The following is a 115,343-nucleotide window of genomic DNA, read 5'->3' as shown; positions in this document are numbered from 1 at the left end:
ACAGATAGAAGCAATCAAATATAACATACCGTTTGCTCGAATAATGCCTTGGATAAAATTGTCTGTTGTACTACTAGTGACATAATCCTTCCAGGAAATATTAAAAATTCCTTCTACAATAGGTTGAAGTAGTGCTTCGTCCCAAAAAAAAGACCGGTATGGTGCATCCCAAAATAAATGTTGCCAGGCTCTTCCGAAAAAAATAAGGAATACAGAGATGTATAAAATAATTAAGGCTTTAGAGTTTTTCATCATACAAAATAAAACGCCTTACTATTAAAAGTATTTGAATTCATTGTTATGTTTTATAAAAGTTTTGTTTTATGTTTTAGACCCCGATTATAAACTATTTATGGTCCAATTTTTTAATTCTCAATATAATAATAAGAATTAAAATTAAATACTAATAGGGTAAACAGCATATAACGCGTCTTTATAAGTAGATGAAATAATCAATGTTAATAAGAGTTATTATAATGATTAATTTTTCTATAAGCTTTAGTTACCAAATTTAATTCTCAGTTAAAACTCTGAGTCAGAAAAATTTTATCATAGTCAGTGGATTAATTTTATAGTGGTAAAGACATTTTTACTTTAGTTTAAATGGCAGATGCAGCGTGAATATTAAGATCAAATAAGCTTTAAAGTAGATTACTTAATATAAACACTAACCTTTAATTCACACAAAATGAAAAGAATTTTTGTATTGTTAATTTCGTTATTAGCAATTAATTCGTATTCATCAAACGGTAAATACCGTTTGACTTTACGGGACAACCCCGCCACCTCAATCGTAATTGGTTGGGATCAAACTTCAGGAAGTGCCCCTGTTGTTTATTATGGAACTACCGATTTTGGTACAAACTACACCAGCTACCCTAATTCAAAAGCTCCAGACAGAATCATTTCTTATAAAGGAATGAACAATAATTTTGCTCGCCTTACTGGTTTAACTCCTAATACGGCTTATTACTTTGTAGTAAATGATAGTGAAGGAACCAGTGAACGTTTTTGGTTTAAAACAGCTCCTGCAGATAATAGTAGATTATCCTTTGTGGCAGGAGGAGATTCCCGAAACAATCGCACACCAAGACAAAACGCCAATCGACTAGTGGCAAAGTTAAAGCCCCACGCTGTTTTATTTGGTGGGGATATGACTAATGGTGATAGTAATGGCGAATGGATCGATTGGTTTAACGACTGGCAATTAACTATTGCAAGTGATAACAGAATGTTTCCTATCGTAGCAACACGAGGAAATCATGAAGATAGTAATAATAGTATCTATCATCTTTTCGATGTTCCTTCATCAAGTGTTTATTATGCACTTACTTTTGGAAATAATTTGGTACGAACCTATACCTTGAATACTGAGATTTCTATCTCGGGAAATCAAACCACCTGGTTGCGTGATGACCTGAATGCCAACCCCAATACAATTTGGAAAATGGCACAGTACCACAAACCTATGCGCCCTCATGTTTCTTCAAAGTCTGAAGGTACTAATCAATATAATAACTGGGCACAACTTTTTTATGACAAAGGAGTCAAACTGGTTATAGAATGTGATGCGCATACCGTTAAAACTACTTGGCCTCTTCGCCCATCAACTGCAACAGGAAGTGATGAAGGTTTCGTAAGAGACGATCAAAATGGGACAGTATATGCCGGTGAAGGATGCTGGGGTGCCCCATTGCGATCTAATAATGATAGTAAAAGTTGGACCCGTAATTCGGCAAGATTTAACCAGTTTAAATGGATTTTCGTAGACGAAAACAAAATCGAGGCACGTACCATAAAGGTAGATAATGCCTCGCAAGTGGGTACTGTCTCAAATGATGATCCGTTTACCATACCTAGTAATCTTGACATCTGGAATCCCTCAAACGGAAATGTAGTGACCATTAATAATACCAATATCCCCGATGAGGAGGCGCCTTCTGCACCAGGTAATCTTAGTGCATTTAATGTTACTGCGAGTAATGTTTCATTAACCTGGAATGCATCAACCGATAATGTGGCTGTTTCTGGATACGATGTATACCAAAATAATGAGCTAATTGGGAGTACTGCTGCTACAGGTTATGACGTAAGTGGATTGGCAGAGAACACAACCTATTCATTTAAGGTACAGGCAAAAGACAATGCAGGAAATATTTCTGGATTCAGTAATACAGAAAATGTTACTACCTTAGATAGTTCTACCGTTTTATATACGCTTGGGGTAACCACAGTAGGTGATAGAGATGCTACACACACTACTCGTAGGGCCATGCCGTATACTATGACAGAAAATGGTATCTTACAAAGCATCACTTTCCATATTGCTGGTGGTTCGGGAGATGTACAGTTAGGAGTGTATGCAGACAATAACGGTGTTCCTGGTGACAGATTAAGCAGCACAGCTATAACCCCGGTAAGAGCAACTCGCGGATGGCAGACGGTTGGTTTAGAGAATGCGGTAACTGCTCTTAATGGAGACACCTTGTGGTTGGCCTGGATCTTCTCAAATAATCCGGGAATTGCTTATGCCACAGGAACCCCTGGGCGATACGAAGCAACCGGATCAAGTTGGTCTGCTAGCGGAGGCAACATTCCGTCAAGTTACGGTAGTGGTGCACAAAGCGGTTACTTGTATTCAATTTATGCAAACTATTTAAGAGATACATCTACAGTCACCTATACATTAAACACCAATACGGTAGGTCAAGGTAGTGTAAATGGCGCAGGAACCTATACTGAAAGAAGTTCTGTTACGGTAATTGCAACACCTGCTACAGGATGGGAGTTTGATAGTTGGAGCGGAGCGCTTTCTGGCACTACCAATCCCGAGTCCATAGTAATGGATACCAATAAATCTATTACTGCTACATTTACAGAAACAACCGGTGGTGGTACGACGGGAACCATTGGAATAACAACTGTGGGTGATCGGGATTCTACACATAGTACTCAGCGATCTATGCCTTTTACGATGACAGAAAATGGAATATTAGAAAGTATTACCATGCATATTGCAGGGGGTACAGGTGACGTACAGCTAGGTATTTACGCAGACAACAACGGAGTACCAGGAAATCGATTAGGGCAGACAGCTATCACTTCTGTTCAATCGACAAGAGGTTGGCAAATGGTCTCCTTAGAAAATCCTGTGTCAGTAAATAATGGAGATACCATTTGGCTATCGTGGATATTTTCCAACAATCCCGGTATAGCTTATGTATCAGGAACTCCTGGAAGATATCAGGCCGATGGATCTGTTTGGTCACCCACTGGTAATATGCCATCCATTCATGGCAGTGGAGCCCAGAGGAATTACAGATATTCTATATATGCTACGTATTCAACTAGTGCGACAAGAACTGAAGTTTTTTCTTTAGAAAAACATTCTTTCAACATTTACCCTAATCCATTTACCAATGAGATCACTATTTCAACTTTTATGATGAAGAATAATGATTTATTTCAGGTGTCTGTCTATAATCTCGCTGGAGAACTAGTGCATGAGGAAAATATTGTTTCTGGGTCACAAGTAATACAACCCAAAATTTTTAGACCAGGCATATATTTATTATCCATAAGTGATGAAAAGAATAACATTATGGAAACACAAAGATTAGTTAAAAAATAAGACATCTTATTTATTGACCTAGCAATTTGTAATAAGAACCATTGATTTTTCATAGAATCAGTGGTTCTTTCTTTTTAGGGATATCACTATTGTTAAATAATATTTTCATCATTCTGAACTAACTATTTCATTCCAAATAATTCTGAAATTGTTAAGTGTAACCTAAAAACTCAATACTATGAAATATCATGTAATCATAATCCTTTTAGTAGTTCAAACAAGTATCTTTTATTCTTGTGAGACTGAAAATAATGAAATACCCCTAACAGAGGTGAAGTCTAAGAACTGATCTCAGTTCAATATTCGTTTTGGCTCTGAAATATATGTGCCCAGTAACGATCCAGGAGGTGTCCAGGGGTTTTATGCCATTAATACTGCAACTGGAGATATTTATTATTCTGAACGTATTGGGCAATATGCAAACAATACTAAAATATTCGATATTCCGGAAGGTATTTATGAGTTAGGGGCTTATGATGGATATTCTAAAGGAGCCTCATCAGAGATAATAACTTTGAATCAAAGCCTTGTGGGTGAAGATGGTTTTATTCAGATAGATTTGGAATTTTGGTCAGAATAATAAAGGGTTTAATTAAACTCCCCTTGATTTGGTTCTGCTAAGAATTCCTCTCTTGAAAAAAAAGTGGAATTTTTTTAAGATGTAAAATTATTGTTTTTTCATCTAATATTAAATTGACCCGATTTAATACAATCTTGTGTATTATGACTTTCTTTACAATTAATATTCTATACGGTTTTTTCTGGAAGTTTTCCACCGTTAACTTCAATGATTTGCCCATTCACAAAGGAATTCGTCATTATTGATATGGCCATTTTAGCGATATCTTCTGATGTTCCAAGTCTGTTGACTGCAATTTTTCCTTTGTTCTCTTTGAATAATATTTCCCGTTCCTTCTTTTTCATAAAGTCCCAAAATCCACTATCAATAAATCCAGGTCTAATCACATTAAAACGAATTGGTGCCATTTCAATAGTCATGGCCTTTGCAAATCCCTCGACCGCATGAAACGCTGCAGAAACAAGTACAGTTCCTTTTGTTGGATTTTCTGTAAACCCTCCAGTTATGAATGTTATCGAACCACTTAACGAGATCTGTTTAACCGCTGCCTTAGTAATCATAAATAAACTCCAAAATTTACCATAGATATATGTATTTTTTATTTCCAGAGATGCATCGATGAAATCTCCTGTTCCGCCAGGTGCGGCTGTAACAAAAATATGATCTATTTGTTGTAACGAACTAAAGAGTTTATCTATAGATTCAGAATCTACAACGTTGACAAATCGACTTTCAGCACTATTTGACAATTTAGATAGTGCTATTTTATTCTTTTCATTATTGTGTCCTGCAATAAATACTTTACCACCGAGTTTATCAGCAAGCTCTGCCGTAGCAAATCCCATTCCTGTCGCTCCTCCGATTATTAGTATATTTTTATTTTCTAAATTCATAATAGTATTTTATTAAAAACGCTTTGAATAATTAGATATATACCAACATTTGTATTCTTGTAGGGAAAATGTTGATTATTTAAACAAGTAGTATTTACACTTACCTAACCAATTTTGTAATTACTTGTGTTTCACTATGTAGTGTTTTATGTACAGGGCATTTATCTGCTATTTCAAGAATTCGTTTGATTTGCTTTTCGTCCAGATTGCCTTTTAATTTAATTTCTCGTTCAAACGTGTCTATTTTGGCATTTGGGTCTTCACAGTTTTCACAATCTTCGGCATGGTTTTTACCATAACTGGTATGTACTTCTACATGATCTAAATCCCAATCCTTTCTGGCAACGTACATTTTGATCGTCATTGCGGTACAAGCTGATAATCCGGCAGATACAAGCTCATAAGGTGAGGGTCCAAAATCATGACCGCCAACACTTTCAGGTTCATCGGCTACCATATAGTGATTCCCTACTTTCATCTGCGTTGTAAATCCTTCTCCATTACCCAAACTCGCGACAACGTGATGTTGACTATTAATTTTAGGAGCTTCGGGAATTTCAACATATCTCGAAGACCAACCTGCAATTACTTTACCGGCATATACAGAGTCTCCTTTCTGCATAAGCAGATGATCCGCTCCATCCAAAGTCACAAAGCTCTTGGGATGACGGGCTGCAACATAAATCTCTTCAGCATTTTTGATGCCGACAGTGGTATCCTGTGGTGAATGCATGACCAAAAGCGCTTTGTTAAGGTTTTTTGCAACCTCTGGTAATGATTTACTATCCAAATCATCTAAAAACTGCTTCTTGATGGTAAAATCTCGTCCGCTAAGATTTACTATGGCTTTACCATTGGCTTCAATTTCTTCTATACCACTTTTTAATAAATGTTTTACATGTTTAGGGTTTGAGGGCGCTCCTATTGTTGCTACTGCTTGTATTGAATTAATTTGGGGAGCTGCAAAAATAGCTGCTGCACCACCTAATGAATGACCAACCAAAAGGGTGGGTGCTTTGTATTCCTTTTTTAGAAATTCTGCCGCAGCAACCAGATCCTCTACATTACCAGAGAAATTGGTATCTGCAAAATCTCCTTCACTTTCGCCTAATCCTGTAAAATCAAATCGCAATACTGCAAAACCCAGAGAGGTAAGTCCTCTACTTATATTTCTAACAGCACCCAGATTTTTATTACAGGTGAAGCAATGTGCAAATAGTACGAAATTATGTGGATGCTGATCTGCAGGAAGTTCTAAACGCCCTGATAGTGTTTGACCTTCGGTATTGGTAAAAGTAACTTTGGATAAACTCATTATTGAATCGTTTATTTTAAAGAGTCGGTATATAATAAAAATACTTGCTTTAAAGATAAATTTTTATATCCAAAAGATTCATAACGATATGTTTAAAAAAGGATTACTTTAAAGATTTTATGATAGTTCTGGTATTTAGAATCGTTGCAAATTCATCCTTTAAACTTGCTATAGCGGTATCATGAATGAGTTGGGCACTATAATTATTGCCATTGGCTCCGGTTTTATTAAAAGTCGCAGTGGCATCGTCAACTAAGTAAGTTTGGTAGCCAAAGTTGCCTGCCATTCTGGTTGTGGTCGATACACAATGATCTGTAGTAAGTCCAACAATTATTAGTGTATTGATTTCATGATCTATTAATTGCTGTTTCAAATTTGTTCCTATAAAGGCACTGTTTACATCTTTTTCAATGACCGGTTCATCTACCAGCGGGGTATTAAAATCCATAAAATCGTTACCTGGATTTCCTTTTGCTAATGGTGAAGCTGGGTTAGAAGAACAGTGTTTGATATGAAACACAGGAAGGTTATTCTTTCTCCAGAATTTAAGAAGCCTTTCTATATTCTTTTCTGCATCAGTATTATTACGTTCTCCTCCCCAGTATTGAAGATCTTCAAACCCTTTTTGAATGTCAATAAGTAGTAAGGCAGGGTAGTTGTCTTTTGAAATGGTCATTGTTTGTTTTCTTTTTTGAAGCAAGGTTTGTATTGTAAATTGATATTGTAATTTAGTTCAAATTCTTACCTTATTTGAAACCAATAACATAAAATAAGCGCCCAATTTACTCTCTGGGGTTTCTTGGGCGCTGATATATAGTTGTTATTAAAAAGATGAACGGAAAAAAAGCTGTTTACTCAATCTGATTCAACAACCAATAATTATTCTTTTTTAATGTTGGTGGATTCTGTTTTACCATCATTGATAGCCTCAGCATTTTGGTCTTTTAGATATTTGTCTAAAAATTGACGTATTTTACCATAGGCTTCGATTTGATTTTCTTTTTTTACAAAACCATGACCTTCATCCTCGAATAAAACATACTCTACTGGAACACCATTTTTTCTGACTCCTTCAACGATTTCATCTGATTCGATTTTAAGTACTCTTGGATCTTGCGCACCCTGAAGTACGAGTAAAGGTTTTGTTACTTTTTCAGTATGGAAAAGGGGCGAGATTTCTCTTAAGCGAACTGAATCTGCTGTATTAGGATCACCCATTTCTGTATATAATGCTTCTTTAAAAGATTCCCACCATGGCGGAATACTTTTTAATGTTCTTAACCAATTCGTTACACCAAAAATGTTTACACCTACTTTAAACTCTTCGGGAGCATAAGTAAGCGCAGCCATGGTCATATATCCACCATAAGAACCTCCTATGATTCCTATTTTATCGGCATCAATAATTTCTTGTTTTGCTAACCAATCTTTTCCTGCAATACAATCTTTAAGATCTTTATCGCCATGGTTTTGATCATCCATTTTATAGAAAGATTTTCCATAGCCGCTACTACCTCTATTATTCACAGCCAGAATTGCATACCCATGATTAACCAGATATTGAATGGTAGAGTTAAACCCTTGCCTTGATTGTCCCCCTGGACCACCATGAACCCATACCAAAGCCGGAACCTTATTGTCTGAAGAGGCTTGTTTTGGTTGGTAGTATATAGCAGGAACTTCTAATCCATCAAAAGATTTAAATCGCACTACCTCTGATGCTACAAGATGATCAGGGTTGATCTCTTCGTTTAGGACGTCGGTTAATTTATAATACTCTTTAGTTTCCAGATTATAGGCATAAGAATTTGTTGGGGTGTTAGATCCTCCTATTCTTAATAATGCCATAGACTCATCTCTAGAAAAACTTGCGCCCAATATCTGCTGCCCTTCTATATCTGGAAATTGAACTTCATTTCCAGAGGCAACTTCTTTTACGCTCATCACAGTTTTTGCATCCTCATTAGTAAACATTACCTGATATTTTCCTGTTCTGGTAAAATAGAAATTAGTGATGTCCCAATCTTTTTCAAGCACTTTTTCCTTGGTGCCATCTTCGAGATTGTATTTCATTAAGTAACTGAACTCTGCATTATCATCGGTTGTATAGTAGAAGAATTTATTGTCAGGAGAGAAGTCTTCAGGAGAGCTACCACTTATATTCTCATTGATTTTTATTTTCTCGTTAGTTTTTGTATTTAACAAATAAAGGTCATTGTCATTGGTATTAATAGGTTTTGTAAGCGCAATATATTTTCGGTCATCAGACATTCCGCCAAACTGCATTCCATCTATATTTTTATATATAATTTTGGACTTGAAGTTTTCAAGATTCATTTCGTAATGATCCATAAATTTTGGATCACGCTCATTACTACCATAAAAGAAACTCTTACCATCTTTGGCCCATCCTCTAAATAAAGCTCTTACCTTTTTTTCTGGTGTAAGGCGTTTGATACCAGAACTATCTTTCATGAAAATCTTGAAGATTTCATTCCCATTGCCATCCATTCTAAACAGAATTCTGTCATCTTCTGGAAAGTAAGATATTCCGAATACAGAAGAACTGTCTGAAGCTGTAACTGGAGCAAACTCACCTCCTTTTACAGGAGTGGTATAAATATTATAAATTCCTGACCTGTTGCTAGTCATTAATACAGTCGATTTATCAGGAGAAAAACCATTAGAAAATGCATTTTCATTATCCATAAATTGCTCGATAGAGTATTGTTCTATCTCTACAATTTTAGCCGTCTCTTCTTTTTTTTCTTGTTTACAAGAGTAAAAAAGGAAAATGCTTAAACTAAATATTACTAGTTGTTTCATAAGTGTATTTGTGTGTTAATTATTCTAAATTAAAGCTTTTTGTTTCCTTAAAGGGAGAAGCTTTTAATTTTTCAATTTCTTCTCGATAGGATTTCCAATCCTCGATAAAAAACTCATTGGTTTTATTCAACGCATCTTGTAATGCTTCTTTTGCTTGCTGTATCAATGTGTTTTCTGTAGCTGTTAATCCATTCTGGCGACTTTGTACATACCTAAGGGCAGTTCCCATGCGCTGCATAACGTTAACTTCGGGATTACGTGTGATGCCTTGCCGCTTATCTTCTTTTCCAATATAAATGGCAATGACGCTGTCTATTTTTTTGGTAATATCTTTAGAGCGCTTAATCTGATCCTTGAATTTCTTTTTATCCAATTCTTTGAGCTCTTTTTGATATTTTGAGGCAATCTCTTTACTTTCTACAAGTTGTTTTACGGCATCTGCAGCTGTTTGTCTCATTTTTTCGAGATTTTTTGAAGCAGTATACACTTCATTTATGCTTTTCTGAGACACTTGTAATCTTGGATCTGATTTTACTTCTATCATGGTCTCAGAAGTTTGATCTCCATATTGCATCACTAATTTATATTTGCCTGGTTTTACAGTTACTCCACCTGGCTCTTTATCCTGCTTTTTAATTTTTCGTAAAGGACGATCAGCTCCTTTTTCATCCATAAACCATTTTGTTTTATGAAATCCAGTAGAATCAGGTATTTTTTGTTTTAAAGTTCTTATCAATCGATCTCCATCATATACTTTAAGATAAATAGAATCCCATTTTATCTTTGCTTCATCTTTTTCGTCTTCTTCTGTAATGTCATTTTCTTCTTCTTCTTCATCCGTTTCTTTTTCGGTATCTTCCTTTTTCTTTTCTTCAACTTTTAGATAATATGTTATGAGTGCTCCATAATCACGGTTTTCTCCATTATATAAAGCATCTCCTCCAAAGCGACTCCCTGTGGGTTGTTGATATGCTGATTGATAAGCAGTGGGAGGCGTAAAAAGCTTCAATTTCTGATTTAAAATAGCGCTATTTTTTGCTAAAGCCCTTAAAGGTCTTATATCATCCAGTACCCACGCAGCTCTACCAAATGTTCCAATTACTAAATCATGTTCTCTAGGTTGAATTACCAAATCTTTTACAGGGACTGTAGGGAATCCTTTTGTCCACTTGGTCCACTTGTTACCAGCATTCATAGAAATATATAATCCATCATCGGTACCTAAGAACAAAAGATTTTTTTCAATAGGATCTTCAACAATACAAAGTGCATAACTTTTTACATCGTTTTGGTCTACAATTCGGTTCCATGTTTTACCATAATCGCTAGTTCTATAGGCATAGGGAGTATAGTTAAATCTTCTATAGTCATTAGCAACAAGTAACGCTTCACCTTTTTTCTTATTTGAGGCTTTGATCTGTACAATCCAACTACCTTGAGGTAATCCTTTTATGTTTTTAGAAACATCTGTCCAATTTGCACCTCCATTTTGCGTTAAATGTACTCGACCATCATCTGTACCGGCCCAAAGCATATTTTGTTCCAGAGGTGAAGGTTCTAAGACCAGAACGGTACAGTGGTTTTCTGCCCCAGTTGCATCCATTGTTAATCCACCACTTTCAGACTGCTTTAATTTTTCTGGATCATTGGTAGTTAAATCTGGTGAGATAATCTCCCAGGTAAGTCCTTTATCTGTGCTTTTATGTACAAACTGGCTTCCAAAATAAATAGTATTATTATTAAAAGGATCTATATTAATAGCAGCATTCCAGTTAAAACGTAGTTTTACTTTTGGATCGGGATGTGTTGGGCGCACGGTATAATTATTTCCTGTCATCCAATCATATCGGCTTACGAATCCTTGTTGACTCATAGACCAACCATATCGAGAATCATCTTTATCGGGAACGACATCAAAACCATCTCCAAAAGAGATTTCTTGCCAATAAGAGTTTCTTATTCCCTGAGCCTTCCAAACGTAAGCAGGCCCTCGCCAACTACCATTGTCCTGCATGCCCCCATATACATTGTATGGGAACTCATTGTCAATATTTATATGATAGAATTGTGCTACTGGAAGGTTTCCAATAAATCGCCAGGTTTTACCACCGTCGCGGGTTATATTTAAACCTCCGTCATTACCATCGATCATATAATTACCATCATTGGGATGAATCCACCAGGCATGATGATCTGGATGTACACCATTATCAACACCATAAGCGGGCATTAATTGTGAAAAGTTTTTTCCTCCGTCCTGGGAAACATTTACGTAGGTAAAAACAGAATATACCCTATTTTCATTTTGAGGATCTACAAATATATCTGAGTAATAAAAAGGACGATTCCCTATGTCATTTTTATCATTAACTTTTTTCCACTTAAAACCTCCATCGGTTGATTTGTAAAGGGCATTCTTTTTGGCTTCGACCAAGGCATAAATAATATCTGGTTTATTAGCAGCAATTGCCAAACCGATTCGACCTAAATCACCTTTTGGCAAACCGTCCTTGTCTGTACGCTTTTCCCAGGAATCACCTCCATCATGACTAATATAAAGACCAGATCCTTCGCCTCCTGATTTAAAGAACCAGGGATCACGCTTATGTTCCCACATAGCCGCTATTAATTTATTTGGGTTGGTGGGGTCCATGATTAAATCTGCTGCTCCGGTCTTATTGTTTGCAAACAGAATCTTATTCCATGTTTTTCCGCCGTCTGTAGTTTTAAATACTCCTCTTTCTGGATGTTCTCCCCATGGAGAACCTATGGCAGCTACATATACAATATTAGGATTGGTTGGGTCGACAATGACCCTATGAATATGTCGAGTTTTTTCTAAACCCATGTTTTTCCAACTTTTACCACCATCTAAGGATTTATAAATTCCATATCCACCATTGAGGCTGTTTCTTGGATTACCTTCACCGGTTCCTACCCAAATCACAGAGGGATTAGATTGTTGTATGGCCACTGCACCAATAGATGCAGTTGTTTCTTTATCAAAAATAGGTTCCCATTTTATACCCCCTGAAGTTGATTTCCATAAACCACCCGATGCTGTTCCGGCATAGATAATATTTGGATTAGAAGTTACTACATCAATTGCAGTAACGCGACCGCTCATTCCACCAGGACCTATATTGCGTGGGGTAAGATCTTTAATAAGATCCATAGAAAATTGTTGCTGCGAGAAAAGTGTCCCTGTAATTAATAATAGCAGTAGTGATATGACTTTTTTCATTTTTTTGGGTGTGAGTTAATTATTATAGTTGTATTTGTTTTTCCAGCGTCTTTAAAAAGTAAATTTTGGGATACTTTTTCTTCAAATCTAAAAGTTCTTGTTCTATAATTCTTGGAGAAATATGAGTAGCGATTACGTGTTCGGGGTTAATATACTTTTGTATTAAAACTGATGCATTATCATGTAAAAGCATCCAATAGGGTAGAATGGCAATATCTATGGCTTCGTCAGAGAGTTTTAATTGAGGAAACAGATTTAACTCTACTAGCCAATCGGTATCTCCTACATGGAGAATTTTCTTGTTATCTATATTGAGTATGTATCCAACATTTTCTACACTAAGATGTTTTTTTCCTGCATGATCGATTTTTAGACCGGTGATTCGGGTATTTCCCAGATTGAAGTTTTGTTTTATATAGTCTTTGGTACCTATAGTGTAAATATTATTTTTAAGATTACCAATGCTTTTTGTTACTTGTTCAGGTCCAAAAAGAACAGATTTATGATTTGTTTTTAGATATTTTTCTGATAATTCGCTATTATAATGGTCACCATGATAATGAGTAAATAATATAGCATCAGGCCTTAGCTGAGTAGTGATTTTATTTACCAAACTGTCTGTTGGAAACAAATAATCATCTCCATACTTTGTATGTAATCCATCTATAAGAACAGAAAATTGACTTCCAGAAATATATACACCCATATTTCCTGTATATGTAATAGAAATGTTTTCTTGAGCCCTGTAAAAAAAACTTAGAACAACAGTAGTGAGAAGAAAGAGTATTTTTAACACTTTTTGATGGGTTGACAATAAGGTATCTAAAGTAAATAAAATGAAAATGCCAAAGTCTTAAAGGCGTGTTAAGGTAAAATGAGATAATTTAGATGCTCGAAATATAATAGCTATGAAAACGTTTATAGCACTTATTTTCAAGAACGATACAATTGTTTATGATTTTGATACTCGCAACCAGGAGATCATAGAAAAAGTTGAAGTAACAGAGGCTTCTAAGAAATTGGTAGCTACAAATATGATTTAATTTGTGAGCGAAAATCATATAGTGGTACGTTATGCTCATAACAGGGTTATATATTGGGAATGTCTTGAGGATTATGGTACAGTAAAACGATTATTTTCTTAATAATCTAGGGTGTCATTATTTTAGAATTATTTCCATCTCTTGCAGAAATAAGACGAAAGTCTTTATCTACTTTGATTATGATTTTTTTACCGGTATGTAAATTGACCATTTTCCATCTAAACCCATAAGTGGTCTCAAAGATTGCCGATCTGGCCATATTTCGCATATCAATATCGTCTATTTTTTCAACAATTTGATTCACTAGAAGGTCAATACCTCTTTGTTTAACTTCTTCTGGTGAGAGTTTACGATCAATTTGATTTTGAACTTGATCAATTGTAGCTAAAGATTGATCTTGTTTATTCAAATTTGGGTATAATAAAAAGGAAGAAAATACCAATAACGGGAGTATGTAATTTTTCATAATCTTGGGGTTTTAAAATTAGAACTACATACTATACTATCCAGATACTATGTAATTACTCTGAGTTTTTGTTCGTAATCATATTGTATTAGTACTATTGCTTTTAACAATTATCTTAAAATAGGGGTAATGCTAAATTTACCAATTATTAAACTGTTTTATGATATGGTTTTGTTAAAAAAGCCTTAACTTTTCTTAAAAATTGGGATATTCACGTAAATATTTGGTCTTTTACCGATTAAATATTAAAAAGATATAGAGAGAATTAGTTTTGCTGTTCTTTTTCTATAGTATAGATTTTTCTACCTAATTCTGCTAGAAAAGGAATGCCGATCTCATGGTATTCATAATGATCATCATTGAAAATACCGTTTTTATTCACATGAATAGTGGCCGAGAGTATAAATTCTATATCATTTTTAATATCCCTTATGTAGGCGCAATCGGTAAGGTATCCGTATGCATAACCAACCTTGTTATATATCTTCAAATGTTTGGGGATATCATTTTTATTATCACCAAAAATGAAAAACTTTCCATAAGAATCATAATATGTTTTTTTGTCATACCCAGCTTCACCAGGTAACGTACCCATGGTTTCTATTACAAAACTTCGATCATCATCATTAATATCGAAACGGTCAGATTCTGTAAATGACTCAGGGAAGTGAACGCGTTTCATCATACTATGCAAAGATCTAATCGGGAGATAGTTTTTTTTAGAAAAGTCTTTGGGATGTAGAAGCAATGTATCGTTATAAATATAACCTTTACCCTTTACAATTTTTTTCAATTCTAATTTGGGTTGGAAAGAGTTTTCTATACTCGCCTGTACATATATGGGAATACTATCTTGGATGTTTTCCTTGAAAAGAATAGATTGGGTTTTCAAATTTTGAGAATGAAAAGCAGACAACCGATGAAAAATCCGTCCTTTTATATTTTTGGATTGTAAGTTTTGATTGATGTAATCTTGACCAAGAAACTCGAATAAACGATTATATGCTTGATTATCGCTTACAGCAAAAATTTGAGTAATCGCTTCTTCAATAGAAGTATACAGCGTATCATTTTGTGTTTTAAAAATTGTTTTTCTATTAATGTTAATTCCTTTTTCTTGTAATCTTTTCATTTTTTCCAAAGCCATTAAAGCTACAGGAAATTTTACTGAACTAGCAGGATAGAAATAGGTGCTGTCGTTTACATTAAATTCAAAATCCTCGAAACTGATCTCACCATTTTTACTTCGATTAATCTGCGTGTATATGATTTGAACCTCATAATCATTATAATTTTGCATTACTTTGTTGATACTATCTGAATCAGAATCAAGGGCAATTTCTAATGGATTTTGTTTTGAACAAGAGATAATAGCCAGCACTAGTAGGGTTACGAGGAAAGTTTTTATTTGCATGTGTCTATTTTTGATATAACCTCTTTCCCGCTTCATAATACTTATCACCTTCTATCCAGAAAGGAGTGTTAGGATTGTTGGCAATATTTCTGCAGGCCAGTACATAAGACTGGAAAAACTTGTACAAATAATCATAATCTACAGAGTCTGGATTGTCTGTAACTTGATGATAATATTTTGTTATTTCTTCGTCAAAAGCGGTGAATCCCATACTAAAAGTTGGAGCGGGGATTCCTTTTGCTGCAAAATTCACGTTATCTGATCTATCAAATAAACCTTGTTCTGGAGCTGGGTCGTCTATTGCTTCGAGTCCAAATTGAGTAGTAGCATCCGTAATATCCTTTTTGGCTGTAGTCCTACCTAAACCTATGATCGTAGCTTTGGAAGTGTCATTATATCCACCATTATCGCTATTAAAACAATAAACCATGTTTTTTAATGGAATTACAGGATTTTCTACATACCATTTGCTTCCTAAAAGTCCTTTCTCTTCTCCGGTGAAAAGAATAAAAAGTGCAGATCTTTTAGTTGGATACCGGGCAATATTTTTTGCCGCCGAAAGTACTGTTACGGTTCCTACTGCATTGTCTCTTGCTCCATTATAAATGGAATCATTTTCTATAGCTTTACCAATACCAACATGATCATAGTGGGCAGAATAAATAATATATTCATTTTTTAGTTCAGGATCTGAACCTTCTACAATACCAACCACATTTTGTGAGTTTATGGTGCTGTTTTCAATTCCTTCAACTATAATTTCTATTTTAGCTTCTTTTTTCTCTATAAATGATTTACTAACACTCTCGTTAGTGTCATTAATCCATAAGTAAGTAAAATCACTTGTATCCTGTTCTTTGTTTGCAACGCTCATTTTGGTTCCATTAAAATAGTGTTCCATTTGCATTGCGGTTTTATGATCAAGATTACACATCTCTATAACGCCCAGGGCACCATTTTTTTTGGCAAATTCTTTTTTTTCTTCAGTTAATGAAAAAGCCTGTCTTAATTCTTTATTTTTGCTAGATCCAACAATACATATTACAAATTTTCCTTTTACGTCTACGTTGTTATAATCTTCTTCAAGGCCATAATTTAGAAATACTGCATTTCCGTTATAGTTAACATTATCACTATTGATAGTAAAAATCTGTTCAAGTTTTATAGAATCCAGCTTAAACACTGTCTTTGTAGCGCCAGAAATGCTTTTTAAAGTCACGGGCTGCAGATAGCTTTTAGTTTCTGGGATTGGTTTTACACCATAACTTCTTAACATATTCGCTAAGTATTGTGCGGCAATTTTGTTTTCTGATGTGCCAGTCTGCCTACCTTTTAACTCATCAGAGGCTAAAAAATAAATATGACCTTCTATTTCGCTTTTTGAAACAGTAGACATGACTTTTTCAATATCATTTTGCGCATGAATAGAAGAAATGAAAACAAAAAACAGCGAGAGTAATAGTAGTTTTTTCATAATATGATATAAGTTAAGATGTGGATATGCTATAAGTTTTTCAAAATAACAGAAAACAAAGTACCAATTTAGATTCTTTTCAAAGATAAGAATTGTAGATAATTTTGTGTTTGAAATGCAGAGCGCACTTTTTTTGACCTAAAATTCTGTAAAACAAATGTTAATTGTTGTTTCTTAACTCTTGTTTAGGTTCCTATCTTTTATAAAATGTGCTAACTTTATCTAATGAAAAAGAAAAAGAAAATTTTCAAAAAAGGCTTTGCTTTCAAACCTTTTGTTGCAAAAGAACAATCTCCGTTCGAAAGGCTTTTTGATATTTTTCAGGAAATCATTACTCATACTTCTGGGGATTTAGATGAAGCCCTGGACTGGATGAAAGAACTTGATAAAGAATATCAATTAACCGACGACAACTATACCTTGGATGATTTTGTCGAAGATCTTAAAAAGAAAGGGTACATTCGAGAAGAGCTCAAACCTAATGGAAAAGGAGGAATGTCTATCACTGCCAAAACAGAACAAGCTATACGTAAAAGAGCTTTAGATCAAATTTTTGGTAAATTAAAGCGTAGCAGAGCCGGAAATCATCGAACAAATTATGTAGGTAGAGGTGATGAACACGCGGGAGAATTTAGAAATTATCAATATGGAGATTCTTTAGAACGTATTTCAATTACCGAGAGCCTAAAAAATGCACAGATTAATCATGGTATTGGAGATCTTAACCTGACCGAAGACGATCTGATTGTTGAAGAAACTCAATACAAAGCTCAGATGAGTACTGTTTTAATGATCGATATTAGTCATAGCATGATCTTGTATGGAGAAGATCGTATTACCCCAGCCAAAAAAGTAGCAATGGCGCTGGCTGAACTTATTACAACAAGATATCCAAAGGATACACTTGATATTTTAGTATTCGGGAATGATGCATGGCCAATTGCCATAAAAGATTTACCATATCTGCAAGTTGGTCCTTATCATACCAATACCGTTGCTGGTTTGCAATTAGGAATGGATATGTTGCGAAGAAAGCGTAATACTAATAAGCAAATTTTTATGATTACCGATGGTAAGCCTAGTTGCCTTAGAATGCCTGATGGACAATATTATAAGAACAGCAATGGACTTGATAGGCACATTGTGAATAAGTGTTATATGATGGCACAACAAGCCAGAAAATTACATATACCTATTACCACATTTATGATTGCGCAAGACCCCTATTTGATGCAGTTTGTTCGTGAGTTTACTTATGCAAATCAAGGCAAAGCATTTTATACCGGGCTTAAAGGATTAGGAGAGATGATTTTTGAGGATTACGAAACCAACAGAAAAAAAAGAATCAAAGGATAACTTAATAAAAATTAATTGTTTTTGAGAAAAGAAAAATATGAAAATAGAGACGATAAAGACACTTGGCGATTTAAAAAAAGCCGGATACGAAAGTAAATCTATAAAAGATGAACTTAGACATAATTTAAGAAGTAGAATAAGTAATAAAGAAGAGACATTCACAGGAATTCATGGATATGAAAACACAGTAATCCCAGAACTGGAGAGAGCAATTCTATCCAGACATAATATTAACCTATTAGGATTGAGAGGTCAAGCCAAAACACGTCTGGCAAGGCAAATGATAAACCTATTAGATGAGTGGATTCCTGTAGTTGATGGATCAGAAATCAACGATGATCCTTTTCATCCCATATCTAGATATGCATCTAATTTAATAGAAGAGAAGGGAGATGATACGCCTATTAACTGGTTGCATAGGTCAGAACGTTTTGCAGAAAAATTGGCTACGCCAGATGTTACCGTCGCAGATATTATAGGAGATGTTGATCCCATCAAAGCAGCAAACTTAAAACTAAGTTATGCAGATGACCGTGTTATACATTTTGGGATGATTCCCAGAGCTAACAGAAGTATTTTTGTTATCAATGAATTGCCTGATTTACAGGCTCGCATACAGGTAGCACTTTTTAACATATTACAAGAAGGGGATATACAAATCAGGGGATTTAAATTGAGATTACCGCTTGATATACAGTTTGTATTTACCGCAAATCCAGAGGATTATACAAATCGGGGAAGCATCGTTACTCCATTAAAAGATAGAATAGGTTCTCAAATCCTTACCCACTATCCCGAAACGATTGAAATAGCAAAGACTATTACTCAGCAAGAAGCAAGATTGGACACAAGACAAAGTGATTTGGTTTATGTCCCTGATATTGCAAAAAATCTTTTGGAGCAAATTAGTTTTCAGGCACGACAGAGCGAATTTATTGATCATAAAAGTGGAATAAGTGCCAGGATGAGTATCACAGCATACGAAAACTTGTTAAGTACGGCAGAGTATCGTGCATTGCGTTCTGGTGATAACAAAACTTTATTACGATTAAGTGATTTTATAGGAGTTATTCCGGCGATTACGGGTAAAGTAGAATTGGTTTATGAAGGAGAACAAGAAGGAGCAGCATCAGTTGCAAATTCATTGATTGCAGAAGCCATCAAAGAATTGTTTCCCGATTATTTTCCGGCCATAGAAAAGTTAGAGAAAGAGGATTATGAAAGTCCGTATCAAGAATTAATCAATTGGTTTTTTGAAGAGAGCGGATTCGAATTACTAGATGAAATCCCGGATGCAGCATATAAATCAAAATTAGATGCTGTTAAACCTCTTAATGATTTGATCAAAGAATATCAATCTGATCTCGATAAAGATGATCATTATTTTATGAAAGAATTCTTATTATGGGGATTGGTAGAATATAAAAAATTGAGTAAACATCGATTATCCGAAGGTTTTCAGTTCAATGATCTTTACGGAAGCTATATTAGTGGATTGTAAGAGTTACCACCAAACAATAAAAAATCGTGTATAAGAATCTTCATTACTCTTTACCCAGAGTAATGGAGATTTTTTTTGATTAAGTTTTTCGTTAAGAGGCTTTAAAATATCAGTAAACGAAAACCAGTTTTGATTATATTTTGGATCTACGACCCAATCTTTTTTTTCGGGCATATAAAAATGAAAGGATTCAAATAGCCCAGAAGCAAATTCCTCAATATTCATCCAATACCCAACAATACAGTTGTGATCCAGTTGTTGTGGTTGAATTTTTTTTCGAGAAAAAGGAATAAACAGATTGGCTAAATAACAGACTTGCTGCTCAATTTTTGCCGAATACAACTGAAAATCTTCTAAAATAGCTTCAACTTCTTCATCATATAATAAAGAGAACTGTTTGTTTTTTAGTTTTTCTACTTTCTGAAGTAGTGAGTCTTTGCGATTTGGACCTATCCAGCGATGAAATTCAGGATTTATATCTGGATCATACAGATAAAATTTGTAGACTAGCTCTACATGAATTGTTTTTTTATGATATAAGTCTTTAATAATAAAATCCAGTTCGCCAATAGTAATTTTACCCTTAAAAACCTGAATGTTTTTTGCAATCATTTGGTATCGATCAGAGTTTTCGATACCATATTCGAAGAAACGTTCAATGCGTTTACCCAATACTTCATTATCCTTCATAAAAATTTCAATACCAGTTGCAGGCAATAAACTTCTGGACAACTCTTCGAAATCAAAGGCGGGTATTCCTAGTTGCGGTGTTATATTTGTTAAGGGTTTACTTCGTAAAAAACCTAAATATTGATTTCTAAAAGACATTAACCTTATTTGATGATTTTGGTTCCATCTGGATACAGAGCAAACCTTCCTTCAGATTTATCATGTACATGATCGTGACTTGGCCATGGCCATCCCCCAAATTCTGTTTGTTGATATTCAGAGATAGCTTCTCTGATTTCTATTTGACTATTCATGACAAATGGACCATGTTTAACAATAGGTTCATTAATAGGTTTACCTTGTAATACTAAGAAATGGGCTTCAGTATTTCCATTTGAAAGTTCAACTTCTTCATTTGCATTAAGAATAATTTCTTGATGTACCGGGATTGTGTAGTCTTCAGAGGTAATTTCATCACCTTTAAAAAAATATATGGATCTATTGATTCCCGATGAAGCTTTTGGAAATTTGTAAACAGCGTTTGGTTCCATTTTAATAGTACATATAAGAACCTCATTCGCTGGATTAGCGGCCCAAGAGTCTGGAGCAGGAGTAGGAGCTTTAGTGTCATGAAGTTCTCCGGCTATCAAGGTTATTTCAATGCTGTTTTCATTACTATCTTTTAAGTGTAGTTGTGGTATTTCTTCATTCCAAAGCATTTTGAAATGAGGTTCGACCATTTTTTTATCTTTTGGAAGATTAAGCCAAATTTGAAATAATAAAAAAGGATTTTCTTTTTCTGTATTTAACAAGGGGAACATTTCTGAATGCTGAACACCTTTACCTGCAGTCATCCATTGAACATCTCCATTGCCAAACCGGCCTGCAGCTCCTAAAGAGTCAGAATGATCCACCAACCCTTTTTGAACAATGGTTACGGTTTCAAAACCTTTATGTGGATGTGCTGGAAATCCGGGAACCCTCGTGCCATGATACATGCGCCAACCATCTTTTGTATTGAAATCTTGACCTAGGTTATGACCTTCTAATAAAGCATCGGGACCAAGTTTTCCGTTTCCTTTGGGGTATTGATCTTCGTGATACGCACAAAATAAAAAGGGATCACTAGTTTCCCATACAAAGTCTAAGGGTTTAATCTTTATGATTGCAGACATGAAGAAAAATTTATGTAGTGAAATTTATAGCTTTTGCATAAGAAATTATGATAATAAATGGTTAAAACCCAATTCGTGCCTTAGATTGATTTGCGGTTCATTTCATTGTATAGAACCAATTCATACTGAGCCAAAGATCATTTTCTGAACCAGATTTCAATAGCCCATCCAAACGGTAGTCTAACCCTAACTCTATCTTATTCTTTTTGTTAATTTCATACCCTAAAAACGGTAATATCCTAGTTTCCAAATCCGATTCTGAATCTTGAAACTTTAAAAGATACTCATTACTTAATTTAAAATAAAATTCACCCGGGTCTATGGTACTACCCGAAAGTGGTTTTTCTACAGCTATTCGGTAACGTAGTCTAAATTCTGGTGCTTCATTTCGGCTAAATGTTTGGTCACTGACAAGGCGATGCCCCAATCGTATCAGATCATAATTTTGTACGATAGTAAATTGTTGAATAGCCCTATGAATTATTTCTTCACCTTCAATTCTTAATAAATAACCCCAGTTGATTGCTCCATGAGCTCCAATCTTCAAAGCGAGCAATGACGATATGTCTGTGAGCACATATTCATAGTCAAGAGATTCGTCCTTTATATCATCAACAAAGAGTTGTCTTGATTCTATACCGTTCACCCATTTTAATTTTTCTGTTACTTTGGTCGAAACTCGTACTCGAGGTAAAATACCTGTTGAAAAAGAAGATTGAGCATTGATAGAATAACCAAAAACCAGAAATAAAAATACGACTAAAACCTTTCTCATATGACGAGCATTCTTTCCCTTTAAAATTCCAGATTATCGGTAGGCCGTTGAGTGATCTCAAGTACTTTTTGCGTTTTTCCATTAATGTCAAAAAGTATTTCATACATTTTGAAGACAGTATCTTTTTTTGCTTTTACTACTATCTCATAAAGCTGATACGGCAAGTTATTTTTATCTTGCTTTTTTATAGATTGTAATAACTCTTCTGGATTTCCTTTCCATTGGATTTGAGTTTTTATAATCTTATGTTTTGTAAAGAGATTGTCAAGCGTTGATATTATTTTATTCTTCAATTCTCTTTCTAGGGATTTAAACTTAATTTTTCGTTCGACATCGATTAGATGACCAAGTATGTCAAATTCAATGCTATGTTTAATCTTTAAATAACAGATTTTGGCTTCAAAGGTTTTGCCATCCTGACTTTCTTCGGCATACCATTTCACTTTTTGTGCATCAAAAGCATCATTTATAAATGTAACTGCAGCTTTGGGAGCTTCTTCAGCATTAATGCGATATTCTCTTTCAAATTTTGTCTGTGCCTTTACAGCAGAAACCCCAATAAGATAGAAACAAAAGAAAATCACCTTAATCTTACGTAATCGGAGTGTTCTTTTTTTACTTGGTATTCGTTTCATAGTTTTTCAAATCTTCAATAGAGTACTTACTTTTAAATGTAAATGCATAAGGGGTTTCCCCATGTTTTCTTATGTAATGTAATCTTTCTTTGGCTTCTTCAGGCGTTGGATCATGCCCTTTTTCGATATACCAAAATGCCATATGCATCTTTTTCATGTTATGAAACCATTCTTTTTTACGTTTCAGTATCTCTACATGTGCTGTTTTGTATGTAAAATCAAATAAAGTATCGATATTCTCCCAAACAGACATATTGATGATTAAGAAATCGTATTCAAAAACTCGTATCGCTGTAGCGTTGCCTTCATCTCCTTTGAGGCGCCAAACAAATCCGGGACTTTCTTCGGCTAAAGCATTAATTCTGTCAAGATTATTAACAAAATCAATCATCAGGGGATCATTAATAGGAGCAATCATTTCGGCAATGTTTACTTGTGCTAGGTGCATAACGTTTTAGTTTTTATGGTAGTATAGTAAAGCACTCAGTGCAATCATATTGTTTAGCAATTTCTTTCGGATCATATATTTTATTTCCTTTGATGACCTGATAAATATCACGTGTATTTTTGATTTCTTGCAGGGGATTACTATTCAGGATTACGAGATCAGCTACTTTGTTTACTTCAATGACACCCACCTCTTTATCTTTTTGTAAATATCTGGATCCGTTGTAAGATGAAGTTTGCAGAGCTTCTAGCGGATCCAAACCCGCCGCTACCATAGCCTCTAACTCTTTATGCAACGATATTCCTGGATAAGTATACGAGTTATAAGCCCCGCTATCAGATCCCGCAAGCAATTTTACATTAGCATTATTTAGTGACTTCGTTAGCTTTTTAAAAAATGAGTTTAATGCTTTTCTTGATTTTCGAGCCTCTGGCGATGCACTAATAGCACGTTTAATTCTTCCGTTATAAGTTTTTACAATACCTTTCCCTATAATATCTAAATAGGGATCATTTGTATGATCAACTTCATCCAAATAGCTTAGCACATTGCCAATATGAAGGGTAGGGACTACATAAGTATTGTGATTATTTAATAATTGAAATGTTTTTTGTGCCGTACTGTCATGATAAGTAGTCGTTAATTGATCCATAGAATCCCAAAAGCTTAATTCTTTATTGATAATTGCTTGGGTGATCTCTTTTTCTTTTGAAGAACATCCTTTTAGGATATAATATAAATGTTCAACCGCTCCAATTCCCGAAGTAACAGCTTCATTAAGTTCTACTGTAAAAGGCATATGACCTGATGAAATTAAGCCTCTTTCTTTGGCTTGTTTAAGAACTTCGAGATAGTTTTCTCTTGAAATTCGACTGTCATAGATTTTTACAAAATCGGAAGGTATTTTTTCCAGAGAATCCAGAGCTTTAGTAACATCCTCCTGAGACGCTACAACCAAAGAGCCTGCCCAAGTTGCTTGATCTCCATCTAGTTTTGGTCCTGATGTATAGATGGTAGGCCCTATTATTGTGTTATTTTTAATTTCTTTTCTCCATCGTAATATTTCAGAAGTTAAATCTCCTCCTGCGTCTCGCACTGTCGTAATACCGTTTGCAATAAACAATGGTAGCAGATTTTTATTTTCTTCAATTAGAGAATCACCCCCTCTAAGATGAATATGATTATCCCAAAATCCAGGAAGCAGGAACTTACCCAAACCATCCATATGTTTTTCAGAAATATAATCGTTTAGACTATCTGTAACTTTAAGATCTACGATCTTTCCACCGCTGATACAAACAGTTTTTTTCGAAATGCTTCCATCTTCTAAATCAATAATATTAATATTGGAAATTACAATATCGTATTTTATTGTTTCCTTATTCGAACAACTTTGAAGTAGTAGCAAAAGGAAAAAAACGAAGAATGTAGTCTTTTTTACATTGAATGAATAAGCAAAATTTAGGTTGTGCATGGTGAGCGATTTTTATAAATCGAAAATAAAGATTTACATGGATATTTATCTTAAAGTGGTGTTAATGGAATATGTACGGTAAGATAGGTTTGAAAATAAGTTTTAGCCCCAGTCACCACGACTTTTCTGATTGGCCTCACAAAGTTTGAGGATCTCTAAAATTCTTTTATCGCGTGTTTCTTGCCGTTTTGCCTGATTAAGCCAGTAGAGGTAGCTCTTTCGGTATCCTCGGGAAAAGTTTTGGTAATTCTGAAAGGCCTTGGGGTTGTGGTCAAATGCATTTTGGAGGTCTTCAGGAATAACTCCGTTTTCTACGTCATCTAGAGCAGTCCAGGAGCCATTCTTTTTTGCAATTTCAACACTCTTCAAACCACTTTGATGCATAAGATCATTTTTAATAAGATCAGCGATATAGTTTTTATTCACTTTGCTCCAAACGCTCTTTTGCTTGCGGGGACAGAAATATTGTCTACGACGTTCTTTATCTAGTTTTTTTACAGTAGAATCGATCCAGCCGTAGCACAAGGCTACTTTTACAGCTTCTTCCCATCGCATACTAGGCTTTTTTGTGTCTACTTTGTAGAAGATAAGATATACACCATCAGAGGTATTATGGTTTTGATGTAACCAAATTCTCCAGTCCTTATCATTTTTGAAGTATAACTCGGGTTTATCAGACATCAAATCTTAGATATTCATAATTATGGTTTCAAGATACTAATTTGAGATTTGCTAAGTTCATTTATCAAAATGGTAAAAACAAGAATCCTAAAAAGATATTATTGAGTTTTATACCTTTTTATGATTTTATAAATTATCTATGCATGTCTATTTATTCTTACTCCTTTTACCAGTAATTAAATATTCTACAAGATCGTCATTTAATTGATCGCCCGTATTACTATTGGTGAATACCACAAATCCCATGTCTAAATCCTGATACATTAGTGCGAGGCATTTAAAGTCTCCGTTATTGCCGCCATGGCCAAAAGCTAATCCAAATGGTGATTTTTGAATACTGATACTTAACCCAAAGTAATTTTTATATTCATCGGGTACCGGATCGTTATCTCCTTTTGGAATTTCAGTCTGGGTGGTAAACAATTCTTTATAGGTTTCTGATTTAAGGCCTTTTTTATCAGATAAACCCAGTAAGAAATTGCTAAATGCTTTAGCTTCAGTGTGCATACTCCAGGCCATACCAGGTTCTTCGGGCAAAGAAACTTGGGTTGGCATACTATCAAAATGTCCATTGGCAACCACCTTGGCCAAATAATCATTTTTTGAAAAATATGTGTTTTCTAGCCCTAATGGTAGAAGGACTTCATCTTTCAAGAGATCATTAATATCTTTTTGAGTAATATGGGCAACAACTCTTTTTAGATACTCAAATCCTTCTCCTGAATATCCGTATTTCGTACCAGGGGTAAATTTTATATCAATTTTTCCATCTTCGTTCATATACGCCCAATTAGGAAATCCTGTTTTATGTGTTAAGACATGTCTTGCGGTAATCAATTGATAACGTTCATCATGTGCGATTTCTTCAAATGGGAGATATTGGTGTAAAGGTTTATCCAAATCAATCAAGCCACGTTCTACTAATCGCATAACAGCAAATCCAAATACAGGTTTTGTTATTGAAGCAGCTTCAAATAATGTGTTCTCATCTACTTCTTCTTTTGTAAATGTGTTTTTGACGCCATAGGTTTTATGATACATCATTTTTCCATTTTTGATAAGAGCCAGTGATACTCCAGGAATTTCATAATAATCCTGATATGTTTTGATGAAATTATCTATAGCTTCAGGTTTTTGAGGATCAAAATCTTTTAATATGCCTTTTTCCCCAATCAAATTTGGATTAGCTTTTTTGACTAATTCTAAATCATAACTTTCTTTTTTAGTTTTGGCATCTACCGTGATTTTTGTTTCTACATTTTCTTTATTAATTTTTATAATATCTCGATCCAGATATATAATACTGTTTGCTAGAGATACGCTGTATTCACCAAAAGGGAGCTCTGTTTTGTAATTTCCTATAGAATCGATCACGACCTGTGTCCAGAGCATTGGATGATCAATATTTGTAAAACGAATTTTATTAGGGAACTTTTTAAGGGTATCATTTTTCCATCTTAATTGACCAGTTATAGTTGCCGAATTTTTCTTTTCTTTCATTAGGATCACATCTCCTAATCTTCCTGGTCCAGAGCTTTTTCCTCCACCATTACCCCAAGCTATAAAAGAATTATCACCTTCAGCATCATCTACATCTTTATCGATAAAGACATAATCAATTCCAATTGTTTTATTTACAGCTAGTTTATTATTTCCTTTCACTTTACATTCGTAAATAGTGGTAGTACCTTTTCTTTTAGAAACTATTTCTATATTATTCCAGTTGGTTTTAGTTTTTGAGGGATCCCAACTTATAGATTGATTATTGGTGTCTTTATAGTTTTCACCATACTGGTATAAGTCTATTCCAGATCCATCTGGTGAATGTTCCAGGTCTACATAGAAATTAAAGGTGTCTTGGGTATTCCAATCTGATTCTTCTGAAGTATCTACTACATATGAATCATCTGTGACTATAACTAAAATATATAAAGACTGTTCAGAAGTATTATAGCCAACATGAAAATAAGCATTAAAATCATTTTGATCCTTTGGGCCCCGCCCATATGGTAGTTTATTTATTGAATATTTGGTAAGATTTTTTGGCCAGTCTGATGTGTCACCATCAATTTTGATATTAGACATCGGGTAGGCAAAAGCTATTGCCCCATTCGATATAATATCGATAATATTCGAATGTTTTTCTGAAATCCGAGCATTGCTTAAAATTGGAGAAGCAATAAATAAGGCCATAAAGAAGGATGTTGCAAAACATTTTAAAGAGATAGAAGAATTAAATAGCTGCATAACAATTAGTTTTAAGGTAATAAATAAACAAATCTATAGATAAGAAAATGTAGCTACATTTTCTTATCTATAGATATAGTTTTCAAACTATTGTTGCAGTATTTTGTTTAATTTTGATTTTTTATTTAATACAGTCCCCCAGATCTGAGTTTGCAAGTAAATAAAATTTCTGAAAGAGCTGATCACTGGTTTTTATAAGTTTTCTGGGCTAAGAATTTTGTGCATTCTTTTTTTCTTGTTGTAATACGTTTCATTTAGTTTTTTGGTAAAACTATCTAACTCATCTGAAACTAACTCGATGTATTTTGAGTATTTTTTCAACGATTTTGCATCGATCTCTTCATTTTTTATAAGTCTGGTTAATCCTAACATGGTACAAACCGGCTTGCGTAACACATGCGAAATATCAAATGAAATTTGTTCGATAGTTTGCTCATATTCTTTCTGAATATTAATATCCTGAAGAATTCCATACCATATTGTCTTTCCGTTACGTTTTACTTCAGGTTTGGCGATCCCTTTCATCCAAATAATCTTATGATCTGCATCCATGATCCTAAATTCGGCTTGCCAGGTAGATTCTTTCACGAACGAATCCCAAATACCATTTTTGACATCCTGAAGATCGTCTTGGTAAATAACATTGAAAAGAAGTTCTGGATTTTCAATAGTTTCCCGTAAATCAAAACCCAATTTCATTCTATTTATTTCTTCGCTCACAAATGAAACGGAGATTTTTTTACGAGTAGTAGTTTCACATTGAAATATGATAGCAGGCACCTGATCTGTTAGCTTTTTTAATCGTGTAGCATCAAACTTTATTTTTTTTGCCTGTTGAATCATTAGCTTACGAGTATCAAGGAAATCCATTACCTTTTTTGCTAGTAATTGCAAGGCTCTTTTTTGATTGTCAGAAATACGCCTTGGTTTTTTATCTATGATACATAATGTGCCTAAAACATTACCTTTAGGAGTTACCAAGGGTGCTCCGGCATAAAACCTAATGTTTGGGTCCCCTATGACTAAAGGATTTTCTTTAAATCTATCATCGAGCCATGAATCTTCGACAACAAGAACTTCTTCAGGATGATCAAGAGTAAATCTACAAAATGCTTGTTCAATGGGTGTGTGTGTCACTTCTAATCCTTTTACTGCCTTGAACCATTGACGCGTATCATCCAATAAAGAAATTAAGGATATCGGGGTATCGCAAATAGCAGATGCAATTTGTGCTAACTCATCCAACTCTTTTTCGGGTGGAGTATCCATGATAAGATACTCTTCTAAATCCTTAAGTCTATTGTGTTTGTCTACCATTTTTTTTATATAATTCGAAAAGAATTTTTCAGATAAGGAAGTTACTACAATAGTTTTGATATTTATTACGGGTAACCGTAATAAAGCTTATATGCTTAGATGCATTGCGGACAAATAAGAATTTTCATTAGATATTTTCATTCATCATCTTTTCTTTCATTTCAATAATTTCTAACAAAGTTTGTACTTCACGCTTTATACTTTTTCTAATAATCGGGATAAAAATACAAGCAGCAATAATATAAGAGACGTCAATAAAAATCATTTGCCATATAGTGAAGTAAAGACTAAACTCTGGTGTAATCATAAAAAAACCAATGGTATATAAGGCTAAAATGATAATCGTCACCGGTCCATGGATTTTTTTTCTATATGTATAGTAGGCAATAATGTCTTCGGTGGTTTTTAATACGCTGTCTACTAGAATTACCTTTTTTGATTTTAAAACACTAGTCAATTCAATTGCTATTCTTATTAATAATCCACCAATCATTAAACCTACTCCAATTCTACTTAGTATTTCCTTAACAGGGGCCACATAATAGAAAAAAGCAGAAATTCCTAACATAGTAATGAGAAGTACAACAATATTTCCATATTGAAAACGAACTGTAATATTTTTTTTCTTCTTTATTGAAGATAAGATATTGTTCATTATTCCTGGTGTATGTTCTATGTTTTCTTTGTCCTTTTGCCATTCGTTTTGCAATTCTTTGAAATCTTTACTCATGGTCTAATATTTTTTTAAGTCGTTTTTTTACTCTATGAATTTTTACTCTAACGTTAGTAGGTTTGATCCCTAAAACACGAGATATATTTTCATAATCTTGGTCCTCTAGTACCATCATGATTAGTAATCGATCCAATTCTTCTAACTTACCTATGGCACGATATAAACTTTTATTATGATCGTTATCTACACTTTTTGATTCGTCTATCAATACATGAGATATTTTTTCTATAGACAATTTGTTTTTCTTCTTTTCTTTTCTGATATACTGAAGACAAGTATTTACTGTGATTCGATATACCCAGGTTTTATGAGTGGATTGACCTTTGAAGCGATCGATAGCATTCCAGATATTAATAAACACTTCTTGAGACAAGTCGTTGGCCAAATCTTTATCACCTTTCATAAAACCCAGGCACATTTGCAATACCATAGGAAAGCACTGCTTATATATGCTTTCAAAAAGTTGTTGGTTCTTTTTACTCATGGGTTAGGAAATCATTTATTTGGGCGTAATACCACTCTGGCTGATCGAACATAATAAAATGTTTACTTTCTGAAGCCATTGAAATAGTTTTGTTCGCCAACTTGGCGTATTGTTTTTCATAATTTGATTTTGCAACTTCCACGGTAGGAAATGATGCTCCTAAAATTAAAGTTTTCGCAGTCACTTTATCCAATACTGGCCGCAGATCCAGTTTTAATAAATCTGTGTAGCCATAAACATAGGTTTTACGATCAGCCTCGAGAATCCAATTGATTAAAGTTTCTACTTTATCTTTATTATTAGTCATATTTTGTGACATCATGGTAGCAGTTTGCTTGAATTGAGCGTCTTCCATAGCTATCATTTGCATATTGTACGGACTTTCATAGTGTAAAGTACTAGCAGGTACCCCTGGCATCATGAGTTCTCTCATGCATGGGATGGCATCGATAATGATGAGGTTGGTTATTGTATCAGGTAATATCGCGGCAAGATCGGTTGCCAGATTGCCTCCCATACTGTGACCTATAATAGTAACGTTTTCAAGGTTATTGTTTTTGATGTATGCGACTAGTTCTTCTCTAATAGTATTATACCAGGGTGTTTTGTCTGTAATAGGTATAGCTGCGTTACCATTAAAACCGGCATACGAAATAAAGTGTGCCTCATTTTTTATGGTTAAGCGATCTGCCGTTTCGTTGAAGATAGATCCCGGAGTAGTAAAACCTGGTAAAAATAATATTGGAGTTCCCTTTCCGATAACTTGAGATATGATAGCAGGCGTCTGACTATATCCTAAACTTACAATTGCTAATAGTACAAGGGTGATCTTAAACGTTTTCATGTTCTATTTTTTTGATTTAATTTTTCCTTTGATGCAGAAGTTTATGAATTGTTACACGCAAGTGAAAAAAAATCAAAAAAAAGTAATAATCGTTTAAGAAGTGTTGAAAAACAGAAAGGAAACGAATAAAATATAGTACTCAATACATAATGCATTTACAATAGAACTGATACAAATGTCTCTTGTATACCATCTAAAATTATTCTTTCGAGCCTTCAATTTTAGAAGCTATTTCTTTCATATGTTCCGTATAGTATTGAAGGTGTCCATTATCGTATTGTTTAGCCAACGCTATTGCCTTCTTGTGTATAACTAATGCTTCTTCAAGATTGTTATTGGCCTCAAGGGCAGAGGCTAGCATACTATGTGCCTGAGCTGATTTTGGTCGATATGTCACTAAGCGGCGATAAACCTGTATAGATTCTTCGTACCTCTTTTGCCTTAATAATCTATTCGCGCTGGCTTGCAAACTATTTCCACTGTTCCAGCGTTCTGCTTTGGGCAATATGGTATATCCATATTCTTCAGATAATTCATGGTAATAAGTGTCCATACTAGTAAGCATATTTCCTGGTTCCTTTTCAAAATCTCTGAAATCCGGATTCCATCGTTCTTTCGGGAAAAATGTTTCCATGGCAGAAATAAAGGCGGGTAGTACGACCCCATAATGGCTTTCGTTGGGAAAGACTTCTGCCTTTAATTTTAAGTTTGACGTTGTAAAAGCAGACATTTGCCGTTCTAGCTCCTCTAAGTTTTTTCCAATAGTCGCATCATAGTCTGCATCATCATCTGCAGAAGTAATATAAAGGTGTGCTTTATAACCTTGGTTGTTATTAATACTTTCAATGATGGCATCTATAAATGTTTCTCCAGGTTGATATCCCATACCCAATATATCTCCTGCAGCAATGGCAACATGTGCCTGAAACAGTTTGGGAGCTTTACAAAAAGCATGTAATGGAAATGCAGAAGTGGGAGAGGTGCCAACAATCATTTTATAGTCTGCAATTCGATATTGCTCTGACATATATTTAAAAAGCTCTTCTTTAAAAAAATCAACAAATTTATCAGGAGCTCCATCAAAAGGCATTTGTTTCCAGCTCTTTGGCCAAAAATTACTATTATTGGTATACACCTTTGGGGCATAAAATTTTTCAAAACCTTTGGGAAAGCCCACCACAATAGCTTCAGGCATACTGCTTACAGAACTAAGGTGTTTTACCACCCCGGTTATTTGATAGAAGAATTCATTTTCTAACAATACAATCAAGGGATAGGTGTGTAAATTAGAATCTTCAGCATAGGTTTTAGGAAGGTAGATGTCTATAGCTACCTCTTGCTCAAGAAATTTAGAAGTAAGCGTATGTTGTTGTATAAACGCCAAAGGCGTTGATTTGGTCTTAGAGGATTTATTACTAATCCCGTTTGTTTGTGCGGTAATGCCCTGTATCATAATGAGCATTAGGATAATTGACGATAGTGTGTGTTTGGGTAACATGAGTTGTGGGGTAATTAAATTGGTTAACTAGTGGCTGAGGCTAAAATATTACCACTAAAATACAGTATATCTGTTAATTAAGTTTGAATATTTTCTTAAATGTTACGCCAGAAGTATAAAAATAAGCTTTGGGATGAATAATAATCGATTAAGTTTTTGGTTTAAAGCAAAATACCCAAAAGTATGATGATGTCATCCTGAACTCGATTCAGGATCTCATCAACACTTGTTTTTAATCTAGTGAGATTGCTAAGTAAGCTTAGAAAGGCACTTTTAATACGTTTTTTTTTGTCAATATATTGTCAAGAAGTGAGTCACGCAGTACAGCGGATTAATTTTTTTTACGGAGAACAGGAAAGAATCTAAAACTTTTTAAAAAACCGAGAAGTTCAGGCCATTAAGCTTTCCTGCTAGTAGCATATTGTTTGGTGTGTTTTTTGTTTAATTACTCATTCTCAGGTAGTCCATTTCTTTTCACAATCAACCAGATACTTAGTGAAAGTTCGGCAATGGCCATTATTGACATAATACTCAGCATAATTGTTTTGGATAGATTAGTGTCAATAAAAAAAATAATATACGTTAGAGATGCAAAGATCAATAATATGCCAAGGCTTTTCGGTATGTATCCTGACTTAAAAACCGAATAACCGAGTACAAGGATATGTATGGCAAAAAAAATATATCCCAAAAGTTTTATAAATGCATAGCTGTAGACATCGATAATATAAAATGCCAGAGCAAAAACTCCAATTGCCAAAGTAAAAGCATATAGCAGCCTAAGAACTCCTGTAAGCAACGCTAGGTTCTTATTGGCAGGCTTAAGCACTATATAGAGTGCCAAACCAATAATAGAATCAAGGGCAAGTACAAGAAGATAACCAACAACGGCAAAACCAAATAGCTTTCCGATAGCCTCAATATCGGCTGATAATGCTGCTGTATCTCCAGGCACAACAAAATTTGCTAAAAGAAAATCATCGATTAGGGTTAAGATAAGAACCGAGGTTATAAATGCAACACCGACAACCATCGCAGCTTTTCCTGAAGATAGGTTAGAGATAAAATTCTTCATATAAAATTTCTCTAATTGAATCGAAGATAGATATTTTTAGGCTTTCAATTTCCATTGTACAAAATGTACGTTAATATACATAGTTTACACAAGTTAAAGATTAGGTATTTACACTAAATTAGTTTCTATTCTTGTTGTTTGTTGCTTGTTGTTTCTTTCTTAGGTTTCTTTGATCAAAGAAACCTAAAAATACATTTCTATAATAGACTTTCCAAATACCGTTTCCCAGCTCTTCAATTGCTACATATTTTCCTTTTAAAGCTGCTGTTAAATATACCCAGTAATAGGATTTCCATCTAATAGCTCCACTTTTGGTTACTTTAAGTACTTTTTGCCCTATTTTTTATATACATGTTAGCCAACGTATTTTTTGATTATCATTGCTGAACAATGACCTCCAAATCCAAAACTGTTGCTTAAAGCATAATTCACCTTTTTCGAAGACTTTTCTCCTAATGACAGGTTTAATTCCTTCAGAATATTTTCATCAATTTTTGTTGTATTGATTGTTGGTGGTATCAAATCTGTTTTCACGGATAAACAAGTCGATATTGCTTCTATAGCACCTGTTCCGCCTAATAAATGTCCTGTCATAGATTTGGACGCACTAATTTGTACTTTGTCAATATTCGATTTAAATAGTTTTTCGATTGCTTTAATTTCAGATAAATCTCCTAAGCCTGTAGATGTGGCGTGTGCATTTATATAATCAATTTCATTTGGTGTTATTTTGGCTTCTTTTATTCCGTTTTCCATGGCTAAATATGCTCCAAGTCCTTCGGGATGCGTTCCAGTTATATGATAAGCATCCGAACTTTCTCCACCACCAATAATTTCGGCATAAATTTTCGCATTTCTTTTTAATGCCGAATCAAGACTTTCTATAATTAAAGCTCCTGCACCTTCTCCAACAACAAAACCATCTCTATTTGTATCGAATGGTTTTGAAGCTGAACTATAATTTTCATTATTGGTGGACATTGCCTTCATAGCGTTAAATCCTCCAATCGAAGATTCTGTAATTGGTGCTTCTGAACCACCAGCTATAATAATATCTGCTTTTCCTAATCTGATATAATTAAAGGATTGAATTATGCTTTGTGTTGATGAAGCACATGCGGTAACTGGGCAATAGTTTACACCTCTTAGTCCATTATTAATTGATATTATACCAGACAAGGCATTAGATATTATTTTTGTTATAAAAAACGGATTAAAACGTGGATTAAAGTTGTTATTTGTATAATCGATTATTTCCTTTTCAAAGGTTTCAAAGCCTCCAATTCCGCTCGAAAAGATTACGCCAATTCTATTAGTGTCCAATTTTGAAAAATCGAGTTTAGCATCTTTGATGGCTTCTTCAGCTGAAATTAATCCATATTGACTAAACCTATCTAATTTTCTAGCTTCTTTACGGTCAAAATAGTTTAAAGCGTCATAGTCTTTTATTTCACAAGCGAATTGAGTTTTAAATTTACTCGCATCAAAACGGGTTATTTTATTTGCTCCAGAAACTCCTTTCAACAAATTTTCCCAATACTGTTCTACATTTTTTCCAATAGGTGTAATTGCCCCTAGTCCTGTTATTACTACTCTTTTCATGTTTATAGTTTTGTCATATACCGTAAGGTATATGGATGATTAAATTTTTTTTACTCCTGTTTTAATTGTAGAATTTCTGTCTCTAGATATTCTAAGTTATTTAATAAAATCTCTGGTTTGTTCAATGTCTTTGCCAATAAAATGCTACCCTCAATTATAGAAATCATTCGATACGAAAATAGGTCGATATCTATTTCTTTGAGTTCGTTTTTATTAACTCCTTCAATTAAAATTGATACAATTTTTTTATGCCAGTTATGAATTGTTTTTATAACTTCTTCTTTTAATAATTCATTTCCATCATCAGTATCAACCGCAGTATTTAATATTGCACAACCTCCATTTTTAAAAATTGGCTTAAATGATGTTTTATAATGATTTAGAAATGCAATTAATTTATTTGCTGAATTATTTTCTTTTTCAATTTTGTTAATTATTTGGCGAGTCTGAAATTTATAATTAAATTTAAAAGCTTCTAAAGCGACTTCGTTTTTATCTTTGAAATTGCCATAAATACTGCCTTTTGTCAATCCAGTAGCATTAGTCAAATCGGACAAATAAGTTCCTGTATATCCCTTTTTATTGAATATAGAAGCAGTTTTTTCAATTATTAATTGTCTTGTTTTTTCTGACCTTATCATTGCACTAATATACTCTACGGTATATGAGTTTCCAAATTTTTGTATTGATTTTGCTTTTTTCTATGATTTTCGTTGGTTGCTTGATATGTTGGCTAACAATTAAATATACTTACCAGTAGATGTACTCATAATATATAACTACTTAAAAACATTTAGAGTATATACTAAAAGCTTAATTCATACTTATTAGCTCAAAAATGCAATAAACATGAATAGTAATTAACATAATCCCCTTTCAAAAAGGATACTTATAATTTATTGCTATACATATTTTGAACGTATCATCTCACAAAAATCTACAACTTTCTTTACATTTCCCTCTCTCGCATTATAAAAATTAAGAATGCTCATCTCAAAGGGTAAATCTGCAGAATAAAGATACAGCGGCAGTACAGTATCACCACCTTCTTGTATATACTTTAAATTACAAAAAGAATATTCGTATTTACATACTTTGGATTGTACATACGTATCAGACAAGCAGACAATAAAACGTTTTGAGCTCGCCATTGCCATGTTTATTTTATCCAGCCAGTTAGTGCCTACATCGATGTCTTGAGTGTCGATAAACAGATTAAAAGTGTCACCAAGTTCTTTTCTAATGATCTCGACCTCTTGTTCATTTTTTCTACTATAGCTTATGAAAAAGTCGTAGTCATTAAAGATTTTGGCCTTATGATAGCGCTTATGTTTTTCCTTAAAAGCAGCTTTTAACAAAGCGACTTTCTCGTCACTGATTTCTACAATTTTGATCGTCTCAAAAGGCTCTTTTTCTAACCATAATAAGCAGGTATTTACCAGTTCTTTAATTACTTTGTCTACATCATAGTTTTGTTCACCGGTCATTAATAGTGGCAGAGCAATGGTTTTGATCGAATGACTTTTAGAGATTAGCGTAAGGCTCTGGAATATTTCTGCAATTTGTGAATACGGATTGGCTGCCGGATCTGGCTCGGGTTCAAAACATAAGATTCTCTCAATATTTGGATATTTAAACTTCCTGGAAATCCAGCAATGTGAGTAGGCCCTTAAATCTATTTCTTTATTTTGCGATAACATATCCACCGATAGCCCTTTACGGTGCAGTGCCCCTATCAATGATGTGGTAATAGGAGCATAATTATCAGGAAATGCTGAAAGTACCAAAAAATCAATTTTGTGTTCGTCTGGGATGCTGGTTAAGTCCCCTTTAAATAATTGAAGTGATTTTTTCTCAGATATCTTTACTTCAGAAATCAGTTGCATAGAGCTACGGTCTTATTCTGGTTGGTTTTAATTTTAGAATAAAGATAGCATCTTTATTGAAACAATGAGTATAAGAATATACAGTGATCATCATTTTATTTCACCATCATGAAATCCCGCCCGTTTCCACATTTTTTCTTGTTTTACCCAAATGTTAGTCATTCTATATTCTTTTTTACTTTTTTGGGCATTTGCAAATTGAATAAGTAAAAAAGAAAGAAATAAAAACGAGAATAGCGTTTGAAAGCAAGTTCTACTTTCTGTTTTTATTTTGAAAAGTTTTTAACCGCGAATATGATATTATCTTCATTTTCATTGTCCTTTCTATCAAGAATAAGAACAAAATTATTTTTGATCAATAGTTTTTTTGAAGATTCATTTTCCCTGTGAGTATACGCTTCAATTTGATCAAGATTAAGCGTTTCAAATCCGTAATTTAGGATGCAACGTAAAGCTTCATTCATGATTCCTTGTCTTTGAAACTTTGGATGCAAATCATATCCTACTTCTGCTACTTTCCTATCATCAAAGAAATTCCATAAACAAATAGTACCAATAAGCTCTGGATTACCTATTGTAGAGATTCCCCAGAAAAGCCAATCTTGTTTGTTAATTCCGTTATTAATCTTATCTATAAAATCAATTGCTTCTTGTAGTGTTTGCGTTTCAGGTCGTTTTACATAATGATTAACCGTTTTGTTTGATCTTAAGAAACGAATTGCTTTACTGTCATTTTGGTCAATTTTGCGTAACCATAGTCTTTTGGTTTTTAATTGAGGAAGGTCGTCGGTCATTGTTTACCTTGGTGTTGTTTAATTATATGTTCTGTTGATTATAAAAAGATTCATAGTTTCAGTTTTTGGTATTCATTTGATCCACCAGATAATTCTTGTAGGTAAGTAAATCATTATTCAACATTCTTACTACGGCCTCACTAGTTATGGTGGCGCCAGATATACCGTCTATCTTTTGATTTCCTTTAATTATCATCTTTTTGTCTTGTGTTAAACCAAATGTATTCGAAGTAAAAGATATTTTCGAGCCTGTAAATTTATTTTCAAACGAACTTAGAACCACATCAGCGCCGTATCCTTCTGATTCACTTTGATGATCAAATTGAACTTTTTGAATTTCTAATGTGGTTTTATCTATGAGTATTTTTGCCCAAATAGGTCCCGAATACCCACTACTTGTGGCTAGAAGTATGATCTTATTTGAATTTGCAACTTCAAAAAAGGGTGCATCTTGAGATTCTCCCGATTTCATGACTTCTTTAACCATATTACCCCCCTTTTTTAAACTGATATCTGTTACAACTCCACTGGTATCGATTTTTTTGGCTTGAAGTAATTGATTCATATCCGAATCTTTGTTATAGGTAATCTGAGCAAATTCAATCAGCTCTTTTACCATAGAAGATACTTTACCCTGGGTTTTGATTTCTTTCTTTGATTCTTCAGCTGTTGATATTATAGTATTTGATTTTTGCTTACAACTACTCACAAAAACAAGTATTATTAAAAATGAGATTGCCTTCATAACTTTTACATTTTTGTATTATTATTTTCAACTTTTGTTTCAGGTTGATTTTCGATATCTAAATTAAAAATATCATTTCTGGCATAGTGGCCAATCACATCAAAATCTAGTTTGCTATGCTTAATTTCTTCCAGATCCAGTTCTGCAGTTAAAACACCGGATTCTCCAAAAAGCGGTCCTGCAATAATTTTGCCTAGCGGAGAGATGACAACGCTGCCGCCTGGACACATGTCTTCGAGTTCATTTTTGACAAAGGGCTGATATTTATCTGGGTACATAGATTTTGTATAGTATTGATTGCAGCCTAATACAAAACATCTTCCTTCTAAAGCAATATGCTTCATGGTTGCAGTCCATTCTTCACGTGAGTCTGCGGTTGGAGCAATATAAACTTCAACACCTTTTTGATACATTGCCATTCTGGCAAGCGGCATATAATTTTCCCAGCAAATAAGACCTCCTAACCTTCCAATTTTAGTAGTAAAAGTAACTAATGATTCGCCTGCAGCTTCTCCCCAAATAAGGCGTTCTGTTCCGGTAGGTTTAATTTTTCTATGAACTCCCAGTAAACCTAGTTTGGGAGAAATGTAAAGCATAGAGCAATACAAACTTCCATTTATCTCTTGTTTTTCAGTTACTCCTATGACTAAGTAGACATTCTGTGACTTAGATAGCTTCTCTAACCTTTTTAGATCCTTACCTTCAAGATCGATACTATTATTATAATATTCTGAAAATAATTTTCTTCCTTCTTCGGTTCTGCTTCCAACAGTTGCCCCAAAAGAGAAACCTCTTGGATATCCAGGTATAAATGATTCTGGGAAAACAAGTAGTTCGCAGCCTTCTTTAGTATATTTCTTTGTAAGACGTTCTAGTTTTTTGATAGTCTGTTCCTTATCAAAGAATACAGGACTGTCTTGTACTACACCTACTTTTACTTTCATATCCTAGTTTTTCATTAACAAATTAATGATGTTATGTATCGGCCTCAATTCTGAAGGAATAGTAGCTATAGATTCTAGTACGCTACTCCCTACTACATTAAAGTTATCTTTTAAAGCTTCAATGCATGCTTCGGCAGCTTTTATTTTTAATCCGTTATCAACGTGATAATACGTTTTGTCATACTCATAGGGTTCTAGGCAATCAAAATCGAAATGGAGATATAGGTGTGAAATTTTTTTTGATTTTAAGGTAGTGATCAGATCTTGGATGTTGATATTAGCCGGAGCATAAATATTTCCTTGATCAATTCTATCTTTTTCAGCATTATCAATATCTCTTAGTCCTACATAATGAATTTGTGACGCATCAATAGTTGAAAACAAAAGATCGTTCATTTGTTCTTCTCCTTCACCTAATAATGTACGTAAAGGCATTCCGTGAAAATTACAACTGGGGGAGTCGCATGGTTTGTTAATATCGGCATGGGCATCAAACCAAATCACGCCAAGGTTAGGATATTTTTGATTTAGATAAGAAACAGGAACGATTTCTAAACCACAATCACCACCTATAATCTTTAGGGTTTTAGGTTCGCTATCGCTAATTTGTTTTTTTAAACGCAATAATTGCCCGAAAATGGCATCATAATTATTGATACAGTACTTTTGGATTCCGTTTTCTCCGGCTTCAATTGTTGAAAGAGGAATTTTGATAAACTCGGGGTCATCTATATTATCTAAAATTGCTTTTGCACCCGATGCTATAGATTTTCCTTTACCAGAACCTTGCCATTGTGGGAAATATATTTTCATGGTAGCGATTTTATATGAATATAAAAGTTAGGATCTACCCTTAATTCATTGCCTTTGAGATCTATAGTTTGCCACGCTGCATTAGGTCGTATCCATTTTGTTTCGTCATCTATAAAAATACGGACAGGCATGTCAAATTTTTCTATAATATTGGTATACCTGTATCTTAATTTTCCTTCACTGAAACTATATTCTAGAGTAGGTATTTTGGTAGTTCTAAGATATTGGTTGAAAAACTCTGTAAGATCAATTTGTGTAGCTGTACTAATATAATCTTCTATTTGTTTTGTGGTTACGGTTTGATGATAAAAACTTTTATTAAGCCCTCTCAAGATGGATCGCCATTTTTCATCATCTTCTAAAAGTTGTCTTAGCGTATGCAGCATATTTGCTCCTTTATAATACATATCGCTAGATCCTTCATGATTAACGTTGTACGTACCAATAATCGGTTTGTCATTTTGAATATTTCTTCTAGTACCGATAACGTATTCTGAGGCAGCCTTTTTCCCGTAGTAATAATCAAGAAATAAATTTTCAGAATAAGCAGTAAACCCTTCATGGATCCACATATCTGCAGCATCTTTATACGTGATATTATTGGCGAACCATTCATGTCCGGCTTCATGAATAATAATAAAATCGAATTTCATGCCCCATCCTGAACCAGAAAGGTCATTCCCTAGATACCCATTAAGATATTTGTTGCCATAAGTTACTGAGCTTTGATGTTCCATTCCCAGGTATGGCACTTCAACCAGCTTAAAACTATCTTCGTAAAAGGGGTAGGGACCAAACCAATGCTCAAAAGCTTTCATCATTTTGGGAACATCTTTGAACTGTTTTTTTGCTTTCTCCAGATTATCTCTTAATACATAATAATCCATGTCCAGCGTTCCTTTTTCTCCTTCATATTTTTCTCCAAAGTGTACATAGTCCCCTATATTGACATTCACACCATAATTATTGATGGGATTACTTACAAACCAATGAAATGTTTTAGTATGATCATCATGCTCTTCTACTTCACGTAGCCTGCCATTAGAAACGTTTATCAGGTTTTTGGGTACATTTACGCTAATGAGTAAGCTATCAACCTCGTCATACATATGGTCTTTATTCGGCCACCAAATACTGGCACCTAATCCCTGGCACGAAGAGGCGACAAAATGGTTGCCGTTACTATCCTTTTTCCAGGAAATTCCGCCATCCCATGGTGCACGAACTGCTTCTCTTGGATTTCCGCTGTAGTAAACTTCAATGCTGTTGTGTTTTCCTTTTTTTTGTGCTTTTGAAAGTGTGATAAAATGTGCATTACCCTCTGATTTCACTTCTAGTTTTCTACCATCTTGTAGTACTTTTTCAATTTTTAAAGGTGGCTGCAGATCTATTTGTATGACATCATGTTTTTTTAGGACCTCGTAGTGAATCGTGTTTTTACCAGAGATATATTTGCGATCAGGATCTATTTTAATATCCAAATGATAATAAGTTAGATCCCACCATTCACGTTCAGGAGTGATTGATCCCCGTAACGTATCTTGTCGTGTAAATAGTTGCTCCTGGCCAGCCAAGAATAAAGTTTGAAACACGAATAGTGAAAATAATATAGATTTATTCATTATTTGTAAGCTTAAAACTTACAAAATAGTGGTTTTAATTTTCTTCCACAACTTACTTAAAATATAAGTAGCTGCGATCACCACAATGGTTAAAATAATGGCAAGAGTATATCTGCCATAGATCCAATATCCGGTAGCAAAAAGTACTCCATAGATCAAAACACAACCCACTAACATGGCCAAAATACCTGAAGGAACGCTCCATGTACTGAAATCGGATTGTATATTTTCTTTTTGTGCTTTAGCAGCTTTGATCGTAGTTTTCCAACCCGGTCCTCCAGGTTGTGTTTTTTTATAAAAATTGAATAAGACTTTATTGTCTTCTGGTTTTGTAAAAAAAGTTACCGCTAACCAGATGACTGTTGTGATACCAACGACGAGAAGATATTTGGACCATCCCGGTAGGATTCCTTCTTCAAATAAAGCAAGGTTAACCGATTCTAAACTGAAAATAACAGAAACAATACCAGACGCAAACATACCAGAGATTTCACTCCAGGCATTAATACGCCACCAAAACCAACGCAAAATAAATATTAATCCGGTACCGGCACCAAACATAATGATATAGTCAAAAATTTGTTTAGCATTGGTTAGTTTGAGAGCTAAAATTGTACTTATGATCATTAAAACGGCTGTAGAAATTCTTCCAACTCTTACCAATTCTTTTTCTGAGGCATTTTTATTGACCTGTTGCGTATAAAAATCGTTAACGATATAAGAAGATCCCCAATTAAGGTGTGTTGATATTGTCGACATAAAAGCAGCGATTAGAGAAGCTAATACCAGACCCAATAAACCAGAGGGCAATCTCGTAAGCATAGCCGAATACGCCAAATCGTGACCGATTTTATCCTTTTGTACCTTATCTTCGGGAAAAGCTTGCCGTATAGCTGTTAATCCTTCAGAAGCAAAGTAATACGTATCCATTTGTTCTTTTTCTTCATCTGTTAATGTTCTGGTACTTTCTAACTTTTGCATTTCTACATAATTATGTTTTGCGGCTTCCATAGTATTGATATCATCTTTAGGATATAGTACCAAAGAAGCTAAAGCAACTAAAATCCATGGCCATGGACGTATTGCATAATGCATAATGTTAAAGAAAAAAGTTGCACCTATCGCATGGTTTTCATCTTTTGCAGCAAGCATACGTTGTGCAATGTATCCGCCCCCACCAGGTTCTCCACCAGGGTACCATGAACTCCACCATTGTACTGCAAGTGGGATAATCAATAATGTGATTAATAATTCTGTATTATCAAAATCGGGTAGTAGGGAGATTTTATCGATAACTTGCGGATGCGCAATTAAGTTTGTGATACCATCTACTTCAGGAAGGTTAATACAATAATAAGCAGCGCCAATGGCTCCCACCATTGCTGTAAAGAATAACACGAAGTCTGTATACACTACTCCTCTAAAACCACCGACAGCACTAAAAACAACAGTGATTAATGCTGCAATTCCTACGGTATATAAAGGATCAAGTCCAAGCATTACCTGGCTAATCTTTATAGCGGCCAAGGTAACTCCAGACATAGCGAGAACATTAAAAATAACACCAAGATACAAGGCCCGAAAACCCCTTAAAAAGTGAGCGGGTTTTCCTCCATATCTGAGATCATAAAACTCGATGTCGGTGTTTACATTAGATTTTCTCCATAGCTTGGCATATACAAATACAGTAAGTAGTCCTGTGATCAAAAATGCCCACCAGGCCCAGTTACCTGATACACCTCCTTTTCTAACGATATCGGTTACCAAATTGGGAGTATCTGTCGAGAACGTAGTAGCAACCATTGATAATCCCAAAAGCCACCAGGGCATGTTGCGCCCGGAAAGAAAAAATTCGCTGGTATTTTTTCCCGATTTTTTTGAAACTACAATTCCAATTACCAGGGTAAGTGTAAAAAAAGAAAATATTAGAATAAGGTCAAGCGTTGATAATGTGATCATTTAAATGATTTTTTAGACGTGTAAGTCTTTATTGTTATTAAAAATGGTTTCTTTTACATGCTTTACATAGTTACGGCCAATAGGAATCTTTTTTGTTCCAATCTCAACCAAATTTCCTTCAACCGACTTTATTTTATCTATGGCTATGGTATAAGACCTGTGAACACGTATAAAATTAGAGTTAGGTAATTCTTCTGTAATTCCTGTAAGAGATTTATGAACTAGATAATTACCTTGTACAGTAATAACTTTGATGTAGTCTTTTAGGCTTTCAATAAATAGAATATCTTTTAATAAAATTTTCACCAGTTTTTTATCGACCTTTAAGAAAATAAACGGATCCTTGTTTCCGATATAATCATCGTTTTTAGCTTGATTTTGATTAAGAGCTTGATTTAACTTATTAATCGTTTTCAAAAATCGATTAAAGGGAATAGGTTTTACCAAATAATCGAGAACATCTAATTCAAAACTTTCTACTGCATATTCACGATAAGCAGTAGTAATAATGATTTGGTAATCATGTCGACTGTTTTTGATAAAGTCCAATCCACTCATTCCGGGCATATTAATGTCTAAAAAAACTGCGTCTATGTTTCCACTTTCAATAGTTTGTAAAGCATCTAATGGATTATCAAAAGAATTAACTAATTCTATATTTTTAAATTCAGCCAAATGCGATTCTATTACCTTTATGGCTAATGGCTCGTCATCTATTATTATGCATCTAATGATCATAAAATGGGGATTTTTAATAATACATTATATGTATCATCTATAATTTTGGTTTCTAATAAATATTTATTTTTATATAGTAATTCTAACCGTCTTTTAATGTTTTCAATCCCAATGCCATGCTTTTTAATGATCTCATTATGTAGATTAAAATTGTTTTTTGCTTTGAAGATAAGCTGTTCATCTTCGGAATTTTCAAAATAAATACTTAAAGCAATATCGTCATTATTTTTTGCTCCATGCTTAAAACAATTTTCAATGAACGGAAGAAGTAATAGCGGTGGAATCTTAACATCATCGATATCTCCTTTAATTTCAATTTTTGAAGTTACTTTATTTCCATGCCTTAGCTCTTCTAATTCTAAATAGCTATGGATATAATTTATTTCACTAAGTAGACCTATTCTTGATTCTTTAACATCATAAAGTACATATTGCATGATTTCTGATAATTTTAAAACAACATCAGAAGCTTTTTCAGACTTCTCTATAATTAAAGCATAAAGATTATTTAATGTATTAAAGAAAAAATGAGGTTGAATTTGAGATTTTAAATATTTTAATTCTGTTTGTAATTGAAGCTCTCTAAGTGATTCATTCTTTTTACGTTCGGTAATCCAGTCTGCAGTTAGCTTTATAGCAGTGACCAGTGCTACTACATAAAGTTCTCCTATGATTACTGCCAAAATGTGATTAAAGCTGAATGCTTTTTGACTTCCAATAGCTTCAGGCCAAATGTTTTTGGTAACTAAAAAGAAATTGAGTCCAGTTCTTACCACATAAACCATAACTAGCGCAAGCGATAAGAAAATTACATATAGCAAGAATTTTCTCTTTAGAATAAATTTTGGGATTAAGTAGAAAATATTGAAATAAACTAATAGTATATGAATAGGAAATTCTACTAGGTTGGATTTTAAGGAATAGGTATAATCCCCAAAATAGCTTCCCCAGCGTATAAAATTGATCATAAAATAAGATACCCAAAATAGGAGATGATATTTCAAAGAAATTGGATTGCTATACGCTCTAGATATACCGGTAAGCATTTTGTTTTTATTATGATTTTGTGAAAAAGTGTTAAAAAACGTGAAAAAATTATGTGTTTTTTTGTTCAAAAACAAAATAGTTGGCAGATTATTTTAAAAAGTGTAAATCTCGAAAACACTGGTGTCCAAAAAAGTGTTGTTTGTTGTTTTTTTTGTGCTGTTTGGATATTTAATTTCCTTTTTAATTTTATTCAGATATACCTTTAGAAAAGAATAAACGAACAAATTCAATCTTAATTTCATGAAAAAAACTATTTTGATTTTTTCTATGTTTTTATCCTTGTTCATTATTGAGCAGGCAAAAGCACAAGAAAAAACAATATCGGGGACAGTAACTTCTAAAGGTGAAAATTCAATGCCGCTTCCAGGAGTAAATGTTATTGTAAAAGGAACAACAAAAGGAGTACAAACAGATTTTGATGGTAACTACTCAATAGAAGCGTCTCCAGGCGATGTACTGGAATTTAGCTACTTAGGATTTGCATCGACTTCTGTAACCGTTGGTGCATCTAACGTAATTGATGTAGCCATGGAAGAGAGCTTAGAACAACTTGAGGATGTAGTGGTAACCGCATTGGGAATCCAAAAAAGCAGAAAATCATTAACTTATGCGGCACAAGATATTAACGCTGATGAATTACAAAAGGTAAGACAAACTAATCCAGTAAATAGTCTATCAGGAAAAGTTTCTGGTTTGGTTATTAATCGTAGTTCTTCTGGCGCAGGGGGATCAGTAAAAGTCACTTTAAGAGGTAACGCATCACTAGGAAACAATCAACCTTTGTATGTAGTTGATGGAGTTCCTTTGTCAAACCCGACAGGTGGACAACCTATCGATACCTTTGGAGATCTCAATGGAGGTAATAAAGATGGAGGTGATGTTTTAGCACTTATTAACCCAGACGATATTGAATCGTTAACAGTTTTAAAAGGAGCTTCAGCATCTGCTTTATATGGTAGTGCAGGTTTAAATGGAGTAATACTAATTACTACAAAAAAGGGGAGAGCAGGTAGTTTTAAAGTAGACTTTTCATCAAATGTGCTTGTTGAAAATGCAGCGTATTATATAGATTTAAATGATGAGGCAGAAAATAATATTGAAGATTTTTTCAGCTCTGGAGTTACTTCTATAACCTCTGTATCAGCTTCTGGCGGTACAGAGAATGCGCAAACGTATTTTTCATACTCTAACACATTTGCATCAGGAATATTACCAACCAATGATTTGAAACAACATACAATAAATATTCGGGAGACGGCAAAGTTCTTTGATGGAGTTCTCACCGCTAACGCAAGTGTGTTGGCCACAACTCAAACTATAGATAATCGTCCAGTTTCAGGATTGTATTTTAATCCATTGGTTGGAGCTTACAATTTTGATTCGCCTGGAGAAGAGCTTTCAGATTATGAAAATTTTGAAGTATTTGATCCAAACAGAAATATTCAAAGTCAACGTTGGTTTAGAGCTACTTCAGACATAGAACAAAATCCCTATTGGATATTGAATAGAAACGCCAGTGAGGATATGAATAGAAAGTTACTAGCCTCTATGAATCTAAAATTTAGAATTAGTGATTGGTTATCAGTGCAAACTCGAGGGACGTACGATCAAAGTTTTTTAAGTTATGATAAACAAGTGTTTGCAACTACAGAAGCAACTTTGGCTCCTGCAAATGGTCGATATATTTTTAATGAGCAGGATATACGACAAATTTACGGAGATGTAATTGTGAATATAAATACGCAGTTCAATAAAATTAGTTTATCTGCAAATGTCGGCGCAACTACTACAAGGAATACTGTAGAAATTTTAAATGCAGATTCTGGTACTAACGGCGGGCTACAATTTGCAAATGTATTTTCAATACAGAATTTTAATGCTAATCCCGGGGTATCCTTTTCTCAGACCTCATTAGAGAAAAAAGTAAATTCTATTTTTGGAAGCGCAACGGTAGGATTTGATGAAAAAGTTTTTATTGATCTCACCGCTCGTAACGACTGGTCATCTTCTTTACCCTCTAGCAATAACTCTTATTTTTATCCTTCAGTCGGTGTAACAGGTATTATAAGCGAAATATTTGATATCGGTGATGTCTTATTTGGTAAAATCAGAGCCTCGTATGCCGAAGTAGGTAATGATGTACCGGCAAATACAGTATTTCCGGAAAGACAAATTCTATTTGGAGGAGGTTTAAGTCCATTGGATCCGGTAAGACCACTTGGAGAAGTTCGTCCAGAACAGCAAGAATCATTTGAAATCGGAACTGAGTGGCGATTTTTCCAGGATCGATTCGGATTTGATGTTGGATATTATAGAACCAATACAATAGATCAGTATTTTCAGGTTGCGGTGTCAACCGGTGCAGGATCAGTCACAGTAGGGGTCAACTCTGGTGATATAGTCAATGAAGGTGTTGAAGCTTCGGTTTTTGTAGTGCCCGTACAAACAGAAAATTTTAAATGGACCTCAAATATCAACTTTGCAGCTAATGACAATGAGGTTGAAAAAATTAGTAATCCTTCAGATGAGGTACAGATCGATAATCAAGTAATTTCACCTCCCGGTGTTAATACCTTTGCCTCTTATTTGGTAGAAGGGGGTTCATATGGTGATATCTATGCACAGGTTGTAAAGCGAGATGCCAGTGGAAGACCTGTTGTCGAAGGAGGAGCTATAGTTATCAATGATCAAAATCCTGAAAATACGATTGCAGGTCTTGAGAAAGTAGGTAATGCGAATCCAGATTTTGCATTAGGTTGGAATAATTCTATCACCTACAAAAATATAAATATTGATTTTTTGATTGATGGAAGATTTGGTGGGGAAACGATAAGTATGACAGAGGCAATTGTTGAAGGATTAAGTAATAATACACAAAGAGAAACAGAAAATGCCGCTATTGAGGTTGTTAATGAAGCTGGAGAAGTATCAACTCTTACTGCCCAGGAATATTATGGGTTAGCCGGAGGAAGAAACGGATTCACTGGTGAATATGTTTACAGTGCAACCAATATTCGATTGGCAGAATTAGCAGTAGGATATAACTTTAAATTATCTGAATCTTCTTTCTTTAGAAATATAAAAGCTTCTTTAATTGGGAATAACTTGTTCTTTTTCTATAAAGATGCTCCGCATGATCCTAATGTATCATTGAGTACAGGCAACGCATTACAGGGCGTTGATATTTTAGGACTTCCCTCGACAAGAAGTTGGGGACTGAATATTAATTTAAGTTTTTAAAAAAAATAAAATGAAAAACACTAGCAATATTTTATTATCGGGCATAGTTGTCTTTTCGATGATATTTTCATCTTGTTCAGAAGGGTTAGATGATATTGATGGAAATCCAAGAAATATAACTCAAGAGCAATTAGAGGTAGATTTTCAGAATGTTGGCTCACTATACAAACCGATGTTTGAAAACATTTATCAATACACACCGCCATGGTCTTTTCAGTTACAGCAGAATTTAAATGCAGATGTGTTTTCTGGATATATGACTAATCCACGACCGTTTGTAGCAGGGGCTAATAATACAACGTATAATTTGGTAAGCGGTTGGAATAATTTTATCTGGAGCGTTCCATATTCTAATGTAATGAACAATGCTAAAACAATAGAAAATGAAACAAAAGATGAGTTTCCAGAATTGTTTGCAGTATCACAAATTCTTAAGGTAACCGCAATGCATAGAGTATCAGATGTTTTTGGTCCGATAGTGTATACAAAGTTTGGAGAATCGGCAACCACTAGTGAATACGATTCTCAAGAAGAAGCATATAGTGCATTTTTTAATGATCTTGATGAAGCTGTTCAGATATTATCTGATAACATAGATAGTCCAAGATTTACAGCTTTTGATTTATCGTACGGGGGTAATTATGAAAATTGGATAAAATATGCTAATTCTCTTCGTTTGCGGTTAGCAATTCGTATTTCAAAGGCAGATCCCATAAAGGCAAAAACCGAGGCCGAGAAATCCCTAAGCCATCCTAACGGAGTTATAGAAACTAATACAGAAAGTTTTTTTGTGAATGGAACATTAGATCATCCTGTAAAAACAATAAATAATTCTTGGGGCGATATCCGTATGAATGCTTCAATGGAATCCATTTTGGTAGGGTATGAAGACCCCAGAATTAATAGCTATTTTGACCCTTCTGAAGTAAGCGAAGGGGAGTTTAAAGGAGTTAGAAATGGACTTCCTTTATTATCTGGTTATGATGATGAGCTGGCACAAAAAGCAGATTATGTTACTTTTTCACTGCTTGCAGATGACGTTTTAACTCCTCGAGTGCAACTAATGACAGCTGCCGAAGTATTTTTCTTAAAGGCTGAAGCCGCATTAAGAGGATGGTCAGGAGCTGGTACCGCTCAGGCAAATTATGAACAAGGTATAATCACATCGTTTCAGCAGTACAGTTTAGGTGGATCGAATAACTATATAACTAATGCTACGCTAACACCTAATGATTATGTAGATCCAGTTAATGCTGCAAATAGCATTACAGCTTTAAGCAACATCACCATTGCTTGGGATGAAGCTGCTTCGAACGAGGAAAAATTAGAACGAATTATCACACAAAAGTGGATCGCTATGTTTCCAGAAGGACAGGAAGCATGGAGCGAATATAGACGTACAGGATACCCAAAGATATTTCCAGTAGTAAGTAACCAAAGCGGAGGAGTTATTGATACGGATCTTCAGATTCGTAGGATACCTTTTGTTGACAGTGAGTTACAGACCAATCCTGATGGAGTAGCAGATGCTGTTACTAAACTAGGTGGTCCCGATAATGCAGGTACACGACTTTGGTGGGATGTGCCCGGAGGAAATTTTTAATTTGAATTGCTATAAATCCCGAAAAGAGGGAAGTTAGAATATCAATCTGGTTTCTCTCTTTTTATCAATTGAAAGGACATATGAGGAGACAATTACCTAACACAAACATCCATTTAGATTATGAAACTACTTAAAAAACTTACCGCAGTCATTCTATTGCAGCTTTGCTTATTTTCATGTACCCATGAAAATTTTTTAGATCAAACACTCGAGGCCGAAAATCCCAATGAGTCCCTGAGTATTAATAAAGCACTTACCGAGCCCATTGTTCTAGGATACTTTCCCTCTTGGTCAGAAAGTTGGACAACTACAGGTCAGGGATCTAAATTAAGAGACATCCCTAAACACGTAACTCATGTCTTTTTAGCCTTTGCCAAACCTAATCTGAGATATCAAAAAGGTTCTTTAGATATTACGAATACAGGTATTCAAACACCATATGGGGGAGCTACATTAAAAGAATCTGTTGCTGTTTTAAAATCCAAAGGTATCAAAGTGATTTTATCGGTAGGAGGAGAGACCTATTGGGGATCTAATGCCGCTTATGATATCAATTATCAGCAAATAAAAGATCTGGTGGATGATATGGGGTTCGAAGGAATCGACTGGGATTTTGAACCTAACGGAAGTTTTGCAACTATCGGAGATCCAATTAACGTTCAACGTTTTATTGATTTTTTCAATAACTCCAGGGCTATCATGCCAAAAGGTCAATATTTGCTAGCGTGTGCGCCTGCTGGTGTTGGCGCTTTGGGAGGATTAAACAATGATGATGCTGCGTCGCCCTATGCATATAGCAGAAGAAATGTAGTTACAGGAGAATCTGACGCAAATTTGTACAATGCTACTTCACCAAACCAGGCGATTAGCTTGTTTGGTTTTGCTACGACCGGGCATATGATACCTGTTATGAAGGCCGTTGGTGATAAAATTGATTTAATTGCCTATCAAGGATACAATACAGGTGCCGCAAGTAATCGGAAAATTATGTATGATGCCTATAAGCATTATGCAAATCAATATGGATTTTCTATTGCGGCAGGAACCCATTATCCTAACGAACCCTGGGGTCCCTATTACACCTACACCTACCAGACAATTGCAGATCTTTCAGGTCACATTGCGGCGAATAATTCTAACAATGATGGTATCATGATCTGGCAATTGTTATTGGGTGATGGTGCATCATCGGCTTATGGATATTTGCATGTAGCCAGTCAAGTTTTGGGAGGGGCATCACAATCACAAGCAATAGCTAATGCAGAGAATTACCCAGAATCACCTTACTCCGGAGGAGGAGATGGAGGTGGAGGCGGTAGTGGTACCGGTTGTGATTCAGCATCATGGGCTGCTACCAATACCTATACCGCTGGTCAGGAAGCTGTATATCAAAGCAGCTTGTACAAAGCAAAATGGTGGACAAGAGGAGACATTCCTTCAGCCAATACAGATCCTAACCCTTGGGAATTTATAAGAAATTGCGATGGAGGTGGAGGAACTGGTAATCAAGCTCCTTCGGTAACCATAACGGCTCCGTCGAACAATTCTACCATAACTGTAGGTCAACCTATCACCATATCTGCAACTGCTTCTGATAGTGATGGAAGTGTAGCTAAAGTTGAATTTTTTCAAGGAAGTACCAAGCTAGGAGAAGATAACTTAAGTCCGTATTCGTATAATTGGTCTAATGTGGCTGTAGGGAATTACAACATTACAGCAGTAGCTACAGATAATTTAGGAGCAACCAATACTTCGGCTACAGTCGCAATTACCGTTCAATCCTCTGGTGGAGGAGGCGGATCTTGCAGCACAGTTCCAGCATGGCAACCCTATCCTACTATATATAATCAAGGAGATCGAGCGGTTTACCAAGGAACGCTATACGAAGCACAAACAGGTCCTCTTTGGGTAACCCCTGGCAGTGGAGAACACTGGTGGAAAACTATCGGAACTTGTAATTAATAAAATTATTGAAATAAGTTAGTTTTTAATTGTTGGAAACCCTAATATAATAGCTTTGTGGCTGCTATTTATTGGGGTTTTCTTTATTGAAGTTCCATTCTATAAATTTTAATCTGTCATTTTTGCTTAAGAGAATGATATATTCTTTTCCGTTTATTTTTATAAACTCCATAGCCTTGGTTTGCAAGCGGTTTAGAACATTAGGAAGCTTTAATGACGAAGCTATTTGATCTTTTACTCCATTTCCAAAAATAAAATACCCTTTAGCAGCGTCGTATCTTATGGTTTCAACTTCGGCTTCATATAGCGAGCCGATTCCAAAAATATCTTTGTTTCCGTCAGCATTAAAATCTGCGACTAGAAAATCTGTGGTTGGGCCGAATTGTGCAGCTTTAGGTAACTCCTGTATGTCAAAAGTTCCGTTTCCGTTATTTATCATTACCATACTACTGAAATCGGTAACAATATAATGAGTAGCCTCTTTTAAGTCTTTATCTCCATAGATATCTCTTAAAGAAGCTGAAGCAAATTCTCTATATGTTTTGAATTTTTGTGCTAATTCTGGGATCTGTTCTGATGAACATTCTTTTCCACGAATGGGTAATAACAATCCTCCTTTAGATTCCTTGCTAAGGATGACATCAAAACTATCGTTGTCATCAAAATCTTTTGCATAAATATGTAGCGGTTTTTCCTGATTTGGATGAAATTTATTGTTTTGACCTAAATTTCCAATCAGGTAATCTGTATCACCATCTTGATCGAGGTCAGAGGGATGAATTTTAAAATACCAGCCCTTGTAATTATGTAATTCAGGAATTTCTGACTTTTTAAAAGAACCATCGTTATTTTCAAAAATATGAATTGACATCCACTCACCAACGACCAAAAGATCTTGATCACCGTCTTGATCATAATCTGAAAAAACAGCGTCATTCACAATTTTTAAAGTATCAAAACCTACAATGTCTTTATTTGCCATTTTGGTAAAAGTCCCATTGTTGTTTTTTAATAGAAATGAGGGAAACGACAATGGATATTTTCCGGGTATAATGCCACCACCTACAAAAAGGTCTTGATCCCCATCTTGATCAACATCTGCAGCGGCAATTGCATTTGAGTTTGAGAGTATTTTTGGCAGCACATTCGTTCTTTTGAAGTTTCCTTTGCCGTCATTCTCATAAATTCTATCCTGAAGCAAAGAACTATTTATAACGTCTTCATAACTTCCTGAAGTAACATACAAATCTAGATCATTGTCATTGTCCATGTCAAAAAATATCGCTTTTTTATCCTCATAATCACTGTCATTTTGGAAAGCTTCACGACTTGATAATCTAAAGCTTCCATCTTCATTTTGAATGTTGAGAGTAGCAGAGACACCTTTGCCATTACCTACAAAAAAGTCATCTCTTCCATCCTTATTAACATCGGCTACAGCCAATGCAGCTCCTTTCTCACTTTGTTTTTGGGGTAACAGGAGTTGCAGCGCATAATCATCAAATGGTTGTTCATAATTTTTGTAGTTAATTCCGAATTTTGAAGCGTCATGTACCGATAAAAATTGAGATTGCTTTTTGATAGCTGAGATGAAATCATTTTTGTTATTTGGATAGTCTATAACTAGATTTTGGTTAGCCGGAATATTATTAAATTTGCTAATATTACCTTTGGGCCATTGGATCAGGATGCTATCAATACGATTAGTTTTTCCTAATCCGAAATGAATTTTATTGGTAACCGATGACTGGAACCCTCTACTGGTGTATAATTCTTTTACTTGATGTGAACTTTTTGTATATACGGTTACGTTGACCCCGATTCCGTTTGGATTATGATGCTGCCCTTTGATCGTAATTGAGATAAAATTATTGGACTGGTTGTTTCTATAAATAGTGGCGACTTCAGATTGATTATTAAGAACAAGATCCAGATCGCCATCATTATCAAGATCAGAATAGACAACACCATTTGAATTCACTTTTTCTGATAATCCCCAGTTTTCAGATTTTGGTAAAAAAGTATGGTCCCCTTGATTAGCGAACATTTTGTTTTGCAATTTGGATGAAGGCATCATACTAATGGCTTGCTCTAGCGTTACTTTTTTTCGATTACGGATATTGTCTTTCATTTGATTCCTAAAATCCTGATTAGATAAATCATGTTGTATTCCATTGGTAACGAAGAGATCATTTAAGCCATCATTATTAAAATCAGCTATTAGTGGAGCCCAGCTCCAATCGGTTTTCGCAATTCCTGAAACTTGTCCTATTTCGCTATAAACACCGTTACCAAGATTTAACTGCAGCATATTGGACATGTACTGGTGATGGTATCCCAAATTCACCAAATAGTTAAAATTTTCGGTACTCATCGTAGCCATATTCTCTTTACTTCTTTGATGGTCATCGGCAAGCATATCAAGAGTTATCAGGTCAGGTCTCAAGTCATTATTGATATCTGCATAATCAGAACCCATGCTATTAGCCGGAATGTGATCGAATATTTCAAGAATTCTGTCTGTAAAAGTTCCGTCTTGGTTATTGATATAAAGAAAGTCTGGTTCCAAAAAGTCATTAGCAACATAAATGTCAGGCCAACCATCTTCATTGAAATCACCAATAGCCGCACTTAACCCCCAGGCTTTATTAAGAATCCCTGAAGTAGTGGTAATATCTTTGAAAGTGCCGTTTATATTTTCAAAAAGTTGATCTGTACTATCTTGGCGAAAATCAAGCTGAATCTTAAGATCAATAGCAACATTATTATTAAAATCTGGTCTATGGTTCACAAGATAAATATCTAAATCCCCATCTTTATCAAAATCAAAATAATATGCCTGAGTTGAGTACGCCTTAGAATCTAAGCCGTACGCCTTTGCCTGCTCCAAAAAAGTACCATTTTTTTGGTTGATATAAAGTTTGTTCTTTCTTAATCCTTCATTTTGAAGAGAACCTGACTTGCAAACATAGATATCTAACCATCCATCGGCATTGATATCTATCATAGAAACCCCTGTGGTCCATCCAGAGTCATCAGTAACATTTGTTTTTGTAGTAATATCTTCAAAAACAAAATCTCCTTTATTTAGATATAGTTTATTACTTTCTTGATTCGAACCGAAATACAAATCCTCTAGTCCGTCATTGTTGATGTCTCCAACTGCAATACCACCGCCATTATAAATGTATGAATAATTAAGAAAATTGAAATACAATGTTTCGGTCACTGTATTTTTAAAATCAACCTTGGTATGTGATTCAGGGAGTTTTTCGAATATTTTTTTTTGAGTAAGAGTTATTGATTCATGATTATCTTTTTTCTCATTATTACAACCGAGTAGTACTACTGTTATAAATAGTATGTAAATTCTGTTAAGCATTATGTTTTGTTGGTTTTATTGATAACTTGATATAGAACTCATCTTGACTTTTTCTATTTCCTAAAAAATGTCTGAAATTCAACCACATTTTGTCACTTTTCTTACCTGTAGCGCTGCTATAGTTTTCAAAAAGTGCCTCATCGGGACAAATTTCTTTGCCATCGCTACTTCTGGCTTCTCCCTTTTGGTCGACCCTGGTTAAAAACAAAAAGTCAAGATGAGTTCATAATCACATTAATGGAATAACAGCTGAACAATTCAAATTAGTGAACATTTTTTTTGATTTTCAATTTATCCTCTAGACAACCTGCTTTTATAGACGAACAACTTGATTTTGACTATGACCACACGATACTGATTTTAAGGAGTTTTGAGTCTTAGAGCCTTCAATATTTTGTAAACATTATTATGAATTGTTTATAGAACCATATAATCGATATTTTGAGTCATTTGTAATTCCTTTTATGTCATCTGTCGAAAAACTTTTCATAAAAACGAGATAGGTGATAGCTTCATTTTTTATAAGTTATTAATGAACTAATTTAATTTAAAAATGAATTCAGAAACCCAGTATGATAGTACATTAAATAAAAATAATACTGTGCCATATTACAAAGATATTAGCTATCGAGAAGCGGGTAAGTTTGAAGATACTCGATTCGAAAAAATTCATAACGTCATTTTTAAAAGTTCAGACTATGCCTCTGTTATTATTGCTCAGGAAATTGCGGGATTAATTAAAGAAAAGCAAGATAAACAAGAATTTTGTGTTTTGGGCCTTGCTACAGGTTCTTCGCCAATTAAAGTTTATGAAGAACTTGTACGAATGCATAAAGAAGAGGGATTAAGTTTTGCCAATGTTGTAACTTTTAATTTAGACGAATACTATCCCATGGATAAAAATAATGTACAGAGCTATCATTATTTTATGAATCAACATTTGTTTGACCATATAGACATTTTACCCGAGAATATTCATATACCAAACGGAACTATACCGCAAGATAATCTTCATCAGTACTGTATAGATTACGAACTGAAAATTAATTCATTTGGCGGACTGGATTTTCAATTATTAGGAATTGGAAGAACCGGCCATATTGGATTCAATGAACCGGGCTCGCATTATAATTCTGTAACCCGAAGCATAAGTTTAGACCACCTAACGCGATCTGATGCGGCTCCTGCCTTTTTTGGTATAGATAATGTTCCAAAGAGGGCTATTACTATGGGAATAGGAACAATTAAAAAAGCAAATCGTATTGTAATTATGGCTTGGGGGCATAAGAAAGCAGAGATCGTAAAACAAACCATTGAAGGACCTGTTTCTCCAAATATCCCCGCAACTTATCTTCAGCATCATAGCAATACTACTTTTGTTTTAGACCAGGAAGCATCAGAAGAACTTACCCGAATCAAAACACCCTGGTTGGTAGGACCTTGTCGCTGGAATGAGAAACTGAAAAGTAAAGCAATTATTTGGTTAAGTCATCAGGTACAAAAACCAATTTTAAAACTAACTGAGAAAGATTACAACGATTATGGGATGTCTAGTCTCCTGGCAGATGAAGGGTCTTCATATGACCTAAATATTAGAATGTTTAATACGTTACAACATACCATTACAGGGTGGCCTGGAGGGAAACCAAATGCAGATGATACTCATAGACCAGAGCGAAATACGCCTCATAAAAAAAGAGTGCTGATTTTAAGTCCGCACCCAGATGATGATGTCATCTCTATGGGAGGAACATTTCTTCGTTTGGTAGAACAGGGCCATATAGTGCATATCGCATATCAGACTTCTGGTAATATTGCGGTGTCTGATGAAGAGGCTATTAAGTATGCTGAGGTGATAAAGAATATAGAGTCACAAGCAGAAATAGATAACAAAGCAACTTCTATTCTAAATGATTTAAAAACAAAACAAGAAAATACTATAGACTCGGTTGATGTAAGAAATCTTAAAGGTTTAATAAGAAGAGGCGAGTCTTTGGGAGCAACCCGTTTTTTTGGACTTCCAGACGCTTATGTACATTTTCTAGACCTACCTTTTTATGAAACAGGAACGGTAAAAAAGAAACCTTTTTCGAAAGAAGATGTATCGATGACCGTAAAATTAATCAAAGAAATAAAACCACATCAGATTTTTGCTGCAGGAGACTTGGCAGACCCTCATGGTACTCACAAAGTATGTCTTGATATTTTATTTAAAGCCTTAGAAACGTTAAAAGAAGAGGATTTTATGAAAGATTGCTGGGTTTGGCTCTATCGGGGAGCATGGCAAGAATGGGATATTCATGATATTGAAATGGCTGTCCCCTTAAGCCCCGATGAAGTGTTAAAGAAGAGAAAAGCTATCTTTTTTCATCAATCGCAAAAAGATGGAGTTATGTTTCAAGGCGATGATTCACGAGAATTTTGGGTTAGAGCGGAAGAGCGTAATCAACAAACAGCTAAAAAATACCACCAATTAGGACTGGCAGATTATGCCGCGATAGAAGCATTTAAACGACATCAATTTTAAAGATTTTTGATGAGAAGAATTTTTTTTATTTTACTATTCAGTTTATTCATAATTCAATTAGGTTTTGGCCAGTACAAAGATAAAGATCTAAGCAATTTAATGCCCTTACCCAAGAAAATAGAGCTCTATGATGGGAAATTTATAATAGATAAGGATTTCGTTGTAAGTATTCAGAACAACTCTAGTAAAAGGATTGAGAAAGCAGTAACACGTTTTGTTAGGAAACTTAGTAATGAAACCGGTGTATTTTTTAAACATGGTTTTCCTGTAAAGCAAAAGGATCATATATCACCTTTTAAGATAGCTTATAAACGAGAAGGTAAACTAAAATTATTTGAAGATGAATCGTATATCCTTAATGTTAGTTCTAAGAATATTGAACTTAGTGCACCAACAGATATAGGGGTTCTTAGAGGATTAGAGACGCTACTGCAATTAGTTCGTTCAAATGCTGAACACTTTTATGTACCTTCTATAAACATTATTGATTCACCTAGATATCCGTGGCGAGGATTAATGATTGATGTGGCCAGGCATTTTCAACCCTTAGATGTTATTAAGCGAAACCTGGATGCCATGGCTGCTGTTAAACTAAATGTCTTTCATTGGCACTTAACAGATGATCAGGGTTTCAGGGTAGAATCAAAAACGTATCCAAAACTTCATGAACTCGGCTCTGATGGGCAATACTATACTCATGAACAAATAAGAGAAGTGATTCAATATGCTTCAGACAGAGGTATACGTGTATTGCCAGAATTTGATGTTCCAGGTCATGCAACAGCAATTTTAACCGCTTATCCAGAGATTGCCAGTAAAGACACTACATATCAAATTGAAAGAAATGCTGGGATTTTCCATCCTACATTGGATCCTACTAACGAAAAAACTTATGAGCTCCTGTCCTCACTTTTTGAAGAAATGGCAAGTTTATTTCCTGATGAATATTTTCACATCGGGGGCGACGAAAATGAGGGTAAGCATTGGGATGAGAATCAAAAAATCAAAAAATTTAAAGAGCAGCATGGTATGAAAACAAATCATGAACTGCAAACCCATTTTAATATTAGATTACAGAAAATTCTTAAGGAATACAATAAAAAAATCGTGGGTTGGGAAGAGATCATGAGCCCCGAAATAGAAAAATCGGCAATAATCCATTCTTGGCGAGGAGTGAATGAAGGATTACCCGCAGGAGAATCTCTTATACAGGCTATCAAATTAGGTTACCAAACTATCCTCTCAAATGGGTATTATGTAGATTTGATGTTACCAGTAGAAGACCATTACCTGGTAGACCCACATCCAAAAGGAGTTAATTTGACAAAGGAACAAGAAAAAATGATTTTGGGTGGAGAGGTGACTATGTGGAGCGAGCTGGTAACTCCGGTCACTATTGACTCCAGAATTTGGCCAAGAACAGCTGCTGTTGCAGAAAGATTTTGGTCACCCAGAGAAGTAACTGATATTGAAAGTATGAATGTAAGACTCGAAAATGTTAGCTTACAACTCGAAAAACTGGGAATAACGCATATTAGAAACAAAGAGGTTATACTTAGAAATATTACTAAAAGTAATGACATTAGAGCAATTTTAGCCTTATCAAAGGTATGCGAGCCTTTAAAAAAATATACTCGAAATAAAGGAGGTATGGAATACCAGACCTATGCTCCCTTTACTTTGTTCGCAGATGCCTGTACCAGCGATGCTAAAGATGCTAAAGCATTTGGAAAACTCGTATCACAATTAATTGAACAACCAAACGATAAAAAAATACGAATCCAACTAAATCAATATTTACAAAGATGGAGTTTATTGTCCAGTAATTTAGATGATTTTGATAATCCTATCATAAATCAAATAAAACCTATGGCAGAAAACCTTTCAAAAATATCATATATCCTAAATTATTATGTCAAGAATAATAAGATTACTTCTGCTCAATTAGAAGTCCTTGATAAATATATCGAAATGGCAAAAGTACCTGTTGTAGATGTCGAATTAGTGTTGGTTCCTTCTTTTGAAAAGTTAATTAAACATCTTAAGAAACAAGAAAAAGTTATGAATAAATAAAACAAGTATTGTATTGGTTAAACTACAAAACCACTTAGAATTCTACCCTTAACTTCTTTGACATAATTTCGGCCAATGGGTATCATTTTATCACGAATTTGAACACAATTTCCTTCTATGGCATTTACTTTGTTCAATGCAATTGTAAAAGACCGGTGTATTCGCATAAATTCATACTCAGGCACCAATTTGGTAATCGCCGAAAGATTATAGTGAGTAATATAATCTTTGGTAGCTGTTTTGATAGAAACATAGTCTTTTAGACTTTCGATATACAAAATGTCATTGAAATAAATTTTGACCATTTTCTTATTTACTTTTACAAAGAAATGATTACTGTGTTTATAATTTGTGTTAGCTGAAGAATTATGGTGGCTATTTTTTAAAGATTCTGATCGTAGGTTGATCTGTTGGGAAACCTTATTTAATGCTTTCATTAATCTTTTTAAGGATATCGGTTTCACCAAATAATCTATAACATCAAGTTCAAAACCTTCAACGGCATATTCTCTATAAGCGGTGGTAATGATAATAAAGGGAGATATTGTAAGGTTCTTTATAAATTCAATACCGTTTAATCTTGGCATATTGATATCCAGAAAAACCAGATCTACAGGCTCTTTTGAGATCATGTTAAAAGCGTCAACTGGATTGCTGAAGGTATGAGTTACCTCAAAATTGTCAAAACTTTCTAAATGTTTTTGAATAATTTTTATAGCTAATGGTTCATCATCGAGTACTAGGCATTTTATTTTCATGAGTTGGGGGTATTATGATTATTTGTGTTACACTAAGTGCTATCGGGACTAATGTATTCTAATCTTAACAGTTGAAATAGGTCAAATAGTGCAAAACCTAATACAAATAATTCAAAGCCCTATTTTTTGATCATTCATGAAGAAAATGCTCTAATAAAAATTTCTAAATTCTTTTTTATATGGGAAGTCATTTAGTCTTTTCTCAATTGGCTGCAAAATGATCTTTTTCACTTACTTTTTATCATTTTTAAGTTCCGTAGCTACGGCTATGCCACTAAAAAATGTCCTGAACTAAGCAAAAAAAAGCTATTTTTCGCTTGAATCAGAAAAGTCTAAATGACTTCTGGATTACAATAGTTTTTTGTTCTTTTTTTGAGATCGATATTCAGATGGTAAACATTTAAAATGTTCTTTAAAGGAGTTTTTGAAGTAGTTATAATCGTTAAAGCCAACTTCATATGCGATATGACTCAATTTGGCATTACTACTTAAAATCATTTGACTTGCCGCTTTTAACCGAACAGAACGAATAAATCCCGTAAGAGAAAGCCCGGTTAACGATTTCATTTTTCTATACAATGAAGATTGACTCATGTGTAACTGGTCTACCATTTCATCAATACCAAACTCGTTATTTTGTAAGTTGGCCTCTACAAGTGCTATGGCTTGACGTACAAATTCTTCTTCTTCATTGAATTGAAGTATTTTATCATCCTTAGGTTCAAACCTTACTTTGTTTTGTAAATAAGCTCTCAATTTTTTACGATTCGATAATATTGAGGCAATTTTAGTTTTTACAATCACAGGATTAAAAGGTTTGGTGATGTAGTCATCGGCTCCTGTTTCTAATCCTTCGAGCTCAAAGAAGACAGAGCTACGGGCGGTTAATAAAATGATCGGAATATGAGAGGTTTCCATTCTTTTTTTGAGATCATTACAAACAGATAGACCATCCTTTACTGGCATCATAACATCACAGATAATCAAATCAGGATGTTTTTGTAATGCCTTTTTATATCCAATTTCTCCGTTTTTCGCTTCATCTATGCTGTATTTGTCAGATAATAAGGTATGAAGATATTTTCGTATATCACTATTATCATCAATAATCAGTATAGAGTCTCTATTCGAGTTTTCTTCTATACCTTCTTCTGCTAGGGGATCAGTTATTTCATTAAATTCAGAGAGAGTCTCAGCTTTGGAAACAAAATCGGTATGCGTTTTTTGTTGATTTGGATAAACGGGAAATAAAGACATTGTTATTATAAATTCTGACCCGATATTGATCTTGCTGTTCACGGTTATAGAACCTTGATGAAGTTCTATAATTTTTTTAGAAAAAGCCAGTCCAATACCACTACCAATAATTTTTGCCGATTCACTAGTCTTGATTTGATAAAAACGGTCGAAAATCTTTTCAAGATCTTTTTTCTCAATTCCTTTTCCGGTATCTTTTATAATGATAACACAATGATTTTTATCTTTTTTTATCTCTAATGAAATACAGTCTCCATCGGCAGTGTTTTTAAATGCGTTGAACAATAGATTACACAAAACGATTTCCATATTATTTCTGTCGAATGGAAAAAAAATTTCATCATAGCTGGATTGAAAAGTATAACTTATGTTTCTAGAATCAGCAAGCTCCTTAAAATAAATAAAAACTTCTTTGGCAAAACTTACAAAATTGTCAGTTTCTACCGTAAGTGTAAGGAGATTATGATCTGCTTTTCTGAAATCTAATAATTGGTTTACTAGATTCAATAAGCGATTTGCATTTTTTTGTACTACTGTCAATTTTTCTATCGCAACCGGGCTGAGACTTTTGTCTTCAAGTATTTCGATCAACGGACTAACAATTAGAGTAAGTGGGGTGCGGAATTCATGAGAAATATTGGTAAAAAAATTGAGCTTGGCTTCAGTTAATTCTGTTTCCTTTTCTTTATCGATCCGTGCAATCTCCAGGGTGTTTTTTAGTTTATCCTGCCGTGTTTTGATGAAATATAGTAACCACAAAAAGCCGAAACAGAGTATGATATAAAAAACATACGCCCAAATGCTTAAAAAAGGAGAAGGTCTTATCACTAAGCTAAGGGTCCTTGGCTCGCTCCATTCTTGATTATCTCTAGAACCGATGATGTGTAAATTATATGTTCCACTGGGTAGGCCTGTAAAACTAATTTGGTTTCTGTTTTTAAGGTCGATCCATGTATCCTGAAATCCTTCTAGTTTATATTTATATTTAGCATTTAGTTCTCCTAAATAATCATTTAAACCAAAGTTGATTAGAATTGCTTTTTCTCTATGGGTAAGAACAATTTCACGAGTTGAATTAATATTTTTATCCAATATAATCCGGCCGTTTAGCATTTGTCCGGGAGTTATATGCTGATTGTCTATGACCGTTTTAGAGATGACCACTTCAGGTTTTATTGAAATAGTTGTAATATTTTCTGGATCGAAATAAGTAACATTATCGATACCTCCAAAATATATATAGTCACCATCATTGAATACTGATTTTTGATTGAACGAAGAGGTCTCAATACCGTCGACTTCTCCGTAATTAATGAACGTGTTTTTCTCTACTTCAAATTTTACAATTTCTGTGGTCGTACTCAACCACAAATTATTATTCTTATCATTGGTTATCGAAGAAATAAAATCGTTATTAAGTCCGTCAGCGGTAGTATATCTTTTTTTGAGAATCAATTTGTTATTTTCAAATGTCAACTTTAATAAACCATTAGCTGTTCCTACCCAGGAGATATTATCTGTAAAATGAATATTATTTACTATGGTACTCGGTAAATCCTCATCCATTAATAAGGTATTGTGTATAAATGATTGTGAGTTTTCATCAAATAGATGGAAACCATTATGGGTTCCAACCCAAACATTGCCTAGTTTATCTAATTTTATATCTGTTATCCTATCGGTATTATTAAGCCTGAAATTTCCAGAACCACCGTCATGAAAATACCTATAACTTTTTGAATCAGAAATATCTTTTAAAGGTACCATAGCGATACCATCATGTTCTGTACCGATCCATAAACGTTCTTTTTTGTCTATCAAAAATGAATTAACTCTCTCTATGGTTGGATATCTAAAGATTTCTTCCTGATTTTCAGTATTGTATATTCTAAACCCTTCTAGAAAACCTACAAACAGTTTATTTTTATATGTGTACGAAGCACTTTTATGGTGTTGTAATTCTACGTTTTTCAAAGAAGAAAAGCTATCACCCATGAAAAGACCATTTTCGAAAGTTCCAACCCAAAGTTTATTAGCATCTTTATATATAGATTGAACATTAAAATCTCTTTGAAGCATACTGTTCTCTAATTGATGATAAGCATTCATGAATTTTTTGTTAGGGATTATTTGAATAACCCCGCCACCGTATGCCATAGATAACCATATAATATTGTTCTTATCGATATGTATGTCTAAAACAGTTTCAAAATTAATGTTGTCTTTTCGAGTATTTGTTTTTTGAATATTGACTTCTGTAAAGGTTTTTAAATCGGCATCACTTACATATAAACCGTTACTCCAGGTTCCAATCCATAATTTATTTTCTTGATCCATTGCCAGGTAACGAGCAAAACTAGTTTGCACACCGGTTTTCAAAGGATTTATTTTTTGAGTAGTATAATCAAAATTGTAAATATTAGTACTAGGGTTGAGAGCCGTTCCTATCCAAATTTTATTTCGAAAGGGATCATTAATTAAATCGGTTATTTCTGTATCGAGAGGAAATTCTTTTAATTCTTTCGATACTGGATTATATCTGGTTAGTATATTATAATTACCCCACCACATATTTCCGTAAATGTCTTTTAAGATTGTATAAACAAGACAGGTCGTATTAAAATGGTTTAAAAGCGTTTCATTTTCAGGATTAATTACAAAAATTCCATTACCCCAGGTACCGATCCAAATATTTCCTTGTGCATCTTGAGCAATGCTTAGAATGCGCTGGTCACTTTTATTATAAGGATCTATAAGGTAGTTGTAATTTTTGATTGCATTTTTTTCAATGTTAAACATAGAAACTCCGCCGCCTTTTGTTCCGATCCATAGGTTGTTTTTACTATCTGTAAATAATACTCCTATATTTTCGTTTTTTAATTCGGCATATTTTTTATTGAGTCGTATGTAGTCAAATTCAGAGCCATTATATTTGGTAATTCCGTTTTCTGTTCCAATCCATTTTATATTTTGTTGATCACTTACAATAGCATTCACATGACCATGAGATAACCCTTGTCTGCTTCCAAAATGTGTAATCACATGGTTGGTGTGCTCTCTTTGAGCCCACATAGATTGAGATGCAATGAGTAGTACGATAACTATATACGCTTTAGATTTGGTCATTGTGTATGATGATATTTGTAAGAAAATGATTATGAATAGCTAAATAAACATTCAAAATTTATTCTTCATGATTTCCTTCAAGTGGAATTCTTAAGGTGATTGTATAATAAGTTTCATTTTCATTAATGATTAAATCATAATTGGATTCATATAATAATTTCAATCTTCGTGTAGTATTTTTTAAACCTATACCTTTTGTTTTAAGTTCGGAAATGCCGTTACGTTTTTTGTTTTTGGTCTTGAAAATTAACCAAGACTGCTTGACTTCAAGATTAAAGGACAATGTTACTTTTCCCAATTTATGATCGGTACCATGCTTAAAGGAATTTTCAACAAATTGCAAAAGAAGTAAAGGTGGGATAGTTTGACCTTCTATATTACCTGTGATAGAAAATTCAACCTGCACGCGATCTCCAAATCGTAAACGTTCCAGATCAATATAATTTTGAATATATTTTATCTCGTCCATTAATGAAACTCTTTTCTTATTTCCCTGATAAATAACATAACTCATAAACTCAGAAAGTTTGACAACTGTTTCAGGCGCTTGATCTGATTTTTCAAGAGTTAAAGAATACAAATTGTTAAGAGTATTAAAGAAAAAGTGAGGTTGAAGCTGCGATTTAAGCAGAGAAAGTTCGTTTTTTAGGCTTTGTTTTTCTAATTCTTCTGTTTTACGTAAGTTTTTCACGTAGTCAATAGTAATCTTAATCGCGGTAGTAAAACCAATAACATAAATTTCACCTATAAATGCAGCCGTAATGTAATTAATATCAAAAATTGAATCTTCAGATCTTTCAGATTCTGGAAAAACATCTGTGGTTACATATTCATAAGTAAATAATATACGTACCAATGTCATGGTTAAGACTGCGATCAGAAGTATAAATATATATTCAAGATATTTATTAGGGATTAACCTTGGCAATAAGAAATATAGATTAAAGTATACCAGAATAATATGCACAGAGAATTCAACTAGATTTGATTGAAAAGAATAGGAATAGTCATCAAAATAGCTACCCCATCTTAATGTGTTTAACGTAAAATAAATAAGCCAGAATAGGCAATGATGTAATATTTCTTTATTGAGTTTGATTTTGACGAAAGTTTATACATTATAAATATGTAATGAAAATACCTATTTTTTGTTAAACATTACTGTTTTTTAGCTAAACAACGATGTTCTTAGTATTACAAACAATATTACGTTAACAATACCTTTATTGTATTTTAAACCCTAAACAGCTACGATTTTGAGTCATTCAGCTAATTAGTTTTTAGAGATTAACACTTCTTTATAATTTTCATATCGAGAAAAGATCCCAGAAAATCTTTTCTGTTGAACACAAAACAAATTCTTTTAAAACTTAACACAGTCGATTATGAAAGACTCAAAATTTACTCTCAAAGAGTGGTGGTGTTGTTGGAAATCGTTTCCCATGTCACTTCTCTTTTTAATTCTTGTATGTATTACAAGTTCTACTTATGCACAAGTTAATACTGGTGGTAGTGCAACCACTTCGAACCATAACAAGCAGGTGATTGGTTATATCACAAACTGGGATGCATGGAAAGCAGCCAGCGCTGGAGTTCCTGCACAAGGAGCTTTGAATCATTTAAACATTGATTATAGTAAGTATACTATATTAAATTACTCCTTTTTTGGCGTAGCGGTCGATGGATCCTTGCATAGTGGAGATCACAGGAATAAAGATATTTGGCAATCCGGTCAAATACAACAACCCGATGAGCTTATTCACGGTAATGTTTATGATAGTTGGGATTTACATCTTTTGCTCGGAGAAATTGAGGCTTTTAGCTATATCAGTGACGCGACCAAACAAAGAGCAGAAGCTTTCGGATACGTAATAAATGGTAATCAATGGTCTCATCCACAATGGCGAATTAGTAACAATAGTGGTTCGGGAAATGCACCGCTTCCTCTTCCGAAAGAAGGGGGTGCTCCAGGTCTATTAGAACTGGCTCATCAAAAAGGAGTTAAAGTTATGGCTTCTATTGGTGGTTGGAGTATGTGTAAACATTTTCCTGAAATGGCCGCAGATCCTGTTAAAAGAGCACGTTTTATAGAGGACTGTAAAACTCTTATAGATATGGGATTTGATGGTATCGATCTGGATTGGGAATATCCCGGACCATTTCCAGGAATGAATTTTACAGGTAGTAATGCCGATTTCACGAATTTTGCAACACTTGTTCAAGAAATCAGGGCTGCTATTGGTGCAGATAAGTTAATCACTGCGGCTATGGCCGCGGATCCTAAAAAATTAGAAGGATTTAACTGGTCTCAATTGGCAAGCACCATGGATTATTTTAATATGATGACTTACGATTTTAATGGTGGTTGGTCAAATATTGCGGGACATAATGCTCCCGTATATCCTTACGAGGGAGCCGAAGCACCTGACTTCAACTGGCAGTCAACTTTAAATAAATTACTCTCACTGGGTGTGCCTGCCAATAAAATTAATATGGGGGCTCCATTTTATGGTCGGGGAGTGGTTACCAATGGAACTGCATCTTTGAATGCACCCACGACAAAAGTAAATGTTACCATTCAACCGGATGGTCCTATTAGTACAGCTGCAGATTATACCAATTGGCCCCGTGAGGTATACGATGGCACACCAAATCACTTTTATATCAAACAAAAAACAGGATCGGGTAGTGGTTGGACCAGAAAGTGGGACGATCAGGCAAAAGTGCCATATATGACCAAAGGTAATTTCTTCTTAAGTTATGACGATGAAGAATCTATAGGTATTAAAGCAGCTTTTATAAATGATAACAATTTGGCAGGAACCATTGTCTGGACAGTTTTTGGGGACTTAGAATTTTCTGGCTCTGCCCAATCGTTTGGCACAAAATTAAAAAGATGGTCCAATGTTAAATCTCCTTTAGTAAATAAACTAAACGAAGTATTTGCAAGTGGTGGTAATCCTCCAAATAATCAGAACCCAAACATTTCTATTACTTCACCACAAACAGGTGCAACTTTTGAAGCTGGGAATACTATTACGATTACTGCAAATGCAAGTGATACTGATGGTACCGTTACCAAAGTTGAGTTTTATAATGGAGGGACATTACTAGGACAAGACTCATCAAGTCCTTATAGTTTTACCTGGAACAATGTTTCTGCTGGAAACTATACTATTTCTGCAAAAGCAATTGACGACAAAGGGGGTACAGCTACTACTTCAATAGCCATAACAGTTACAGGAACGGGAGGAAATGTGCCTCCAATAGTAACTATCTCCTCGCCCCAACCAGGAGAGACTTTTACTGCAGGTAATACTATCAACATCACAGCAAATGCATCAGATAGTGATGGTTCAGTAAATAGGGTAGAGTTCTACAATGGTACAACAATGCTGGGTGAAGATACGAGTGCTCCATACAGCTATAGCTGGTCAAATGTATCAGCAGGAAGCTATACCATTACTGTAAAAGCTTTCGATAATGAAAATGGAGAAGGATCTTCTTCCGTTTCAATCACTGTAAATGGCGGTGGAAGCGGATCTTGTACGGCACCGGCCTGGGTTTCGGGACAAGCGTACACCGGAGGACAAATAGTATCTTATCAAGGGCGTGAATATAAAGCCAAATGGTGGACACAATCAACTCCGGGAGGTTCTGAGTGGCAAGATCTTGGGGCATGTGATGGAGGTGGTAATCCTCCAACCGGATCTTGTACTGCTCCTGCTTGGGAATCTGGCCGAGCCTATAACGGAGGAGATATTGTATCTCTAGAGGGTCGAGAATATAAAGCCAAATGGTGGACGCAACAAAATCCTGTCGGAAGTTCTGAGTGGGAAGATCTCGGAGTGTGCGATGGTGGAGGAAATCCTCCAAACGGAGCACCACAAGTTTCAGTTACTTCTCCAGGTAGTGGACAGTCTTTTGTAGCCGGTAATACGGTAACGATTAATGCTAATGCTTCAGATGCAGATGGTTCTATTGCCAAGGTAGAATTTTATGTCGATGGTAGTATGATTGGGCAAGATACTTCTGTCCCGTATACTAGCAATTGGACTGCAACTTTAGGAAATCATACGATTACAGCCAAAGCCACAGATAATGCTAATAAATCTACTACATCAACAGCTGTAACTATCACAGTTACCTCTGATGGTGGCGGTGGCTGCCAGGGTAATAGTTTCAAAGTAGTTGGGTATAGCCCCAGCTGGCAAGGAGATGCAAATAACATTCAATATGATAAATTAACACATATCAATTATGCTTTTGCAATTCCAAGAGGTGATGGTAGTTTAGAACCTCTGGCAAATGCAGGGAAATTACGCCAAATAGTATCTTTAGGGCACGCTCAAGGAGTAAAAGTATTGATCGCTGTCGGCGGATGGGAACTTGGTGATGGTGGTGGAGTTGATACGCGTTTTGTGCAACTAGCCTCAAACCCTTCGACCAGAACAACATTTGTGAATAATATGATCAGTTTTGTGAATGAATATAATCTTGATGGTGTTGATATGGATTGGGAGTATCCCGATAATGGTAGTGAGCCCCAAAATTATGAATTATTGATGCGAGAACTTGCACAAGCCTTGCATAGTAGAGGAAAATTATTAACTGCTGCTGTGGTAGCACAAGGATGGGCAGGAAATGGAATTCTGAGTGGCGTCTTTAACGATGTAGACTTTTTAAATCTTATGGCATATGATGGAGGAGACGGTGCAAGTCATTCACCATACAGTTATGCAGAGAGTTCTTTAAACTATTGGTTAGGTAGAGGATTACCCAAAGAAAAAGCTGTTCTAGGAGTTCCTTTCTACGGAAGACCTCAATGGAAAAGTTATGCTGCACTTGTTGCTGAAGGTGCAGATCCAAATAGTGATGTACATCAAGGGGTGTATTATAACGGAATTCAAACCATTAAAAGAAAAACAGAATTAGCACAGCAAAGAGGTGGTGGTATCATGATGTGGGAGCTATCTCACGATACCAGCAGTCAGGTTACTTCGTTACTTACTGCCATAAATCAAGTGACAGGTAATCCTTGTGGTCCTGATAATGTACCTCCTACAGTAGCTGTCTCTTCACCAACAGGTGGAGCTACATTCACGGCCGGAAACACGGTAAGTATCAGGGCGAATGCTTCTGATAGTGATGGAAATGTGACTAAAGTTTCTTTTTATGTAGATGGAAATATGATCAGTGAAGATACTACTTCACCTTATTCCGCCAATTGGACAGCAACTTCGGGAAATCATACAATCACTGCAAGAGCCACAGATAATGATGGTGCGGTAACAACTTCAACTTCGGTTTCGATTTCAGTAAATGGAGACACAACTAATCAAGCCCCAACAGTTTCAATAACCAGTCCCGGTAATGATTCATCATTTACTACGGGACAGAATGTAGCGATTACTGCAAATGCCAACGATACGGATGGAAATGTGAGCAAAGTTGTATTTTACGTAGATGGAAACATGATTAGTGAAGATACTTCGGCTCCGTATTCCGCAAATTGGACTTCAACAGTAGGCAGCCATAGCTTAACTGCAATGGCAACCGACAATGATAATGAAAGTACTACTTCTGTAGCAATTAGTATCACAGTTCAAAATGACACTGGAGGAGGTTGTGATGCCCCGCAATATGTCGATGGATCACAGTATAATACTGGTGATAAAGTGCAAAACTTTGGTAAAGAGTACGAATGTATTGTAGGTGGATGGTGTACTGTAGGTGGTCCCTACGCTCCTGGTGATCCAAATGGATGGGCTTGGCCTAATGCCTGGAAAGAGCTGGGTAATTGTAGCGGTGGAAATCCTCCTGGAGGAAATCAATCTCCTACTGTTTCAATAACTCAACCAGGAAGCGGACAGTCTTTTACCACAGGAAGTACGATTACTATCAATGCATCAGCATCAGATAGCGATGGAAACGTTACTAAAGTCGAGTTCTTTAGAAATGGAACTAAAATAGGAGAAGACCTTTCGAGTCCATATAGTTTTACCTGGAACAACGCATCATCTGGTAGTTATTCATTAATTGCCAAGGCTATCGATGATGATAATGCAATTGGGGAGTCTACTGCTGTAAATATCTCAGTAGGAGCAACTAACCCGCCTAATCCAGGAGGAGATCTTCCTAACAGATTACTTGTAGGATACTGGCATAATTTTGATAATCAATCTACTGTCATAAAATTAAGAGATGTATCTGATAAGTGGGATGTGATTAATGTATCTTTTGCTATACCAACAGTTCTTGGCGGTTCTAATATGACATTTACTCCGGATCCTGCCATTTATTCTAGTATACAAGAGTTTAAAGATGACGTTGCATTATTAAAAAGTAGAGGCAAGAAGGTATTGATCTCTATGGGTGGTGCTACGGGAGCGGTAGATGTAAGTTCTCCTGCTGATGCCCAGGAATTCAGTAATTCGATGATTAACATCATAAGAGAATACGGGTTTAGCGGAATGGATATAGATTTTGAAGGAAGCTCTGTTAGTTTATCAGGAGATACAGATTTTAGAAATCCTGTAGGACCAAAAGTGGTGAATTTAATTACTGCCTTTAAAACAATCTTGTCACAATTCGGACCAGATTTTGTTTTATCCATGGCTCCAGAAACGTTATTTGTGCAAGGCGGAATAAGCGGTTATGGAGGAGCAACAGGTGCTTACTTACCTATTATTTATGCTCTAAGAGACGATTTGGATTATATCCATGTGCAGCATTATAATACCGGAAATATGACCGCACTCGATGGTCAGAATTATTTCCAGGGAACAGCAGATTTTCAAGTTGCCATGGCAGAAATGTTATTACATGGTTTTCCAGTTCGAGGGGGTGGAGGAGACTTCCCACCTTTACGTCCGGATCAGGTTGCAATTGGGTTACCGGCCAATAATTCTGCGGCACCTAATGGTGGATTTACACCAGCAGCAGAAGTACATAAAGCATTAGATTATTTGATCAAAGGTCAGTCTTTCGGAGGACGATATACGCTTCGAAATCCTTCTGGATACAGAGACTTTAGAGGATTAATGACATGGTCTATTAATTGGGATATAGTTGCAGGCTTTGGTTTCTCAAATCCTCATAGAGCATATCTTGATGGTTTAGACAGTAGAGCGGCTCTTGTTCAAGATCAAAGTGTTATAGATGCTACGGTGTCCCCTAACCCGGTAAGCGGAGACGTAATTAATTTAAATGTTGAAAGTGATATGTTGAATTCAACATTCGATCTTCAGATATTTAATGCAACCGGTATTCAGGTATTGGATTATAGAAATACCAAAATTCAAAAAGGGAATAACCTTAGAACTTTTGATGTGAGTAAATTAGAGGAAGGATTATACTTCTACACAATTTCTACACCAAAAGGTAAAACTACAGGAAAGCTTATTAAACGTTAAGCCTCTATTTTTAAACCATCCGGTGATCATTTCAACCACATCATCGGATGGTTTTATTTTTTAAGCCTCTTTTACCTCTTCATCTTAAAACCTAAGCTATGAAAGCAAAATCTACACTACTAAAAATATTATGTTGTTGTTTCTTCACTGTAAGTGCTCTCTTTCAATCTTATGCGCAAAACAGACCTTTTCCACAGCAAATAGATTGGAATGGTTGTATAAAGCCAAACAATGTCTCTCAGCAACAAATGAATACTTCTGTACAGAATATGTACAATTACTGGAAATCTAATTTCTTAAAACCTACAAATCTTCCTGGCGGGTATTATGTAAAAGGAGGATGTACAGGATGTACTGTACCTAGTAAAGGAACCTCTGAAGGCCATGGGTACGGAATGATTATTACCGCTCTTATGGGGGGGTATGATACTCAGGCTAAAATCTATTTCGATGGTTTGTATAAATTTTTTGATACACATCGAAGTACAATCAACGCTGAATTGATGGGGTGGAACGTTGCAGTAGATGAGCGCACTAATTCCTTCAGTTCTGCTGCAGACGGCGATATGGATATTGCATATGCCTTACTACTCGCTCATTATCAATGGGGATCTGGCGGGTCTATTAACTATTTACAAGAAGCAAAAGATATGATTACCAGAGGAATCAAAGTCTCTTTAATACATCCGTCATCACTTCGTGTAATGATGGGAGATTGGGATAATAATGCTTTAGAGACTCGGTCATCAGATTGGATGACTGCTCATCTTAGAGCGTATCAAAAAGCAACAGGGGATGTTTTCTGGGATAATGTAGCAAATAGGGTATATCAAATGATCGATCAGCTCAACACAAATAACCTTGGAATTTTGCCTGACTTCGTTGATGGTAATCCCGCAAGACCGGATGCCAACAATGCCACTGGTGAACCAAATTCTCAGGATTACTATTGGAATGCTTGTAGAACTCCAATGCGAATCTCCACCGATTTTGCTCATTATGGAACAGAAGCTGCAAAAACACAATCAAACAGGTTTGTGAACTGGGCCAAAACTGACATAGGTACTAATTTTGGGCGCTTTGCTTCAGGATACAATGTGAACGGACAAGTAGTGGGAAGCCGTTATGGACCAGCGGCATTTGTAGCTCCGCTAGTAGTGGCATCGATAACCAATAGCGCTAACCAAAACTTTTTAAATGTCGGTTGGAATTACATTAAAAATAAACAGGAAGACTATTATGGAGCGAGTATTAATTTACTAAGTATGTTGGTGATTTCAGGTAACTGGTGGGTACCAGAGCCTGAAACTGTAAATAATCAACCTCCAACAGTAAATATAACCGCTCCCACAAACGGTAGTACTTATAATGCACCGGCAAGTATTCAGATAAACGTTACTGCTTCAGACCAGGATGGTTCTATATCTAAAGTAGAATTCTATAATGGTAGTACCAAAATAGGTCAGGACGTTACTGCTCCCTACACCTATAATTGGAAAAACATTGCATCTGGATCATACACTCTTACAGCAAAAGCAACAGATAACCAGGGTGCCTCAAAAACGTCATCACCAATATTCATAACCGTAAATACGACTTCTCAACAAGCTCCCTATGAAGGTACTCTTTGGAGTATTCCCGGTAAAATCGAAGCTGAAAATTATGATCTTGGGGGTCAGAATGTAGCTTTTAATGATGTTACCGACGCTAATGAAGGAGGCTCTTATCGAAATGATTTAGTAGATATAGAGCCTTGTTCAGAAGGCGGATACAATGTAGGCTGGATAAAATCTGGTGAATGGTTAGAATATACAGTCAATGTAGCCGAATCAAAAACCTACATTTTAGAATCCAGAGTGGCTGCAATTTCAGAAGGGCGAAGGTTTCATGTTGAAATAGACGGTCAAGATGTAAGTGGTCTTATCAATGTTCCCAATACGAACGGATGGCAAAATTGGCAGACAGTAACTTCTAATGTGTTTTTAAACAAAGGACAACAAGTTCTACGTATAGTAATGGATTCAAATGATTTCAATTTAAATCGATTGGAATTTTTTAATGCCGATACACCTGTTAATCAACTGCCAGTCTGTAGTATTACAAATCCTTTAGATAATCAAATTTTTGAAGAGGGAAGCCAGGTGGCAATTAAAGCAAATGCTACAGATAGTGATGGGCGTATTACAAAAGTAGAGTTTTTTAGAAATAGTACATTAATTAGTACCGATTCTTCAGTTCCTTATGAATATACAATCTCTTCTATACAGGAAGGAACCTATTCTTTGACAATCAAAGCCTATGATGACCAAGGGGCTTTCACCGTTTCTTCACCAGTTTCCATTACAGTCAATCGGCCAGGAGGAGGTAGTACTTGTAGCGCTGCACAGTATGTAGATGGTAATGCATATACTACGGGTGAAAAAGTTCAAAATCAAGGCAAAGAATATGAATGCCAGGTGGGAGGATGGTGTAGTCTTGGCGGACCCTACGAACCGGGTAGAGGCTGGGCTTGGCCAAATGCATGGAAAGAAATAGGTAATTGTGGCACTAGTTTCAGTTCTTTAGACAGCATAAAACAATCTTACAAAGCTACTTGTGATGTAGCCCCTTATCAGGATGGAGCTGCGTATCAGGCTGGTGATGAAGTGCAAAATTTTGGTAAAAAATATAGGTGTAAAGTAGCAGGATGGTGTTCTTTAGGAGGCCCGTATACTCCTGGTACACCAAACGATTGGGCTTGGCCCAGTGCCTGGGATGAAATAGGTCCTTGTGACGGAGGTTCTGATAATCAGCTACCTCAAGTAAATATAACCAGTCCTGAAAAAGGAACCCAATATCAATTTGGGGATGAGGTTGTTATAAAAGTTGATGCTTCAGATCCAGATGGAAGCATAGCCAAAGTAACCTTTGTCGTTGATGGTATCATAGTTGGAGAAGATACTTCGGCACCCTATGAGTTTAGTTTTGTTCCAGACAGTAGTGGTAATCATAATTTATTGGCTGAAGCTGTGGATGATAAAGGTTCATTAAACAACTCATCCAGTGTTGGTATTTTTGTTATTGAAGCAGGAGACTGTGATGCTGAACCTTATCAAGATGGAAATACATATCAAACAGGTGACGAAGTAGCCAATCTAGGGTATAAATATCGCTGTTTAGTTGGTGGATGGTGTTCGGTAGGCGGCGCCTACACTCCGGGTGGACCTGAGGATTGGGCATGGCCTTTAGCCTGGGAAAAACTAGGCCCATGTGCAGGTGGCAACACACCGCCAGAGGTCACCGTGCTTACACCAACCATTGTATATGCAGATGCGCTACCGGTTACTGTACCTTTTAGAATACGTGCTAAAGATCCCGATGGTCTGGAGTTTCCGATTTATATGAATGTTCCCGGGGGAGCGCTGCCTTTATTGGCTCAGGGAAATGATGAATATGAAGCTGACTGGTCATTCTATGAGTATAAAGCCTATACATATAGCGGAACAGCAGTTGATATCAAAGGTGCAGTTACACAATTCGAGATAGAAATCACGATAAAAGAACGAACCCAAGGAGGAGATTTCTTAATTTCAAAACAAGAATATAATGATTTATTTCCACATCGATATGGTGTCGATCTAGAAACTTTAGAGATAGATCCGGCAAAGGATTTCTTCACTTACGAGGCTTTTGTAGAAGCTATAGAACGTATGAAAAACATCGAAGTGACTTTCGAAAGAAGAAAAGGAACCAATTTATATCGATTAACCAGAAAGGATAAAACAACCGATCAAACGATAGTGATAAGAACAGATCAGGATTTTGACGCTAGCTGGAATCAATCAAAGCCTATCATGACACAAATCGTAGACTATGGGATGTTTAGTAATGAAGGCAGTGAGGTGATTCGTAAACGAGAGTTAGCCGCATTTTTTGCCAATATTGCACAAGAAACTACGGGTGGTTGGGATACTGCACCAGGAGGAAGATATGCCTGGGGATTATATTTTAGAGAAGAAGTTAATCCCGGTAGTTCTTACACCGTAGGAAGTACTACTTATCCGGCAGTACCCGGACAATCATATCATGGCCGTGGCCCGATTCAACTTAGCTACAATTATAATTACGGACAAGTAAGTGAATTTCTATTTGGCGATAAGAATGTACTACTTAGCAACCCAGAAAGGGTATTACAAGATGGTGCACTCGCATTTCAAACTGCAATCTGGTTCTGGATGACACCTCAATATCCAAAGCCTTCGGCTCACGATGTGATGGTGGGTAACTGGACTCCAACAGCGTATGATCTGGAGCGTAACAGGAAACCCGGGTTCGGTATGACCATCAATATTATTAACGGTGGTGTGGAATGTGGAGAAGGTTATGAAGAACTAAAACCAACACATCGTATTGGACATTACAAAAAATTTACAGGGATTTTTAATGTATCTACAGATCTTGATAATAATGATTGTTCTGAATGTGGTTGCGGGCTAATGGAACCTATGACAGGTATAGAACCCGAAGTACTCGCTCGAACTTCGCAAACTATAGAATCAACAAAAATGAATATGTTCCCTAATCCTTTTGAAGATAAGGTGTCTATTACATTCGAGTTAAAACAAAATGAAATAGTATCGATTCATGCTTCGGATCTTATAGGCAATCAATTTGAAAAAGAAATAAAAAATAAAAGGTTAACAGAAGGAACGTACACATTTTCTTGGGATACTTCGAAGTATCCTAAAGGAATATACTTTTATAAAGTAATGATAGGAAAAAATACAAAAGTATTTAAGCTGGTTAAACGATAGGGTGAACTATTTGAAAAAATTCAAAATGAATTAAAATATAGATATTATGAAACCCCATAATGGGCATTTGGCAGCCAATAACCGTTACCAACTGATATCGGTAACTGATTTATCAATGATTATTTAAATTTTATATAAATGAAAATACTAAATATACAACTCATCAAGAATCCAATTGGATGGTATGATCTGATCGTATTATTCTTATTGACCGCATTATCGCAGCAACTCAGTGCATCTACAGCCTTAGTAAAGATTACTGAAGATATTGAAGTTATCGTATGTACTGCACCAGCGTGGGTGTCTGATCAGGTGTACACTAAAGGAGATAGAGTTGCTTATCAGGGAACTGAATATGAAGCATTCTATTGGACCCAGAATCAAAATCCGGCAACCAATAATTCACAATGGGGTCCGTGGATCGTAATTGGACCGTGTGGCGGCGTTAATACAGCTCCTATAGTATCAATAACTTCTCCATTAAGCGGAACAGCTTTTACAGTGGGAAACAATGTAACTATTAATGCTAATGCTTCAGATACAGATGGCGCTGTAACTACAGTTGAATTTCTTGTTGATGGTACTATAATAGCATCAGATACTTCCGCACCATATTCAACCATTTGGACGGCTACCGAGGGTAATCGTATGTTAACTGCAAGAGCTACAGATAATGCCGGAGCAGTAACATTGTCAACGGCAGTTTCTATTTCAGTTAGTCAAGATACGGGAAATCAGCCTCCCTCGGTAACCATCACAAATCCATCAAGCGGTTCAACATTTACGATAGGTCAAAATGTAAGTATTGCTGCAGAGGCAAATGATGTAGATGGTACGGTGAGCAAGGTTGAATTTTATGCAAATGGAAATTTGATTGGTGAAGATCCCTCTGCGCCCTATACTACAAATTGGACGGCTACTCAAGGCAGTTTTACGCTTACCGCTACAGCAATTGATAATGATAACGCAAATACTACCTCAAATACCGTATCAATTACAGTCTCTGGCGGTGGCGGTAATTGCGATGCCGATCAATATGTAGAGGATGGAGGATACGTAGCAGGTAGCCAGGTACAGAACCAGGGGAATATATACGAGTGCAAACCCTGGCCTTTTACAGGATGGTGTAATGGCAGTGCCGCGGCATATGCACCGGGAACAGGAACCAATTGGGAGGATGCATGGACCTTTGTGGGAGAATGTGGCCCCGATGGTAATGGCGAACCTACCATATCAATAACTTCACCGGGGAGCGGACAAAGCTTTGTTGAGGGAAGTGCTATTGTTATTAATGCTACTGCCTCAGATAGCGACGGGAATGTTACCAAAGTAGAATTTTTTAGCAATGGGAATAAAGTAGGTGAAGATACTTCAAGTCCTTATAGTTTTGCTATAAATGGATTAGAAATAGGCAACTATTCACTTACAGCCAAAGCTACAGATAATGATAATTTGTCTACCATATCAAGCCCCGTTACTATTCGAGTGACAAGTTCTGGGGGAGGACCAGATCCACTCCCGGCAAGAATCATGAACGGATATTGGCACAATTTCCAAAACGGTACAGGGCTTATTCCGTTACGTGAAGTTTCACCCAATTGGGATGTTATCAATGTTTCTTTTGCCGTACCAAAATTCTCTCCTGCCGATGGTGAAATAGGATTCGAGTTATCCTCAGATTTTGATGCCATAAATTATACCGAGGCAGCGTTCAGATCTGATATACAATTGCTACAAAGCCAGGGTAAAAAAATTATAGTCTCAATTGGAGGTCAGGATGGCCAGGTACAATTAAACTCTACTTCGGCAAGAGACAAATTTATCACTTCTATGATTGCTATTATCGAAGACTATGGATTTGACGGGATGGATATAGATTTTGAAGGACAATCACTTTCTTTTGCATTGGGAGATACCGATTTTAGAAACCCAACCACTCCACTTATTGTAAATACTATAGAGGCTGTACGAAGCGTTTGTAATCACTTTGGCAATGATTTTATTTTAACCATGGCGCCAGAAACCTTCTTTGTACAATTAGGATATACATTCTACGGTGGGATCTCTCCTGGTGCAGATAGAAGAGCAGGAGCCTATCTACCCCTGATACATGCGTTACGAGACAAGCTCACCTTTTTACAGGTACAATATTATAATTCTGGTTTTATTACTGCCTTGGATAATCAAGGGTATATACCAGGATCAGGACCAGATTTTTATGTTTCGCTGGTTGATATGTTGCTAAAAGGATTTCCGATTACAGGAGATTCATCAAAGTTTTTTCCTGCGCTAAGACAAGATCAGGTATTAATTGGTGTTCCTGCCACCGTAGGAGCAGGAGGTGGACATATAGGAACTCAAAGTGTCATCAACTCTTTGGATTACCTAATTAATGGAAATTCTTTTGGAGGACAATATCAATTGTCACAAACGTATCCAAATTTACGAGGTGTGATGAGCTGGTCTATAAATTGGGATGCCTTCGAAAATCTCCAATTTTCTAATGCGGTTAGAACCTATTTGGATGGATTAGGAGGAAGAAGTACTTCAGTACTGGAAACTGTTGAAGTACCACAAAAAAAATCAACCATAAAAATGTATCCAAATCCTATAAAAAATGAACTGTATTTGGATGTCGATCTTCCCGGGACATCCTATACTATCACAATTTACAACAGAGTGGGTACTCAGGTTTTTAAAGACAAAGTTTCAAATACTAAAAAGATGCCTGCGAATACTAAAATAGACCTACACCATTTGCAACCTGGTCTTTATTTTTACAAAATTGAGACCAACAACCAGGACTTTTTAGGAAAGATCATTAAACAGTAAACTACAAACCTAAATAAATAAATGTAACACAAATCTAATTATGATGAAAAAAATGAAAATCACACAGTTGTCAATCATGGGGCTCTTATTAGTCGCATGTAGCACAGAACAATTTGATGAATCAGCCACAGCTGTAGATCAAACCCTAGAGAGTGATATTGTCGAAAAGGCATATCCTGATGACACCGGTAAGGTGACAGAGATGTATCATGCAGGTGAAAAACTTGCCATCGAAGAGGTAAACGGTGAATTTATCTACGAAGGTGACATCATCTTCGAAAAAGATATGCTCTCTAAAACGCCACAGAGATTGGTTTTTGAAGAAGGAGAATCCTCTACAACCAAAAGTGTAGGTAGAACAGGCGGAAGATGGCCTAATAACACGGTATATTATACCATAGATAGTGGTTTGCCAAAACAATATCGGGTGAGTGATGCTATTGCACATTGGGAAGCCAACACTTCACTAAAATTTGTAAGAAGAACGAATCAACGTAACTATATTCGCTTTAGAAAAGGATCGGGTTGTTCTTCTAGTGTTGGTATGATTGGCGGTCGCCAAAATATCAATCTGGCCGATGGATGCTCTACAGGTAGCACCATTCACGAGATCGGTCATGCAGTAGGATTATGGCACGAGCAAAGCCGTGCAGACAGGGATAACTGGATCACAATACAGTGGCAAAACATTCAGGCTGGTAAAGAACACAATTTTCAGACCTATGTACAAAGAGGTCGTGACGGTGATGAATATACCAATAGTCTCGATTTTGGATCGATTATGATGTATAGCTCCAGAGCGTTCTCAACTAATAGACAACGTACAATTACCAGAAAAGATGGTAGTGGTTATAGCACCCAACGTAGCGGTTTATCCTCTGGAGATCTTTCGGGGATCAGTCAAATGTATCCTGGTGATGGCGGTGGAGAAGTTTATGAAAATGGAAACTACTATACCATTCATGGCGTAAGAGTGTATCGTTGGAGTAATGATTGGTGGTATTATGATAACAACCAAAGCCGTTGGAGACGAGTAGAATTGAGAGGAACCACCTGGTATTATATAAGCTAGATTAATCTTCTCGAGAGTAATCTCAAAGTTTCGAATTATCATTCCCATAAAAGCGGAATATAATTTGTTTTTGAATTGGGGAGAACCCTGGGCCATAATGGCTCGGGGTTTTTTATGAGCTGTAGTGATATGTTAGTTTGTATATTAAATGGTCCGCTTTGTTTTTCTATTTTAAAGGTTCAAGAGATTTAATTATCTTGTTGAAGATATAAGCACTATTCAATATATAAAATGAGTTACCTAGTTAATATTATCCCTTTCGTCATACTTGGAGTTGTTTTATTCTTTATACTGAAAAAACAAAAAAGAAAAGAAGATAAATATTTTGGAAAAAAAGTTTCCTTTACCAAAAAAGAATTAAAAACGTTAGAAAAATATAAGGCAGAATATACAGAAATAGAATTCGACTCTCGCCTTCCTTCATTTAAAAACAACGGATTTGAGTTAGTGGATATTGCCAGATCTGCTACAGAAATGATTTATGATAATCCAATTCCTAATCAACGAGAAAAGGAGAACATCGAAAGTGGAGATGATGTGAAATTGAAATTTATGGATAAAGATCAAAATGTTGAACGAATGTGGGTAGAAGTAGCTGAGAGGGATAGAAATGTTTTTAAAGGAATTTTGAAAAATGATTCTTTTTCTATCCATAACTTAGTGAATGAAAAGGAAGTATGGTTTCATTCTAATCATATTTTTGAAATTAGGGATAAGTGATCTATTGGCTCAATATTTAGTGTAGTATTTTTGTTTGCCGTCATTTATTAATAAATATTTAAAACGAAAACAGTAAACTTAACTAATCACTTACATTTGTATAATTAGCTATGAGAAGCCAGTACCAGTGATTTATACAAAAAGCATTGCACCCCACCTGAAAAAACAATACATTTAAGTATTAAAAATTCAACAACGTAAAGCTTACTCCATGACCGATTTACAAATTGCAAAAAAAGTCACTCTTCAACCTATTTCGACTATTGCAGAAAAATTTGGGATAGATTCAGATCAGATTGAAATGTATGGCAAGTATAAAGCCAAATTACCTTTACAGGCGATCAACAAACAAAATGCAAGTAAAAGTAATTTGATACTTGTTTCTGCTATTTCTCCAACACCCGCTGGCGAGGGAAAAACTACGATGTCAATTGGTTTGTCTGAAGGTTTAAACCGTTTAGAAAAAAAGACGACAGTTGTACTTAGAGAACCTTCTTTAGGCCCTGTTTTTGGTATAAAAGGGGGTGCTACCGGTGGCGGATACGCGCAAGTGTTGCCCATGGAAGATATTAATCTTCACTTCACAGGTGATTTTGCAGCTATCGAAAAAGCGCATAATTTACTGGCTGCGATTATCGATAACAATATTCAAAGTAAGACTGCATCCTTATCACTAGACCCAAGAACCATAAGCTGGAAACGAGTAGTCGATTTAAATGATCGTGCATTGCGACGTGTTATTGTAGGTCTGGGCGGAACCACCTCGGGAGTACCAAGAGAAACCGGTTTCGATATCACAGCAGCTTCAGAAATTATGGCCATTCTTTGCCTGGCAGAGAACTTAAGCGATTTAAAAAACAGATTGGGTCATATTTTTATTGGATATACCTATGATAAAAATCCTATTTATGCCAAAGACCTAAAAGCTGAAGGTGCCATGACGGCTTTACTCAAGGATGCCATAAAGCCTAATTTGGTTCAAACTATAGAAGGTAATCCGGCTATAATTCATGGTGGACCCTTTGCCAATATTGCCCAGGGAACCAATACTGTTATTGCTACACTTATGGGAATGTCGTATTCAGAATATACGGTGACCGAAGCAGGTTTTGGATTTGATCTGGGGGCAGAAAAATTCTTTGATATCAAATGTCAAAGTGCGGGATTAAAGCCAAAAGCCGTAGTGCTTACTGCAACCATACGTGCTTTAAAATATCATGGAGGGGCAGATTTAAATTCTTTAACTACTCCTGATACAGAAGCGCTTAAGAAAGGTCTCCCCAATTTAGAAAAACACCTCGAAAATATTGCTAAATTTAAGGTAGCACCGGTGATCGCAATTAATAAATTTACCTCAGATAGTGACGATGAAATCAAAATGATTCGTGATTTTGCAGCCTCTAAAGGTGTAAAAGTGGCATTGGCAGAAGTTTGGGAAAAAGGAGGAGAAGGTGCCATCGAATTGGCTCAATGTGTTATTGATGTCATAGCTTCAGATACTTCTGATTTTAAACCGCTATATCGATGGGAAGCTAGTGTTACCGATAAAATAGAAACCATAGCTACAGAAATTTATGGGGCCGAGTATGTTGATTATACCTCAAAAGCAAAACTTCATCTAAAGAAAATTTCTGATTTAGGTTTGGATCACTTACCTGTATGCATTGCAAAAACTCAAAAATCATTATCTGATAATCCCAAACTACTGGGGCGTCCAAAAGACTTCATTATCACAGTGAGAGAGATCGAAATAGCAGCTGGAGCAGGGTTTTTAATTCCGATAACAGGTGATATCATGCGAATGCCGGGATTGCCTGCACATCCTGCATCAGAAGGTATCGATGTCAATGACGAAGGAGAAATTACAGGATTGTTTTAAATCTGGAGAGGCCAAGTGCTTAAAAAAATCAGACGCTATACTTATTTTGAATAATAGGATTAACAGGATCAGTGAGCTAAACACTAAATTTAAATTACGTTCAACATAATCTATAAAATATGAACAAATCAACAATACTGGTAGTAATTGGGCTTTTTCTTCTATCATGTAATCAAAAGGGAACTTCAAATAAAGAACCAGAAAAGGAAATATCTGCTGTGGCAGACTCTTTAACATTAGCCCTGCAAAAAATTCAGAAAGAAGGGCAAATCAATGGTTTTGGGGTGGCTATCGTGGATAAGGATACGGTGCTTTATGAAAACGGAATTGGATACGCAGATCTGGATAATGAAGTAGCGTATACTCAAAATACACTTCAAAATATCGCATCTATATCGAAAACGTTTATCGGGATTGCACTGCTCAAGGCACAGGAAATGGGGAAGCTAAAACTGGATGACCCTATTCAAAAACATTTACCCTTTACAGTCGAAAATCCCTTTTTTCCTGAAAAACCGATTACCATCCGACATTTAGCTACACATACGTCAACTATTGTGGATACCGATGTTTATGACGAAGAATCCTATATATTAAAGACAGAGCGAGATAGCGTAAATGCAAAGTCAATAGAGATTCCCGAAAACTTCAATGCTCCCGAGAAGAAGACATCGATGAGCGATTTCTTACAAAGCGTACTTAGTGAAAATGGAAAGTGGTACTCTAAAGAAGGTTTTTTAGATAAAAAACCTGGTGAACTCTTCGAATATACTAATGTAGGAGCAACTCTGGCAGCATTGATTATTGAAAATGCTACAGGAGAAAAATTTAATGAGTTTACTACCAAATACATTCTTAAACCTTTAGAGATGAATGCTTCAGGTTGGTCTTTTGATGCGATAGATGTTTCTATGCATTCAAAATTATATAAAACCCCGACCACAGAATTACCATTATATTCATTGATCACTTATCCTGATGGAGGATTTATCACTTCAAGTCACGATATGAATACATATCTCATCGAATTGATCAACGGATATTCAGAAAATGGAACAGTGCTGACTAATGAGAGTTACAAAGAGTTGTTCACAAAACAATTGGATGCTAATCACTTTACCGAACGAAACGAAGAAAATCCATATAACGACGAATATAATTCAGGAATTTTTATGGGATTTTCTGCAAAAGGTTATGTAGGTCATACCGGAGGAGATCCCGGCGTGTCTACTTTTATGTTTTTTGATTCAAAGAAAAAGATAGGAAGGGTACTCTTGATCAATACCGATTTAAACAATAAGGAGGGGGTTGAACAGTTTTTTTCAATATGGGATACCTTAGAAGAATACCAGGAAAAGTTGAATTGAAAAGCTTTAACCATTAAATCATATAATATATCATCTGGTCGAGTGATTTTTTGGAATGACCTCTCGACTAAGCCTGTACTGAGCTTTGTCGAAGTGCTCGAGATGACGTTGAGAAAAATAAGCCTGTCCCCAACTCGATTGGGGGAATCCGGACCTAATCAATAAGAATTAATTTGTTTACATCTCGATACATTTTTTTACTACGCTACGTAATAGAACACTACCATTGATGTATTGGTTAATGGTTTGATTTTCAGTTAGTAAACATCCCTATAAACCTACCTGCCCACCGCAAGACAGGCAGGTCTCCATTCCTTACGAAGACTATACCGCATGTATACAAAATAATTGTATTCCCCTCTCCTAAATCCCTGCCTGACGGCAAGGCAGGCTCTCCCCAAAGGGGAAAAGGACTTTAAGCTTCCCTCCTTAGGAGGGATTGAGGGAGGATAGAATCATAAAATGGCACTCACAAGATGTGTACATACGGTAGCCTTTGAAGGAAAGACTAGGGATGCCTGCCTGCTAGCCTTAAGGCAGGCAGGGATGTAATAACGTCAGTTCAATCACTGGATAAAATTTTTATTGGATGTCTCGATGAAACGAAAATATAGCTATCCATGTAATCAAACAATAGTATAATGCTCCAATAACAGTGTTTTTGCGTTAGTAAAATGTATATCAGCAAGCTATTAGAGCTATCTAAAACCTGCTTACCTTACGAAGGGCTGGTAATGAATTTTCTGCTATAGAATTCATATTAAATTATAGTATCGTGTAACAATTTGCATTATTTGTCATCATATTGTAGGGTATTAATGTTATAAAACCAGCCTGTAATTAATGAAGATACTTACCAAAGGGAATTACTACGGGACACAACGATCAGAGCTGTCATTTAATGGCATTGTAGTGTCCAAGTATCATTATACAGAACCTCAAACCGCCTGGCATTATCATGAGAATCCATATTTTATGTATGTTTTGCAGGGTAATATGATTGACGGCAATGCCAGGACAAAAACCTTATGTCCAATAGGAAGCCTGATGTATAATAACTGGCAAGAGGTGCATTACGGGGTAAAAGAATCCAAAGAGGCGAGTGGTTTTCATTTGGAGTTTGAAAGAGATTGGCTCAAACAAAAAGGAATAGATCATCATGTACTCGAAGGTAGCCAGCTCATCGAAGATCCACAAATTCATGTTCTTTTTGGCAAACTGTACAGTGAACTCATGTTTCCGGATCCGGATAACGAAATTTCTGTAGAGCTGTTGGTGTTACAAATTTGTGATAGATTATCACATCGCAAAGAAATGGAAACGACTGGAACTCCGGGATGGATTTCGAGCTTAAAGGAACTACTGCATTATGACTCAAATGACCTTACGTTACAATACTTGTCTGATCAGCTACAGGTTCATCCTGTGCATATTTCCCGAGCAGTTCCCAAATATCTATCCTCAAGCCTTGGGGAATATATGAGACAACAACGATTAAAAAAAGCGATTCCCTTCTTACTGGATCCTAATTTTTCTCTTACCGAAGTCGCCTATATTGCGGGTTTTTATGACCAAAGCCATTTTCATAGAGTATTCAAAGAATATTTTAGAATGACGCCAAGTATGTATAGAAAGCGTATCTTAAAAAATGGTATATGTTAATTTGATACAATTTTAGCATGTATACAAACCAGATATTTGTCCTTCACTTATACGATAATCATGACAAAACTATGTAGAGCATTTACAATTTTAATATCATCGGTATTGGTATGCTGCGCGCAACAGGGCATAAACACATACGAAGGAAACTGGGAGGGGACATTACCCGCCAAGAGTGCCTTCAGTTTTACGGTAGCTTTAGAAATTTTAGAAAGTAATGATGTAAAGTATCAATTACAAATACTAAATGACGATTTTAGGTTTTCTAAAACGATGGCTTCAAGAAGCACGGGGCATATTACATTCGATATTGATGAAAACACAACATTTAAAGGGATATTCACCGAAGATAAAAACCAAATTGACGGATTTATTACTTCCGGGATACTTATGTATCATCTTAGCCTTAAAAAAAACCAGGATAATGTCTATAGGGGTACATGGAATCCTATCATGATCGATACCTTACAATCAAAAAAGATATATCTGGCTGTTGAAAATGTAAAAGGGGAGCGTTTTGAAGCTTATCCTTTTTTTGGGGATCAAAGATTTACAGGAACGTGGTGCGGCGATTTTAGTAAAGAAAACGATACGTTATTGTTTAGAGATTATAAAACCGGGCTGCGCTTCAAAGGAAAATTGCTGGACGATAAAATTGCACTAGAACTATGGTTTGCAGGTAAGCCCTTTGCCAAAACTCTGCTGGAACGCTCTACCACCGAGTGGGATTTTAGAACTTCTATTCCTATAACACGTCAAAAAGTAACCGTACCCAAACAGCGTAATGACGGTTGGGATATTGCCGGACCCGATAGTCATAGGGTTAATATGAAAAAGCTTCAACAACTTATTGATGCTGTTGAAGCAAAGTCTTTACAAAATATTCATAGCATACTAATAGCAAAAGAAGGAAAATTAGCATTCGAAGCTTATTTTGAGGGATATAATGCTTCAATACCACACGATCAACGCTCTGCGTCAAAGAGCATATCATCTGCTATGATTGGTATTGCCATAGATGATAAGATTATCGAAAGTACCGACCAAAAACTGTATAGTTGTATCCCCGCAACCTACCAATACACCAAAGATCCTTTAAAATCTAAAATAAGAATAAAGGATTTACTGACCATGAGTTCTGGATTGGCTGTAGACGGAGCAGCATCAGAAGGAAATTATCAGGAAACAGAGCACTGGTTAAAAACTGTATTAGAAGCTCCTATGGTCAACGAACCAGGAACCCATGCCAATTACGGCTCTGCAAATCCATTTTTGTTGGGGGTTTGTTTAAATGAACGTTTATCACAGCCTATGGAATTATATATGGATCAAAAGCTTTTATCTCCCTTAGGAATTACCAAGTATATGATCCAGACAGAAAATACAGGAACCACACCCTATTTTGGAGGAGGGATGTATTTGACCCCGAGAGATATGCTCAAATTCGGACAATTATATGCGAACAAAGGAACGTGGAAAGGGAAACAGATCGTTTCGGAAACCTGGGTAGAAGATTCTTTCAAAAAACATACGCGATTAGAAGATGCAAAAAACAAAAATGAATACGGGTATCAGTGGTGGCACAGAACTTATAAAGCAGGAGGTAGAGAAATACAATCTATAGAAGCCAGAGGGGCAGGAGGGCAGTTTATTTTTGTGCTACCCGAGATGAAAGCTGTGGCGGTGATCACTTCAGGAAATTATAGAAACAGGAAATTAAATGAGCAACCCGAAAATATAGTAGAACACTACATACTTCCGGCATTGTTAGAGTAGTAACTTTAAAATGTATTGACCTGTTGTACGTTTAAGAAAATTACTCTCAAAAAAGTGTTTAGATGACAAACACACCGTCATTACGAGGCCTGAAAGGGCGAAGTAATCTTTGAGCTATGAAAAAACCAGGTAACTTTTAGTAAAAAGATGGCTTCATTATACTATCCTGCCGTCAAGCAGATTCGCAATGACAAACACACAATCATTACGAGGATTGAAAGGACGAAGTAATCTTTTTCTACACGCGCTAAATACTCATAACATCAAAAAATACAAACCCACTTCGGAAATCCGCAAAGAAGGATAAAAGTTATTGTCGAATTTTGTAGAAAGAGGTATTTGTAAGCATTTATAAACGTTTATAAATGCTTGCAAATGTTTTTAAGTATTTTTATATGATAATAATAGCAATTGCTATACTTAAAATATGTTTACTTTTATACATATATAATTGTTGTAGCACATCTAAAAAACTAAATGGGAATATTCAATAAAAAGAAGAAATGGGGAAATTTTAATGGGAACATTAATATCTACGATGACTTAAAACCTTCAGATATTCCTAAACTGATTCAAGAAAAAAACATTCATTCACTCCAATTTTTTCAATTTAAAAACCCCAAAAAGGTAACTTGGGACACTTTGAATGAATTCTATCAAAAATACCCAGAAATTGGACTAAGAATAGTATGGTATAACCAAATGAACTTTGACTTTTATTCTCAATTACCTGCTCTAAGAAATTTTGATGTTTCTTCTTACAATACATCTGACTACACGCCTCTGTTACAAAATAAGAATTTAACGGATTTAGGAATAGGGGAAACTAAGTCAACTGCCGTTAATTTAGGTTTCATAAAGGAATTTAAAGACTTAACAACTTTATGGATTGACGGAATGAAAAAAGGATTAGAAAATGCCTCAGAACTTTCAAATCTTGAACGCCTTACATTTCGTGGAGTGAAAATGAATGACATTGATTTAATCAACAATCTTAATAATCTCAAACAATTACGTTTACTATTTGGGAGTTATAAAAATCTTGATGCAATTGCCAATGTAAAAAGTATTAAAACTCTTGAAATAAGCAGAACAAGACAAATTCCGAACTACGGTTTTTTGAAAGGTATGGACAATTTAAATTCTCTTTATTTTGAGGGAATGTCGCAAATGGAAAGTCTTCCCGACTTGAGTGGATTAACAAATTTAAAACGAATTCAAATTGAAAATAATAGTAGGTTAACTGACATAACCAACCTGAATCAATTATCAAATTTGGATATTTTTTTATTGTTCTTCCCAGAAAACTTCAAAGCTGCTTACCGCAAAGAATTATTAAAACAGGCGACTGACTTTCTTTTAAATTCAAAAACGGTAAAGTATACAAACCTATTTTTTTGGCTTGAAGATGATATGAAAGAAAGGTTAAAAGAAAAAGGGATACAAAAGTGGGATTACGGAATGAATATATAACAACGTGCTACAACAATTTGTATATTGCATATACCGCCTTTGGCAGGCAAACGCACCATACAAGAGACGTTGTGCAACATTAGAACAACTCGTCAAACTTATTCTACAAATTGATGAAAGAAAAGTTGTAAAGGCTAAGAAAAGCTTATATTTAAATCGGTTCTGACTTCTAAATTAAAACTCAATGAAACTAAAAATTTATGCCGTAACTGGACTGGTCTTTTTAATCCTGAATCAAATATTGTTACTTCAAGGAACAGAATTCATCCAATCCCAAAAGCCAATTGATTATGTCCATTGGTTACTATTTTTAGGAGTATTACTATGTTCATCCGTGAACTACATATTTTCAGATGGTATTTTTAATAATACTGCCACTGTTCTCACTTCAATAGGAATTATCGCCCTTATAGGACAAGCTGTTATAGATTTTCTTTGGTGGAGTTATGGAACTGATTACGAAGGAATGAACAATTTGATAAATCAAATAATGAGCAGACCATCTATCAGAATTCCATTTATAACCATAGGGCCAGCTTTATTTTATCTTGGTTTGGCAATACACGCTGGAAAACTCATAAGAAAACAGACTCTATTCTCTGCAGTAACGATTTTAGGAGTACTCATAACAGGATTGGGCTCGTTTGTCTTTGATAATAATAGATACATTGTGATTTTAGGGCATATCGTTTTGACAATAGGAATTATTGGCTTACTATTCAAAAACAACACATTGAACAATAAATCAATTGAACTCGAAAAACAATAACGTTGCACAATAACGGTAACCGTTGCGGCGGAGTTGGTTAAGACGAACATCAATTCCTACAAATCAAAATCCGGCTAGCGGAAAAAAATGGTAACTTCCAGACCGCAACGATGGTTATACAAACCCGTTGGCAGTAATTAAAAAACGAAATGAAAAAAGTACTTTTAGCTTTTCTGATTTTACTAATGAATTTGAGTTTGTTCGCTCAGGCTCCTAAAGGAAGATATTTCAATGATATTGAGGGGACAATATGGCAATCTTCAAAACAAGTTGACAAAGAGACCATTTCTGACTTGAAAGATTTTGGATTATCAATAGTTGAAATAGACGCAGATTCTCTCAAATCCAACTCAATTATTTGGACTTTTAATGAGACTTTAAAGATTGAATATCTTGATATTAATACTAAGAAAAGAACTTTAGTTCTCGACTGTAAATACGTTCATAACGAAGAGAACAAAACTTTAGAATTACTAATTGAAAATCAAAAAGTAGAATTCTCCTATGTACCAGTATCAACTGGAGCATATATAGGACTCACAAAAAAGAAAAAATGAACTACTGCCAAGAATGGCAATAAAGTATAGGCCCAACCAACCAAACCGTTCCTACGCTTCATAGCCGGAACGTTACCGAACATTGAGAAATTTCGTAAATGGCAAGAGTATACGGAACAATAGAGTCACTGAAATCCTTAAAATCTGAATTAGATAATAATGGTATTTCCAGATTTAATTCTGTTAAAGAGATTAATGATTTCTTATCAAATTATAACACCGAAAAACTCACTATTCTCGATAATGAATCTGACAAGTTAGAAAGAGAATACTTTGAAACTTGCAATAGCCTAAAACAAAGAAAACAACACAAGGCTGAAATAATCAATTTAGAGACAGAAAAAATAGATAATCGAATTTCTGATTTAAAGACAAAAATCGATTCCATTATTACCAAGGACAAAAACTTTCTAAAAAAACTAATATCAAGTATAAAACTATATTCACTAAAAAAACAATCAAATTACTACGTTAAGAATAAAACTCAACTGATAAGTTCAGCAGTAAAAAGCCTTAACCGAAATATTGAAAATGATGAACTTTTCATAAAAGAATACGAAACTGACAAACAAAACATAATTGAAAATAGAGCAAAATCTAAAATTGAAAAATTAGAATATATACGAAATGTTTTAGAAAGCTCTAGAAATCTAATTTCTGGAGCAATAGGAGAAAATTTAGTCGTAAAAGAAGTCGCAAAGCTCTCAGATGATTATGTTTTAATTAATGACTTTAATCTAAGATTTTCTCGTCCAATTTTTTACAAAAAGTATAATCAGAGAATTTATTCCATCCAAATTGACCATCTTTTAATATCAAAAGCAGGAATTTTTATATTGGAAACTAAAAACTGGAGCAAGTCATCTGTTAATTCTCTTAGTCTAAGGTCACCAATCGAACAAATTGAAAGGTCAAATTTTGCTTTGTATGTATACATTTCGAAAAACATAACTTTACACGAACATCATTGGGGAGAACAAAGAGTCCCGATTCGTAATCTTATTGTAATGATTAATAATAAACCAAGGGGTAAATTTAAATATGTAAGTATAAAACTGCTGAGAGAATTGAATGATTACATAAAATATTTCGAACCTGTGTTAACAGATAAACAATTTGATAGAATAGTAAAAGAATTAATTTGAATAAAAATTAAGGTCAATAACGATAACCATCGCACAAGTCCTTAAAAAGTAATTATCAAATTCCACAGCTTCAATATAAGCGATGATTTGTTTAGGGTATATTATAATATGTTAAGAACATAAAGTTGTTCTAAAGGCCCGTAAAAACTGTTCCCAGGAACACGAATATTCAAACGAAAATCATTGAAGAGTTTTTCTTCATCAACCTTTTTGCCTTGTATACCATTATGTTATCAACCTCATACAAGAAAAAACATTCTTAATGTTATCTTTTTGCTACCTTGTTAAGGGTACGAGATGTTCGGGTTTATAGTAGCTGAATTTCCTTAATGGAAATTCACGAGCATTAATTATCTTTAACAACGGCAGAAAGTCTTCATAAACTTTCTCGCAACTAATCATACAGAAAACAATGTGTGTAATCTAAGAAACGATGGAAGTACTTGAACAAATAAATCAATGGATTAATGATCATCCTGTTTCTTCCAATATTATAAAATATATAGTTTGGGCTGTTTTTATATTGCTTACCATCGCGTTTCTTCGACGATTTTTAAGAAAAAAGCTTCCGGATACCAGGATTAGATATAGATCTCAAAAAGGGGTAGAATTTTTTGGCTACGTGCTGCTTATTATAATCACAATTTCATTTTTTACAGGAAGTATAAAAGACTTTGCGTTAGCTATAGGATTGCTAACAGCCGGAATTACAATAACATTACAAGAGTTAATTTTAAGCGTTGCAGGCTCATTTTATATATTTTTTGTGGGGGTCTATAAACCCGGAGATAGAATTGAAATTAATAATATAAAAGGTGATGTAATCGATATTGACAGTATATATACTACGATGATGGAAATTGGTGAATGGGTTTCCAGTGATAATTATAGTGGAAGAATCGTAAAGTTAAGTAACGCTTTTGTTTTCAAAGGTCCTGTTTATAATTATTCAAAGGATTTTCCGTTTGTTTGGGACGAATTTAATATTCCTATTAGATATGAATCTGATATAGAATTAGCTAAAACCATTGTAGTTAAGGCTGCCTCTGAAACTTTATCTGAATATGTCTCTAAATCTATCTCTGAATGGAAACAGGTGGTAAATAAATACTATATCGAAAATGCTCAAGTCGAACCAACTTTGGCAATAACTATGACTGACAATTGGGTACAATTCAATCTGCGCTATATCGTAGACTACAAGAAAAGAAGATACACAAAACACGTATTGAATGAACTTATTGGCAAAGAAATTCAAAAGACTGATGGTAAAGTACAATTAGCCTCTACCACAGTTGAGATTGTTAGAATCCCAAATATCAATATTGAAAAAGAATGACAAACAGAATAAATGGCAGAAAAAACAGACAAATTAGATGATTATTTAGCACCTCATTACATACATCGGAGTAATTGGTTGAGAGCGGCTGTACTTGGAGCTAACGATGGTATTTTATCAACTGCAAGTATTGCGATTGGTGTTGCTGCTGCGAATGATATGAGAGAGCCTGTTATTTTGGCAACTTTAGCTGGGCTGGTTGCTGGTGCTTTATCTATGGCAGCCGGAGAGTACGTTTCAGTAAGTTCGCAAACAGATGTTGAAAAAGCTGATATAGAGCGTGAAAAGCAAGAATTGAATGAAATGCCTGAAATTGAATTACAACGACTAGCAGAAATTTATGAAAAAAGAGGCCTGAAAAAAGAGACTGCTAGAACAGTAGCTCAAGAATTAACGAAACACGACGCGTTAGGCGCACATATTAGAGACGAATTAGGAATTAATGAAATTAGTCAAGCTAAACCTATACAAGCGGCATTTGCATCTGGTGCTGCATTCACAGTAGGAGGATTACTTCCTTTTTTAGTAACACTATTTCTTCCTTTAAAGAGTATGGAATATTCACTTTACGGCTTTGCCCTATTTTTTCTAATAGTTTTAGGAGCTCTAGCGGCTAAAACAGGCGGTTCTAGTATTGGGAAAGCAATTCTACGAATTACTTTCTGGGGAACTGTGGCAATGGGGCTGACTGCTCTGGTTGGTTATTTGTTCAATGTGAATGTTGGATAAAAAACTACACACAACACCAGTAATCGTTGCACAAGCCTATAAAAAAGGTTGATTAGAAAATCGATGATGTAAGCTCTGGTTTTTGTGAGTAATATTACCCTTTCTAATTCAAGGCATTATTTGTAACAATTTGTCTGGAAAGATTCAGACTATAGTGTGTGATGGTTACCTAAATATTATATTGATCGTTTTCTTTACCGCCTCTAACAATAGCATTATGGAATATGAGATCTGGCTATAGTGGTAAATAAACAAAGGCATACAGTAACTTTTCCAATAATTCATTTGCTTGTGCAAGCCTTTCTGCGAATCCCAAAGCGTCGGGACTCCCGATATTTCTATTCGGTTTGTATTTGCTAAATCCTGTATTGTAAACACACAACGAAATCATACACAAAAACATTGGGCAAAGCCGAGTAACGAAATCAATTTTAAATCGTCTCTAATGAAAAGGTTTAAAAATATGGGGTTAAAAAAATTTCAAAAGTTAGGTGGAGTATGTGCAATTCTTGAGGCTCTTATTTATATCGCTGCTTTCCTTGTCTATGGCGGTGTATTGGTTTACCCTAATGCCAACGCTAGCATAGTAGCCGAATTGAATTTTCTATCTGACAACTATATCACCTTAGCCATCTTAAATTTTGTGAGCTATGTATTATTTGGAATATTATTAGCAGTATTAGTTTTAGCAATACACCAAAGATTGAAAAACTATTCACCAAGCTTTTCAAAATTAGCATTTGTGTTTGGGATAATTTGGGTCGGACTGGTTATCGCAAGTGGAATGATAACGAATATAGGTCTTAAATATGTAATCGAGACCGGAATTAGAGAACCAGAAAATGCAATGCAAATTTGGTCAAGTATAAGTATCATTTCTGAAGGACTCGGTGGAGGAAATGAAATCGTAGGCGGAATTTGGGTGTTATTAATAAGTATAATCGCTCTGAAAGGACAATTATTTTCAAAGCCTTTGATTTTTCTAAGTATTATTGTTGGAATAGCAGGAATTTTAACTATCTATCCATTAGATTTTTTTACAGAGATTTTTGGAATTAGTCAAATAATTTGGTTTCTATGGATTGGGATATTTATGATGCGTAATCCGTCAGTAGTAATGAGAGAATAAACAACATTTGCCAGTAACAATTGCCGCTGCACAAGCCTCTAATAAAAGGTTGATTAGAAAATCGATGATCTAAGCTCTGGTTTTTGTGAGCAATATTATAATATCTTAGGGATGTAAATATCTTCTAAACGCCTTCTTTGAAGCCTTAGAAAGGATTTTCATGATAAAATACACGAAAGCATCGCCTCTGCCTGACTTTGTAAAGTGTTTTTATTGAATTTTAAGTACTTTTTAAGTTGATAAGCAATAGCCGCCAGGTGCGTTACTGTGTTAGCCTCCCCAATGCCAATGGTATTTATTTTTTGAAGTCCCATAAATTGGGTAAGGATTCCAAATACTGGTTCCATAGTAGCCTATCGTTTGGTTTACATAGTTCAGCTTTCTGGCCTTGCCCGGTTTGACACCAATCCTTGCCTCTGTATCGATACTTTGCTGACCATTACTACCATAAAATTCCTTTGTACTAGTGTACAAATAATCCAAAGGAGCTAGTTCTTTTGAACGCCCGTAAAAATTGTTCCCAGGAACACGAACACTCAAACGAAAATCATTGAAGAGTTCTTCTTTATCAACCATTTTACCTTACATGTCATTAAGTTAAAGCAATAACTCAAAAATAGCATTAAGACAATAGTAATTTTTTGCTAACTTGTACAACAGGCAGAAGGTATACCATAAAGGTAATAGCGGTTTAATTATGAAGGAAAAAGTATCAGACGCTGATAGTGAGCTACGTTAAGCCGAAAACGTGGCGTTTCAAAATCCGATACTATTCTTATACCAGATCGTGGCAAAACATATCAGAATTAATAAAATATGAATTTATTGAACAAATTATATCAAATTTTTCTGTCTGAATATGCCAAAAAGCGAATTGAAAAAATTATACTATATATTGCACTAATAGGATTTTCCATTCACTTAATTTTAATTTACCTATCTAAATTTAGCATCATTAATTTTCTTACGGAATCAGAATTTTTTAGTAATCCTATATCTGCAATTTACACCCCGTTCTCTTTTATTCTTATCTATGAAGTTTATTTACTTATATATTACTTGCCAAAGTCATTTACCACCTACATAACCAAACAGTATGAAATAATAACACTTATAATTATTCGAAAATTATTCAAGGATTTATCTGCAATAGAACTTTCGTCTGATTGGTTTGATATAAAAGGGGATATACAATTTACATATGATATTTTGGCATCAATCATTCTTTTCTACCTTATTTTTCACTTTCAAAAACAAGGAATGCGTAAATTAAAGCAACAAAGTAACTCCAAACCAAAAATTGAAAAGTTCATATATACAAAGAAAATTATAGCCGTTCTTTTAGTTCCCATATTTTTTACAATGGCTCTAGTTACTCTTTTTAATTGGATATTAGGTGTTTCTTTAACTTCAACTGGTTATCCTAGTTATGAAACCATTAATAATCTGTTTTTTGACAAATTTTTTACAGTTTTGATTCTAGTGGATGTAGTTCTTCTTTTAATTTCCTTCTTTTACACTGATAAATTTCACAAAATAATAAGAAATTCTGGATTTGTAGTTTCAACGATTTTAATCCGTATGTCATTCGGAGTAAGCGGATTAATAAGTACGATCTTAATAGTGCTAGCTGTTCTTTTCGGATTGGCTATAATCCTAATTCATAACAAATATGAAGAAAATACTTTGATTAATAATGATAACCGTTTTACAAGCCCTTAAAAAGAACAAGATGGATTAGAAAATTAATGATCTAAACCCTGCTTTTTGTAAGCGATATTATAGTCTGCCAAATCCTTTTGGTTTGATTTTATAAATAAAAAGATAAGACAAAATAAAAAGTTTTGGCTAAGTGCTTAATCAAAAGTTCACTACTTTTTAATTCGAGTACCAACCATAACCTGAACACTAGAAGTAATACAGTGAAATACTTGATCGAAACAGAAAGATTATTATTAAGAGAAATCACTTTGGATGACAAAGAGGAACTATTTAAGTTGTATTCTGATCCAGAAGTACAAAAGTATACAGGAGAACCTGTAGTTGAATCAATAGAAGAAATAGAAAAGGCAATACAGACAAGAATTAGCAACTATAAGAAGTACGGATTTGGCAGGTGGGCCACTATTTTAAAGAATGGAATGCATTTTGTAGGCTGGGCAGGTTTGGAGTATCTACCAGAATTTGATGAAATTGATCTTGGGTACAGATTTTTGCCAGAATATTGGGGATCAGGTATCGCAACTGAGGCAGCTGATGCCATTTTAGCTTACGGATTTTATCAACTCCAATTAAAGAAGATAATTGCTATTGCAATGACAGAAAATAATGCATCGATCAGGGTGATGCAAAAAATTGGAATGGAATTCGACAAATTTGCTCCCTACGAAGCTGGGAGTAAAGAAGCTATCTGGTATTGGTGTGACCAACAACTTATAACAAAAAATAAACGTCATTAAATTAAAACGAGCGTTTATTCGAACCGTTATAGCTAATTGACGAAAACAATATAATTACATTAAGACTATCCCAAGATAACTTCAGTATCAATGATACTACTTTGTGTTTTCAAATTGAAATAAAGGTTTTAGAAAATGTTTTATTGGTTCCAAAAAAAATTACTAAGAAAAAGTATAACACAATCTACGCTTGGGATCAATTAGGAATCTTGGCCTATTCAAAAAAATGGTAAAGTAATAGAAAGTCTGGTGCTCAAGCTTAAAGAAGAAGGTTCTGACTTTAGCCCTGAATAGGTTTTTAAAGGAGATTTTTATTTTAATGATCGGAAAGCTACAACCTATTATGGAGCAAATAAAAACAAGAGGATTAAACGTTTTGACCTTGATTCATAAGAAGCTTTAGTGTTCAATAATATTAGCCGTCTGTTTTGACTTACATGAAAATAAAATTGAAACAATTGAAATAACTACTTTTAAAGACTCCTCAATCAAAGAAATACCAAAAAACAAGTATATTGTAAAAGAGATAGATGAAGAACAAGTTGAGTTTTTAGATTTTGGCTTTAAATTATGCATAATTCAAGAACTTATGTATTGTAAGAAATTGATTTCACCAAAATTTGATCTGTTTGAATTTGTTATTTGGTATACCCAAAGGGATATTGATCTTGAGAAAGAAGGTTATGATCCAACACTAAGCCCTACTTTTTGTGAGTAATGTTATGTAATCTGGGAATGTAATTATACTCTACATGGCTTATTGGTGGTAGAAAAGATTTCTAAAGGTAAAACTTGAACACAATTACCCGGTAGAATTCGTGGGTATGAATTAAAACTACGTCTTGACCTTATATGCCGAATCTTCATGAAAAGTAGTAATTAACGCAAAGTCTTTCTTAACGGGTAAATCTATTTCACAAAGGTGCTTTACAGCAAAAAGATTGCCAGAACGAAGCAACCGGTTTAAGAAGGGAGTTTTTGGTGCAAAAAACCGTTCATAACCTAATTCCTTTAAAATATCTAGAACTCCATCTTTTTCGGTATAGTTATACTCAAAAGATATGACCGGCTTATATTTCTGAATAGTATTCTTCATCCCTTTGATCACCTCTAACTCATTACCTTCCACATCAATTTTTACAAAAGAAATTTGCTCGTCGAATTCATCATCATAAACACGCAATTGTATTTGTTCAGAATAGAATTTATTTTTAGATGATGTTGGTACTACATGAGAAGCACCACCACTATTTCCATAAGGAATGTTGATTACTGCTTCTTCATTTTTAGAAGACAATCCATAGTTATAAGCACTTATAGAATCATAAGGGTCAGTATTTAATTTTAGGATTTTAAAATTTCTTACTTGAGGCTCGAATGCAATTACTTTATTAAAATAATTGTTAAACTGAACGGAATGATTTCCAATATTGGCTCCTATATCTAAACAGGTATTTTTCTGAGGATCAAAATCCAAAGAACTCATAATGGTATTGACTATATCAATTTCATAAAAACCATTAGATACGATACTCATACCAATTCTATCATTAACAATTACCATAGGTAGTTGATTCGTATTTTGAGTCCTCATTTTCTGGAATAATTTCCTGACGATATGCTTTATTAAAGATTTCATAGGGGTAAAAGTATCAAATTTTAAAGAAGTTGAATACGATCTCATTTAAAATTTTTACTCGATAATCATAATTTAAAAACTCTCTGGCTAGTCGCGAAGTAGTTTGCCTACAATGAAATTATATTCTCTTCTTTTAGTAAAAAGATTGCTTCTTCGCTTGAGGTGAATCGCAATGACGAATACACCGTCACTACGAGGAGGTACGACGAAGTAATCTTTTTATTCAATTACTAAACACTTACTACACCCAAAAATACAAGCCTATTATAGAAACCCGTAAAGAACTATCAAAGTCATTATTGATTTTTGTAAAAGACTTATTTGTAGAAGTTTATAAATATTCGTAGAAGTGATTTTATCCAATTGTTGGAGGCGATTCTTACCTCGAACTGTAACATTAAACAAATTTACACATCTGTACTGGGAGAATCCTATCAAAGTTATATCATAACAATAGCGGTAATTGAAAAAATAGTACTAGAAAATGAAAAGAATTACTGTAATAACAATGGTAGTACTGATTGTCACTAATTTGAAAGCTCAAAGCAATAGACAAATTTTGGACTTTGAATTTGAGGGAGTAGTGTTGAACGGGGTATTGAATCTTCCAAAAGATCAAAAGCCCAAGGGAATTGTGCTTATAGTACATGGATCTGGAAAAACCAATGCCGTAGCTCAGGAATGGTATTCAGATATAAGAGAAACCATCGTAAAAACAGGTTATGCTACATATATGTGGGATAAAATGGGATGTGGAAAAAGTGCTGGTACTTTCAATTATCATCAGTCTGTTCAAAATAGCGCATCTGAGGCTATAGCAGCAATCAATACTTTGAAAGAAAAGCAAATAACTGAATCAAATACTATTGGTTTATATGGGGTTAGTAGGGCTGGTTGGATAAATCCAATTGTAATAAACCAATACAAAGATATTGCATTTTGGATTTCAGTAAGTGGCGTAGATGATAAAGAAAACTTCGGTTATCTTCTCAAAGAAAACCTAAGAATTGATAGGTTACCTAAAGATTCAATCAACTTAATTGTTGATCAATGGTTAAAAGGAATAAAAATTGCTCACTCTGGTGGAAGTTTCGAAACCTATATGAGTGTGACTAAAGATCTCCAAAACAACGCATTTTGGTTACGGTTTGTTCGCGAGAATATGGGTGAGATGAATGAAGAAGCATACTCTGGTTTTCAAGTACCTCTCATGAAAAAAACTCTTGATGAAGAAACAAGCTTACCGGTATACATTGAGAATTTAGATGAGATCTTATCAAATTTAAAATCTCCGGTTTTGGCGTTATTTGGAGAAACTGATATGAACGTAGACTGGAAAAAAACCAGATTATTATATGAAAAAACATTAGGACAAAATACAGATTTAACAATAAAATCTTTTCCAAATTGTAACCATAATATTTTCGAATGCAAGACTGGAGGTTTCTATGAATTCCAAGATAACAAGTTACCTTACAAGAGATGCGATGGTTTTCTTAATACTATTGAAGATTGGTTAATTAAAAGATAAAAAACTATCTCTAAAAATGTTTCCTATAATTAGTTGCTACCAAACTCTCTCTCAGTTTAACGAATCTGAAAATTATCAAATAGAATCAAAGTTTGACACTGTATATTTAATATTTGACAGAGTATCTTTAATAACTGATTTTGATACCAAAGTCTTAAGAGTAAAATGAAAAGAGGCACACAACAACGGTAACTGGATTACACAAACATCTAAAAAATCTATACTCGTTTAGGAAATCAAAGATCTAAGCCCCGCTTTTTACATTCAAAAATATCTACCCCAAGGGAATTGTGTTCAAACGTAATCAAGTAATCGCAGAGGGTGAGCCGTATTGCGATTTCAGATATTTTATAGATGAATTAGATACTACTTGTCTATAAAAACTATTAGCATGAAGGAAATATATGTATTTTTACATTTAAATATTTGATACATACGATATTTAGATCTAAAATATGAAAGTAATCATTCTCTCTATATGCTTATTCTTCTTTGCTAGTTCAAATGCTCAAAAAACAGCACCTGATCAACTAAAATCAAGAAGTAAAGAATTACCTGTTACCTCTTTGGAAAAAGCTGGTTTTCAAAGAGATTCTATTGAAAACCTATTGAATACTATATATAAGACTCCTCACAAAGACTTTAGAGGACTGGTTGTAATTAAAGATAATCACATTGTTATCGAAGAATATTTTAATACATTTTGGCGAAAGACGATTCATGATATTCGATCGGCAGGAAAAAGTGTTACCTCTTTGCTTTTGGGAATAGCAATCAAGGAGGGCCTAATTAAAAATTTAGATCAGACCGTTTACGCTCTCTTTTCCAAAAATAAGTATTACTCTGTTAATGAGGATTATAAAAAAATCAAACTCAAACATGTTCTTGACATGTCTTCGGGATTGGACGCAGATACAGACAAACCAAAAACTGCAGGCCACGTAGGGAAATGGATTACCAAAGATGATTGGAAAGAGTATCTTCTCAATGTTCCCCTAAAATCTCAGCCGGGGAAAGAGTGGGTGTATGCCGATATTAATGCTTTATTAATTGGTTTCGCAATCGAAGAGGCATCAGGAATGAGTTTAAAAGACTATGCCCAGAAAAAATTGTTTAATCCTTTGGGAATTGAACAGGTTTATTGGTATACTAATGCTTCTAATCAGACTGGAGCTGCTGGTAATTTGTACCTTTCAACGTTAGATTTTGCTAAACTGGGTTTGCTAGTTGTGAATGAAGGAAAGTGGAACAACATCCAAATCATTGATCCAAATTTTATAAAAGAACTGATAACGCATAAGAACTTCAATATTTCTGAGTATTTTTCACTTGCCGATTCATACGGTATGTTTTGGTATAAAACCTCAAGAACTTTTGGTAACAAGAACATCGATTATCTATTTGCATCGGGAAATGGGGGCAATCATCTGGTCGTGGTACCCAAAGAAAATATGATTATCGCACTTACATCAAGCGCTTACGGCCCAGGATATGGGCAACGAAGGTCGTATACCATTATGAGCAAAATTCTTAATGCATTGGATTAAACTTATAATGAGAAATTCTGTAAGTTCGTAAGAGAAACAGCACTTTATGATTAATCAGGCCCAATGTACTTCTACTATATCTGTTATACCAAACAATACTACCACTCTTATAATTATTAAATTTACATGATAAAGAAACTACTCTTAACTCCGTTTCAAAAGTTCATTAAAATCGAAAGCTTTGCTGGAATGTTGCTATTTGGGGCAACAATCGTGGCTCTTATTTGGGCGAATTCTCCATATGGTGAATATTATGAAAACCTTTGGCAGTATAAAATCGGAATATCGTTTCAAAGTTTTGAGTTAAAGAAACCGTTGATTTTGTGGATAAACGACGGCTTAATGGCTATTTTTTTCTTTTTAATTGGTTTAGAACTAAAAAGAGAACTACTGGTTGGAGAAATTAACACCTTAAAAAAGGCAACATTTCCATTTGTTGCCGCATTAGGGGGTGTTCTGGTTCCTGTAGGTTTATATTTACTTTTAAATCAAAACCCAGATACCACAAAAGGCTGGGGGATCGCAATGGCCACAGATATTGCTTTTGCATTGGCGATTTTAAGTACGTTGGGTAAAAGAGTTCCGTTAAGTCTTAAGATATTTCTAACGGCTTTTGCCATTATAGATGATATTGCGGCAGTACTAGTTATTGCTATCTTTTATAGTACAAACATAAATTGGATGTTTATTCTGTATGGTGTTATTCTTATTGCCTTTTTAGGACTGTTGTATTATACCAGAAAATATTCATTCGCTATAGGTATTGTGTTGGCCATTATTATCTGGTTCTTGTTTCTGAAATCTGGAGTACACCCTACCATTGCAGGAGTCCTTTTGGCATTTACCATTCCGATAAAAAGAAGGATTAATATAAAACTGTTTTCAGATCATATTCGTGACATCTTGAGTACACTCATGAATGCAACAGACGACGATGATCAGCATTTACTAACAAAAGATGAAATGAAATCTATTGATAATTTAGACGATCTGGCTTTTGAAGTTCGCTCACCCTTACAGCATCTCGAACACAAGCTTCATAGTTTGGTCGCTTATTTTATCCTTCCTGTCTTTGCTTTTGCAAACGCTGGTGTAGTCATTAGTTTAGATTATGATTTCGATTTTGCCCTAATGATGAATATTGCTATTAGTTTGTTTGTTGGCAAATTTGTGGGTGTTGCATTATTCTCGTACGTAGGATATAAAATGAAAATTACTGAATTGCCAACGGGTGTAAATTTCAAACAAATTTTGGGGATTTCAGCGATTGCGGGAGTTGGGTTTACGATGTCGATTTTTATCGATAACTTGGCTTTTTACGAAGATTTAATAAGTATTAACTCGGCAAAGGTTGGGATTATCATAGGTTCGTTTACTGCGGGAATCGTTGGATATACTATTCTAAGACTAACCAGTAAAAGAGTGGAAAAACATTAAAAACTAATGAAAAATTGGATTCTTCTTATTCTCGTTTCAATTTTAATAAGCTGTACTTCAAAAAAGGAAAAGATACGTTCGAAAAATCAGAATCAAAGCTCCACAAAAGAGGTTAATAAAAAACTATCCGGTAAGGAAATCATCGATAGCTTAGAAAAGCTTGGTTTTTTCGCACTCACAGACAAAAACGAACTACAGGAAGTTAAAATTGATTTTGAAAAATCATATGTAGAGTCAAACTTCTTTCAAGGTAAATTGCGAGGTGAAACGACAGATTTTAAGGATAATCGCTTTTACTGGATTGATTGTGAAGAACTTTTTGAAGTTGGTGGATTAACCGAATATTTGAGTCACGTCCAAAGATCCTTTAAAAAATTGGGATTAAAATTAGAGTTTAACAAAGAAAAAAGTGAACAAAATCAAAACAGTTGGAAACATACGATAGAACTGAACGGAAATGAATATGTAGCCTTCGATGGACAATTTTCTGATCTGGACTGGGGAATTGCTTACGTGAATTTTATCGAGATGCTCAATTCAGAACTAAGAAAACAAGGTTCTAATGAACAATTCTATCCGATTAGCTGTGGTAATAATGGATCTTTTGTCTTACTCACGACAAAGCAATTTGACTTTGTTAGCAAGAATTATCCAAACGACAATGAACACCCAAGCGAAATAAGCTCATGGAAACGTATCAACGGCCTGTAAATTTGTGAATTACCATCACGTCCTTAAGTTACTAATGAATGCACTATAAATGTATTGTCCTGATATGTCTGAATAGCATACTTATCTTAGCAGTAGATGATGCTTGTTTACCAACATAATTAGCATAAATAGTATATACAATTTGCAGGCGCAATTGGAAATCATTAAAAAATTAGATTTATAGTGTTACTTCGAGAGGAGTTTAGCAGAGTTAAAAAGGGTATGATTACCTGAATTGACTAATATCATAGAAATTTCAAGAACTTCTATTGAAATTATCAAAGATTTTTTAACTCAAAAAACGAAGTATCATGAATGAAGAGCATCCCAATATCGCTGTTTTAAAGCGATTTAATCCAACGAACATTGCTGTAGCCGCTGAAGTTCTGGCAGAAGATGCGGTCTGGCATTATTTTAATCCTAAACTACCCGATGTGCATGGAGACTACAAGGGCCTTGAAGGTTTTAAGACGTTTTTCGAAAAAATGGCGAGACGTACTAAAGGTACTTTTAAGGTAAATCCTATTTCTGCAACTGCTATTGGAGATGAACTGGTTGTTGTTCAAACTAAAAACACCCTGAATCTTGAAGATCAACAGCTAGAAGTTGACGTGGTAGTGGTATGGCGTATTGTTGACGGTAGGATTAAAGAGGTCTGGGATATACCGGCAGTATATGTTGCAAAATGAATTGAGAAATAAAAAAAATAATATTGTTGTCATGAAAAAATACCCTCGTTTCCAACGGTAAGAGATTAAAGTCACGATAAACTCGAATTATATGCATTCCCCGTTGTGCATTTTGGATCCATAAAGCTATTTTCGATAGCCCTGCTGAGTATGTTGAAATACAATTTTTCTCCGTTACACTATGAAAAACCGCTTGACTTGATACTTTTTTAGAGTATGAGCTTAAAAATGCACAACAGGTTGGTAGATAATTTCCTGATTAAAATATGTATCTTTAAACCATTGCTCAATAAATATGTAATAGTCGCTGTAGAATTTTCCACAACAAACTATCACCAAGCTGGTAGTTATAGCTCTCATAAATGAAAATACCAAAAATTAAAGGAATAATTGACCGTAGGATTCTCATAAATTATCAGATAGATAGGGTAGTTTTGGAGAATTATCTGCCAAAGCCTTTTAAGCCTAAGTTAGTTGATGGAAAAGGTATTGCAGGGATATGTTTGATAAGATTGAAAGAAATAAGACCTAAAGGATTACCCAAGGAAATTGGAATTTCTTCAGAAAATGGAGCACACAGAATCGCGATAGAATGGACGGAAAACGGAAAATTAAAAGAAGGAGTTTACATTCCAAGACGCGACACTTCTTCAAAATTAAATGCATTCGCTGGGGGAACAATCTTCCCTGGAGTCCATCATCTTGCAGAGTTTTCTGTTCATGAATCCGATGGAAACTATGACGTCGCTTTTGTAAGCGACGATAAAACTTCGCTATCTATAAAAGCTAAAGAAACGAAGGATTGGAATGAAGAAAGTGTATTTGAAAACCTAAACTGCGTTTCTGATTTTTTTGAAAACGGTTCGATTGGATACTCTCCCCACAAAAATGAATTTGATGGATTAGAACTCAAAGTTTATAATTGGAAAGTATCTCCTTTAAAAGTAAAAGAAGTACGATCAAGCTTTTTTGAGAATGAAGATATCTTTCCAAAAGGTTCTGTAAAGTTCGATAATGCTCTTTTGATGAGAACTATCGAACATGAATGGATTGGATTGAAACCAATGAAAGCATAATTATTAGGTAAAAAAAGATCAACCTGATTTAAGGATGCACTGGATATATCTACTAAATTATCTAAAGTTTTTTGAAGGAAAAGTTACCGGACTTTCAAATCCATTTTTTCCAACGGTGCTTAATCCAAACAGATAATTATCGATTACAATACCTTTTAAAACGAAATTATCTACGTCTCCAACGAAACGGCTATGGTCCCAGGTAGGAGAAGTAGTATCACGCCAATATATTTTATATCCTTTAATATTGGGATCGTCTATTTTTTTCCATCTAAATTTAACTGAAGGCTCTACGATACCTCCAATTTCTACTTCTTTAACTGCTGGAGGTGCCCATGCGATACTTGCCAAATTGATAGCATTAACTGAGGTGAGTTTTGCTGCGTAATCGAAATTAACATGTTCAACCACATCTCCATATTTAATTCCATTATCTTCTCGAATGTCTTGGTGCTGCTGTGTATAGTTTTCATGTGCTTCCATAATTCTGATTCCTGCAAATCCAGCATCATTAAACGGTCTATGATGACCACCACGACCAAAACGATCTAGCCTGTATACTAACATAGGGTTCATCTCTGGCATGTAGGTTTTTACATTTTTATGGATATAACGAGCCAATTGGCGGGAGATCCCATCTACTTCACCACCATAAAAACGTCTGGACTTACGTTGCTCTTCAGTTTCTGTTGGAGGGACCGGTTCAGAAAAAATTCTAAAGGTACGGTTATCAATAACACCATCAACGCCTTTGATATTTCCAATCATATCGTTATTCATGATCCCAACGATCTCCCAATTCTTTTCTTTTGCATATTTCGTTAGACCCTTACCACCAAACAGTCCTTGTTCTTCTCCAGATAGTCCAACGTAAATGATACTGCTTTCAAACTGATACTTGGATAACACTCTTGCGGCTTCAATAGCCCCGGCCATACCACTGGCATTATCGTTAGCGCCCGGAGCATCATCGGTATAATTGGTAGGGTCTGAGATACGAGAATCTATATCCCCGCTCATGATAATAAAGCGATTTGGATATTTGGTTCCGCGTTGTATAGCTACCACATTCACTACCCAAACGTCTTTAACGATACGTTGATTTGCTCCTTTTTTAACTAAATCTTTCTGGTAAAAAACTTCAAGACAATCATTACAAGCTGCAGAAATTTTATCGAATTCTGATTTGATCCATCTTCGGGCAGCACCAATTCCTCTGGTTTGAGAAACCGTGTCACTTAAGGTATGACGAGTACCAAAACCCGCAAGGGTTTTAATATCCTTTTCAATTCTATTGGCAGAGACATTATCTATAATATCATAAATTTTTTGATCTGTTTGTGCTATTAAAAAAGTTGTTATTAAAAGGAATGCTGAGGTAAATACTATTTTCATTTGTGCTAATTTGATCGCCTAATTTAAGTAAAAGGGATTACTACTTATCTTATCTTAACAAATTTATAAGATTCATTACAAAATACATTTAATAAAATGAATTGTTAAAATTTAATTACATTTAGATGGTAAATTTGGACTTATGAGAATTTCTATTGCAGTATTATTTTTTTTCGTGTCTACTTTTTTTTACAGCCAAAACTCATCAAAAATAGATTCTTTAAAAAATGTCTTACAAGAATCTAATAATGAACAAGGAAAATTCGAAACACTAACTTCTATTTTTGAATATTACTTATATAGGAATCTTGATTCTGCAGGATCTTATGAAAAATATATAAATGACTTCGCGGGGAGAGCTCCCGAATATTTAATCAATTCACATAGTTTATCAGCCAAATATCATTATTTTAGGTTTCAGCTGGATAGTGCCTTATATCATACAAATATTATTCTTGAAATAGCGAAGAGGAAACAGGATGACAGTTTGATCTCTGATTCGTATAGAAGGATAGCTATTCTAGAGAGTAAACAAGGTAATCTCAAAGCAGCCGAAGCAACGGGAAAGTTAGCTCTGAAAAGTGCTAACAATTCTGGAAAATGGCTATTAATAGCTTCGGCCAATACAATGTTGGGAAATCAGTTTTATAAAAAAGATAATTATGAAACGGCAATTAAGTATTACTTGATAGCTGATTCTATTTACAAAGCCAATAATGAAAGAAGCAGAAATGTTGCTTTGATCTACGATAATATTAGTAATATTTATATAAATTTTAATGATAGGAAAGCGTTGGATTATACCAATGAATCCGAATCGATTTATGCGTCTCTAGGCGATAAAGAAGGAATAGCATATACTCATAATCTTAGGGGAACATATTATCAAGCAATCAAGCAGTATAGAAAGTCTATAAAAGAATATCTTAAGTCTGTTGAATTTTATGACAACTATGGAAACGATTACAGTAAAAATGAAGTATACGTAAAATTGTTAAATAGTTACTCGGCATTAGGGGAATATGAAAACGCAGAGAAGTATCTGAGAAAATCCGAAAAACTAATAACTAAAGAAACTTCTGCAGATTTGAAATTTGAAACATACTTGTATGCTATCCAATTCTATATAGATCAGGGAAAAAATGAAGAAGCTTTGTTGTATCTAAATAAGACTGAGGATTTATTAAAGGATCAAAGTGGTAGCCTATATCTTCATACTTTAAGAGGGCTAAGTGAAGGTTACGCTAAGGCCTTTGAAGGATTAGGTAAATATGATTTAGCATTAAAATATAGTAAAAAGTGGCGAGTTCTTAATGACAGTATTAATAAGCTGAATAATCTAGAACTATCTAAAAATCTAGAAACGAAATATCAGACAGAAAAGAAAGAAAAAGAAATAGTTCTTTTAGAGGCTGAAAAGAAAACCATTGAAATTCAAAAGTCCAATCAACGTAATTTATTTCTTGCGGGTATAGGAGTTTTTTCATTAGCAGGTATCTTTCTATTTCTGGCATTACGTAACCGTCAAAAAACCAATAAAAAGCTGAAAGAATTAGATACTGCCAAGTCAAGATTCTTTGAAAATATTTCTCACGAATTCAGAACACCTCTGTCCTTGATCAACGGACCCATTGAAGAACAACTGAAAAAAGAAGCATTAACTTCTCAGGAAAAGCGGAACCTTACGATTGCTAAAAATAATTCATCTAGATTACTTACGCTGGTTGATCAAATTCTGGATCTTTCAAAATTAGAATCGCATCAGTATAGTTTAAAGGTTCGGCAGTCGAATTTATCTCAGTTCTTGAAAGCGGCCCTATCTTCTTTTAGGTACCAGGCCGAGACCAATCACCAAAAATTTATAGCTCATATAGACTTAGATGATACTATGTATTGGTTTGATCGCGATGTGCTGGAAAAAATAATCAATAACCTGGTAGGAAATGCCTTAAAATACACTCCTAAACATCATAAAATTTCTGTATTAGCGCAAAAAACAAACGCATCTCTTCATTTGGAGGTAAAGAATACAGGCACTGCCTTATCTAAAGAAGAGCTTACCAATATCTTTAGCAGATTTCATCGTGCTCACGAAAATAAAACAGGCACGGGAATCGGTTTGGCACTAACCAGAGAATTGATAGAATTACACAAAGGATCTATAACGGCAAAGAGTGATGAAACATCTACCAGCTTTCAGGTAACCCTTCCTATAGAAGAAAAAGCTTTTAGTAAAGAAGAAATTGATGTAAGAGATATATCAAAAAGTAATGATACCGAAACAGAAGGAGAAAAATTGGATAGGATTTTAAATGAGAGCATTACTGATAACCATAAGGAAGAAGGTGCCGATGATCCTATACTATTGATTGTAGATGATAATGCTGAGCTTAGAGAATATCTTTCCTCATTATTCACAGATGATTTTACGATCAAAACGGCAAAAGATGGTAAAGAAGGCTTTGAAAAGGCCATCAAATACGTTCCCGATGTAATAATTACCGATTTGATGATGCCCAACGAGGATGGACTGCAATTGACCGAAAAGAGCAAGACACATCAAACAACATCACATATCCCAATCATGATGCTTACGGCCAAAGCAGGCGACGCGGATAAGTTAGAAGGTATAGAGATCGGTGCAGACGCCTATGTAACTAAACCCTTTAACACCGAAATTTTAAAAGCCACGGTGCATAACTTACTGGAATCCCGAAAGAAGCTGCAGGAACGTTTTAGCCAGGAAGTGATATTGACCCCAAAAGAAATTTCTGTAAGTTCTTATGATGAACAGTTTTTAAGCAGCCTTCAGGATGTTATGGATGCGAACCTGGTAGAGAGTGATTTTAGTGCCGAGAATTTTGCTGCTACCTTAGGAATGAGCAGAATGCAACTACATCGTAAATTAAAAGCACTTACGGGTTTATCAACCACAGAATTCATACGAAGCCAACGTTTAAAACTAGCTGCTCAATTACTAAAAAAATCAGAAATCAACATTTCACAGGTAGGTTACGCAGTAGGATTTAATAACCATTCGTATTTTACAAAATGTTTTAAAGAACAATTTGGTGTATCTCCATCAGATTTTGCTAAGTCATAATCATTAAATAGGTTATTTCAGTTTTTCTTCCAAAGTTTAAAAACCCTTTATTATAGAGGGTTTTACCCCTTTCTATTAGTCTGTTACATATGTTACAGGCTTTGTTACATTTCTGATAATCCTTTCTCTCTACCCCATATAGTTTTGTGATTAATAATTGAAGTTAGTCCCTCTCTTTATTAACGTTTTGATGAAAAAAAATCCTTTTATCCTCGAAGGAGATATTCCTAAGATGCCAAGTCATGAGATTTACTTAAATGTGAATGCACTGGAGAAAGGTAATTATGAATTGAAAATTATAAGTAAAAATAAACTCATTAAGAAGACAACATTTAGGAAAAAATAATGAAAAAAATCACTTTAAAATTTAGAAATCTAAAATAGTAACATCAGAAAAAATGTAACTCATAAATAATTAACAAGCTAATGAAAACAATAAGATTTTACACAACCATCATCTTCTTAGGATTTATCTTTTCTGGAAATGCTCAGTTTTTTGAAAAACTAGCAAAAAAAGCAGAAAAAGCAGCTGAAAGAACTGTAGAAAGAAGGGTAGAAAAGGAAAGTCAGAAAAAAACAGATAAAGCGCTTGACGAAGTCCTTGAAGGAAAAAAGAAGAAAAAAAAGAAAAAGAAAAAAGCAAAAGGCCCAGTAATTGGTTCTTCAGATTCAACAGAAAGTGAAAATAGTAGCAATAGCGGTGTTACAGTAGAAAGAGCTCCCGATTTTGAACCCGGACCTGTCACCATCTTTGAAGATAATTTTAGCAGAGATAATAAAGGAGATTTTCCTGCAAAATGGGATACTAATGGCAGTGGAGAAGTAGTTGTTATTGAAGGAAAGAAATGGCTGAGATTAGGTGGTAAGTCTCTATATATACCAATGATCAAAGGATCATTACCCGAAAATTATACTATAGAATTTGATATGTACGTGACCGGCCTGGATAGACAAACAAGTTCTCAGGCGTGGATCAAATTATTTCTGCAGGATGCTAAGCTGTTTGAAAGTCCGAGATCGTTCGTTATGGTTGAACTGTCTCCTTGTCCCTGGATATCTTCACCAGGGGTTTTAGAGAAAAAAGAAAATGGTAAAAGGATTATTCGCAATAATATAGGAAAGGATTACAGAGATGTAATTAATGGCAAATCACATATTGCTATTGCTGTAAATGGCCCGAGAATGCGAGTATGGATGAATGATAATAAATTGGTTGATATACCAAGGTTAGTTCCGGCTTCGGCCAATACGTTTAAACTTTTTGTTCAAGGATTAAGAGATGATCCTGATAAAGATGAAGTCTATATCACCAATTTTAGAGTAGGAAAGGCGGGCGTAGATAATCGAAGTAAACTAATTACCGAGGGTAGACTAAGCACGAATGCTATTCAGTTCAAATCTGGTAGTGATGCACTTCTTTCAGAGTCTTTTAAAATAATCAGAGAAATAGCTAACGTCCTTGAAGAAAATGCTGACGTAAGAATTAAAATCATTGGCCATACCGATGCCGATGGCTCAGAAGCAAGTAATCTGGAACTTTCAAAAAAAAGAGCTGTTGCTGTTATGAATTCACTAGTGAACCAATATGGTATTGATAAAAACAGAATGGTTACTGATGGAAAAGGAGAATCGAACCCAGTAGCGTCTAATACTACAAGCAGTGGCAAAGCTAAAAACAGGAGGGTGGAATTTATTAAACTGTAAAAACGAAAACAATCAAAACAATAACATTATGAAACACGCAATGAAAATTAGTATCGGAATGATTATTATTCTATTAGGAGTTTTATTAATTGGTTGTTCTGCAGAGGATGGTGCAGATGGAGCCATTGGCCCACAAGGCGAGCAAGGTCCCGCTGGACAAGACGGGCAAGATGGCCAGGATGGAAATGCCAATGTAATTGTCTCGGAATGGTTCGGACCGGATGGGCAAGTAATAATAAATAATAGTTATACTATATATACAGAATTCGAAAGGGATATAACCGATATTGATCCTGATATTTTAAATACAGGAACAATTTTGGTTTATGCAAGACTTAGCAATTTTGTTCCCGAAGTATGGCCTGCAGGACATGTGGCTCTCTTACCAATCACAGTAAGTGCTAGTGTTCAAGATCATCATTACACGTACTATTTTTCAGATACTAATCTGAAAATAAGAGTTAGAAGAGATCCTTTAGAGGAACAATTGTTTTCTCCTTCTTCCCGATTTCGATATATGATTATCCCTGCCGGCAATACCAGATCAAGTGAAGCCCAAGCAATCGATTTTCATAAAATGACATACTCCGAAGTCATGGATCATTTTGGGCTTAAATAGTAAACTTTACTATCAGTTGAAAGTTAAGTGCTTTACTCTTAAAGTAAAGTTTACAAAATATACAATTCTAACTCAATTTTATAAATATGGAAAAATATAAAATCTTAATAATAGGGTTTATGGCTTTAATTGCCTCGTATTCTTGTAGTAGCGATGACGCTTCTGATAATAGTAGGGAAACTGCATTTTTTCCATCAAAAATTAACGTAAGTGCCGGAGGTGATGCTGAAGAAGCAACTATACGCTATAACGAAGAAAATCAGTTAGTAGGTATTACTACTACAAATTCGTCAAGTTACGAATACAGTTACCAGGATGATGGACTTATTAACCAGATATTGAATACCAACAATGGTAACAGTTATGAAATTGAATATGACGGAACTCTCATTAGTAATATCACCAGAGTTTCTGATGGAGGAAATATCCCTGTATCCTACGCTGATGGGAGGTATGACCTGGAAGGAGGTTTTGCAATTTTTAATAATCAAAATCAACTCATTCAACGAAATGACATCAACATTGAATATTCAGACCTTGCAGGCCCCTTTCAAGTGTTGGATTTTCAGCCTATACTTTATCTCGACGATTTCGACTTTCTGTTTGTTAATTATATACTTTCTAAGAACGAAATTATACAACTACGGGCTGATATAGGGACCTTCACTTTTACTTCAGAACGAGACGAAAACAACAATATAGTAGATGCACGTGCCGTCGATGAGTCAGGCAATGAAAGATTCGTTTTTACAATCGAATATGAACAAAAAACAATTATAAACTGATATTCTTAAAACTTAAAACTCACTACAATGAAAAATATAATAAAATATGTACTCCTTATTTTGGTTTTGTGTGCATGCCAGAAGGAAACGGATTCAATTCAATCAGAAATACAAA

Annotated in this window: 84 protein-coding genes (2 of these 84 cut by a window edge); 41 read left to right on the top strand and 43 right to left on the bottom strand. The window is 34.9% G+C overall.

Features of this window, described 5'->3' with window-relative positions; all coding sequences use genetic code 11:
• A protein-coding gene (locus tag ACFSJT_RS03685) for a DoxX-like family protein (RefSeq protein ID WP_378318848.1) crosses the window boundary here: on the bottom strand, positions 1-252 show its beginning. The gene continues 621 nt to the left of window position 1, outside the view; the window shows 252 of its 873 coding nt (coding positions 1-252); its start codon is at positions 250-252; its stop codon lies beyond the left edge, outside the window.
• 436 nt (positions 253-688) lie between these two features.
• Here ACFSJT_RS03685 and ACFSJT_RS03680 point away from each other — a divergent pair, with 436 nt between their 5' ends.
• Both ACFSJT_RS03680 and ACFSJT_RS03675 read left to right on the top strand, forming a co-directional pair.
• Positions 689-3,631 carry a fibronectin type III domain-containing protein gene (locus ACFSJT_RS03680; RefSeq protein WP_378318847.1) on the top strand — a complete coding sequence of 981 codons (2,943 nt, stop codon included), beginning with the start codon at positions 689-691 and terminating at the stop codon, positions 3,629-3,631.
• Between the two features lie 325 nt (positions 3,632-3,956).
• Positions 3,957-4,211 carry a hypothetical protein gene (locus ACFSJT_RS03675; RefSeq protein WP_378318846.1) on the top strand — a complete coding sequence of 85 codons (255 nt, stop codon included), beginning with the start codon at positions 3,957-3,959 and terminating at the stop codon, positions 4,209-4,211.
• 167 nt (positions 4,212-4,378) lie between these two features.
• Here ACFSJT_RS03675 and ACFSJT_RS03670 read toward each other — a convergent pair whose 3' ends face one another.
• The 6 genes from ACFSJT_RS03670 to ACFSJT_RS03645 form a co-directional block, all read right to left on the bottom strand.
• Positions 4,379-5,104: an SDR family oxidoreductase gene (locus ACFSJT_RS03670; RefSeq protein ID WP_378318845.1), complete on the bottom strand. Its 726-nt coding sequence runs from the start codon at positions 5,102-5,104 to the stop codon at positions 4,379-4,381.
• Positions 5,105-5,204: 100 nt separating this feature from the next.
• Positions 5,205-6,419, bottom strand: coding sequence for a bifunctional alpha/beta hydrolase/OsmC family protein (locus ACFSJT_RS03665; RefSeq protein WP_378318844.1), 1,215 nt, complete (start codon positions 6,417-6,419; stop codon positions 5,205-5,207).
• 103 nt (positions 6,420-6,522) lie between these two features.
• Positions 6,523-7,095: a cysteine hydrolase family protein gene (locus ACFSJT_RS03660; protein ID WP_378318843.1), complete on the bottom strand. Its 573-nt coding sequence runs from the start codon at positions 7,093-7,095 to the stop codon at positions 6,523-6,525.
• A gap of 203 nt (positions 7,096-7,298) precedes the next feature.
• Positions 7,299-9,245 carry a S9 family peptidase gene (locus ACFSJT_RS03655; protein ID WP_378318842.1) on the bottom strand — a complete coding sequence of 649 codons (1,947 nt, stop codon included), beginning with the start codon at positions 9,243-9,245 and terminating at the stop codon, positions 7,299-7,301.
• A gap of 19 nt (positions 9,246-9,264) precedes the next feature.
• Entirely contained in the window at positions 9,265-12,489 is a 3,225-nt protein-coding gene (locus ACFSJT_RS03650) for a WD40/YVTN/BNR-like repeat-containing protein (protein ID WP_378318841.1), read from the bottom strand.
• A gap of 22 nt (positions 12,490-12,511) precedes the next feature.
• The gene (locus ACFSJT_RS03645; protein ID WP_378318840.1) at positions 12,512-13,285 is read right to left on the bottom strand and encodes an MBL fold metallo-hydrolase; all 774 of its coding nucleotides are present in this window, start codon (positions 13,283-13,285) and stop codon (positions 12,512-12,514) included.
• A 112-nt stretch (positions 13,286-13,397) separates the two neighbouring features.
• Here ACFSJT_RS03645 and ACFSJT_RS03640 point away from each other — a divergent pair, with 112 nt between their 5' ends.
• The gene (locus tag ACFSJT_RS03640; RefSeq protein WP_378318839.1) at positions 13,398-13,532 is read left to right on the top strand and encodes a hypothetical protein; all 135 of its coding nucleotides are present in this window, start codon (positions 13,398-13,400) and stop codon (positions 13,530-13,532) included.
• Between the two features lie 106 nt (positions 13,533-13,638).
• Here ACFSJT_RS03640 and ACFSJT_RS03635 read toward each other — a convergent pair whose 3' ends face one another.
• From ACFSJT_RS03635 to ACFSJT_RS03625, 3 genes are all read right to left on the bottom strand, one after another.
• The gene (locus ACFSJT_RS03635; protein WP_378318838.1) at positions 13,639-13,998 is read right to left on the bottom strand and encodes a hypothetical protein; all 360 of its coding nucleotides are present in this window, start codon (positions 13,996-13,998) and stop codon (positions 13,639-13,641) included.
• 265 nt (positions 13,999-14,263) lie between these two features.
• On the bottom strand, positions 14,264-15,412 hold the full coding sequence (locus ACFSJT_RS03630; protein ID WP_378318837.1) for a serine hydrolase: 1,149 nt from the start codon (positions 15,410-15,412) through the stop codon (positions 14,264-14,266).
• A 4-nt stretch (positions 15,413-15,416) separates the two neighbouring features.
• Positions 15,417-16,886: a M28 family peptidase gene (locus ACFSJT_RS03625; RefSeq protein ID WP_378318836.1), complete on the bottom strand. Its 1,470-nt coding sequence runs from the start codon at positions 16,884-16,886 to the stop codon at positions 15,417-15,419.
• A gap of 225 nt (positions 16,887-17,111) precedes the next feature.
• On the opposite strand from ACFSJT_RS03625, the gene ACFSJT_RS03620 reads away from it, so the two are divergent.
• On the top strand, positions 17,112-18,242 hold the full coding sequence (locus tag ACFSJT_RS03620; protein WP_378318835.1) for a vWA domain-containing protein: 1,131 nt from the start codon (positions 17,112-17,114) through the stop codon (positions 18,240-18,242).
• A gap of 37 nt (positions 18,243-18,279) precedes the next feature.
• Positions 18,280-19,743, top strand: coding sequence for a magnesium chelatase (locus ACFSJT_RS03615; RefSeq protein ID WP_378318834.1), 1,464 nt, complete (start codon positions 18,280-18,282; stop codon positions 19,741-19,743).
• 3 nt (positions 19,744-19,746) lie between these two features.
• Here ACFSJT_RS03615 and ACFSJT_RS03610 read toward each other — a convergent pair whose 3' ends face one another.
• From ACFSJT_RS03610 to ACFSJT_RS03490, 25 genes are all read right to left on the bottom strand, one after another.
• On the bottom strand, positions 19,747-20,571 hold the full coding sequence (locus ACFSJT_RS03610; RefSeq protein ID WP_378318833.1) for a DUF1853 family protein: 825 nt from the start codon (positions 20,569-20,571) through the stop codon (positions 19,747-19,749).
• Between the two features lie 5 nt (positions 20,572-20,576).
• Positions 20,577-21,587: a pirin family protein gene (locus tag ACFSJT_RS03605; protein ID WP_378318832.1), complete on the bottom strand. Its 1,011-nt coding sequence runs from the start codon at positions 21,585-21,587 to the stop codon at positions 20,577-20,579.
• Between the two features lie 97 nt (positions 21,588-21,684).
• The gene (locus ACFSJT_RS03600) at positions 21,685-22,362 is read right to left on the bottom strand and encodes a DUF2490 domain-containing protein (protein WP_378318831.1); all 678 of its coding nucleotides are present in this window, start codon (positions 22,360-22,362) and stop codon (positions 21,685-21,687) included.
• Positions 22,363-22,382: 20 nt separating this feature from the next.
• Positions 22,383-22,997, bottom strand: coding sequence for a hypothetical protein (locus ACFSJT_RS03595; RefSeq protein ID WP_378318830.1), 615 nt, complete (start codon positions 22,995-22,997; stop codon positions 22,383-22,385).
• Positions 22,978-23,445, bottom strand: coding sequence for a DUF3291 domain-containing protein (locus ACFSJT_RS03590; protein ID WP_378318829.1), 468 nt, complete (start codon positions 23,443-23,445; stop codon positions 22,978-22,980). The genes ACFSJT_RS03595 and ACFSJT_RS03590 overlap by 20 nt, the downstream gene beginning before the upstream one ends.
• A 13-nt stretch (positions 23,446-23,458) precedes the next feature.
• Entirely contained in the window at positions 23,459-24,919 is a 1,461-nt protein-coding gene (locus ACFSJT_RS03585; protein WP_378318828.1) for an amidohydrolase family protein, read from the bottom strand.
• Between the two features lie 102 nt (positions 24,920-25,021).
• On the bottom strand, positions 25,022-25,600 hold the full coding sequence (locus tag ACFSJT_RS03580; RefSeq protein ID WP_378318827.1) for a YdeI/OmpD-associated family protein: 579 nt from the start codon (positions 25,598-25,600) through the stop codon (positions 25,022-25,024).
• 147 nt (positions 25,601-25,747) lie between these two features.
• A complete protein-coding gene (locus tag ACFSJT_RS03575) occupies positions 25,748-27,847 on the bottom strand; it encodes a serine hydrolase (RefSeq protein WP_378318826.1) in 2,100 nt (699 codons plus the stop codon).
• A gap of 192 nt (positions 27,848-28,039) precedes the next feature.
• Positions 28,040-29,164, bottom strand: coding sequence for a GAF domain-containing protein (locus ACFSJT_RS03570; RefSeq protein ID WP_378318825.1), 1,125 nt, complete (start codon positions 29,162-29,164; stop codon positions 28,040-28,042).
• A 127-nt stretch (positions 29,165-29,291) separates the two neighbouring features.
• Positions 29,292-29,894 (bottom strand): hypothetical protein, encoded by a 603-nt coding sequence (locus ACFSJT_RS03565; RefSeq protein WP_378318824.1) that lies wholly within the window; start codon positions 29,892-29,894, stop codon positions 29,292-29,294.
• Positions 29,887-30,381 carry an RNA polymerase sigma factor gene (locus ACFSJT_RS03560; protein WP_378318823.1) on the bottom strand — a complete coding sequence of 165 codons (495 nt, stop codon included), beginning with the start codon at positions 30,379-30,381 and terminating at the stop codon, positions 29,887-29,889. Before ACFSJT_RS03560 ends, ACFSJT_RS03565 begins: the two co-directional genes overlap by 8 nt.
• The gene (locus ACFSJT_RS03555) at positions 30,374-31,225 is read right to left on the bottom strand and encodes an alpha/beta fold hydrolase (RefSeq protein WP_378318822.1); all 852 of its coding nucleotides are present in this window, start codon (positions 31,223-31,225) and stop codon (positions 30,374-30,376) included. The genes ACFSJT_RS03560 and ACFSJT_RS03555 overlap by 8 nt, the downstream gene beginning before the upstream one ends.
• 199 nt (positions 31,226-31,424) lie before the next feature.
• Complete coding sequence (locus tag ACFSJT_RS03550) at positions 31,425-32,723, bottom strand: alpha/beta hydrolase (RefSeq protein WP_378318821.1); 1,299 nt, start codon at positions 32,721-32,723, stop codon at positions 31,425-31,427.
• Positions 32,724-33,168: 445 nt separating this feature from the next.
• Complete coding sequence (locus tag ACFSJT_RS03545; protein WP_378318820.1) at positions 33,169-33,798, bottom strand: DUF4386 domain-containing protein; 630 nt, start codon at positions 33,796-33,798, stop codon at positions 33,169-33,171.
• A 354-nt stretch (positions 33,799-34,152) separates the two neighbouring features.
• A complete protein-coding gene (gene fabF, locus ACFSJT_RS03540) occupies positions 34,153-35,400 on the bottom strand; it encodes a beta-ketoacyl-ACP synthase II (RefSeq protein ID WP_378318819.1) in 1,248 nt (415 codons plus the stop codon).
• Positions 35,401-35,450: 50 nt separating this feature from the next.
• Positions 35,451-36,041 (bottom strand): TetR/AcrR family transcriptional regulator, encoded by a 591-nt coding sequence (locus ACFSJT_RS03535; protein ID WP_378318818.1) that lies wholly within the window; start codon positions 36,039-36,041, stop codon positions 35,451-35,453.
• A 261-nt stretch (positions 36,042-36,302) separates the two neighbouring features.
• Complete coding sequence (locus tag ACFSJT_RS03530) at positions 36,303-37,286, bottom strand: TIR domain-containing protein (RefSeq protein ID WP_378318817.1); 984 nt, start codon at positions 37,284-37,286, stop codon at positions 36,303-36,305.
• A gap of 266 nt (positions 37,287-37,552) precedes the next feature.
• The gene (locus ACFSJT_RS03525; RefSeq protein ID WP_378318816.1) at positions 37,553-38,080 is read right to left on the bottom strand and encodes a GNAT family N-acetyltransferase; all 528 of its coding nucleotides are present in this window, start codon (positions 38,078-38,080) and stop codon (positions 37,553-37,555) included.
• Positions 38,081-38,138: 58 nt separating this feature from the next.
• Positions 38,139-38,825, bottom strand: coding sequence for an FMN-binding protein (locus tag ACFSJT_RS03520; protein WP_378318815.1), 687 nt, complete (start codon positions 38,823-38,825; stop codon positions 38,139-38,141).
• 5 nt (positions 38,826-38,830) lie between these two features.
• Positions 38,831-39,769 (bottom strand): carbon-nitrogen hydrolase family protein, encoded by a 939-nt coding sequence (locus ACFSJT_RS03515; RefSeq protein WP_378318814.1) that lies wholly within the window; start codon positions 39,767-39,769, stop codon positions 38,831-38,833.
• Between the two features lie 3 nt (positions 39,770-39,772).
• Positions 39,773-40,582 (bottom strand): arginase family protein, encoded by an 810-nt coding sequence (locus ACFSJT_RS03510; RefSeq protein WP_378318813.1) that lies wholly within the window; start codon positions 40,580-40,582, stop codon positions 39,773-39,775.
• On the bottom strand, positions 40,579-42,204 hold the full coding sequence (locus tag ACFSJT_RS03505; RefSeq protein ID WP_378318812.1) for a M1 family metallopeptidase: 1,626 nt from the start codon (positions 42,202-42,204) through the stop codon (positions 40,579-40,581). The genes ACFSJT_RS03510 and ACFSJT_RS03505 overlap by 4 nt, the downstream gene beginning before the upstream one ends.
• A gap of 18 nt (positions 42,205-42,222) precedes the next feature.
• Entirely contained in the window at positions 42,223-44,163 is a 1,941-nt protein-coding gene (locus ACFSJT_RS03500) for a sodium:solute symporter family protein (RefSeq protein WP_378318811.1), read from the bottom strand.
• A gap of 12 nt (positions 44,164-44,175) precedes the next feature.
• Positions 44,176-44,901: a LytR/AlgR family response regulator transcription factor gene (locus ACFSJT_RS03495; RefSeq protein WP_378318810.1), complete on the bottom strand. Its 726-nt coding sequence runs from the start codon at positions 44,899-44,901 to the stop codon at positions 44,176-44,178.
• Positions 44,898-45,947: a sensor histidine kinase gene (locus ACFSJT_RS03490; protein WP_378318809.1), complete on the bottom strand. Its 1,050-nt coding sequence runs from the start codon at positions 45,945-45,947 to the stop codon at positions 44,898-44,900. The genes ACFSJT_RS03495 and ACFSJT_RS03490 overlap by 4 nt, the downstream gene beginning before the upstream one ends.
• 241 nt (positions 45,948-46,188) lie before the next feature.
• Between ACFSJT_RS03490 and ACFSJT_RS03485 the strand changes: the two genes are divergently transcribed.
• From ACFSJT_RS03485 to ACFSJT_RS03475, 3 genes are all read left to right on the top strand, one after another.
• The gene (locus ACFSJT_RS03485) at positions 46,189-49,188 is read left to right on the top strand and encodes a carboxypeptidase-like regulatory domain-containing protein (RefSeq protein WP_378318808.1); all 3,000 of its coding nucleotides are present in this window, start codon (positions 46,189-46,191) and stop codon (positions 49,186-49,188) included.
• A gap of 10 nt (positions 49,189-49,198) precedes the next feature.
• The gene (locus tag ACFSJT_RS03480; RefSeq protein ID WP_378318807.1) at positions 49,199-50,791 is read left to right on the top strand and encodes a RagB/SusD family nutrient uptake outer membrane protein; all 1,593 of its coding nucleotides are present in this window, start codon (positions 49,199-49,201) and stop codon (positions 50,789-50,791) included.
• Between the two features lie 120 nt (positions 50,792-50,911).
• Positions 50,912-52,753: an Ig-like domain-containing protein gene (locus ACFSJT_RS03475; protein WP_378318806.1), complete on the top strand. Its 1,842-nt coding sequence runs from the start codon at positions 50,912-50,914 to the stop codon at positions 52,751-52,753.
• Positions 52,754-52,817: 64 nt separating this feature from the next.
• On the opposite strand, the gene ACFSJT_RS03470 is transcribed toward ACFSJT_RS03475, so the two are convergent.
• Both ACFSJT_RS03470 and ACFSJT_RS03465 read right to left on the bottom strand, forming a co-directional pair.
• Entirely contained in the window at positions 52,818-56,135 is a 3,318-nt protein-coding gene (locus tag ACFSJT_RS03470; RefSeq protein WP_378318805.1) for a VCBS repeat-containing protein, read from the bottom strand.
• A complete protein-coding gene (locus tag ACFSJT_RS03465; RefSeq protein WP_378318804.1) occupies positions 56,128-56,343 on the bottom strand; it encodes a hypothetical protein in 216 nt (71 codons plus the stop codon). Before ACFSJT_RS03465 ends, ACFSJT_RS03470 begins: the two co-directional genes overlap by 8 nt.
• Before the next feature lie 345 nt (positions 56,344-56,688).
• Here ACFSJT_RS03465 and nagB point away from each other — a divergent pair, with 345 nt between their 5' ends.
• Together nagB and ACFSJT_RS03455 are read left to right on the top strand one after the other, a co-directional pair.
• The gene (gene nagB / locus ACFSJT_RS03460) at positions 56,689-58,662 is read left to right on the top strand and encodes a glucosamine-6-phosphate deaminase (protein ID WP_378318803.1); all 1,974 of its coding nucleotides are present in this window, start codon (positions 56,689-56,691) and stop codon (positions 58,660-58,662) included.
• Between the two features lie 9 nt (positions 58,663-58,671).
• Complete coding sequence (locus ACFSJT_RS03455) at positions 58,672-60,735, top strand: beta-N-acetylhexosaminidase (RefSeq protein WP_378318802.1); 2,064 nt, start codon at positions 58,672-58,674, stop codon at positions 60,733-60,735.
• A gap of 17 nt (positions 60,736-60,752) precedes the next feature.
• Here the strand turns inward: ACFSJT_RS03455 and ACFSJT_RS03450 are convergent, their stop codons facing one another.
• The 3 genes from ACFSJT_RS03450 to ACFSJT_RS03440 all read right to left on the bottom strand — a co-directional run bounded on the left by ACFSJT_RS03450 (position 60,753) and on the right by ACFSJT_RS03440 (position 66,732).
• The gene (locus ACFSJT_RS03450) at positions 60,753-61,493 is read right to left on the bottom strand and encodes a LytR/AlgR family response regulator transcription factor (RefSeq protein ID WP_378318801.1); all 741 of its coding nucleotides are present in this window, start codon (positions 61,491-61,493) and stop codon (positions 60,753-60,755) included.
• Between the two features lie 348 nt (positions 61,494-61,841).
• Positions 61,842-65,876 (bottom strand): hybrid sensor histidine kinase/response regulator transcription factor, encoded by a 4,035-nt coding sequence (locus tag ACFSJT_RS03445; protein WP_378318800.1) that lies wholly within the window; start codon positions 65,874-65,876, stop codon positions 61,842-61,844.
• A 58-nt stretch (positions 65,877-65,934) separates the two neighbouring features.
• Positions 65,935-66,732, bottom strand: coding sequence for a sensor histidine kinase (locus ACFSJT_RS03440; RefSeq protein WP_378318799.1), 798 nt, complete (start codon positions 66,730-66,732; stop codon positions 65,935-65,937).
• Between the two features lie 529 nt (positions 66,733-67,261).
• Between ACFSJT_RS03440 and ACFSJT_RS03435 the strand changes: the two genes are divergently transcribed.
• The 16 genes from ACFSJT_RS03435 to ACFSJT_RS03360 all read left to right on the top strand — a co-directional run bounded on the left by ACFSJT_RS03435 (position 67,262) and on the right by ACFSJT_RS03360 (position 96,533).
• Entirely contained in the window at positions 67,262-73,291 is a 6,030-nt protein-coding gene (locus ACFSJT_RS03435; RefSeq protein WP_378318798.1) for a glycosyl hydrolase family 18 protein, read from the top strand.
• Positions 73,292-73,389: 98 nt separating this feature from the next.
• Entirely contained in the window at positions 73,390-78,084 is a 4,695-nt protein-coding gene (locus ACFSJT_RS03430; protein WP_378318797.1) for a glycosyl hydrolase family 8, read from the top strand.
• Between the two features lie 138 nt (positions 78,085-78,222).
• On the top strand, positions 78,223-80,916 hold the full coding sequence (locus ACFSJT_RS03425; RefSeq protein ID WP_378318796.1) for an Ig-like domain-containing protein: 2,694 nt from the start codon (positions 78,223-78,225) through the stop codon (positions 80,914-80,916).
• A gap of 43 nt (positions 80,917-80,959) precedes the next feature.
• A complete protein-coding gene (locus ACFSJT_RS03420) occupies positions 80,960-81,988 on the top strand; it encodes a M12 family metallopeptidase (protein ID WP_378318795.1) in 1,029 nt (342 codons plus the stop codon).
• Positions 81,989-82,219: 231 nt separating this feature from the next.
• Positions 82,220-82,708 carry a DUF2314 domain-containing protein gene (locus ACFSJT_RS03415; RefSeq protein ID WP_378318794.1) on the top strand — a complete coding sequence of 163 codons (489 nt, stop codon included), beginning with the start codon at positions 82,220-82,222 and terminating at the stop codon, positions 82,706-82,708.
• Between the two features lie 211 nt (positions 82,709-82,919).
• Positions 82,920-84,587: a formate--tetrahydrofolate ligase gene (locus tag ACFSJT_RS03410; RefSeq protein ID WP_378318793.1), complete on the top strand. Its 1,668-nt coding sequence runs from the start codon at positions 82,920-82,922 to the stop codon at positions 84,585-84,587.
• A gap of 119 nt (positions 84,588-84,706) precedes the next feature.
• The gene (locus tag ACFSJT_RS03405) at positions 84,707-85,954 is read left to right on the top strand and encodes a serine hydrolase domain-containing protein (RefSeq protein WP_378318792.1); all 1,248 of its coding nucleotides are present in this window, start codon (positions 84,707-84,709) and stop codon (positions 85,952-85,954) included.
• Positions 85,955-86,797: 843 nt separating this feature from the next.
• On the top strand, positions 86,798-87,616 hold the full coding sequence (locus tag ACFSJT_RS03400) for a helix-turn-helix domain-containing protein (protein WP_378318791.1): 819 nt from the start codon (positions 86,798-86,800) through the stop codon (positions 87,614-87,616).
• A 60-nt stretch (positions 87,617-87,676) separates the two neighbouring features.
• Entirely contained in the window at positions 87,677-89,392 is a 1,716-nt protein-coding gene (locus ACFSJT_RS03395; protein ID WP_378318790.1) for a serine hydrolase domain-containing protein, read from the top strand.
• A gap of 477 nt (positions 89,393-89,869) precedes the next feature.
• Positions 89,870-90,865: a leucine-rich repeat domain-containing protein gene (locus ACFSJT_RS03390; RefSeq protein WP_378318789.1), complete on the top strand. Its 996-nt coding sequence runs from the start codon at positions 89,870-89,872 to the stop codon at positions 90,863-90,865.
• Between the two features lie 184 nt (positions 90,866-91,049).
• Positions 91,050-91,634, top strand: a complete 585-nt coding sequence (locus tag ACFSJT_RS03385) for a hypothetical protein (protein ID WP_378318788.1) — start codon at positions 91,050-91,052, stop codon at positions 91,632-91,634.
• 149 nt (positions 91,635-91,783) lie between these two features.
• Positions 91,784-92,191 (top strand): hypothetical protein, encoded by a 408-nt coding sequence (locus ACFSJT_RS03380; RefSeq protein ID WP_378318787.1) that lies wholly within the window; start codon positions 91,784-91,786, stop codon positions 92,189-92,191.
• A gap of 98 nt (positions 92,192-92,289) precedes the next feature.
• Entirely contained in the window at positions 92,290-93,336 is a 1,047-nt protein-coding gene (locus ACFSJT_RS03375) for a nuclease-related domain-containing protein (protein WP_378318786.1), read from the top strand.
• 433 nt (positions 93,337-93,769) lie between these two features.
• Positions 93,770-94,675 (top strand): mechanosensitive ion channel family protein, encoded by a 906-nt coding sequence (locus ACFSJT_RS03370; RefSeq protein WP_378318785.1) that lies wholly within the window; start codon positions 93,770-93,772, stop codon positions 94,673-94,675.
• 12 nt (positions 94,676-94,687) lie between these two features.
• The gene (locus tag ACFSJT_RS03365) at positions 94,688-95,404 is read left to right on the top strand and encodes a VIT1/CCC1 transporter family protein (protein WP_378318784.1); all 717 of its coding nucleotides are present in this window, start codon (positions 94,688-94,690) and stop codon (positions 95,402-95,404) included.
• Positions 95,405-95,849: 445 nt separating this feature from the next.
• Positions 95,850-96,533 (top strand): hypothetical protein, encoded by a 684-nt coding sequence (locus tag ACFSJT_RS03360; protein WP_378318783.1) that lies wholly within the window; start codon positions 95,850-95,852, stop codon positions 96,531-96,533.
• Between the two features lie 270 nt (positions 96,534-96,803).
• On the opposite strand, the gene ACFSJT_RS03355 is transcribed toward ACFSJT_RS03360, so the two are convergent.
• Entirely contained in the window at positions 96,804-97,109 is a 306-nt protein-coding gene (locus ACFSJT_RS03355; RefSeq protein WP_378318782.1) for a hypothetical protein, read from the bottom strand.
• Positions 97,110-97,349: 240 nt separating this feature from the next.
• On the opposite strand from ACFSJT_RS03355, the gene ACFSJT_RS03350 reads away from it, so the two are divergent.
• From ACFSJT_RS03350 to ACFSJT_RS03340, 4 genes are all read left to right on the top strand, one after another.
• On the top strand, positions 97,350-98,255 hold the full coding sequence (locus tag ACFSJT_RS03350; RefSeq protein ID WP_378318781.1) for a hypothetical protein: 906 nt from the start codon (positions 97,350-97,352) through the stop codon (positions 98,253-98,255).
• A gap of 200 nt (positions 98,256-98,455) precedes the next feature.
• Positions 98,456-98,992 carry a GNAT family N-acetyltransferase gene (locus tag ACFSJT_RS03345; protein WP_378318780.1) on the top strand — a complete coding sequence of 179 codons (537 nt, stop codon included), beginning with the start codon at positions 98,456-98,458 and terminating at the stop codon, positions 98,990-98,992.
• Between the two features lie 35 nt (positions 98,993-99,027).
• Positions 99,028-99,225 carry a DUF7738 domain-containing protein gene (locus tag ACFSJT_RS20480; protein ID WP_465252805.1) on the top strand — a complete coding sequence of 66 codons (198 nt, stop codon included), beginning with the start codon at positions 99,028-99,030 and terminating at the stop codon, positions 99,223-99,225.
• Positions 99,226-99,401: 176 nt separating this feature from the next.
• Entirely contained in the window at positions 99,402-99,710 is a 309-nt protein-coding gene (locus tag ACFSJT_RS03340) for a DUF6892 domain-containing protein (RefSeq protein WP_378318900.1), read from the top strand.
• Positions 99,711-99,827: 117 nt separating this feature from the next.
• Here ACFSJT_RS03340 and ACFSJT_RS03335 read toward each other — a convergent pair whose 3' ends face one another.
• Complete coding sequence (locus ACFSJT_RS03335) at positions 99,828-100,586, bottom strand: FkbM family methyltransferase (RefSeq protein ID WP_378318779.1); 759 nt, start codon at positions 100,584-100,586, stop codon at positions 99,828-99,830.
• Positions 100,587-101,115: 529 nt separating this feature from the next.
• Between ACFSJT_RS03335 and ACFSJT_RS03330 the strand changes: the two genes are divergently transcribed.
• The 6 genes from ACFSJT_RS03330 to ACFSJT_RS03305 all read left to right on the top strand — a co-directional run bounded on the left by ACFSJT_RS03330 (position 101,116) and on the right by ACFSJT_RS03305 (position 107,622).
• A complete protein-coding gene (locus tag ACFSJT_RS03330; protein ID WP_378318778.1) occupies positions 101,116-102,162 on the top strand; it encodes an alpha/beta hydrolase family protein in 1,047 nt (348 codons plus the stop codon).
• A gap of 455 nt (positions 102,163-102,617) precedes the next feature.
• Complete coding sequence (locus ACFSJT_RS03325; protein WP_378318777.1) at positions 102,618-103,709, top strand: serine hydrolase domain-containing protein; 1,092 nt, start codon at positions 102,618-102,620, stop codon at positions 103,707-103,709.
• A 126-nt stretch (positions 103,710-103,835) separates the two neighbouring features.
• Positions 103,836-105,146, top strand: coding sequence for a Na+/H+ antiporter NhaA (gene nhaA, locus ACFSJT_RS03320; RefSeq protein WP_378318776.1), 1,311 nt, complete (start codon positions 103,836-103,838; stop codon positions 105,144-105,146).
• Between the two features lie 6 nt (positions 105,147-105,152).
• The gene (locus tag ACFSJT_RS03315) at positions 105,153-105,857 is read left to right on the top strand and encodes a hypothetical protein (RefSeq protein ID WP_378318775.1); all 705 of its coding nucleotides are present in this window, start codon (positions 105,153-105,155) and stop codon (positions 105,855-105,857) included.
• 311 nt (positions 105,858-106,168) lie between these two features.
• A complete protein-coding gene (locus tag ACFSJT_RS03310; RefSeq protein WP_378318774.1) occupies positions 106,169-106,546 on the top strand; it encodes a nuclear transport factor 2 family protein in 378 nt (125 codons plus the stop codon).
• A gap of 362 nt (positions 106,547-106,908) precedes the next feature.
• Positions 106,909-107,622, top strand: coding sequence for a DUF2071 domain-containing protein (locus ACFSJT_RS03305; RefSeq protein WP_378318773.1), 714 nt, complete (start codon positions 106,909-106,911; stop codon positions 107,620-107,622).
• 57 nt (positions 107,623-107,679) lie between these two features.
• Here the strand turns inward: ACFSJT_RS03305 and ACFSJT_RS03300 are convergent, their stop codons facing one another.
• Positions 107,680-109,017, bottom strand: a complete 1,338-nt coding sequence (locus ACFSJT_RS03300; protein WP_378318772.1) for a M28 family peptidase — start codon at positions 109,015-109,017, stop codon at positions 107,680-107,682.
• A gap of 142 nt (positions 109,018-109,159) precedes the next feature.
• Between ACFSJT_RS03300 and ACFSJT_RS03295 the strand changes: the two genes are divergently transcribed.
• The 5 genes from ACFSJT_RS03295 to ACFSJT_RS03275 all read left to right on the top strand — a co-directional run.
• Entirely contained in the window at positions 109,160-112,120 is a 2,961-nt protein-coding gene (locus tag ACFSJT_RS03295; protein ID WP_378318771.1) for a hybrid sensor histidine kinase/response regulator transcription factor, read from the top strand.
• 426 nt (positions 112,121-112,546) lie between these two features.
• Entirely contained in the window at positions 112,547-113,824 is a 1,278-nt protein-coding gene (locus ACFSJT_RS03290; RefSeq protein ID WP_378318770.1) for an OmpA family protein, read from the top strand.
• A 28-nt stretch (positions 113,825-113,852) separates the two neighbouring features.
• Entirely contained in the window at positions 113,853-114,443 is a 591-nt protein-coding gene (locus ACFSJT_RS03285; RefSeq protein WP_378318769.1) for a hypothetical protein, read from the top strand.
• A gap of 86 nt (positions 114,444-114,529) precedes the next feature.
• Positions 114,530-115,228: a hypothetical protein gene (locus tag ACFSJT_RS03280; protein WP_378318768.1), complete on the top strand. Its 699-nt coding sequence runs from the start codon at positions 114,530-114,532 to the stop codon at positions 115,226-115,228.
• 27 nt (positions 115,229-115,255) lie between these two features.
• Positions 115,256-115,343, top strand: the 5' end (the start) of a protein-coding gene (locus ACFSJT_RS03275) for a hypothetical protein (protein WP_378318767.1). 584 nt of this gene lie beyond the right edge of the window; the window shows 88 of its 672 coding nt (coding positions 1-88); the start codon lies at positions 115,256-115,258; its stop codon lies beyond the right edge, outside the window.

Origin of the sequence: Aquimarina celericrescens (assembly GCF_042682765.1) — a bacterium.
Lineage (GTDB): Bacteria > Bacteroidota > Bacteroidia > Flavobacteriales > Flavobacteriaceae > Aquimarina > Aquimarina celericrescens.
Note: the sequence above shows the minus strand (reverse complement) of the source record. Positions and strands in the feature narration are given on the sequence as shown.

Coding starts and splice junctions, on each gene's coding strand:
- ACFSJT_RS03680 (WP_378318847.1), top strand. CDS start 689: ATGAAAAGAATTTTTGTATTGTTAATTTCGTTATTAGCAATTAATTCG.
- ACFSJT_RS03370 (WP_378318785.1), top strand. CDS start 93,770: ATGGAAGTACTTGAACAAATAAATCAATGGATTAATGATCATCCTGTT.
- ACFSJT_RS03625 (WP_378318836.1), bottom strand. CDS start 16,886: ATGAAAAAACTACTATTACTCTCGCTGTTTTTTGTTTTCATTTCTTCT.
- ACFSJT_RS03565 (WP_378318824.1), bottom strand. CDS start 29,894: ATGAGTAAAGATTTCAAAGAATTGCAAAACGAATGGCAAAAGGACAAA.
- ACFSJT_RS03650 (WP_378318841.1), bottom strand. CDS start 12,489: ATGAAAAAAGTCATATCACTACTGCTATTATTAATTACAGGGACACTT.
- ACFSJT_RS03480 (WP_378318807.1), top strand. CDS start 49,199: ATGAAAAACACTAGCAATATTTTATTATCGGGCATAGTTGTCTTTTCG.
- ACFSJT_RS03415 (WP_378318794.1), top strand. CDS start 82,220: ATGAGTTACCTAGTTAATATTATCCCTTTCGTCATACTTGGAGTTGTT.
- ACFSJT_RS03510 (WP_378318813.1), bottom strand. CDS start 40,582: ATGAAAATATATTTCCCACAATGGCAAGGTTCTGGTAAAGGAAAATCT.
- ACFSJT_RS03290 (WP_378318770.1), top strand. CDS start 112,547: ATGAAAACAATAAGATTTTACACAACCATCATCTTCTTAGGATTTATC.
- ACFSJT_RS03325 (WP_378318777.1), top strand. CDS start 102,618: ATGAAAGTAATCATTCTCTCTATATGCTTATTCTTCTTTGCTAGTTCA.
- fabF (WP_378318819.1), bottom strand. CDS start 35,400: ATGAAAAGAGTAGTAATAACAGGACTAGGGGCAATTACACCTATTGGA.
- ACFSJT_RS03385 (WP_378318788.1), top strand. CDS start 91,050: ATGAAACTAAAAATTTATGCCGTAACTGGACTGGTCTTTTTAATCCTG.
- ACFSJT_RS03300 (WP_378318772.1), bottom strand. CDS start 109,017: ATGAAAATAGTATTTACCTCAGCATTCCTTTTAATAACAACTTTTTTA.
- ACFSJT_RS03580 (WP_378318827.1), bottom strand. CDS start 25,600: ATGTCTGATAAACCCGAGTTATACTTCAAAAATGATAAGGACTGGAGA.
- ACFSJT_RS03355 (WP_378318782.1), bottom strand. CDS start 97,109: ATGGTTGATAAAGAAGAACTCTTCAATGATTTTCGTTTGAGTGTTCGT.
- ACFSJT_RS03400 (WP_378318791.1), top strand. CDS start 86,798: ATGAAGATACTTACCAAAGGGAATTACTACGGGACACAACGATCAGAG.
- nagB (WP_378318803.1), top strand. CDS start 56,689: ATGAATTCAGAAACCCAGTATGATAGTACATTAAATAAAAATAATACT.
- ACFSJT_RS03390 (WP_378318789.1), top strand. CDS start 89,870: ATGGGAATATTCAATAAAAAGAAGAAATGGGGAAATTTTAATGGGAAC.
- ACFSJT_RS03575 (WP_378318826.1), bottom strand. CDS start 27,847: ATGCAGCTATTTAATTCTTCTATCTCTTTAAAATGTTTTGCAACATCC.
- ACFSJT_RS03305 (WP_378318773.1), top strand. CDS start 106,909: ATGAAAATACCAAAAATTAAAGGAATAATTGACCGTAGGATTCTCATA.
- ACFSJT_RS03395 (WP_378318790.1), top strand. CDS start 87,677: ATGACAAAACTATGTAGAGCATTTACAATTTTAATATCATCGGTATTG.
- ACFSJT_RS03285 (WP_378318769.1), top strand. CDS start 113,853: ATGAAACACGCAATGAAAATTAGTATCGGAATGATTATTATTCTATTA.
- ACFSJT_RS03550 (WP_378318821.1), bottom strand. CDS start 32,723: ATGTTACCCAAACACACACTATCGTCAATTATCCTAATGCTCATTATG.
- ACFSJT_RS03335 (WP_378318779.1), bottom strand. CDS start 100,586: ATGAGGACTCAAAATACGAATCAACTACCTATGGTAATTGTTAATGAT.
- ACFSJT_RS03600 (WP_378318831.1), bottom strand. CDS start 22,362: ATGAGAAAGGTTTTAGTCGTATTTTTATTTCTGGTTTTTGGTTATTCT.
- ACFSJT_RS03585 (WP_378318828.1), bottom strand. CDS start 24,919: ATGCACAACCTAAATTTTGCTTATTCATTCAATGTAAAAAAGACTACA.
- ACFSJT_RS03485 (WP_378318808.1), top strand. CDS start 46,189: ATGAAAAAAACTATTTTGATTTTTTCTATGTTTTTATCCTTGTTCATT.
- ACFSJT_RS03555 (WP_378318822.1), bottom strand. CDS start 31,225: ATGAAAACGTTTAAGATCACCCTTGTACTATTAGCAATTGTAAGTTTA.
- ACFSJT_RS03505 (WP_378318812.1), bottom strand. CDS start 42,204: ATGAATAAATCTATATTATTTTCACTATTCGTGTTTCAAACTTTATTC.
- ACFSJT_RS03655 (WP_378318842.1), bottom strand. CDS start 9,245: ATGAAACAACTAGTAATATTTAGTTTAAGCATTTTCCTTTTTTACTCT.
- ACFSJT_RS03315 (WP_378318775.1), top strand. CDS start 105,153: ATGAAAAATTGGATTCTTCTTATTCTCGTTTCAATTTTAATAAGCTGT.
- ACFSJT_RS03670 (WP_378318845.1), bottom strand. CDS start 5,104: ATGAATTTAGAAAATAAAAATATACTAATAATCGGAGGAGCGACAGGA.
- ACFSJT_RS03595 (WP_378318830.1), bottom strand. CDS start 22,997: ATGAAACGAATACCAAGTAAAAAAAGAACACTCCGATTACGTAAGATT.
- ACFSJT_RS03425 (WP_378318796.1), top strand. CDS start 78,223: ATGAAAATACTAAATATACAACTCATCAAGAATCCAATTGGATGGTAT.
- ACFSJT_RS03605 (WP_378318832.1), bottom strand. CDS start 21,587: ATGTCTGCAATCATAAAGATTAAACCCTTAGACTTTGTATGGGAAACT.
- nhaA (WP_378318776.1), top strand. CDS start 103,836: ATGATAAAGAAACTACTCTTAACTCCGTTTCAAAAGTTCATTAAAATC.
- ACFSJT_RS03295 (WP_378318771.1), top strand. CDS start 109,160: ATGAGAATTTCTATTGCAGTATTATTTTTTTTCGTGTCTACTTTTTTT.
- ACFSJT_RS03490 (WP_378318809.1), bottom strand. CDS start 45,947: ATGCTTACCGGTATATCTAGAGCGTATAGCAATCCAATTTCTTTGAAA.
- ACFSJT_RS03445 (WP_378318800.1), bottom strand. CDS start 65,876: ATGACCAAATCTAAAGCGTATATAGTTATCGTACTACTCATTGCATCT.
- ACFSJT_RS03615 (WP_378318834.1), top strand. CDS start 18,280: ATGAAAATAGAGACGATAAAGACACTTGGCGATTTAAAAAAAGCCGGA.
- ACFSJT_RS03360 (WP_378318783.1), top strand. CDS start 95,850: ATGAAAAGGTTTAAAAATATGGGGTTAAAAAAATTTCAAAAGTTAGGT.
- ACFSJT_RS03455 (WP_378318802.1), top strand. CDS start 58,672: ATGAGAAGAATTTTTTTTATTTTACTATTCAGTTTATTCATAATTCAA.
- ACFSJT_RS03640 (WP_378318839.1), top strand. CDS start 13,398: ATGAAAACGTTTATAGCACTTATTTTCAAGAACGATACAATTGTTTAT.
- ACFSJT_RS03520 (WP_378318815.1), bottom strand. CDS start 38,825: ATGAAGGCAATCTCATTTTTAATAATACTTGTTTTTGTGAGTAGTTGT.
- ACFSJT_RS03280 (WP_378318768.1), top strand. CDS start 114,530: ATGGAAAAATATAAAATCTTAATAATAGGGTTTATGGCTTTAATTGCC.
- ACFSJT_RS03610 (WP_378318833.1), bottom strand. CDS start 20,571: ATGTCTTTTAGAAATCAATATTTAGGTTTTTTACGAAGTAAACCCTTA.
- ACFSJT_RS03660 (WP_378318843.1), bottom strand. CDS start 7,095: ATGACCATTTCAAAAGACAACTACCCTGCCTTACTACTTATTGACATT.
- ACFSJT_RS03535 (WP_378318818.1), bottom strand. CDS start 36,041: ATGATAAGGTCAGAAAAAACAAGACAATTAATAATTGAAAAAACTGCT.
- ACFSJT_RS03420 (WP_378318795.1), top strand. CDS start 80,960: ATGAAAAAAATGAAAATCACACAGTTGTCAATCATGGGGCTCTTATTA.
- ACFSJT_RS03635 (WP_378318838.1), bottom strand. CDS start 13,998: ATGAAAAATTACATACTCCCGTTATTGGTATTTTCTTCCTTTTTATTA.
- ACFSJT_RS03560 (WP_378318823.1), bottom strand. CDS start 30,381: ATGAGTAAAAAGAACCAACAACTTTTTGAAAGCATATATAAGCAGTGC.
- ACFSJT_RS03630 (WP_378318837.1), bottom strand. CDS start 15,412: ATGCAAATAAAAACTTTCCTCGTAACCCTACTAGTGCTGGCTATTATC.
- ACFSJT_RS03450 (WP_378318801.1), bottom strand. CDS start 61,493: ATGAAAATAAAATGCCTAGTACTCGATGATGAACCATTAGCTATAAAA.
- ACFSJT_RS03365 (WP_378318784.1), top strand. CDS start 94,688: ATGGCAGAAAAAACAGACAAATTAGATGATTATTTAGCACCTCATTAC.
- ACFSJT_RS03590 (WP_378318829.1), bottom strand. CDS start 23,445: ATGCACCTAGCACAAGTAAACATTGCCGAAATGATTGCTCCTATTAAT.
- ACFSJT_RS03435 (WP_378318798.1), top strand. CDS start 67,262: ATGAAAGACTCAAAATTTACTCTCAAAGAGTGGTGGTGTTGTTGGAAA.
- ACFSJT_RS03470 (WP_378318805.1), bottom strand. CDS start 56,135: ATGCTTAACAGAATTTACATACTATTTATAACAGTAGTACTACTCGGT.
- ACFSJT_RS03570 (WP_378318825.1), bottom strand. CDS start 29,164: ATGGTAGACAAACACAATAGACTTAAGGATTTAGAAGAGTATCTTATC.
- ACFSJT_RS03495 (WP_378318810.1), bottom strand. CDS start 44,901: ATGATCATTAGATGCATAATAATAGATGACGAGCCATTAGCCATAAAG.
- ACFSJT_RS03525 (WP_378318816.1), bottom strand. CDS start 38,080: ATGACCGACGACCTTCCTCAATTAAAAACCAAAAGACTATGGTTACGC.
- ACFSJT_RS03350 (WP_378318781.1), top strand. CDS start 97,350: ATGAATTTATTGAACAAATTATATCAAATTTTTCTGTCTGAATATGCC.
- ACFSJT_RS03665 (WP_378318844.1), bottom strand. CDS start 6,419: ATGAGTTTATCCAAAGTTACTTTTACCAATACCGAAGGTCAAACACTA.
- ACFSJT_RS03405 (WP_378318792.1), top strand. CDS start 84,707: ATGAACAAATCAACAATACTGGTAGTAATTGGGCTTTTTCTTCTATCA.
- ACFSJT_RS03410 (WP_378318793.1), top strand. CDS start 82,920: ATGACCGATTTACAAATTGCAAAAAAAGTCACTCTTCAACCTATTTCG.
- ACFSJT_RS03380 (WP_378318787.1), top strand. CDS start 91,784: ATGAAAAAAGTACTTTTAGCTTTTCTGATTTTACTAATGAATTTGAGT.
- ACFSJT_RS03530 (WP_378318817.1), bottom strand. CDS start 37,286: ATGCAACTGATTTCTGAAGTAAAGATATCTGAGAAAAAATCACTTCAA.
- ACFSJT_RS03475 (WP_378318806.1), top strand. CDS start 50,912: ATGAAACTACTTAAAAAACTTACCGCAGTCATTCTATTGCAGCTTTGC.
- ACFSJT_RS03375 (WP_378318786.1), top strand. CDS start 92,290: ATGGCAAGAGTATACGGAACAATAGAGTCACTGAAATCCTTAAAATCT.
- ACFSJT_RS03515 (WP_378318814.1), bottom strand. CDS start 39,769: ATGAAAGTAAAAGTAGGTGTAGTACAAGACAGTCCTGTATTCTTTGAT.
- ACFSJT_RS03330 (WP_378318778.1), top strand. CDS start 101,116: ATGAAAAGAATTACTGTAATAACAATGGTAGTACTGATTGTCACTAAT.
- ACFSJT_RS03620 (WP_378318835.1), top strand. CDS start 17,112: ATGAAAAAGAAAAAGAAAATTTTCAAAAAAGGCTTTGCTTTCAAACCT.
- ACFSJT_RS03545 (WP_378318820.1), bottom strand. CDS start 33,798: ATGAAGAATTTTATCTCTAACCTATCTTCAGGAAAAGCTGCGATGGTT.
- ACFSJT_RS03500 (WP_378318811.1), bottom strand. CDS start 44,163: ATGATCACATTATCAACGCTTGACCTTATTCTAATATTTTCTTTTTTT.
- ACFSJT_RS03310 (WP_378318774.1), top strand. CDS start 106,169: ATGAATGAAGAGCATCCCAATATCGCTGTTTTAAAGCGATTTAATCCA.
- ACFSJT_RS03430 (WP_378318797.1), top strand. CDS start 73,390: ATGAAAGCAAAATCTACACTACTAAAAATATTATGTTGTTGTTTCTTC.